We start from the raw sequence: 111,375 nt of genomic DNA, 5'->3' as shown, positions 1-111,375 counted from the left end.
CACGACGGGCAGAAGGTCATCGTCGTGCCGTCGGAGGACCTCGTCGTCGTGCGCATGGGCTTCACGCCCGAGGCCGACGACGAGCCCAGCGAGGTGCAGCTCGTCGAGGACGTCATCGCGGCGCTCGACGCGCCGTCGGTGGAGTAGCGAGCGTATCGAGGCCCGGTCACCAGGTCTCGATACGCGTGCTCCTTCGTCGCGCGCTACTCGACCACCGGGACGCGCACACCGCGAGGCATCCTGCCCGTCACATGCCCGTCATCGGCCTGTGACCCGCGCGGCCTAGGCTTGACGGCATGGGACGACGCGACGAGGTCGAGTGCTGGCTGACCGACATGGACGGCGTGCTCGTGCACGAGAACCACGCTCTGCCGGGCGCCGCCGAGCTGCTGCAGCAGTGGGAGGACGCCGGCACCCCCTACCTCGTGCTCACGAACAACTCGATCTTCACCGCGCGCGACCTCTCGGCGCGGCTGCGGGCGTCGGGACTCAACGTGCCCGAGCAGCGCATCTGGACGTCGGCGCTCGCGACCGCCGACTTCCTCAGGCAACAGCTGCCCGGCGGCTCGGCGTTCGTGATCGGCGAGGCGGGCATCCTCACCGCCCTGCACGAGGCGGGCTACATCATGACCGAGACCGCGCCCGACTTCGTGGTCGTGGGTGAGACGCGCAACTACTCGTTCGAGGCGATCACGAAGGCGATCCGGCTGATCAACGACGGCGCCCGGTTCATCGTCACCAATCCCGACGCGACGGGCCCGAGCGCCGACGGACCGCTGCCGGCGACCGGCGCGATCGCAGCCCTCATCACGAAGGCGACCGGCAAGGAACCGTACGTCGTCGGCAAGCCGAACCCGATGATGTTCCGGTCGGCGCTCAACAAGATCGGCGCCCACTCCGAGAACACCGCCATGATCGGCGACCGCATGGACACCGACATCGTCGCCGGCATCGAGGCGGGCCTGCACACAGTGCTCGTGCTCACGGGAATCAGCGACCGCGCCGAGATCGAGAAGTACCCGTTCCGGCCCGACGAGATCCTCTCGGGCGTCGCCGAGCTCGTCGGCGAACCGGCTGAGACCGAACTCTGACGAGCGACCGCACCCGAGACCCAGCACTCACCCGAAACCTCACGAAGGGGCATCCCATGATCGAACTCACCGACATCGACCTCGACGAGGACGGCGAGCTGAGCGCCGTCGTCATGCTGCCGGGCGACCGACATGTCGCCGTGCTCTTCGCGCTCGACGACGACGAGCAGCTCGGCAGCGCCGAGATGCTCGCGATCGCCCAGCGCGCCCTCGCCCCGCTCACCGGCGACGAGCTCGACCGTCTCGACGACGAGATCGTGCACGAACTCGTCGACAGCGACTTCGAGGGCGGCGAGCGCGAGGCCGAGGCATCCGACTACGCCGTGCTCGCCGACGAGCTCGACCTGCAGGGGGCGATCGTCTCGAGCGATGCCACCCTCGTGCTCGTCTACGAGGCGCCGACCCAGTACGCGGGTCTCGTGATCTACGCCGAGCTCGACGAGGCGCTGCTCATCGACGTGCTGAGCGTCGCCGAGCCCGACCTCGACGACGAAGACGAAGACGAAGACGACGACGACGCTCTCGATGCCGACGCCGAGGAAGAAGAGGAGGAGGTCGAGCAGGGCGACTGACGCCCGGCCCGACCTCTCGCCCCGCTCATCGAGGAGCGACGCACCTCACGCCGCGAGCGGCGCCTCCTCGGGGTCGGCGTCGAGCCGCGCCCGGATCTCGGGGTCGAGGTCGAGCTCGGCGGCGCCGAGCACCTCCTCGAGCTGGGCGACGCTCGACGGCCCCGCCACGGGGATCACGGGCACCTCGCGCCCGAGCAGCCACGCGAGCGCGACCTGGTTCGGGGTCGCGCCGATCTCGCGGGCGACGTCGTGCAGCAGCTCGATGCGCGCGTAGGTCGTCGGGTGGTTCACGCCGCCCCAGAGCGGTTTGTCGCGCCGGGTGAACGCCCCCTGGTGCAGCGGCGAGTAGGCGGTGACGGCGAGCGGCGGGCGGCCGTCGACGCCCGTGGATGCCGCGTACGAGAGCAGCTCGGGCGTCACGAAGTTCTGCCGGCCGAGCTTCGGCACCGGGTAGATGTAGCTGTACTGCTGCTGCACGAGGCCGTAGGGCGAGACGCCCTGCCGGATCGCCTCCTCGCGTGCCTCGACGATGCGCCAGAGGGCGACGTTCGAGATGCCCGAGACGCCGACGAGCCCCTCGCGCTGCAGGGCGCCGAAGGCGCCGACCGTCTCGGCGAGCGGAGTCTCGAGGTCGTCGACGTGCCCGTAGACCGCGTCGATGTGGTCGACGCCGAGGTGCTTCGCGCTCTCGCGCACCTCCCAGTCGACGGTCGCGGCGCCGAGGCCCTGGAAGTTCGTCGGCGGCGTGTTCGACAGCGGCAGGGCCGGGTCCTGCTTCGCGGCGCCGACCTTCGTCGCGAGACGCACCCGGTCGCGCACGCCGCGGCTCTGCAGCCAGCGACCGAGGAGGTCTTCGCTGTCGCGGCCGTACCCGCCGTCCCAGAAGCTGTAGTTGTTGGCCGTGTCGATGAACGTGCCGCCGGCCTCGACGAAGCGGTCGAGGATCGCGAACGACGTCGCCTCGTCGATCTTCGTGCCCATCTGCATGGTGCCGAGGCAGATCGTCGAGACCTCGAAGTTCGTGCGGCCGTTGCCGATCGTGCGGTATCGCATGGGGTTCTCCTCCATCGGTGGGTTGACGATTTCGAGCGTACGAACGGATCGGCCCGGGCATACACTCCAATCAGACGCCGTTCGACCAGACCAATCGAGAGACCGGATGCCCCGCTCCAACGCCGCCCGCGGCCCAGCCCTCGCGTGGGAGACCCTGCTCGACCTCGGCTCGGGCCCCGCGCCGTTGCGCGATCGACTCGAGCGGGCGATCCGCGAGGCGGTCGCGACGGGGCGGGCGCCCGCCGGTGCGGCACTGCCGCCGAGCCGGGCACTCGCCGAGACGCTCGGCGTCTCGCGGTGGGTCGTGACCGAGGCGTATGGACAGCTCGTCGCGGAGGGGTTCCTCGAAGCCACGGTCGGCTCGGGCACCCGGGTGCCCGCGTCCGGCGGTCGAGCAGCGACGAAGGAGCGTATCGAGACCTCGTCGTCAGGTCTCGATACGCGTGCTGGTTTCGAGACGGCGCTGGCGCGCCTCCTCAACCCACCGCCTTCGTCGCTCGCCGCTCGACCACCGGGTCCGCACGGGCTGCGCGGCGAGTACCGACGCCCGCGGTTCGACCTCGGACCGGGCGTACCCGACCTCCGGCATGTGCCGCGCGCGCGATGGGCCGCAGCCGTGCGACGCGCACTCGAGGTGCTGCCCGACGCCGAGCTCACGGTCGTCGACCGACTGGGGCATCCGTCGGCGCGCATCGCCGTCGCCGCGTACCTCGAGCGTTCGCGCCACGCGGTCGCGGCGCCCGACGACGTCGTCATCACCCACAGCGCGACCGACGGTATGACGGCGGTCGTCGCCGGGCTGCGCGCGGCGGGGCACTCGGCGATCGTCGTCGAGGACCCGAGCTGGTCGAAGCTGCGCGAGGTCGCGGCGGCGGCCGGACTCACGCCGGTGCCGGTGCCGGTCGACGCCGACGGCATCGACGTCCACGCGCTCGAACTGACCGCTGCGCGCACGGGCGCCCGGGTGGCGCTCATCACGCCCGCGCACCAGTTTCCGATGGGTGCAGCCCTCTCGCCGGCGCGGCGCGACGCGATCGTGCGCTGGGCCCGCGAGGTCGACGGCGTGCTCATCGAAGACGACTACGACGCCGAGTTCCGCTACGACCGTCGACCGATCGCGGCGCTGCAGGGGCTCGCACCCGACCGGGTCGTGCTCGTGGGGTCGCTGTCGAAGTCGGTGGCGCAGGCGTTCGGGCTGGGCTGGGCGCTCATGCCGCCCGCCCTTCGCGAACGGGTCCGGCTCGCCGAGCGGCCCCGCCCCTCGACCCTCGAGCAGGTGGCGCTCGCCCAGTTCATCGAGGCCGGCGACCTCGAACGGCACCTGCGCGCCGCGCGCGGCCGGTTCCGTCGTCGACGGGCCGCACTGCTCGCCGCGCTCGCGCGCGAACTGCCCGATCTCGCCGTCACGGGCATCGCCGCCGGAATGCACGCCGTGCTCGAGCTCCCGGCGGGCGTCCGCGCCAGCGACGCCTCGACCGCGGCCGGGCGGGCCGACCTCGCGGTCGCCGATCTCACCCGCTATCGGGCGTCGAGCGCGCATACGATGCCCGAGGCGCTCGTCGTGGGCTACGGCAACCTCTCCGACGCGCTCGTCGACGAGGCCGTCGCACGCCTCGCGCGCGTCATCCGGTCACCCGATTCCACGACATGACGTCGCTCGAACCGCTCACGGGGTGAGTTCGAGTTCGTGGCCGTGATCCCACGGCTCGGCCCAGCCGAGGCGGTCGAGCATCGTGTCGAGCACGAGCGCCGTGAACCCCCAGACGAGGTGCTGCCGACCGCCGGCCGTCGGCAGGAACGCCGGCCCGCGCCACTCGTGGCCATCGCGACGCAGCACGGTGGTGTATCGGTTGGCCGGGTTCACGAGATCGGCCACGGGCGTGCGGAACACCGCCGACGACTCGGCCACGTCGACCACCCCGACGGGCGAGGGCGAGCGCCACCAGCCGAGCACGGGCGTCACCATGTGCCCCGAGTAGGGAACCGAGAGCGGCGCGAGCGTGCCGAGCACGTCGACGCCCGCGGTATCGAGCCCCGTCTCCTCACGGGCCTCGCGCAGGGCCGCGTCGACGACGTCGCGGTCGCCCGGGTCGACTCGCCCGCCCGGGAACGCCACCTGCCCCGCGTGCGAGCGCAGCGTCTCGGCGCGCGCGAGCAGCAGCACGTCGAGGTCGCGCGAGACCGCTTCGTCGCGCGCGGCATGCGCGCTCGGCAGCGTGTCGAGCACGCCGAACAGGATGAGCACCGCCGCGTCGCGGTACTCGATCTCGCCGAACTCGGCACCGTCTCGCCAGTCGGCGAAGAGGGCCGGGTCGTCGACGAGCGCGGCGAGCTCGGCGCGCGCCGGTGCGGCTCCTCGTGCGGTCACCCTCCCGAGGCTACCCCGCCCCGCCGACGCCGCGGCCCGACGGGCACGACCGGTCACGCCGAGCGGTGCACGGCCGCCAGGGCGCAGGGCTCAGCCGAGACGGGCGAGGGATGCCTCGACCAGCGACCAGAACCGGTCGACGTCGAGCTCGACGGCGACGTCGGCGTTCGGCTCGCGGCGCAGCATCCCGTCGAAGTCGACGCTCGTCGCGCCCAGGGTCTCGGTGCCGTGCAGCTCGACGTCGAGCCGGGTGCGCCGAACTCCCACGCAGCCGGGGTCGGCGAGCACCGCGACCGCGACGGGGTCGTGCAGCGGGCCCTCGGGCATGCCGAAGACCTCGTCGTTCGTGCGGCAGAAGAAGTCGAGCAGCTCGCCGGCGAACGCCGCGGTGCGCGTGCCCGCGCTCGACAGCCGCTCGCGCACGCCCGGGGTGACGAGCGCGCGGTGCGTGACGTTGAGTCCCACCATCGTGAACGGCACGCCGCTGCGCACCACGAGGTCGAGCGCCTCGGGGTCGACGAGTGCGTTGAACTCGGCGTAGGGCGTGGCATTGCCGCGTTCCGTCGAGCCGCCCATCCAGACGACCTCGCGGATGCGCCCCGCGACTTCGGGCCGGTCGCGCAACAGCACGGCGACGTTCGTGATGGGGCCGGTGGCGACGATCGCGACGGGCTCGTCGGCGGCGAGCAGCACGTCGGCCATGAGCTCGGTCGCGGTACGGGGGTCGAGCGGCACGGTCGGCTCGGGCAGCACTGGGCCGCCGAGCCCGTTCTCGCCGTGGATCCACTCGGCCGTCTGCAGCACCCGGGCGATCGGGCCGGCAGCACCGGCCGCGACGGGCACGCCCTCGACCCCGGCGACCGTCAGCGCGATGCGCGCGTTGCGGCTCGTGTGCTCGAGGGGCACGTTGCCGCCCACGGTGGTCACCGCGCGCAGGTCGAGCGCGGGATGCCCCGCCGCGAGCCACAGCGCGAACACGTCGTCGTGCCCGGGGTCGCAGTCGACGATGACGGGCAGGCTCATGCGGCCCCGCCCGCGCCCTCGGATCGACCCGTGCCGTCGGGACGACCCGTGCCGTCGAGTCGGGCCACCGTGTCGAGGAGCGTCTCGCGCGGGACGTACGAGTCGACCGTGCCGCGCCGCTGCACCGCGAGCGCACCCGCCACGGCGGCGATGCGCGCCGCCTCGGCCACGGGTCGGCCTTCGGCGAGGAACGCCGTGAGTGTGCCCGTGAAGCAGTCGCCCGCGCCCGTCGTGTCGACCGCCTCGACCTGGGGCGCGGCGACCGTCCAGCTGCCCTCGGCGGTCGCGGCGACGGCGCCCGCCGCCCCGAGCGTCACGACGACCGAGCGGGCGACGGTTCCGACCGCTGCGGCCGCGAACGCACGCCACGCGTCGAGCGACGTCGGCCCGGAGGCATCCGCATCGCCGTCGGCCGCACCGATGCCCACCGCACGCGCCTCGTGCTCGTTGACCACGAGCGGGTCGCAGACCGCGAGCGCGGCCGGGTCGATCACGACGGGCGGCGCGAGGTTGAGCACGAAGCGCACGCCCAGGTCGGCGCACGTCGCGGCGAGCCGCTCGATCGTCTCGACGGGCAGTTCGCCCTGGGTGAGCACGACGCCGGCACCGGCGATGCGGTCGCGCACGTCGTCGACGACGGCCGGCCCGAGTTCGTGGTTCGCCCCGGCGGCGACGATGACGGTGTTCTCGCCCGAGTCGGCGACGGTGATCTGCGCGATGCCGGTCGGTGCGCCCGCGACCCGCTCGACGCCCGTGGTCGGCAGGCCGAAGCCGTCGAGCACCGAGAGCGCGAGCCTGCCGTTCGCATCGTCGCCGATGCGCGCGACGAGCTCGACGTCGGCACCGGCGAGATGGGCGGCGACCGCCTGGTTCGACCCCTTGCCGCCGAGCGCGGTCTGGAAGCCGTGCGCCGCGATCGTCTCGCCCGGCGCGGGGAACCGTGCGACGTAGGTCGTCGCGTCGACGTTGAGCGAGCCGACGACGAGCACCCGCGAACCTCTCTCGGTCATGCGCGTTCGATCCGTCGGATCAGGCAGCCGGGCCGGGGCCGGCGATCGTCGCAGTCAGCTTCTCGCCGCTCGAGCGGCTCGCGAAGCAGTAGTAGTCGCGAGCGCCCTCTCCCCACTGCTCAGCGGTCGCGGGGTACGAGCCCTGCACCTGCAGGTCGGTCATGCCCGACACCGCCTTGACGTCGATGACGCCCGGCGCCGTGCAGAGCAGGTTCATCTGCGACGCGAGTTCGGCCTCGCCGGGGTACGCCGCGCTCGCGTCGCCCGGCAGCGTGCCGCGGTACACGAGCTGCGCCGCGTGCGGCGTCGCGCAGTCGACGACCGTGAACTCCTGCTGCCACGCATCGGTGTACGGCTCGAGGCACTCGCCGCCGAACAGCGTGTCCCACGCGTGCACGCCGGCCGGCTGCGGGGCCGTCGGCTCGGGCGTCGGCGTCTCGCTCGTCTCCGCGGTCGGCGTGCCCGACGCGGCCACCGCGCTGCCCTTCGTGATCTGCGTTCCCAGCCAGAACAGGCCCGCGATCACGAGCAGGGCCACGAGGGCTCCCGCGATCCAGATCAGGGGGCGGATGCGTCGCTTGCCGTCGTTGCCGCCGGCTCCGCCGGACGAGCCCGAGTTCGACCCCGACCCTCCTCGGCCGGCACCGTTCGCCGAACCGGAACCCGACTTCGAGGCGGAACCTCCAGCACCGGATGCACCGCCACCGCCGGCCGGTCCGCCTGCGCCGCCCGCCGAACGACCTGCGCCGGCCGAGCCGCTCGCGCCGGCGGCCGACGCGAATGCGCCGACGCCCGTGGCCATGGTCGCGGTCGAGCGCATCGGCCCGGGAACCGTCGCGCCCGTCGCGCCGGCGCCCATCACGGGCAGGAGCGACGTGGCGGCGAACTGCGAGTCGGGGCCACTCGTGAACGCGCCGGCGACCGGCTGCGGCGCCGTCGCGGGCGAGAAACCGAAGAGCACCTGCAGGCCATCGGTGACGGGCTTCACGGTCTCCACGGTCTCGTCGTGCGGCTCGAGCCCATCGGCATCGAAGGCGTGGATGGACGCAGCTCGGGCTTCGAACGCGTCGGAGCCGATCACCGCGGCGGTCTCGGCGTCCGCGTCGAGGGACCAGGCATCGTCGTGAGCGTCGTCGTCGTGTTCGACGTCGTGCGCCGGGTCGTCGTCGTACGCCGCGTCGTCGATCGGTGCCTGACCGAACACGGGAGCCGTCGCGAGGCCGGCGAGGCTCGCCGACGCCGCGTCGAAGCCCACGAACTCGTCGTGCGAGTCGTGCACGTCGTCGAACGGTGAAGCCCCGCGATCGTCGCCGACCGCCGATGCCGCCGACAGCTGGCGCAGCGCGGTCAGCCCGGTCGGCGATGCCACCGGCGCGGGGTCGACCGCGGCCGGCTCGGCCGCCTCCGACACGGCCGCGAGGTTCGCCGAGACCGAGCCGGCAGACTCGGCCCGCGGGTCTTCGGCCGAGGGATCGGGCGTCAGGTTCCAGAAGTAGCCGGTCTCTGCGAGCTCCCGTGCGATCGACGACTCGGGCTCGTCGACGTCGTCGCCCTCGGCATCGCGAAGGCCGCGGCCGAAGAGCCGGAGGCGTCCACGCGGCTCGTCGTCGCCCTCCGCCGCGTCATCGTGGTCGGAACCGTCGGAGTCGGCGAACCCGAGGCCGAGTTCGCCGAGTCCTCCGGCCAAGGCGGCGGGCACAGCGGCCGAACCGGTGAACGCAGCAGGCGCGGCAGCCGGAGCGGGGAACGCAGCAGGCGCGGCAGCCGGAGCGGGGAACGCAGCGGCGGGCGCAGCCTGGGCGGCCTTCGCCGCCGCGGCCGCCGCCGCGAACGCCGCCGTGCCGACGATCGGGATCGCGGCAGCCGGGGGATCGGCTCGGTCCGCCTCGGGCACGGGGGCGGCGCCGCCGAGCGCGGCGAGCAGGTCATCGACCGGCTCCGCGGCAGGTGTCGGGACGACGCGGGGCGATTCGGTCGCGAACGCGGGGAAGGGCGATCGGGTCTGCGGCACCGCGGCGGGCTGCTCGACCGCCGATGCCACCGTGGGCATGGCGGCCGTGGGCGTGTCGAAGGCCTCTGTCGGCGCGGGCGACGGAGTCTGCATCGCCGGAGCCGCATCGACGGCAGGGGCCGCGGTCGACGCGGGGCGGATGACGGGGAACATGGCCGTTCGCGTGTCCGCCGCGGCATCCGGCGCCTGAGGACGCTGAAGCTCCTCGGCGAACGCGTCGAACCGGCTTCGCGGGCGCGTGGGCGGCGCGCCCTCAGGCGCGGGCGCGGCGACGTCGGGCGTGAGCTCGGACACGGGGCCGGGCGCTGGTGCAGGTGCGGGTGCGGGTGCGGCGGCCGTCGCCGCCTCGGGTTCGTTGAGCGCGGCCCACAGCTCGGCGTCGTACTGGCCGGGCGACCGGGTCGCAGCAGCGCCGGTCGCCGGCGTGCGCAGGGTGTCGGGCGTCGTCGGCGCAGGCCGCGGCACCGCCGCGGCCGACGTCTCACCCCAGCCTGCGGGAGCCTCGGCGGGAGCGGTCGGATGCTGCACGGGAACACCGTCCACCGGCGTGAACGAGCTGCGGGCGACGGCCGGGGCACGGTCGTCGTCGAAAGCGTCGCGAGCGCCTCGATCAGCGGCCGGCTCGAGGTGCGCCGTCGCGGACTGCGGGAACGTCGTCGCCGCACCCGGGAACCCGGTCGCGGGCGCCGACGGCGCACTCGGTTCGGTTGCCGCCGGCTGTCGCGGCTCGACCGGCGCGGTCAACGATGCCGACTCCGCCGAGAGTCGCTGGAAGGCTTCGCGGAGTTCGGCTTCGGAACGCGCCGCCTCCTGGTCGGCCCACGTGAGCGCGAACGATCCGGTCGGCGTGACGGGGCCGGGTGGCACGGGTGCTGCGGTCGGCGTCGCCGCGGGAGCGGCCGCAGCGGCGGCCTCCCACACGGGTCGAACGGGCGCGACGGGCGCGACCGGCGCAACCGGTGCCGGGGGTGCCGGGGCCGCTGCAGGCGCCGCTGGGGGCACCGTCGCTGCAGCCGGAGCGGGTGCGCCGCCCACGGGCGGCTCGACCGATGTCAGCCGAACGGTCGGGGCGGGCGGGGCGACCGTGAACGGCGGCGTCCACGCGGCAGGCGTCGTCGGTTGCGCGGGCGGAGCACTCGGCGCCTCGGCGGCGACCGGCGCGCCGACGATCGGCAGTGCGCGCGTCGCCGTGTCGGGGGCGGGCGCCTCGGCGAGCGAGAACCAGTCGAGCACCTCGTCGTGGCGCGACGTCGCCGCCTGCGCCGGTGCCGCCGCCGGAGTCGCCTCCTGCCAGGAGGGAACGCGGGTCGGCGTCGGGCTCGCGGACGGCATCGGGGAGGCCGAGGGGGCGGCGGGTGCGACTGCGGGCGGCGCGAACGCCGAGCGCACGCCGGAGGCAGCTGCGGGCGCGGCGGGCATCGACGCGGGCGGTGCGACCTGCGGCAGGGGTGCCGTCGGCGTCGCGGGCGCACCGGATGCCCCGCCCGCCAGCTGCGCGAGCAGCCAGTCGGCGCCGTCGTCGAATCCCTGCCGCTCGTTCATCAGCTGAGGCCCAGGTCTTCCAGGCCGATCGCATACAGGTACGGCACGCCCTCGGCCTCGATGACCTCGCGGGCGCCGGTGGCACGATCGACGACGACCGCGACGGCCACGACCTCGGCGCCGACCTTGCGCAGCGCCTCGATCGCCTTGAGCGGCGAGCCGCCCGTGGTCGACGTGTCCTCGAGCACGACCACGCGCTTGCCGGCGAGCTCGGGGCCCTCGACCTGCTTGCCTCGGCCGTGGTCCTTCGGCTCCTTGCGGACGACGAACGCGTCGTAGGCCAGGCCGCGCGCCGCACCCTGGTGCAGGATCGCCGACGCGATCGGGTCGGCACCCATCGTCATGCCGCCCACGGCGGCCACGTCGGGGAGGTCGGCGATGAGGTCGAGCATGACCTGGCCGATCAGCGGGGCGACGCGGTGGTCGAGGCTGACCTTGCGCAGGTCGACGTAGTACGTCGCCTTCTTGCCGCTCGTGAGCGTGAAGTCGCCGTGGAAGACGGCGTCTTCCTTGATGTGCTCGATGAGCCGGCTGCGGGTGTCGGAGTCGTGCGTGGTCACCCGCAATACTTTACGGCCCACCTGCCTGAGAGGAAGGGGTGGAATCGGATGCTCCCGCGCGCGACGCCCGCTCCGAGGCATCCGTCGACGGCTCTGCGGGCCGCCCGCGACGGCGGTGCCGGCGCCGTCCGCCCCACAGCGACCGCGGCGTGCCCGGCACGAGCCGCGCCCAGAACGGCGGCTCCTGCTCGTCGGCGAGCGCCGCCGGCACGTCGATGTGGAACTCGGCGAGCTCCTCGGCGCCGTGGTGCACCACTCGGTACAGCGCCGTGCCGATCAGCACGCCGAGCGCGATCGACATGACCGCCGTGAGTGCCGTCGCGAAGTCCTCGAGCCCGTCGGTCGTGCCGACCGCCTCGGTCAGGCCGACGAGGCCCGCCGCGCCCGGCACGAGCAGCCAGAACCCGGGCAGGAAGGTGAGCTGCGACGGTGCGCCGTGCGGCAGTGCGGCGATCCAGAGCACGACGGGCGTCATCGCGAGCGCGCCGATGAAACCGCTCACCGTCGAACCGACCAGGATCGTGCCGACCTGCTGGCCCAGGTAGGCGACCACGAGCACGAGCAGCACCCAGCCGAAGGTGCGGCGGGGCGCCGAGAAGTGCAGGTAGTTGCCGATCGCGAACAGCAGCACACCGGCGATCGCGGTCCACCAGGGGAACGGTGCGGATGCCTCGAGCGCGGCGTAGCTCGAGCTCTCGACGCCGACGAGCGTGCCCGCCGCGAGGATTCCGAAGGCGAGGAGGGCGAGTTGCACGAGCCCGAACACGAGCCGCGAGGCCCCCGAGAGCATCTGGCCGACCGCGAGTTCCGCGACCGCGGTCGTGAGCACCCCGCCGGGCAGGAAGGTCGCGAGCGGCGCGATCAGCAACCGGATCGGGTCGCCGATCTCGACGTACGGGGCGATCAGGAACACCGCGAGCGCGCACACGAACGCCGCGAAGACCGGGAACACGAGCTGGAGGGTCGGCGAGCGCACGAGCTTCGCGAGGCCGACGAAGGCGCCGAGACCGAAGGCGATGACGGCACCCTGCCAGGTGGGCGTCAGCAGCAGCGCGAGACCGGTCACGAGGATCGCATGGCCCAGGGTGCGCACGACCCAGCCGCGGCGCGGCTTCATCGCGCCGATCTCGTTCAGTCGGCGGATGCCGTCGAGCGGGCTGATCTCCGCGCGCTCGGCGGCGCCGATGAGCGTGTACAGCTCGGCGATCTGGTCGAAGCGGAACGAGGCGTTGATCGCCGACCGCACCGCGACGTGCCCCTCCCGTCCGCCGCCGGTCTGCACGAGCACGACGGTCGGCAGGACGACGACGTCGGTGTCGTCGCGCCCGTAGGCCTTCGACACCCGCACGAGCGTGTCGTGGATGACCGCGACCGACTCCGCCGCCGCGTTCATGCCCTCCGCGAGCCCCAGGAGGAAGCTGCGGAGCAGGTCGCGATCGACGACGTCGGCCTCTGCCACCGGCCGCGCCTCAGACCACCACGAACGAGAGCAGCACGCCCACGATCATCGCCGAGACGACGTACACGAGGTTCGGCAGCTGGAAGGAGTGGTCGAACACGAACTTGCCGAGCTTCGTCGTGCCCGTCTGGTCGAACGCGGCCGTCGCGACCTGCGAACCGTTCGCCGGCAGCGTGTACATGCCCATCGCCGACGGCCAGAGCCCGACGATGAGCGACGCCGGCAGCCCGATCGCGAGACCGATCGGCACGATCGCGTTCGTCGCGCTCGACTGGCTCGTGGTGAGCATCGCGACGAGGAACAGCGCGAGGGCGAACAGCAGTGCGCCGATGAACGCGCTCGAGCCCGAGACGAGCGCTCCGAGCCCGTCGACGATGAGCTGGTTGTTGTACGCGACGAACGTGTTCGCGAGCCAGGCGATGCCGAAGAGGGCGAACGCCCCGACCATGCCGGCGGGGAAGGTCGACTGCTTCGGCACGTCGGACGACTTGACCTTGCAGAAGATGAAGATGAGCGCGGCGATGACACCCATCGTGACCTCGATGATGACGGTCACCGACACCCGCACCGGGTCGCCGTTGTCGTCGGTGCCGATGATCGGCCGGATGCCCTCGAACAGGCCCATCAGCACGATGAAACCGACGCCCGCGAGGAAGATCGACGCCGAGAGCACCGCCGTGCGGGGCAGCTTCTTGCTCGTCACGTCCTCGGTCGGGGGCTTGACGAGGTGCTCGGCGAGGCGCCGCTGGTACTCGGGGTCGTCCTCGAGGTTCTTGCCGTGCCGCACCATGACGAGCGCCGCCAGGAAGAGGCCGACGATCGAGGCCGGCCACATGATGAGCAGCACCTGGCCGAGGTCGACGCCGCTCGGCGCGAGCAGCACGACGAGCGACGCGGTCGCGGCGGAGACCGGGCTGCAGAGGATGCCGACCTGCGACGCGACGGCCGAGACCGACAGCGCCCGCTCGGGCCGGATCTTCTGGTGGTAGGAGACGTCGTAGATGACGGGCAGCAGCGGGTAGAAGATGTTGCCGGTGCCCGCGCCGACCGTGAACAGGAACGACATCGCCGGCGCGAGGAAGACGACGCTCTTCGGCCTCGACTTGATCGCCTTCGCCGCGACCGAGACCATCCAGTCGATGCCGCCGGCGGCCTGCATGACGGAGGCGGCCGTGATGACCGTGAGCACGATGAAGACCGCGTCGACGGGGGCGTTGCCGGGCGGCGTCTGGAAGACGAAGATGAGCACGGCGACGCCGACCAGACCCCAGACGCCGAGCCCGATGCCGCTCGTGCGCGTGCCCATGTAGATCGCCAGGATGACGACCAGGAGCTGGGCGAACATGATCCAGACGTTGTCGTTCATGCGCTCGGGCCCTTCACGATGGGGCCGGTGGCGGCGAGCACCTGCACGGGCAGCGGCGTCTCGACGATCTCGCCGTCGACCGCCTCGACCCTGAGCGCGAGCGGCGGGTCGACGGGGCTGATCGCGGTCACGAACTCCTGGTTCTCGAAGTGCAGCGACTGCAGGTTGCCGACCGCATAGCCCGTCGCGAGCTCACCGCTCAGGAGCGCCGCGTGGAAGAGCGGCTGCCGTTGGTCCTCGGCGTCGTAGTGCGGGCAGAAGCTGCCGTGCAGGAACCCGAGCCCTTCGGGCAGCACCTGCAGGGTCGGGCCGTAGCTGTCGGTCGTGCCGCCCTCGAACCAGCAGATGCCGCCGGCGGAGCCGCCCGTGAAGACGACGTTCGACGCGGGGTCCTCCCACATCTCGCGCATGATGTCGTCGAGGCCCTGCCGCTTCCACACATCGAGCATGTTCGCCGTGTTGCCGCCGCCGACGTGGATGACGTCGAAGCCCTTCACGAACCCGGCGAGGTCGTCGAGGTCGCGGTGGAAGAGCGTCAGGTGATGCGGCGCGCACCGGTCGGAGTCGTACGTCTTGTAGAAGCTCAGCGTGTACGCCTGCTCGTCGCCCGTCGCGGTGCCGACGAACAGCACCCGCGGACGCTCCTTGCCGGTGAGCTGCAGGATGTACTCGTGCGTCGGATCGTTGCGACGCTCCATCATGGCCTTGCCGGCCCCCGTCGCCACCACGTGCGCCATCGCGTCCCCCCTCGATCGCCGGCCCTGCGGTCACGCTATCGGGTGCAGGGCCCGTCGGTCGAGTAGGCGCGCAGCGCCGTATCGAGACCACGGATGCTGCGGGGCGTGGTGGTCTCGATACGCGCTTCGCGCTACTCGACGGACCAGATGCAGAAGGGCCGCCCCGCGGGGTGTCCCTCCCCCGCGCGGCGGCCCTGCATGCCCCGGAGAACGGACCTCCGGGGGATTCGCGGCACTCAGACGGTGCGCGCGAACGTCTCTCGCGGCTGGCGACGGTAACCGTCGCGCGCGGTGACGACGATCGAGCCGGTGACGGCGGCGACCGAGACGACGCTGAGGAGAACGATGACGCTGATCACGATGGATCCCTTCAGAGGACGATGCGGGTTTCAGTCGAGCGACCCTGCACCGTTGCATCCGTTCGACGCCTCAATTCTCTCGCTTCGAACTTTTCAGCACAAGCTCACGATGCTACATCGACTCTGTAGTCTTGCTACATGGATGTGCGACGTCTCGACCTGCTCCGCGAACTGGCCGAACGGGGCAGCGTGACCGCCGTCGCCGAGGCGACCGGCCGCACGCCGTCGGCCGTGTCGCAGCAACTGAAGGTGCTCGAGCGCGAGGCGGGGATGCCGCTCACCGCGCGCAGCGGCCGCGGCGTCGTGCTCACGAGCGCAGGGCAGGCCCTCGCCCGCAGCGCGGCCGATGTGGCGATCGCGATCGAACACGCGACCGCACTGTGGGACGAGTTCCGCAACGACCCCTCGGGTGAGGTCACGCTGCTCACCTTCCCGACGATCGGCGCGACCCTGCTGCCGTCGGTGCTCATCGAGCTCTCGGCGGTCGACGACCTCGTCGTGCACGCGACCGACCTCGACCCCGAGCTGGCCGAGTTCGGCGACCTCACCGCCGACCACGACATCGTGCTCGCGCACACCATGCCCGGGATGCTGCCCTGGGGCGGTCGCGGGCTCAAGGTCGTGCCCCTGCTCACCGAGCCGCTCGACATCGGGCTCCCGGCGGGGCACCGTCTCGCGGGCCGGGCCCACGTCACCCCCGCCGACCTCGTCGACGAGAACTGGCTCGGGGTGCCCCCTGGCTTCCCGTTCGAGCGGATCCTGCACGCGATCGAGCAGCAGGCGGGCCGCCGGGCGGTGGTCAGCCAGCGGTTCAGCGACATGCGCATCATGGAGGCGTTCATCGAGGCCGGTCTCGGCATCGCCTTCGTGCCCCGGTACACCTCAGGCGCCGTGCCCGACTCGATCGTGCTGAAGCCGCTGCGCGGCGTCGCGAGCGCCCGGCAGATCGTCGCGCTCGTGCGCCCCGACGTCGCCGAGCGGCTCGCCGTGCGCACGGTGCTCGACGTGCTCGTGAGCCAGGCCGCCCGGCTCGAGCAGGAGCACCTCGACGCCTGAGCCCGGCAACCGGTCGAGGCATCCGGCCCCGACGCGGTTCGCCGTCAGCCGCCCGCGGCGTGCTCGACGTCGTAGGCGAGCACGAGGCTCCCCATCGACGTGGTGTCGAACCCCGTCAGCACGAGCGGACGGGGCGCCTCGAGCTCGCCGAAGAGCCGCTTGCCCGAGCCGAGCAGGAGCGGGTGCACGAACAGTCGCATCCCGTCGATCAGGTCCGCCCGCAGCAGCGAGCGCACGAGCACCCCGCTGCCGAGGATGGCGATGTCGCCGTCTCCGGCCCGCTTCAGGGCGCGCACGCCGTCGGCGACATCGCCCGCGAGCGGTCGCGTGTTCCCCCAGTCGAAGGTCGCGACGCTGCGCGTGACCACGTGCTTCTCGGTGGCGTTGAGGTGGGCGGCCATCGGGTTCTCGTCGGGCATCGTCGGCCAGAACGCGGCCATCTTCTCGTACGTCCTCCGGCCGAAGAGATAGGCCGTCGTGCCGCCGAGTCCGCCGGCCGCGGTGGAGGCGTGGATCGCTTCGGCGTAGGGTGCTCCCCATCCGCCGTGCTCGAAGCCGCCCTCGCGGTCCTCGTCGGGCGACCCCAGCCCCTGCATGACTCCATCGACCGAGAGGAACTCGATCGCGATCAATCTGCGCATCAGGTACTCCTTCCGCGATCCATGCTGCGCGACGGAGCCGGCGCAGGGATTGAAGAAAATCGATCGACCATGACCGACGACACGTCCCCCGCTGCACCGGCATCCGGACCCGTCCTGGTGCGGCATCCCGTGCGCGCCGAACTGGCCGGACTCGTCGCCGGCATCGTCGGCCATCGCGAACGGGTCGATCACCCCGTCGTCCGCCGCCAGGTGGCGGGCAGCCTGATCCCGCTCGTGCTGTCGTTCGGGTCACCGCTCGACGTGGTCGACCTCTCCGTCGGCACGGGCGTCGGGCGGCACACCTCGTTCATCGCCGGCATCATGCCCGGCCACGCGACCACCTCGTTCGAGCGAGAGCAGCTCTGCGTGCAGATCTACCTGACCCCGCTCGGCGTGCCGCGCCTGCTCGGCCTGCCCGGGCGCGAGCTCGCGGCGCGCGTCGTGGATCTCGCCGACGCGGTCCCGTCCCTCGACGACGTGCTCGTCGAGGAGCTCTGGGCGGCCCGCACCTGGCCGCGCCGATTCGCGCTCGTCGACCGGATGCTGCTCGACCTGCTCGATCGCGGACGGCGGGCCGAGCCGTTCGTCGGCTGGATGTGGCGGCAGATCGAGCGCTCCGGCGGCCGGGTCGGGATCGGCGACCTCGTCGAGCAGACCGGGTGGAGTCATCGCCACGCCACCTCGCGATTCACCGAGCAGGTCGGCATCGCGCCGAAGGCGGCGGCGAGCCTCGTGCGGTTCGAGCGCGCCGCCGCAGCGCTCCGCGACGGACCGGCGGCGGACGTCGCGGCTCGCTTCGGGTACGCCGACCAGAGCCACCTCGTGCGCGAGGTCCGGCGCTATGCGGGCTGGACGCCGACGGATCTCCTCCGCACCGAGCCGACGACCGCGCAGACGGCCATCGGTTGACGACCGACGGCGCAGACGGTCATCGGATGGCCGGCCCGCGCCGACGGAATTGGCGATGGCCCACGAGCCGCCACCCGGTTCGAGACCGGCACGCGTGGGCATCGTCAAGGCCCGCGCGTTGCGATGACGGGCCCGGTAGGCTCCGGCACCATGGCCGATGACGCGATCCTCCTCGACGTGACCGACGGGCTCGCCCGCGTCACCCTCAACCGCCCCGCCCGCCTCAACGCGGTCGACCCCGACGCCATCGCCCGCTGGCAGGCGATCGCGCACGAGATCGCCGAGCGCGACGACGTGGGCGCTGTGCTGCTGGATGCCTCGGGGCGGGCGTTCTGCGCGGGCGGCGACGTCGTCGGCATGTCGGAGCTCGCGGCCGAGCACGACGACGCCGCGACCGTGATCACCGAGCTCGCCGACCGCATCCACGACGGCCACCTCACGCTGCGCGAGAGCGCGAAGCCGATCGTCGCGGCCGTGCAGGGACCGGTCGCGGGCGGTGGGCTCGGCTTCATGCTCGTCGCCGACCTCGTCGTCGCGAGCGAACAGGCGACGTTCGCGAGCCGCTACAGCGACATCGGCCTGACGCCCGACTGCGGCGTGAGCACGCTGCTCCCCGAGGCGATCGGCACGCGTCGGGCGCTCGAACTCACGCTCACGCGCCGCACGCTCACCGCGGCCGAGGCGCTCGACTGGGGACTCGTGACCGAGGTCGTCGCCCACGACGAGGTCGCCGACCGGGCCCGGGCGATCACGCGGTCGTGGCTCGACGGCGCGACCGGCGCCTTCGGACAGGCGAAGCGACTCGTGCGATCCGGTCTCGCCCGACCGTTCCGTGAGGCGCTCGACGACGAGGCGCGCACGATCGGTGCCGCATTCGCGACGCCCGAGGCGCAGGCGCGCGTCGCGACGTTCGCCGCTCGTCGAGGCTGACATGAAGGACCCGGCGGAGAAGTTCATGCCCCTCGCCGAGGAGGTAGCCGACCGGGCCCGGCGCGCGGGGCTGAGTGTCGCAGCGGCCGAGTCGCTCACCAGCGGGGCGCTCTCGAACGCGCTCGGCGCCGGCCACGAGGCATCCGAGTGGTTCCGCGGCGGCATCGTGGCCTACGCCGAGGAGGTCAAGCGCGACGTGCTCGGCGTAACCGCGGAGTCGGTGACCTCGGCGCAGTGCGCACGCGAGCTCGCGACGGGCGTCGCGCGCCTCCTCGGCGCCGATGCCGCCGTCGCCGTGACGGGCGTCGGCGGCCCCGAACCCGCCGACGGCGCACCCGCGGGCACCGTGTACGCGGCGGTCACCGTGCGCGGCGAGACCCGCAGCGTGCACTACCGCTTCGAGGGCGACCCCTCCGAGGTCGTGCACGAGACGGTGGGCGCCGCGCTGCGGTTGCTGCGCGACGCCCTGCCGCCCGTGGCTTGAGGCGACGCCGCGGCTACTCGTGCTGCGGGAAACCCAGGTTGAGGCCGCCGTGGCTCGGGTCGAGCCAGCGCGAGGTGATCGCCTTCTCCTGCAGGAAGAAGTCGAAGCCGCGAGCGCCGTACGCCTTCGAGTTGCCGAAGAACGAGTCCTTCCAGCCGCCGAACGAGTGGTAGGCCACCGGCACCGGGATCGGCACGTTGATGCCGACCATGCCGACCGTCACCTCGCGCTGGAAGCGGCGCGCCGCCCCGCCGTCGTTCGTGAAGATCGCCGTGCCGTTGCCGTAGGGCGAGGCGTTGATGATCTCGAGGCCCTCCTCGTAGCCCGGGACCCGCACGACCGAGAGCACCGGACCGAAGATCTCGTCGCGGTACACCGCCGACGATGTCGGCACCTTGTCGACGAGCGTCGGCCCGAGCCAGAAGCCGTTCGGGTCGCCGTCGACCTCGGGGTCGCGCCCGTCGACGACGACATCCGCACCGTCGGAGGCGGCGACGTCGAGGTAGCCCGCAACCTTGTCGCGGTGCTCGCGCGTGATGAGCGGACCCATGTCGCAGCCACGCCGCCCGTCGCCGGTCGTGAGCCGCGCCATGCGCTCGGCGACCTTCGCGACGAACTCGTCGGCGACCTGGTCGACCGCGAGCACGGCGCTGATCGCCATGCACCGCTCGCCGGCCGACCCGAAGCCGGCGTTCACGGCGGCGTCGGCCGCGAGGTCGAGATCGGCGTCGGGCAGGACGAGCATGTGGTTCTTCGCGCCGCCGAGCGCCTGCACGCGCTTGCCGTTCGCGGTCGCCGTCGCGTAGATGTACCGCGCGATCGGCGTCGAGCCGACGAACGAGATCGCACGCACGGTCGGGTGCTCGAGCAGGGCGTCGACCGCGACCTTGTCGCCGTGCACGACGTTGAAGACGCCGTCGGGCAGCCCCGCCTCCTGCATGAGACGGGCGAGCCACACCGACGCCGACGGGTCCTTCTCGCTCGGCTTCAGCACGACCGTGTTGCCCGTCGCGATCGCGAGCGGGAAGAACCACAGCGGCACCATCGCCGGGAAGTTGAACGGCGAGATGATGCCGACGACGCCGACCGGCTGCCGCAGCGTGTACACGTCGATGCCGGTCGACACGTTCTCGGAGTACTCGCCCTTCGTGGCGAACGGCATCGCGCAGGCCAGCTCGACCACCTCGAGCCCGCGCGCGATCTCGCCCTGCGCGTCGGCGAGCACCTTGCCGTGCTCGCTCGTGAGGATCTCAGCGAGCTCCCCCGATCGCTCGTTGAGCAGCTCGCGGAAGCGGAACATCACCTGCTGCCGCTTCGCGATCGACGTGTCGCGCCAGGCGGGGAAGGCGCGGGCTGCGGCATCCACGGCGGTGTCGATGTCGGATGCCTCGGCGAAGGCGACCCGCTTCTGCTCGGTGCCGAGCGCGGGGTTGTAGACGGGTCCGCTGCGGGCGGCGTCGCCGCCGGCCGCGGTCCCGTCGATCCAGTGCTGCACGGTGTCGGTCATGATCGTTGTCTCCTCTCGTTCCCGGTGGTCGAGGTGGCGCGTGTCTCGATACGGCGCTTCGCGCCCTGCTCGACAACCGGCCACTCGACCACCGGACTCCTTACTCCTCGAGCGCCGTCGCCAGCACCTCGTCGTAGATCGGCATCGCGACGGCGACCTCCTCGGCCGTCACGACGCACGGCGGCACCACGTGGATGCGGTTGTCCTGGATGAACGGCAGCAGTCCGCGCTCGACGAGCGCCGACTTGATGCGAGCCATCGCCGCGGCCGGCAACGGCTCGCGGGTCTTCCGGTCGGCGACGAGCTCGATCGCCCAGAAGACGCCCTCGCCGCGCACCTCGCCGATGGCCGCATGCCGTTCGGCCAGCTCTTCGAGGGCGGGGCCGATCGACTCGGCGCCGATCTCGCGCGCGTGCTCGACGATGCCCTCCGACGCCATCGCATCGAGCGTCGCGACGATCGAGGCCATCGCGAGCGGGTGCCCCGAGTAGGTGAGGCCGCCCGGGAACACGCGCTCGTCGAACGTCGCCGCGATCGGGTCGGAGATCACGACGCCGCCGGCCGGGACGTAGCCCGAGTTCACGCCCTTGGCGAAGGTGATGAGATGGGGCCGCACGTCGTGACCGTCGAACGCGAACCAGCGACCGGTCCGGCCGAAACCGGCCATCACCTCGTCGAGGATGAGCACGATGCCGTGCGCATCGCACAACTCGCGCACCCCGGCGAGGTAGCCCGGCGGCGGCACGAGGATGCCGGCCGTGCCGGGGATCGTCTCGAGCAGCACGGCGGCGATCGTCTGCGGCCCCTCCGACTCGATGACCCGCCTGAGGTGGCGGAGCGCGCGCTCGGACTCCTCCTCGGGCGTCGAGGCCCAGAACTCCGAGCGGTAGAGGTAGGGGCCGAAGAAGTGCACGTGGCCGCGGGCGAACTCGTTCGGCATGCGCCGCCAGTCGCCGGTCGCGACGATCGCCGCGCCCGTGTTGCCGTGGTACGAGCGGTACGTCGAGAGCACCTTGTCGCGGCCGGTGTGCAGGCGCGCCATGCGCACCGCGTTCTCGTTCGCGTCGGCGCCGCCGTTCGTGAAGAACACCTTCGAGAAGCCGTCGGGCGCCCGGTCGACGATGCGCTTCGCGGCCTCGCCCCTGGCGAGGTTGACGGTCGACGGGGCGATCGTCGTCAGCAGCTCGGCCTGCTCGCGGATGGCGGCGACGACCGCGGGATGCTCGTGCCCGATGTTGACGTTGACGAGCTGGCTCGAGAAGTCGAGGTACTCGCGCCCCGCGTGGTTCCACACCCGCGAGCCTCGCCCGCTCGCGACGACGAGCCCGGGTGGGGCCGACTGCGCCGACCAGGAATGGAAGACGTGCTCGCGATCGAGCCGGCGCGCGATGTCGTCGAGGTCTTCGAGGTTCTCGCTCATGGCTTCATTGCCTTTCGTTCGTGGATACCCGCCGGTCGAGTAGCGCAGCGTATCGAGACCTGTCGAATGGTCTCGATACGCGCTCCGCGCTACTCGACCGACGAGCGGTGCACTAGTTGCCGCCCTCTTCGAGGGTGACGTCGATGGGCTTCCAGTCGGCGCCCGTGAGGTCGATGTCCTCGCCCTCGAGCTCCGAGAGCGCCTTGTCGATCCACTCGTTCGACCAGGCGGTCGCGGGCGGTTCCTCGGTGATGAGGTGGTCGCCCGCCTCGTTCACCGCAGCGAGCGCACCGGCGACCGTCTTGTCCCAGGCCGCCTCGTCGATCTTGCCGATGCCGCCCTCGGAGGGCCAGATGAGCTTGTTGGTCTCGTTCACCATCCAGAGCTCGTGGCTCGGGCCCCAGCCCGACCCTGCGGCGATCGTGATGTCGGCGGCGTCCTCGGGGTTCGCCGCGGCGAACGCCCAGCCCTTGATGACGGCCTTGAGGAGCTTCACCGTCGTCTCCTGGTAGTCGGAGTCGCTCGCGAGGCGTTCGGTGTCGGCCCAGATCGCGTCCTGCAGCATGGCGCCCTCGGTGTCCTCGTACGAGATCACGTTGAAGTCCTCGGGCTGGTAGAGCTCGCCCGTGTCGGGGTTCGGGGTCTCCAGCAGCTGCGCGTACTCGTTGTACGTCATCGCCTGGGCCGCGTCGATGTCGCCCTGCAGGAACGCGTTCATGTTGAAGTCCTGCGTGATGATCTCGACGCTGGTCGAGTCGAGCCCTTCGGCGGCCATCGCCGCGAAGATCTCCCACTCGTTGCCGAAGCCCCACGAGCCGATCTTCTTGCCCTCGAAGTCGGCGACGGAGTCGATGCCCGAGTCGGCCCACGAGACCTGCAGGGTGCCAGAGCGCTGGAAGATCTGGGCGATGTCGGTGAGGTTCGCGCCCTGCTCGATCGAGCCGAGCACCTTCGGCACCCACGCGATCGCGTAGTCGACGTCGCCGTTGGCGAGCGCGTCCTGCGGCACGATGTCGCCGCCCGACGGGATGATCTCGACGTCCAGGCCCTCCTCCTCGAAGAAGCCCTGGTCGGCGGCGGCGAAGTACCCGGCGAACTGCCCCTGCGGAAGCCACTGGAGCTGGAGCTTGACGGGGGTCAGCTCGCCGTCGGTCGAGCCGCCGCCAGAGCCGCCGGAGTCGCCGGACGAGCAGGCGGCGAGGATGAGCGAGGCCGTGACGGCGAACGCTCCGGCCGCGAGTCCGCGGCGTGTGCTGTGCTTCATGTCGGTCCTTCCCTGTTCTCAGTGCGAAACGGTGGTGCTGGTCGTGCTGACGGTGCTGGTGCTGGTGGTGCGGGTTCCGGGAGTCCGGGCTCCGGAGGTGCGGTCGCCCGCGCCGCCGCCCCGCAGCACGAGCCGTTCGAGGGCGAGGGTCGCGAGATAGAAGAGGAGGCCGAGGGCGATGGATGCCACGACGTAGGCCCAGGCGCGGGCGTAGGCGCTCGACGCGGCCGAGGTCGAGATCATGCTGCCGAGGCCGCCGCGCGGCCCGCCGAAGTACTCGGCGACGAGCGCGGAGATCACGGCGAGCGACGAGGCGATGCGGATGCCGGTGAGGATGAACGGCCGCGCGGTGGGCAGGGTCAGCGTGCGCAGCACCTGCCCGGGCGTCGCCGCGTAGGCCCGCATGAGCTCGCGGTGCACGGGCGTCGTCTGCCGGAACCCTCGCAGGGTGTTGAGGAACACGGGCACGAACGAGGCGAGCGCGGCGATCGCCTGGCGTCCGAACTGGCTGTCGGCGCCGAACATCGAGTTCAGCACGGGCGCGAGCGCGACGATCGGCACCACGGCGAGCGCGGCGATGACGGGTGCGCTCATCCGGTCGACGGCACGCCATCTCGCCGCGAGTGCGGCGAGCGCGATGCCGAGCAGCGAACCCACGACGAGGCCGATGAGCGCGTTCGTGCCGGTGATGATCGTGGCCTGCACGATCGAGTCCCACGAGGCGACGAGGGCCTCGACGATCGAGGCGGGGCTCGGCAGCAGGTAGTCGGAGACGCCGACGACGCTCACGAGGAACTGCCAGATGCAGAGCACGATCACGCCGACCGCGATCGGCGCGACGATGCGCAGCGTCGTCTCGGTTCGCGGGCTCATCAGCGCGTCTCCACCCCGCGGGCGCCCGTGGCGACGGGAGCGCCGTGCAGCGCCTCTCTGACGGCGGTGACCATCTCGAAGAACGAACGGTCCTCGCGCAGGCCCTCGGTGCGGGCCGTACGGGCTGCGGCGGTCGCGGCGACTCCGGTGGCTGCATCCGCGGCAGCAACCGTACCCCCGAGCCGCATCGGCACGATCTCGCGGATGCGCCCCGGCCGCGGCGACATCACGACCACCCGGTCGGAGAGGAACACCGCCTCGGGGATCGAGTGGGTGACGAAGACGACGGCGGCCCCCGTCTCGCCCGCGATGCGCACGAGATCGGCCTGCATCTTCTCGCGCGTCATCTCGTCGAGGGCGCCGAAGGGCTCGTCCATGAGCAGCAGCCGGGGCTGCTCGGCGAGGGATCGGGCGATCGCTACCCGCTGCTGCATGCCGCCCGAGAGCTGGTCGGGGTAGCGATCGGCGAACTCGGCGAGGCCGACCATCTCGAGCAGCTCGTCGACCTTCGTGCGTCGCGCGGTCGGGGCGACGCCGTGCAGCTCGAGCGGCAGCGCGACGTTCGCGGCGACCGTGCGCCACGGCAGCAGGCCGGCCTGCTGGAACGCGATGCCGTACTCCTGGTCGAGGCGCGCCTGCGTCGGGGTCTTGCCGAAGACGGCGATGCTGCCCGTCGTGGGACCGTCGAGGTCGGCGATGAGCCGCATCAGGGTCGACTTGCCGCAGCCGCTCGGGCCGATGAGCGAGACGAACTCGCCGGCGGCGATCGTGAGGTCGATGCCCTCGAGCGCGTGCACCCGCCCGCCCTGCGTCTCGAACACCTTGTCGACGCCGGTCACCTGCACGGCGGTCGCGGGCGCGACGGCACCGGGGACGGTCGTCGCGCCGGTGGTGGTCTCGGGAGCGCTCATGCGGCTTCCTCCGTTCGTCGGTAGTTCTTCAGGATCACGCCGAGCAACGCCACCGAGCCGGCGGCGACGAGGCCGAGCACCACGGCTCCGAAGATCGGCCCCCACGCCTTCGCGGGATCGCCGGACGCCTGCCCGGCGAACTGGATGAGGAGGCGGCCGATACCGCCCTGCAGGCCGGTCGACACCTCGGCGACGACCGCGCCGATCACCGCGTTGGCGGCGCCGAGCCGCAGTGCGGGCAGCAGATAGGGCACGGCCGCAGGGAAGCGCAGCTTCATGAGCGTCGCCCAGTAGCCCGCCGCGTAGCTCCGCATGAGCTCCTCGTGGATGCGGTCGGGCGACTGGAGCCCCTTCAGCGCGCCGATCGCGATCGGGAAGAACGCGAGGTAGCTCGCGATGAGGGCCACCGACATCCAGTCCTGCCACTCGAATGAGCCGATCTCGACGCGCGAGCCCCAGCTCTTCACGATGGGGGCGAACGCGATGAGCGGCACCGTCTGGCTGAGCACGATCCAGGGCAGCAGACCCCACTCGGCGAGGCGCCAGCGTTGCATCACGAGCGCGAGCCCCACGCCGACGACGACGCCGACGAGCCAGCCGGCCGCGGCGATGCCGAGCGTCGTGAGGGCGCCGAGCAGGATCACCGACCACAGCGGCTGCGCCGAAGGCGAGCGCGTCACGGGCTCGGCGAGCCGGGCGAACATGTCCCACACGTGCGGCATGGCCAGGTCGGTCGTGCGCGGCAGCACGCGGGTCTCGCCGATGAGCACGCCGTCGGCCGGGGCGAGCAGCTTGTAGCCCTCCCAGAGGACGACGAGCAGGACCACGCCCGCGATGCCCCAGCCGACGACGGCCGTGCGACGGGCCGCGCGGGGCGTCATGACTTCGCCGTGAGGTGCTCGGTCATCGCCGGGATGACGGTCTCGCCGTAGACCCGCAGCGTCTCCTCCTTGTTGTCGTGCTGGAGGTACCCGGCGAACTGGTCGACGCCGAGCTCGGCGAGCTGTTTCAGCTTCTGGATGTGCTGGTCGGCGGAGCCGAGCACGCAGAACCGCTCGACGATCTCGTCGGGCACGAAGTCGACGTGGTCGTTCTCGGCCTTGCCGTGCGTGTTGTAGTCGTAGCCCTCGCGGTCGCGGATGTAGTCGGTCAGCGCATCGGGCACCGTGCCGTGCGCCCCGTACTTCGCGACGATGTCGGCGACGTGATTGCCGACCATGCCGCCGAACCAGCGGGTCTGGTCGCGCATGTGCGCCCAGTCGTCGCCGATGTACATGGGCGCCGCGACGCAGAACTTGATCGACATGGGGTCGCGCCCGGCGGCCTCGGCCGCGTCGCGCACGGTCTTGATCATCCACGCGGCGATGTCGACGTCGGCCAGTTGCAGGATGTAGCCGTCGCCGACCTCCCCGGTGAGCTTCAGCGCCATCGGGCCGTAGGCCGCGACCCAGACCTCCAGCTCGGAGCCCTTGGACCACGGGAACTGCAGCTGCGAGCCCTTGTACTCGACGCTTCGCGAGTTCGCGAGCTCGCGGATCACGTGGATCGACTCGCGGAGCTCGGACATCGTCACGGGCTTGCCGTTGGTGACCCGCACGGCCGAGTCGCCGCGGCCGATGCCGCAGATGGTGCGGTTGCCGTACATCTCGTTGAGGGTGGCGAAGATCGACGCCGTGACCGTCCAGTCGCGAGTGGCCGGGTTGGTGACGAAGGGCCCGACCTTGATGCGGTGGGTCTCGTCGAGGATCTTGCTGTAGATGACGTACGGCTCCTGCCAGAGCAGGTGCGAGTCGAACGTCCACGCGGTGCTGAAGCCGTACTGCTCGGCGAGCTTGGCGAGGTGCACGGTGCGAGAGGCGGGCGGGTTGGTCTGGAGGACGACGCCGAAATCCATGTGGGCTCCGTTCAGTGGCGGGCGGTCGGGTTGCTCTGACTCAGATGAGGTACTGGCTGAGCCCCCGCTTGAGGTACTTCCCGTCGCCCTTGGCGCCGAGGTACGCGTCGCCGTCGACGATGACCTTGCCGCGCGAGAGCACCGTGTCGACGTGCCCGTCGATCTCGTAGCCCTCCCAGGCCGAGTGGTCCATGTTCATGTGGTGCGTGCGCCCCTCGCCGTACCCGATCGAGGTGTGCCCCTTGGGGTCGTAGACGACGATGTCGGCGTCGGCGCCGGGCTGGATGACGCCCTTGCGGCCGTACAGCCCGAACATGCGCGCGGGGGTCGTCGACGTGAGTTCGACCCAGCGCTCGAGCGTGATCTCGCCCGTGACGACGCCCTGGTACATGAGGTCCATGCGATGCTCGATCGACCCGATGCCGTTCGGGATCTTGCGGAAGTCGCCGAGCCCGAGCTCTTTCTGGTCCTTCATGCAGAACGGGCAGTGGTCGGTCGAGACCATCTGCAGGTCGTTCGTGCGCAGTGCCTGCCACATCGAGTGCTGGTGGCCCTCGGCCCGCGAGCGCAGCGGGGTCGAGCACACCCACTTGGCGCCTTCGAAGGCACCCCATTCGTCACTGGATGCTCCGAGCTGGTCCTCCAGCGAGAGGTAGAGGTATTGCGGGCAGGTCTCGCCGAAGACGTTCTGGCCCTTGTCGCGCGCCCAGGCGAGCTGCTCGACGGCCTGCTTCGCCGACACGTGCACGACGTAGAGCGGGGCGCCGGTGAGCTTCGCGAGCATGATCGCGCGGTGCGTCGCCTCCTCCTCCATCTCCCAGGCGCGGGCGATGCCGTGGTAGTACGGGTCGGTGTTGCCGGCATCGACGAGCTGCTGCGCGAGCACATCGATGGCGGGGCCGTTCTCGGCGTGCATCATCGTGAGCAGCCCGGTCTCGCGGGAGACCTGCATGGCCTTGAGGATCTGCGCGTCGTCGGAGTAGAAGACGCCCGGGTAGGCCATGAAGAGCTTGAAGCTCGAGATGCCCTCGTCGGGCAGCCGCTTCATCGCAGCGAGCGAGTCGGCGTTCACGTCGCCCACGATCTGGTGGAACCCGTAGTCGATCGCGCAGTTGCCCGAGGCCTTCTCGTGCCACGCGGCCAGTCCGTCTTCGATGCGCTGGCCGTAGGTCTGCACGGCGAAGTCGATGATCGAGGTGGTGCCGCCGTGCGCGGCGGCGCGGGTGCCGGTCTCGAAGGTGTCGGAGGCCTCGGTGCCGCCGAACGGCAGCTGCATGTGGGTGTGGGCGTCGATGCCGCCGGGGATCACGTACTTGCCGGTGGCGTCGACGACGCGGTCGACGCTCGCCGCGACATCCCGGCCGAGCAGTTCGCTGCCGGGTTCGATGACGGCGACGATGCGCTCGCCGTCGATGAGGACGTCGGCCGCGGCGCGGCCGGTGGCGGAGACGACGGTGCCGCCGCTGATGAGGGTGGTGGTCATGATCTCGATACGCTCCTTCGTCGCTACTCGATCGGCGGGGTCTACGGCTTCGCGATCTTCACGTAGGAGTCGGGCCGGCGGTCGCGGTAGAACTGCCAGTCGTCGCGCATCTGCTGCACCATGTCGAGGTCGAGGTCGCGCACGAGCAGCTCCTCGTGCTCGCTCGATCCGCGTTCGCCGACGAAGTTGCCGCGCGGGTCGATGACCTGGCTCGTGCCGTAGAAGTCGACGGCGAGGTCGCCGTACTCGTTGTCCTCTCGGCCGACGCGGTTGGGCTGCAGCACGAAGTAGCCGTTCGCGACGGCGGCGCACGGCCCCTCGACCTCCCACAGACGGTTCGAGAGCCCGGGCTTCGTCGCGTTCGGGTTGAAGACCATGTGCGCGTCGTTCAGGCCGAGCTCGCGCCACCCCTCGGGGAAGTGCCGGTCGTAGCAGATGTACATGCCCACGCGGCCGACGGCGGTCTCGAAGACGGGGTAGCCGAGGTTGCCGGGGCGGAAGTAGAACTTCTCCCAGAAGCGGTCGAGGTGCGGCAGGTGGTGCTTGCGGTACTTGCCGAGGATCGTGCCGTCGGCATCGACGAGCACGGAGGTGTTGTAGTAGACGCCCGTCTCGGCCTCTTCGTAGATCGGCAGCACCATGACGGTGCCGAGCTCCCTCGCGACGTCGGCGAAGCGCTGCACGATGGGACCTTCGGCCGACTCGGCGAAGCGGTAGTACTTCTGGTCCTGCGTGATGCCGAAGTAGGGGCCGTAGAACAGCTCTTGGAAGCAGACGACCTCGGCGCCCTGCGCCTTCGCATCGCGGGCGAACTGCTCGTGCTTGTCGAGCATCGAGGCCTTGTCGCCGGTCCACGTGGTCTGCGTGATGGCCGCTCTGACGATCGTCATGAATGTCTCCTGAGTCGGGCGGCGCCATTGCCGTTCACTCGAGGATCGCCTGGCGTGGTGCTCGTGTCAGGTGCTCGCCGGGTGCTGCTGCGACGCCGAGATGTACCGATTGAACTGCCGGTGGAACTGCCGAACCAGGGGCTTGTGGCCCGTTCTGTTATTGTTCGGCTTGAACATTTCTCTTCTGTTTCACTCTGTGACGCTGTGGTTACATATCTTGTCCCTTGCGCGGTTCGGAGGCAATGGTGGTGTCAGGTATTCGAGTGGATGCCTCGCGATTGATCGAACTCGCCGAGTTCGCAGATGCCTCGCCGCGCACGATCGCCGGTGATGTCGCGCGGCTCGTGAACGGCGGCGACCTCGCCGCGGGCGACCGACTGCCCACCGTCCGCGAGCTCGCCGCCGCGCTGAGCGTCAGCCCGGCGACGATCAGCCAGGCCTGGCAGGCCCTCGCCCGCGCCGGCGTCATCGAGAGCCGCGGACGAGCCGGCAGCTTCGTGCGGGGTGCCGAGGCCCTGCGGCTCGCCCCGCGCATGCGCGGCATGGCCGCCCCCGACGACCCCGTACGGCTCGACCTCTCGCGCGGCACCCCCGACCCGCTGCTGCTGCCCGCCCTCGGCCCGGCGCTCTCGCGTGTCTCGGCGAAGGCCGAGACCGGCAGCTACCAGGCCGAACCCGTGATCCCCGCGCTCGCACGCGTCCTGCGCGACTCGTGGCCGAGCGATGCCGAGTCGATCATGGTCGTCGACGGCGCCCTCGACGCCGTCTCGCGCACCCTCGAGGAGCTGGTGCGCTTCGGCGACCGGGTCGTCGTCGAGAGCCCCGGGTTCCCGCCGTTCCTCGACCTGCTCGACGTGCTGGGCGCCGTCGCGATCCCGGTGCGGCTCGACGATCACGGCATGGTGCCCGAGGCGCTCGCCGTCGCCCTGCGCAAGCGGCCCGTCGCCGTGCTGCTGCAGCCACGCGCGCAGAACCCGACCGGGGCGTCCATGACGCCGGGTCGCGCCGAAGCGCTCGCCCGCACGATCGCCATGGCCGAACGCGTCGACGAACTCGTCGTCATCGAGGACGACCACTCGGGCCTGATCTCGATCGAGGGCGACGTCACGCTCGGCACGTGGCTGCCCGGGCGTGTGGTGCACGTGCGCAGCTTCTCGAAGTCGCACGGCCCGGACCTGCGCATCGCCGCCCTCGGCGGGCCGCGCGAGCTCGTCGAGCACATCGCCGGGCGCCGCATGCTCGGCCCCGGCTGGACCTCGCGAATGGTGCAGACGATCCTGCTCGACCTGCTCACCGACGGCGCGTCGATCGACGCGGTCACCGAGGCTCGCCGGCAGTACTACACGCGCCAGCGCATGCTCGGCGACGCACTCCGCGAGCGCGGCGTCGACGTGGCGCACGCCGACGGCATCAACCTCTGGATGCCGGTGCTCGGCGAGCGTTCTGCGCTCGTGCAACTCGCGGTCGCGGGCATCCGAGTCGCCGCCGGCTCACCCTTCCTCGCCGCTGCGAACGGCACGGATGCGGCGGGCACCGGCCGCGCGCGCCACCCCGAGTTCGTGCGGGTCACGGTCGGCATGGTGCGCGACGGCGTCGACGACGTGGCCGACGCCCTCGCGACGGCGTCGCAGCACGTCGTCGCCGGCGGCTACTGAACCGTCGCCCCCGACGCATCGGGTCCGGCACGGCCGGGAGCGGCGCCCGCGCGAGAGCGCGACGATAGGCCGGGCGCGTCGGGCGGCCGGCCTGTCGTGACCGATCAGGCCGGTTCGGGCTGCCGCTGCAGGTCGGGCCGCCGCTGCTGCTCGAGACCAGGCAGCGCGGGCGGCGACACCGGCTCGAGGTGCTCGGGCACGAGCTGGATGCCGCCGGTGCTGTTGGCCGACCGCATGAGCTGCTCGAGCCATTCGCGATTGAGCTGGGGCGCCTCGGGCTCGTCGAAGACGAACCGCAGCGGGATCGCGGGGTGCAGCCACAGCGTGCTGCGACCCTCCGGGTGGTCGTCGGGGTGGGCCCACGACAGCGTGAAGCTCTCGTTGCGGCGCAGCTTCGAGACGATCGCGACCTTGAGATGTGCGAGGGTGCGGTCTTCGATCCGTGTGCTCATGCCGCTGCCGTAGTAGATGGTGCCCATGGATCGAGCGTAGGTGCGCCGTCGTCGCCGGTCGCCCGACGGCGAGCCGCTGCGCGCACGGTGGGGTCCTGAAAACGAACTGGTGTCATGACCGCGCGCGATGGAGCTGTTCGCCCGGGGTGCAGCCGTACTGCTCGCGGTAGTACCGGGAGAAGCGCGAGGTGCTGCCGAAACCCCACCTCCGCGCGATGACGGCGACCGACTGGAGGCCGATGAGGAGCTCATCGCGGGCGCCGGCGAGCCGCGCGCGACGCAGGTACTGCATCGGGCTCTCGCCCGTCGCACGCCGGAACGCGTACTGCAGCCCGCGGGTCGAGATGTGCACCGCCGCCGCGACCTCGTCGATCGTGACCGGCTCGCGGGCGTGCTCGTCGAGGTACGCCATCGCCCGTCGCACGGTCGCGTCGGCCGGGCCCCGCTGCGGCACCCGCTCCATCGCCTCGAGGTAAGTGGTGGGGATCGCGGCGAGCGTCAGCCTGAGCGCGTGCGCCGCGAGCTCGGCCGCGATGAGCGGCTCGTCGTGCGCGCCCTCGTCGACGAGCGAGCGCCGCACGTGGTCGAACGCGCTGATCCACGCACGCCCGGCGGCCGGCGACGTCGGCTGCTCCTCGAGCACGCGCAGACGCAGGGTGTCGTCACCGCTCATGCGTCGCGCGACCTGCTCGGCTGCGCCGAGGTCGAAGATGAACGCCCGCACGTTCGCCTCGCCGCGCCAGCTGGCCTCGACGCGATGGCCGCTGCTGGCCCACGGCAGTGCGGTGTCGAACGCGTTGCGGGCGGTGCCGACGCCGCCGCCCGGCGTCGTGAGCTGGCAGACGAAGAGCTGGTCGGTCGCGTCGAGCACCGAGTCCACGTCGGCGTCGAGCCGGTACTCGACGAGGGAGAACCCGTCGAGCGACGCGGAGTCCCAGGCGAATCGGAAGCGGTCGGGCACGACGCGCTTGATGCTCGCACTCGGGGCGAACTGCCGCCAGATCGGCTCCACGACGCCGACGTCGGTCGACCGGAGTCGCATCACGTCGCCCATCGAACTCTCCTCCTCCGACGACCTGCCGCGCCGGACGGTCACGATAACGTGGCGACCGGACGGGATCCACCGGTTGACAGAGGGGGGATCGTGAGCAAGACGAGCACCGCCTCCACCGAGGCATCCGCCGGCATCGACACGCGCCGCGCCGGTTGGCGGGCCGCCCTGCGGTTCGCGGCCCGCGTGCCGTTCACGATCGCACTCATGGCGACCCTCGTCATGGTGGGCATCGCGACGGGCACGCTGACCGCGCCCGCAACCGAGGCAGACTGGTACGAGACCTTCGCCTACGGCGTGCCGTCGTTCGTCGACGGACGCTGGTGGACGGTCGTCACCGGCACCTTCCTCGTCGCGGCGCCGTGGGGGTACCTGATCCTCGCGGTGCTCGTGCCGCTCGGCGTCGGCTGGCTCGAACTGGTGCGCGGCAGCGGCCGGGCGGCGGCCTACTTCTTCGGCGGGCAGCTCGTCGCGGTCATCGGCTCGGCCGTCGTCATCGCCGGTCTCGCCGAGATGGGGTCGAGCTGGGCACAGGGCCTCGTCGTGCAGGTCGACGTCGGCCCCTCGGGCGGCCTCTTCGCGGGGATGACCGCCGCTGCGGCGGCCCTCGCGTCGCCGTGGCGCGGTCGCGCGCTGCTCGTGCTCACCGCGTTCACGCTCGTGAGCGTGCTCTTCCTCGGCTCGGTCGCCGACGTCGAGCACGCGACCGCGGTCGGCCTCGTGCTGCTCATGAACGCGCGCTCGTTCACGAAGCCGTCGCTCCGCGAACAGCGGTTCGTCGCGTTCATCGCGGTCGTCACGCTCGTCGCGGTGCAGGTCGTGGCGTCGATCCTGCCGACGACCGGCCCGTTCGGAACGACCGACGCCGGCGGCCTCGACATGGCCGACGTCGTCGTCGACGCGGTCATCGTGCTCGTGGTCGCGACCGGGCTGCGCCGTGGGTACCGCGCGGCCTGGATCACCACCATCGTGCTCGCCTCGATCAACGTGCTCTTCGGCGCGCTCGCGATGTTCGTCCTCGCGCACCCCGAGGTCTTCGTCGACGCATCGGGCTCGCCCGACCCCGCGGCGCAGGAGGCCGTGACCTTCGCCGCCGCCGTCGGCTTCCTCTGGGCTGTGATGCTCGCGTGGCTCCTCGTCTACGCCCGGGCCTTCCGCGCCAGGCTGCGTCGTCGCCTGAGCGGCGACCGGGGCGCCGACCGACCCGGGGCCCGCATCGACGAGGCCCGCCGCGTGGTCGAGACGGTCGGCGGCGGGGCCCTCTCGTGGATGGCCACGTGGCGCGACAACCGGCACTACTTCGGCGGCGACCCGGGCACCGTCGTGGCCTACCAGACGCATCAGGGCGTCGCACTCGTGCTCGGCGACCCGATCGCCCCGCCCGACGAGGTCGGCACGACCCTCCGCGAGTTCGCCGACGCAGCTGAGCGCGCCGGCTTCGTGCCGTGCGTGTTCGGCGCGAGCGCCGTCGCCCGCGACGGGATGCCCGACGGCTGGCGCGCACTCCAGGTCGCCGAGGACACCCTGGTCGACCTGCCCGGACTCGAGTTCACCGGCAAGCGGTGGGGCGCCGTGCGCACGGCGATCAACCGCGCCGAGCGCGAGGGCGTGCGGTTCCGCCTGACCAACCTGACCGCCGAACCCCGGTCGGTCAGGGCACAGGTCACGGCGATCTCCGAGCAGTGGGTGGGCGACAAGGGGCTGCCCGAGATGCGATTCACGCTCGGCTCGGTCGACGAGGCACTCGATCCCGCCGTGCGCGTCGCGCTCGCCGAGTCGGACGACGGCACCGTCGAGGGGTTCCTGAGCTGGCTGCCCGTCTTCGCCCCGGGTGGCACGCCGCGCGGCTGGACGCTCGACCTCATGCGCCGGCGCGACGGCGGCTTCCCGCCGGTCATGGAGTTCCTGATCGGTTCGTCGGCGCTCGCGTTCCGCGACGACGGGGCGTCGTTCCTGTCGCTCTCGGGTGCGCCGCTCGCCCACTCCTCCGAGCTCGACGACGAGAACCCCGTCGAACAGGCGCTCGACCGGCTCGGTGCGCTCCTCGAGCCGGCGTACGGGTTCCGCTCGCTGCACCGCTTCAAGCAGAAGTTCAACCCGCGCGGCGAACCGATGTACCTGCTCTATCGCGACGGCTCCGACCTCGCCCGCATCGGCGTCGCGCTCGTGCGCGCCTACCTGCCCGACGCGTCGGTGCCGCAGCTCGTACGCGCCGGGTTCTCGATCGGGCGGTGAGCCTGGCGATGCCGCCGCGCGCCTACGCTTGACGGGTGAAGATCACCGTGCTGGCCGGCGGCGTCGGCGGTTCCCGATTCGTGCTCGGACTGCGTGAAGCCGTGCGGCGTCGCGCCGCCGAGGGTCACGGTGGCGAGGCATCCCCCGACGAGATCACCGTCGTCGTGAACACTGGCGATGACGTGTGGCTCGCGGGCGTGCGGCTCATGCCCGACTTCGACTCGCTGCTCTACAACCTCGCGGGCGTCAACGACACCGAGCGCGGCTGGGGCCGGGCCGGCGAGACCGAGCGCGTCGCAGCCGAGCTGCGCGAGTGGGGCGTCGGCTGGCCGTGGTTCACACTCGGCGACCTCGACCTCGGCACGCACCTCGCGCGCACCGCATGGTTGCGCGACGGACTCACCCCGTCGCAGGTCGGCGAACGCCTGCAGCAGCGGTGGCCGCTCGGGGCGAAGCTCATCCCCGCGACCGACACCGAGGTCGACACCTACGTACACGTGGATGTCGCCGATCTGGCGCCCACCGACACTCCGCCGCCCGCCGGCGCCCCGACCCGGGCCGAGATGCACTTCCAGGAGTGGTGGACCCGCCACCGAGCCGCCGTGCCCGCCCGTCGATTCGTGCAGCGCAACCTCGCCGACGCGCGCCCCGCGCCCGGCGTCGTCGAGGCGATCGCCGAGGCCGACGTCGTGCTCCTGGCTCCCTCGAACCCGGTCGTTTCGATCGGCACGATCGTCGCGGTGCCGGGGATCCGCGAGGCGCTGGCTGCGACCTCCGCCCCGGTCGTCGGCGTCTCGCCCATCATCGGCGGCAAGGTCGTGCGCGGCATGGCCGACGCGTGCCTGCCCGTCATCGGCGTCGAGACGACCGCCGAGGCGGTCGGCCGGCACTACGGCGCGCGGTCGGGCGGCGGCATCGTCGATGGCTGGCTCGTCGACGAATCGGATGCCTCGGCGCTGCCGTCGCTCACGGAAGCCGGGCTCGTCGCCGCCGCAGTGCCGCTGTGGATGCGCGACCCCGACACCTCGGCGGCGCTCGCCGAGGCCGCGCTGGGGCTCGCGGCGACGATCCGCTCGGAGTGACGCGCCGGCCTGCGGGCGCGCCGCCCTGCACGCCGGGCCGCCGGGGCCGCTCCAGTTGTCGAACGCGTCCCACCCGCGATACGCCAATCGTCGCATCCCATTGAGGAACCCCGCGATTGCCGTTAGGCAGGAGCCGAGGGGTCGCCGACGATGACGACCCCCGAGTCGCACCGTCGGGGGGTTCGCGACGGTGCCGGACCGGCGCCGCCGCGCGCGGAGCCCAGGAGGGTGACTCATGAGAAGCAGGTCGTCCGTCGCCGCGATCATCACCGTGATCGCGACGCTCATCACCGGGGCGGTCGTCGCCTCGCCGGCGAATGCGGAGGAGGTGACCCCGCTCCCCGATCCGAAGGTCGTTCCCGTCCAGGTGACCGGGCCCGCCGCCGACCGGCTCAACCTGATCGTGCTCGGTGACGGCTACCAGGCCGACCAGCAGTCGATCTTCCGCTCCGATCTCGACCGCAACCTCTCGGTGCTGTGGTCGACCGAGCCGTTCCGCACCTACCGCGACTACATCAACGTCTACTCCGTCGAGGTGCCCTCGATCGACTACGGCGTGCGCTGCGACCCCGACGGTCGGGTGCGGCATCCCGACGGCACGATCCGCGACACCGGCGAGCGCGAGGGGCCGATCAACGAGAAGAACACGGCGCTGCGCATGAACTACGGCGGCGGCTGCAGCGATCCGCTCGCCCGCGGCGTCACGCCCGCCGGCGCGCCGGTCGGCTGCGAGGACGACGCGGGGTACTACCCGCCGGGCGTGAACCCGTGCGAGACGGGTTCGCAGGCGCTCAACCGCATCCTCGAGACGTACGTCTCGCCGGTGCTCGGCATCCCGCGCAACTCGCAGAACCTGCAGACGCTCGTGATCTTCAACACGTTCACGTACGGCGGCATCGGCGGCACGAACGCGACGACCTCGGGCGGCTCCCCGCAGGGACCGCTGATCTCGATGCACGAGCTCGGCCACTCGCTCGGCACCCTCGCCGACGAGTACCCGTACTCGTCGCGCGACGTCGTGCGCAACTGCTACACGGGCGCAGAGCCGTCGAGCTTCCACCACACGACCTACACCTCGGCCGAGCAGATGATCGCCGACCAGAAGAAGTGGTTCCGGTGGCTCGGCGAGGAGTCGATCTCGGGCGGCACGATCGGCCTCTACGAGAGCGGCAACACGTATCCGTGCGGCATCCGCCGGCCGAGCGAGCACTCGATGATGCGCTGGCTCGGGTTCGACTTCGACCAGATCGGGCGCGAGAACATGGTCGCCCGCATCACGGGCATGCGCAACGCGGCCGCCATGAACGTCGACGCGACACCCGACGCGACCGTGCCCGGCGACGGCGTGCTGTGGGCGGAGGCGGGTCATCCCCGCTTCCACGAGCTGCAGTACACGTGGCGGGTCGGCGGCCCCACGGGCGAGGTGCTCGAGACGAACGGCAACCCGTACCTCGACCTCGAACCGCTCGACCTGCCCGAGGGCACGGTCGTCAGCCTCGAGGTGCGCGACCCCGTCGGCCCCGACGGCATCGACTGGGTGCGCAACCCCTCGACGAACAGCACGTCGTCGGACTCGGGCTTCAACGGGCCCCGGTTCGTGCAGGCGCGCCAGTGGACCGTCGGTGCCGGCAATGTGACCCCGTCGGAGCCCGCGGCCGAGATCACGAACGCGACGCTCGACGTGCAGCCGGTCGCCGCCGACGAGATCGTCTTCGTCGAGACGAACCACCCGGCCGATCGGGTGCTCGACGTCGCGTGGACCGTCGACGGCGAGACCGTCGCGAACCCGGGCAACCGTCGCACGCTCGACCTCGGCGAGCTCGACCTGCCGGCCGGCACGCACGAGCTGACCGTCACCGTGACCGATCCGGCGGATGCATCCGAGTCGGACTCGAAGACGTGGACGATCGACGGTGTGCTGCCGACGGCGCCGCGCACCCTGAGCGAGCCGCTCGTCGAGCTCGACGGCGACCTCGAGCACCCCGTCTACTTCGACGGATGGGACATGGCGCTCGAGCCGCAGGACGACACCACCGGGTACGACGGCGACCGCGCGGTCGTCGGGCAGTTCCGGCTCGACGACGACGGCTGGTTCAACTACTTCGGGTTCCCCGAGCAGCAGGACACACCGTTCCACTTCTCGCACTCGGGCTCGGTGGTGAAGGCGCTCACGTACGGCAACCTCGGCTCGGGCGGGCTCTCGAAGGCGGCGTTCGAGCAGACGCTGCCCGACGACCACCCGCTCGGCGGGTTCGTGCCGGGCTTCGGCACGCACGTCGTCGACCACCGGGCGATCGACCCGGCGGGCAACGTCGGCGAGTTCGAGAGCTACCGTGCGACGGTGCTGCCCGGCGCGCTGGCCGAGTGCGACACGACCCTCACGGGCTCGCAGGCCAAGGTCGTCGTGAAGACCGGGGTGACCTGCATCACGGATGCGACGGTGCGAGGCGGCATCACCGTCGCAGCCGGCGCGTCGATCGTCGTGACGGACTCCACCGTGAACGGCGGCCTCCGGGCCACCGACGCGGCGACCGTCCAGATGTTCGGTTCGACCGTGCGCGGCGCCTCGACGGTGTCGGGCACGACGACCGACATCACGATCGCGGGGACGGCCTTCACGGGCGACGTCGTGTTCACCGGCAACACGCAGGTGAGCGCGAACGACCGGTTCTCACGGCTGGCGGGCGAGTACGGCCCCGTGTTCGTCGGCAACACGGTGACGGGCGACCTCGCATGCTCGGCGAACAGCGCCGCGCTCTCCGACTTCGGAGCTGCGAACACGGTCGGCGGCGCGAAGAGCGGCGACTGCTCGGCGCTCTGACCGGATGACGGAGGGGCGGTACCGGGTACCCGGTACCGCCCCCTGCGTCGTCGTTCGCGCCAAGGTCAGGCGTCGGGCGTGACCCATTGCACGAGCTGCCAGACGAGCCCGTTGGGGTCGGCGAACTGGCAGTAGCGCTCCCCCCACGGTTCGGTCTCAGGGGCCGTCACGACGCGCGCTCCCGTCCCGGCGATGCGCTCGAACTGCACGTCGAGGTCGTCGACGACGAAGACGAGCAGAAGCCCCTGGCCCGCGGACCCGGCGATCTCCGCCGGCTTGAAGGTCGAGAGCCCCGTGGCGAGGAAGATCAGGTTCGTTCCCGTGTCGGCGTGCTGCAGCGAGATGAATCCGTCAGCCTCCATGGCGGTCTCGTAGCCGAGGTGGGTCTGCGCGAAGGCCGCCGACGCGGCGACGTCGGGCACGTTGAGCGAGATGGCGGTCTGAGTGATGTGCATGGATGCTCCCGTCGATAACTCTGTACTACGTACAGTTCCATGTACAACGTAGAGTGTTATCGAACGTATTCCCGGGAGGTGCGGTCATGCCGAGGCCATTGATCGACCTGCTGTGGCGCGACCACGCCGATGCACCCGTCGGCGGGCGCCGCGGCCCGCGTGCGCGATACTCGACCGGCGACGTCGTGGAACGCGCCATCGCCCTCGCCGACGAGAGCGGCCTCGCCGCCGTCACCGTGCGGGCGCTCGCCCAGTCGCTCGAGCTGACCGCGATGTCGGTGTACACGCACGTCAACAGTCGCGACGACCTGCTCGTGCTGATGGCCGATCGGGTGCACGCAGTGATGCCGATGACCCCGTTCGGCCGAGCCGCGTGGCGCACACGCGTCCGGCGCGTCGCCGATGACAACCTCGCGCTCTACCGCGAGCACGCCTGGCTGCTCGACGTCGACGACCCGCGCACCGCGCTCGGCCCGGGCACGATCGCGAAGTACGACCGCGAGCTGCACGCCTTCGACGGCACTGCGCTCGATGACGTCGACCGCGATGCCGCGCTCACCTTCGTGCTCGATTGGGTGCGGTCGGCGGCACGTCGGATCGTCGGTCGCGCGCCGGCAGACGACTTCGAGGCGACCTGGCTGGAGTCGGAGGCGAGCCTCGCCGGCTACGTGGGCGACGACTTCGCCCTCGCCCGGCGGGTCGGTCGCGCCGCCGGCGAGGCGATGGGCGGGCCGTACGACGCCGAACGGGCATGGACGTTCGGCCTCGATCGCATCGTCACCGGGCTCGGCGACCTCGATCGCTCCGATTGAGGCGACGCCGCCCCGGAGCATCCCGCCCGATGATGGCAGGGAATCGACGGCTCTGGGCGCCCTGACGGGTGCGGCGGGTCCGAAGTGTCGGGCAGGCTGAGACGATGATCACGATCGTGGCGCTCGCACTCGGTGCGGCGCTCGCGTACGGCGTCGCCGACTTCTTCGGCGGGGTTGCGGCCCGACGCGCGACCGTGTTCGCCTCGACGACGGTCAACTACGCCGTCGCCGCGCTTGTGCTCGTCGTCGTGGTCGCGATGACCGGCGGCACCTGGTCGACGCAGACGGTCGTGAGCGGGCTGATCGCCGGCGTCCTCGCCCTCATCGGGTTCCTCGCCTTCTTCGCGGCGCTCGCAGCGGGCCCGATCTCGCTCGTGACCCCGGTCATCGCACTCCTGAGCTCGGCGGTGCCGGTCGGGGCCGCGCTCGTCCTCGGTGAGCCGCTGAGCCCGCTCGTGTGGCTCGCCGTCGCCCTGGCCGTCGTCGGATCGGTGCTCATCGGCATGGAGCACCGACTCTCGGTGTCGGGGGTCAGCACGCGCACGGTCGTGCTCACGCTCACCTCGGGGCTCGCGTTCGGCTTCGCGACGGTCGCACTCGACCGGGTGCCCGCCGACGCGGGGCTCATCCCCGTGCTCCTCGACTCGACGACGGGTGCGGTCGTGCTGCTCGCCGTGGCGCTCATCGCTCCCGTGAGCCGCCCGATGCGCCGGGTGCTCGCGCTGCTCGACCCGCCTGCGCCCGAGCCGGCCGACGGGTCGGCGGCCGTCCCTGCGTCCGCGACAGCCCTCGCCTCCGCGACGGCGGCAGCGGCGGGCGACGGCGAAGGGAATGCCGCGACGGAGGTGGCGGCCCGCGGCGTCGTCTCGCCCGCGATGCTGCTCGCGGCGACCGCCGGACTGCTCACGGGCGTCGCGAACGTGCTGCTCATGCTCGGGCTGCTCGCCGGCAACGTCGCCGTCGTCGCCGTGCTCACGAACCTCTACCCGCTCGCCACGATGACCCTCGCCTGGATCGTGCTGCGCGAGCGACTCTCGCGCGTGCAGCTCGTGGGCGCGCTGCTCGCGCTCGCGGCATCCGTGCTGCTCGGTGTCGCGTAGGCGTGCCCGCCGGGAGCGCCGTCCGCTGTCAAGCCCGTTGCCACGGCATGCGGTCGATGCGAGCGTCGACGTACCCGAACGAACGAGCCTGGAGGACGAGATGACCTCGATGAACGACCCCGAGACGACGGCCGACACCGAGGCCCGGCGCGCTGGCGACCGCGACACCGAGCGCCTGGCGCGCGACGTCGAGGAGCGGGGCGAGGAGGAGCGCGAGCGCGAGTCGGTCGACCCGGGCACCGCTCCCGACGACGCCGAGCCGATGACCGAGTCGACCGACGGCGGACTCGACGGCGGTGACCCCGGCGTCGAGGAGTGAGCCCGCGCTGAGCCTCGCACCGAGGCGCGCCTACGGGATGTAGTCGACGACCCCCTGCGGCGCGACCGCGGCGCGGTACCGTTCGACGAGATCGCGCCATCCGAAGCCCTCACCGAACTCGTGCGCGTGCACCGCCTCGGTGAAGTGCCACAGCAAGTATGGGTGCGCGCCGAACGCGTAGAGCGACTCGTAGTCGCGCGCGGCGAACGCCGCCCGCTCGGGCTCGGTCAGCTCGCGGTCGTCGGTCGGCCCGACGGCAGAACCGCCGCCGGCGAGCCAGGCGCCGACGTACGCGTCGGGATCGGCGACGTAGTCGGCCACGCGCGCGTCGCTCAACTCGACGTACCGCATGAACTTGTCGACCATGTACTTCGTCATCAGCAGCTCCCCCACAGGAAGAACGGGCTCGACGCGAACCGCGACTCGGCGACGTCGACGTAATCGGCGGACCGGCCCATCGCGGCGAGCGCGGTGATCGCGTTGAGGTATTGGTAGGTCATGCAGCCGGCCTCGGTGATGCGCTCGAAGTCGCTGCACACGCGAATCGCGGCGTCGAGATCGCCGTCGCGCATCCAGCCCGCGGCATCCTGGTCGAATTCGGGGTCTGGCGAGCCCGCGAACGTGCGCGGTCCGCCGACGTCGTTGGCCATGTGCCCCGAGGTGAGGATCGCGACCCGGGCGTCGGACTCCCACGACTCGACGGCCGAGCGCAGATGCTCGCCCAGCGCGATGAACCGGCGCACGCTCGGCACGGGCGGCATCGACGCGTTCGTGTGGATGGGCACGACGGGCACGTCGAGCTCGGGCCGCACGTACTGCAGCGGAATGACGAAGCTGTGGTCGAGCCGCCACTCGTGGCTCACGGCGAAGTCGATCGCCTCGGGCAGCACGGTGCGGCCCGAGATCTCGTCGGCGAGCTCGCGGTGTCCCTCGACCTCGACGTAATCCATGCCGAAGGTGCGCACCTCGTTCTCCCACGTGCCGTGGTACGACTCGGCCTTGCCGACGACGAACGCGGGCGAGGTGTCGTAGAAGAACTGGCGCAGGTGGTCGGTGCCGATGACGACGACGACGTCGACATCGTGCTCGGCGAATGCCCGGCGGAACCGCGCGAAGTTCGCCGCGACCCCGGCGAGATCGTCGGGCATCGGCTCGCGCATCGCGCGCCAGAGCAGCGGGTTGTGCGGCGTCGCCGCCGCGAGGACGAGTTCGGCCATGTCGTGCCTCTCAGATTCCGAACAGGGTGCGGGCGTTGTCGAGCAGGATCTTCTGCCGCGATTCGGGCTTGAACGGCAGCTCGTCGAACTCGGTCATCCACCGGTCGGCGGTCATGACGGGCCAGTCCGAGCCGAAGAGCACCCGGTCGGTGATGAGCGAGTCGGCGTAGCGAACGACCTCGGGCGGCAGGTACTTCGGCGCCCACCCCGAGAGGTCGAGGTAGACGTTCGACTTGTGCCACACCATCGCGAGGTTCTCGAGGTGCCACGGCCAGGCGGGGTGCGCGCTGATGATCTTGAGCTCGGGGAACTCGGCCGCGACGTCGTCGAGGTACGGGATCGGTCGCGCGTTCTCGAGCCGGTACCCGCCGCCGCCGGGTGTCCCGGCTCCGGCGCCCGGGAACCCCGAGTGGAACATCACGACGAGCCCGAGCTCGGCGCACGCCTCCCAGATCGGGAAGAACCGGCGGTCGTTCGGCAGGAACTTCTGTCGCGACGCGTTGAGCTCGCCGACGCCCTTGATGCCGTACTCGGCGTGCATGCGGCGGATCTCGGCGATCGCGGCCTCGCCCTTCCACGGGTCGATGCCCGCGAAGGAGAGGAACACGTCTGGATGGTCGACCTGCGCCTTGCCGAGCAGATCGTTGGGCGCGCCCTTGATGCCCGACGTCGTCTCGGAGTCGGAGTTCACGATGACCGCCATCATCTTGCGGTCGCGGTACTGGTCGGCCTGCTCGGCGAACGACACGACCGGCCGCTCGCGCCCGAAGTGCTTCGCCATCTGCTGGTGGCGCTTGCCCATCGCGGCGAGGAACTCCTCGGTCTGTGGGTGGGTGTGCACGTCGATCGCGACGAGCTCGTCGGTGCGGGTCATGCGCGGGTCCCTTCGGTGACGGCTGCGCCGTCGATGGTGATGGATGCCTCGGGCAGGCCTTCTTCGATCACGGATGCTTCGCGGAGCAGCTGCCCGTCGTGTTCGCCGAGCCTGGGGGCGGCGCGCAACGTCGGTCGCCCGCTGCCGTGGAACACGGTGCTCGGCACCGGGACGCGCAGCGGCCCGTCGTGCCCGTCGATCTCCTCCACGAGCCCCATCGACGCGACCTGCGGGTCGTCGAACAGGTCGGCGACGGTGTTGAGCGGCCCGTGCGGGATGTCGTGCGCGGCCAGCCGGTCGAGCCAGTACTGCCGCGGCATCCGGGCTGTGATGGCCTTGAGCTCGACGTCGAGCTCGTCGTAGTTGCGCACGCGGGCCTCGCGGGTCGAGAACCGCGGGTCCTCGGCGAGCTCGGGGTGCTCGAGCACGTCGAGCAGGCCCGTCCAGAACTTCTCGGGCACCGACATGTGGACGACGAAGGCGCGCCCGTCTGAGCCGCGGCACGCGTAGGCCTGGGCGCGGCGCGGGCGCGAGTCGGGGCCGGCGACCTGCCCGGTCTCGAGGTAGGTCGAGGCGGCCTCGGTGAGGAAGTCGATGAGGGAGCCCACCATCGACACCTCGAGGTGCTCGCCCGCGCCGGTCGCGTTGCGGGCGTGCAGGGCCGCGAGCACGGCCTGCGCGGCCTGCATGCCGCTCAGCAGATCGGAGAACGCGGGACCCATCGGGCGCAGGATGTGCTCGGGCACGACCTGGCTGTACATGCCGCCGACCGCGGAGATCACGGTGTCGTAGGCGGGACGCTTCGCGTACGGGCCGTCGGCGCCGAAGCCCGTGATCGAGCAGCTCACGAGTCGCGGGTTGCGCTCGCGCAGCACCTCGGGCCCGAAGCCGAGCCGGCTCGCGACGCCGGGGCGGAAGTTCTCGATGAGCACGTCGGCGTCGCCCGCGAGGCGCAGGAGCTCGGCGAGACCGTGCTCGCTCTTGAGGTCGAGCACGACGGCGCGCTTGCCGCGGTTGTACGCGGCGAACTGCGGGCTCATCGCCCCGTGCCCCTCCCAGCGGCGCATCGGGTCGCCGTCGGGCGACTCGACCTTGACGACGTCGGCGCCGAGGTCGGCGAGCAGCTTCGCCGCGTAGGGCCCGGAGATGTACTGGCCGAGCTCGACGACGCGGATGCCGGCGAGAGGGCCTGCGGGTTGAGGAGGGAGCGCAGCGACCGTCTCGAAACCCCTGGGTTGAGGAGGGAGCGCAGCGACCGTCTCGAAACCTTCAGCTGACATCGATGATCACCTTTCCTGGGGGCGAGTCGGCGAAGCCGCGGTACGCGTCGCGCACGTCGGCGAGCGGATGCCGCGAACCGACGACCGGCACGGCGACGCCGGCCGCGACGAGGTCGAGGGCTCGTCGCACCTGCGCGTAGTCGGCGCTCGCGACGCCGATGAGGCGCTTGCGCCGGAGGTAGAAGTCGCGCGCGTCGAGCTCGACGCGCGGGTCGACCGAGGCCGCGCAGAACACGGCGCGTCCGCCCCAGCCGAGCGCGGCGATGCCGGCGGCGAGGGTCGGGCCGTGGCCGCTCACGTCGATGACGACGTCGAAGCCGGCGTGCCGGGTCGCATCGTCGGCCTCGATCTCGGTGAGCGCCGCACGCAACTCGGTCGGGTCGGCCGCCTGCACAGTGCGAACGCCGGTCGGTGCATCCACGAGCCCGCCGCGCGAGGCCGCGACGACCTCGGCACCGAAGTGCGCCGCGAGCGCGGTCGCCGCCCGTCCGAGCGTGCCGCCCGCGCCGGTGACGAGCACGCGCTCGCCCGCGACGACGCCGGCGGTCTCGATCGCGTTGAGCACGATCGGCACGCTGTGCACTGCGGCCGTGGCGACGTCCGCGGACAGGCCGCCGCGAGCGAAGGCGTTGCGCGCGGGCACGGCGACGAGTTCGGCGGCACCGCCCTCGCGGTGCACGCCGACGACCGTCTGCGCCGGGCAGTCGGCCTCGCGGCCGCGTGCGCACGCGGGGCATTCTCCGCACGCGATGTTCGGCTTCACGACGACGGCCTCGCCGATGCGCGCGGCGTCGACGTCGTCGCCGGCCGCGACGATCTCGCCAGCAGGGTCGATGCCCAGCACGCGCGGCAGCTTCGCCGCGACGCCGGGGCCCACGCCCGCGATCACGTTGAGGTCGAGCTGGTTGACGCCGACGGTATCGACGCGCACGAGCACCTCGCCGGGCCCGGGGCGCGGCTCGGCGCGGTCGACGGCGGCGAGGCCGTCGAGGCCGTGGGCCGAGAGCACCGCTGCGCGCACCGTCGCCTCCATCTCATCGTCGAGTCGCGGCCGTTCTCCGCGATGTCAAAACGGTATCCATGCCTTGGTTGGACGAGCCAGCGCTCTGCCATGCCTGATCAGCTCTGGGTCATGCCTCTTCCCGGCCTCGCCTCGTCGGTCGACCAGCGCCCGGCGAAAGAGGTCAGCGAACGGAACCACGCCTCGTCCTGGACAAAACCATAGACACTTTCGCTCATTTTGGATACCGTATCCGAAAGTTCGCGAGCGGTCTCCGTTTCTCGCGGGGCCGGCCGCGAGGCATCCCACTGAGAAATGGAGAGTCATGCGCACATCCATCCCCCGAACCGGTCGCGCCGCGGTCGCAGCTCTGGCAGCACTGGCGCTGCTCGCAGGCTGCGCCGCGACCGGCCCCGGCGCAGCATCCGGCCCCGTCGAGCTCGCCGACGGCGAGCCCGGGGCCGCCGAAGACACCGAGATCACGGTGGCCATCCCGTTCCCCGACGTGACCATGTACTCGATGTACGTGCTCGCGAGCGACCTCGGCTACTACGAGGACGAGGGCCTCACCGTCGAGGTCATCACCGCCGACAACGTCACCGCGGCCGTCGCGTCGGGCAGTGCCGACATCGGCGTCGAGTCGACCGGCACCGTCATCGAGGCCATCCGCGGCGGGGTCGGCGTCGACCTCGTCGGCGGCCACTACTGCCGGCAGAACTTCGACTTCGCCGCCCAGCAGGGCGTCTCGAAGGTCGACGACCTCGACAGCACGTCGATCGTGCTCGCTGGCACGCCCGGCGACCCCGCCGAGTTCCAGCGCAAGCGCGTGCTTAAAGAAGAGGGCTGGGATCTCGACACGGTGCAGACCGAGGTCGTCTACCCCGGGCCCGGCTCCGAATCGTGGACCGAGTTCTTCGTGAACGACAAGATCTCGATGCAGCCGTTCTACGCCGACGACCGCCCAGCGCTCGAGGAGCACGGGGCCGAGATCATCGTCGAGTCGCTGCGCAACTGGGCCAACGACGTGCAGGTCGCCGGCACCGGCTGGGCCGCCGAGAACCCGAACTCGCTCGTGCGGTTCCTGCGGGCGACGCTCAAGTCGACCGACTACATGACGGCGCCCGCGCCCGGCGAGTTCCCCGAGAACGTCGACTCGGTGCTCGACATCTACGAGGCCAACGACTTCGACGTCAGCGGCCTGCGCGACTCGGAGAGCCCCTGGGTGCTCGACGGCCACCTCGCGTGCCCGAACCTCTACTTCGACACCGAGGCGTGGGACACGACGATCGAAACGCAGAACCTGCAGCCCCTCGAGTTCGACGAGTCGCAGCTCGCGTACCTGCTGAAGGCGCAGGAGCTGCTCGGCCTGACGAACGAGGGGCCGGCCGACCTGGTCTACCCGGGAGACGTGCAGTGAGCTGACCGCTCAGCGACTCGCGCCGCCGCGCGTCGCCCCGAGCAAGTCGCAACTCGCAACTCGCAACTCGCAACTCGCAACTCGCAACTCGCAACTCGCAACTCGCAACTCGTAACTCGCACCGAGAGTCCCGCCGCAGCGCATGACGGCGGGGCTCTCGCGTGACCGCCCGAGCCGAGCCGTCGAATGGATCGCGCACAGCTCCGCTCCTCGCGAGTATGGGGGTGCCGGTCGATCGTCATTCCTCCCAACGGAGGGAAGGGTTCCGTGATCGAGCAATGCCAGTTCCGCCTCACGATGAGGCGGAACTGGCATTGCTCGATCGGAAACCTCCCCCGCGAAGCGGGCCCTCGTCGTCGCGCATGAGCCGGGGGGCGACCTGAGCGACGACTCAGGCCGCGCGGCGCGCGAGGAGCCTCCGACGGAGCCTGTGGAGGACGGGCATGATCGCGTAGATGACGATCGGCACGGCGATCGTGACGACGACGAGCGTGCGCGGCACGAGCGGCAGCACCGCGAGCTGTGGCCCGAGCACGAGGTTGATGACCAGGAGGGTGGGCGTCACCGCGATCCAGATCATGAGCGCGAGCTGGTGCTTGCTGGGCGGCTTCGGGATGGATGCGGGAACGGACGTGCTCACGGATGCCTCTCGTTCTGAATGGGGCGCGCTGAATGGGGCGTGCGTACGAGAGCCAACAGTGCCGAGCCTCACCCGGCGCGCGCAACGACGCTTGCCGAAACCGCAACTCGCTCCTGCAGCAAACCCCGTGCACCCCGACGCCTGCGAGCGCACACGAGCCGGCCCCCGTCATCGCGCATGAGACGGGGGCCGGCGGTCTGTGGGGCGAGGGTCTCGATACGCTCCTTCGTCGCTACTCGACCACCGAAGTGGGCTCGACCGACGAGGGGGCGACCGCGGCGATCGCCTCGATCTCGAAGCGGTACTCGGGTGAGGCGAAGCCCGCGACCTGCACGAGCGTCGACACCGGGAAGTCGTGTGTGAAGTACCGCGCGCGGATCTCGCGCACGTCGTCGCGCATGAGCGCGAACGACTCCCCGACGAACACGTTGACCTTCACGACGTCCGAGGGGGTCGCGCCCGCGGCATCCAGCACCGTCGCCAGGTTCTCGAAGGCCAGCTCGACCTGTTCGCGCGTGCTCGCCGGCATCGACCCGTCGGGGCGCATGCCGATGATGCCGCTCACGAAGACGAGATCGCCGCCCGAGACGCGGATCGCCTGACTGAAGTCCGCCGTCGGCGGGTACACGCCCTCGGGCCGGATCACCTGCTTGCGCCCCGCGGGCGCGGCGAGCGTCACGACGCCCCCGCGATCTTCCGGTCGTCGTACCAGGGCGCGAGCTTGCGGCGCAGCGTCGAGATGAGCAGCAGCGTCAGGTTCGCGATGATCACCATCACGATCACCATCGCGATCGCCTCGGCCATCTCGAACTGGTACGCCGCGTACTCGAGCATGTGTCCGAGCCCGCCCGTGCCTCCGAGGAACTCGCCGAGCACCTCGCCCGTGAAGGCGAGCGCTGCGCCGCGCTGGATGCCCGAGAGGCTGTACGGCAGTGTCGCCGGGAAGATGACCTTCCAGCCGAGCGCGATGCCGTTGACCCCGTACACACGCCCGGCGTTGACGAGCGAGCCGCCGACGGTGACGGCGCCCTCCATCGTGTTGAGGATGATCGGGAACACCGCGAGCAGGAAGACGAGCGCGATCTTCGACGCGCTGCCGAGCCCGAGCGCGAGGATGAACAGCGGCGCGAGCGCCACCTTCGGCGTCGAGTAGAGCAGCCACAGGAACGGCGCGACCGTGAACCGCAACGCCGCCGACCAGCCGACGGCGAGACCCACGACCACGCCGACGACGACCGCGAGCACGAGGCCGATGACGACGTTCGTCATGCTGTACGCGAACGCCTGCCAGAACGCGGGGTCGACCATCAACTGCGCGAAGGATGCCGCGACCGCGGTTGGCGGCGGCAGGAACGCCTCGGGCACGAGGTGCAGCCAGCTGACCGCCGCCTCCCAGATGAGGAGGATGACGGCGATGACGCCGATGAGGAGCCACGTCCATTTCGCCTCGTCGCGGCGCACGACCCGGCGGGGTCGCACCATCCGCATGGTCCCGGTCGCACTCGTGACGCTCATCGCTTGCCCTTCCTCGTCCACGGGGCTGTCCAGCGTTCGACGAGGCTCACGAGTTGCGCCATGCCGACGCTCCACAGCATGACGATCGCGATCGCCGCGTACGCCTGGCCGGTCTGGTAGGTGTTGACCGACTTGATGATGAGCGCGCCCATGCCGACCGCCGAGCCCGACAGCTCGGCGACGACCATGCCGATCGTCGCGAGCACGACCGCCTGTCGGAGACCCGCGAACAGGAACGGCACGGTCGACGGCAGGTACACCGACCGGTAGAGCTGCAGGCGGCTCGCACCGTACACGCGCCCCGCCCTGATGATCGACGGGTTCGTCGTGCGCATGCCTGCCGCGACGTTCAACAGGATCGGGAACAGCGCACTGATCGCGACGAGGAACACCACCGGGCCGATGCCGAAACCGAACCACGCCTTCGCGAGCGGCTGGTAGGCGATCGAAGGGGTCGCGTAGATGGTCCACGCGATCGGCCCGGCGACCCGGTCGACGGGAAGCGACGTACCCATGAGGAGCCCGAGCGGGATCGCGATGACCGCCGCGATGACGAACCCGATGAGCCACGCCTGCAGCGAGATGAGCAGGTTCGGCCAGAGCACGCCCGAGGCGACGAGTTGGAGGAAGCCCTGCCAGATCGCGGTGGGCGGAGGCAGGAAGACCGGGTTGATCCACCCGAGCACCCCGACGACGAGCTGCCAGACGAGGAGCATGACGACGACCTCGCCGGCCAGCACGCCCGCCTTGCCCGCGGGGCTGAGCCCCGCCAGCCAGGCGCCGACGCCGCCGCGGCCGAGGTTCGGCCCGCTCGCGAGGAAGGTGCTCATTTCGAGACCGCCGCCGCCGTCGCCTCGCCCTGCAGGGCGTCCCACAGGTGGTCGCGCAACTCGAGGAAGCGCGGGTCGTGCTGCACGCTGCGCTCCGAGCGCGGGCGTTCGAGGCCCGTCTTGATGACCTCCTTGATCGCGCCCGGATGGCTCTTGAAGACGACGATGCGGTCGCCGAGCAGGATGGCCTCCTCGATGGAGTGCGTGATGAAGAGCACCGTCTTGCCGGTCTTCTGGATGAGCTTGTCGATCTCGTCGCGCATCACCTCCCGGGTGAGGGCGTCGACGGCGCCGAGCGGCTCGTCCATGAGCAGGATGCGCGGCTCGGCCACGAACGCACGGGCGAGCCCGACGCGCTGCTGCATGCCGCCCGAGAGTTCGCGCGGGTACGACGACTCGAAGCCGGTGAGGCCGACCATCTCGATCGCCTCCTGCACGCGGTCGCGCCACTCCGGTTGTCGAGTAGGCGCGCCAGCGCCGTATCGAGACACGCCTTTCAGGCCCTTCTGCATCTCGAGGCCGAACTTCACGTTGTCGAAGACGGTGCGCCACGGCAGCAGCGCGTAGTCCTGGAACACCACGGCTCGGTCGGGGCCGGGCCCCGTGACGGGTGCGTCGTCGACGAGGACGGTGCCCGTCGAGGGTTTCACGAGTCCGGCGACGACGTTCATGAACGTCGTCTTGCCGCAGCCCGAGGGCCCGAGCACGGTGACGAACTCGCCCTCGTGCACGTCGAGGTCGACGCCCTCGATCGCCACGAGCCGCTTGCCCGTGCGGGCCACGTCGTAGGTCACCGAGATGTCGCGCACCGAGATCAATGGGCCCGATCGGGATGCCTCGGCCCCGGGTTGTTCGTTCGTCGTCGTCATTCCTTCTCCTCCTCGTTGAGTTTCCGGACGTTCCATCCTGCGGGTTGAGGAGCGACGCAGGAGCGTCTCGAAACCTGCACCACGTGCGACTGGGTTTCGAGACGGTCGCTCCGCTCCCTCCTCAACCCGCTCAGGCGGTGCAATTCGCGGTTTCGAGACGGTCGCTTCGCTCCCTCCTCAACCCGCGGGTACCGCTACGCCGCCGCCTGGCCCGCGCGGAACTTCGGCAGCACCTCGGTGCCGAGCAGCTCGATCTGCTCGAAGAAGCGGTCGAACTTGAACCGGAAGTCGAACACGAGGTGCTCGACGCCGAGCGCCTCGAACTTCTTGATCTCCTCGACGGCCTGGTCGGGGTCGCCCACGATGAGCTGCCCCTCGAGGTCCTCGACGGTCTGGAAGCTGCCCGACTCGGGCTTCACCGTGAAACGCGCCTTGTTCGCCCAGGCGAGCAGGCCCGGGATGTTGACGTGTTTGAGCGCCTCCTCGCGAGTGTCCTCGATCGACGTCGGCGGGATGACGGCGACGGTCGGCATCGGCCGCCCCGAGGCATCCGTCATCTCGCGCATGGTGCCGATGCGCTTCTCCATGGTGCGGAGCGAGATGCGTCCGGGCATCCAGCCGTCGGCATACTCGGCCGCGAGGCGGGCCGACGCGGGCGTCGCGCCGCAGTACCAGAACGGCACGGGGCCGCCGACGGGCTTCGGCTCGATCGTCACGTTCTCGAACGAGAAGATGCCGTCGTCGTAGGTGACGTCGTTCTCGGTGAAGACGCGCTTCAGGATCTCGGCGTTCGACCGCACCATCTCGACGCGGTTGAGGTCGCCCCAGCCGACGGCCTCGAACTCGTGGTCGAACGTGCCGGCGCCGAAGCCGAGGATGAGGCGCGGACCGACGAGCTGGGTGATCGTGCCGGCCATGAGCGCGGTCACGAGCGGGTGGCGGAACGGGATGAGCGAGCCCGTGCCGAGCTCGAGCTTCTCGGTCACGGCGCCGATCGCGGTGAGCGTCGTGAGCGCGTCGTAGAACGTGCGGTTCGGCTTCTCCATCTCGCCGTGCGGCTCGAACACGAGGTGGTCGCGCACCCAGACGGAATCGAAGCCCCGGTCCTCGGCGAGCTTCGAGCCCTCGAGCAGCTTCTCGCGGCTCGCCTCCTCGCCGAAGTGCGGCAGCAGCAGTCCGAATTTCATGTCAGTTCCCTTCTGCGGCCGATGCGGCCGCGACGACGGCCGGAGCCGAAGAGTTGGCGGCCGAGGCCGCGGAGTCGTCGGCCCGAGCGGCCGCGAGCTTGCCCTGACCGGGTCGGCCGACGACGACGCCGTCGGCGTAGACGTCCTGGCCGCGCACGAGGGTGCGCTCGATCCGGGCGGAGATGGTGCGGCCGTCGTACGGGGTCCAGCCGATCTTCGACAGCACGTCGTCGTTCGTGATGGTCCACTCGTGCGCCGGGTCGGCGATCACGATGTCGGCGTCGGCGCCGACCTCGAGCGAGCCCTTGACGCCCGCGAGGCCGAACTTCTCGGCGGGGATGCGGGCGACCATGTCGACCGCGCGCTCGAGGGTCAGCTCGCCGCGGTTCACGGCGTCGAGCATGAGCTCGTAGTAATACTGGATGCCCGGGGTGCCGGTGTGGGCGCTCCACATCTCGGTCCAGCCGATCTCCTTCTCCTCGCGCGTGTGCGGCGCGTGGTCGGACGACGCGATGTCGATCGTGCCGTCGCGCATGCCCTCCCACACGGCGGCGCGGTTGTCGTCGGGCACCCAGTACGACAGCGCGTACGGGCCGAGGGTCTCGACGTCGTGCCAGGTGGAGAGGAACGGCGCCCAGTGGTTCACCTCGCACGTCACGTCGACGCCGGCCGCCTTCGCGCGGCGCACGGCCTCGATCGAACGGCGGGTCTGGATGTGGGCGATGTGCACGGGGCATCCGGATGCCTCGGCGAGACGCAGCACGACGTCGATCGCCGTATCCCAGATGACGCCCTCGCGGGCCGCGTACGCCGAGGCGTAGCCCTGCGGCGTGTTCTCGCCGCGGGCGAGCACCTCGCCCTCGATGTAGTCCATGAGCGTCTGGTCGTGCGGGTGCACGATGAAGCGCTTGCCGGTCGTGGCGATGCGATCCATGATCTGCAGCAGGTGGCCGTGGTCGTGGATGCCGGTGCCGGCCGGGTGCGGGTAGGTGCGGCCCGTGTCGACGACCATGTAGATCTTGTAGGCGCAGATGCCCATCTCGGCCATCGGCACGATGTCGTCGAACTTCGTCGGCGCCGGGTTGTGGTTCCAGTCGACGATCGAGCTCGCGGTGTAGCGGTCGAACACGTCGCGGAGCGTCGTCACGTCGACGGTCGGCGGGTTGAGGTTCGGCATGCCGAACATCGTCGTCACGCCGCCCGCGGCGGCCTGCTGCGAGGTCGTGAGGATGTCGTCCTTGTGCTCGTAGCCCGGCTCGCGGGTGTGCACGTGCACGTCGACCATGCCGGGCAGCACGAGCCGCCCGGTCGCGTCGATGGTGCGGTCGGCCTCGACCGCGACGTCCGCGCCGACGATGCCGGCCACGCGGCCGTCGTCGACGAGCAGGTCGGCGGCGACGGGCCCCGACGGGGTGACGACGATGCCGCCCGAGATCCTCAGGTCGATGCTCATCGCACGGCCTCCAAACGCGTTGCCTCCACGGGCGCCTCCAGTCGTTCTGCGATCTCGCCCTGTCCGGGCGAGCGCGTGGTGCGGACCTCGACGTCGCTCGGCCGCACGTAGCGGTCGAGCCAGTCGACGATCAGCGGGGTGGTCTCGGTCCAGTAGCGGTCGTATGCCGCGTAGTGGGTGGTGTGCCGCTGCATGATGAGCTGCTTGGGCCCCTTCGCCGCGGCGTAGAGGCGCTCGGCGTGATCGGTCGGGGTGGTCGCGTCGCCCTCGACGCCGATCACGAGCAGTGGGGTCTCGAGGCGGGATGCCGCGTCGATGGGCTTGTACGCGAGGATCTCGTCGGCGCAGGAGAGCGGGATGGCGCTCGGGATCTTGTCGTCGACGTCGGCCTTGATGTTCGTCGCGCGGCGCTCTGGGGTGGGCACCATGATCTCCTCGCGGGGGTGCACGAGGCGCCCGGCGCCGGTGGCGACGCGGAGGCGCCGGTCCTCCTCGAGCGCGGCGAGGAAGGCGAGCCACTCGTGCTCCTGACGCATGCGGTGCAGCCAGTCCGTGCCGTCGGCGACGGGAACCTGGCTCACGGCGGCCTTCACGCGGGGGTCGGCATCGGCGAGGAGCACGGAGTTGCCGCCGCCCGTGCCGCCCGTGCCGAAGGCGCCGATCGCGTCGCCGTCGACGTCGTCGCGAGTGGTGAGGTAGGTGACGGCGTTCACGAGGTCCTGCAGCTGGCGCGCCGGCGAGAGGATGCCGCGGTCGCCCGCCGAGTCGCCGAAGCCGCGGTAGTCGAAGACGAGCACGCCGAAGCCGGCGGCCGTGAGCGCCTCGTGGTAGCGCACGTAGAGCTTCGCGTCCTTGAGACCGAGCCAGCCCGGGCCCTGCACGATCGCGCGCAGCGGCCCCGCGACCTCGTCGGGCGTTCGCCAGATCGCGGCGATGCGATCGCCTTCGCTGTAGAACTCGACCTCGGTGCTCTTCATGCGGGTCCTCCCGGATCTCGACGCGTCGTTGCTGTTGCGCGGGCCCGGCACGGAGGGCGAACCATCGCCCTCGACCCCGATCGGAATGCTCGATCCGGGCCCGCGAGGCCATCATGGCTCATTTTGGATCCAGAATCCAGTATTGATTCGAGATCGATTCCGGCAGTAGGCTGCGAAGCGACCACCGGGCTCGATTGCCCGGTCGTGGTGGCCCGGGATTGGGCCGCGAGTCGCCGACCGTCGTCGGAGTTGCACGCTGCACCCATCCCGGAGGAACCATGCCCATGCACCGCCACGCCCTGCCCCTCACCCCCCAGGTCGGTCGAGTAGGCGCGCAGCGCCGTATCGAGACCACCCGGCGAGCCGCGCGCCTCGCGCTCCCGCTCGCCGCCGTCGCCCTGCTCGCCGGGTGCGCCGCCCCTGCCAACGCCGGCCCGGCCGGCGCCGACGCCGCGAATGACGCCGGCACCGAGGCATCCGGCTACCCGCTCACCCTCGACAACTGCGGCACCGAGGTCACGTTCGACGCCGCCCCCGAGCGCGTCGTCACCGTCAAGTCGTCGACGCTCGAGCTGATGCTCGCGCTCGGTCTCGAGGACAAGGTCGTCGGCACTGCGTTCGCGGATGGCCCCGTGCCCGACGAATACGCCGACGCCGCGGCGGGCCTCGATGTGCTGAGCGACAAGGTGCCCTCGCAGGAGGCGACGCTCGCGGTCGAGCCCGACCTCGTCTACGCCGGCTGGGAATCGAACCTCTCGGCCGAGGGTGCCGGCGAGCGCGACGCCCTCGCCGCGCTCGGCGTCGCGAGCTACGTCGCACCCGCCGCGTGCAAGGAGGAGGGCTACATGCCCGACCCGCTCACTTTCGACGAGGTGTTCCGCGAGTTCGAGGAGGCCGGCGCGATCTTCGGCGTTCCCGACCGCGCGACCGAGCTCGTGGACGCGCAGCGCACGGCGCTCGAGGCGATCTCGCCCTCCGACGCGGGGCTCACGGCGCTCTGGTACTCCTCGGGCGACGACCAGCCGTTCGTGGGCGCCGGCATCGGCGCACCCCAGATGATCATGGATGCCGCGGGGCTCGAGAACGTCGCGGCCGACGTGCACGACACCTGGACGGCGATGTCGTGGGAGGCCGTCGTCGAGGCGAATCCCGACGTGATCGTGCTCGTCGACGCACCGTGGAACACCGCCGACGCGAAGATCGCCGCGCTCGAGTCGAATCCCGCGACTGCCGCGCTGCCCGCCGTCCAGGCGAAGCGCTACGTCGTCGTCGACTTCCCGTCGACCGAGGCGGGCGTGCGCAACGTCGACGCCGTCGCCTCGATCGTCGACCAGCTGGGCTCGCTGGAGGGCTGATGTCGGACTCGCGGGTTGAGGAGCGCCCGACGCAGGAGGACGCGTCTCGAAACCGCGGGCTCGAACCCCGCCCGCGGGTTGAGGAGCGCCCGACGCAGGAGGACGCGTCTCGAAACCCTGCCCCCGAGGGTTTCGAGACGTCGCTCCGCTCCTCCTCAACCCGCTCCCGCTCCGCCCGCCCCCTCCTCTGGGGCATCGGCCTCGCCGTGCTGCTCCTCGTCTCGATGGTCGTCGCCGTCACGATCGGCCCTGCGGCCCTCTCGCCCGCCGACGTGCTCGCGAGCGTCGGCGCCCACCTCGGATTCGGCGAGTCGACGCTCTCGCCGCTGCGCGACGGCATCGTCTGGCAACTGCGCATGCCCCGCGTGCTCACGGCTGCCGCGGTCGGCGCCGGACTCGCCCTCTGCGGCGCCGTCATGCAGGCGATCACCCGCAACCCGCTCGCCGACCCCTACCTGCTCGGCCTGTCGTCGGGTGCGTCGGTCGGCGCGGTCGTGGTGCTGGTGCTCGGCTGGTCGCTCATGCTGCCGGTCGCGGCCTTCGCCGGCGCGATCGTCGCCCTGCTCGCGACGCTCGGGCTCGCGCTCGGCGCGGGCCGGGCGGGCGGTGGCGCCGGATCGGGCGGGGCACGACTCTCACCGACGGCGACCGTGCTCGCGGGCGTCGCCGTGACGAGCGTGTTCGGTGCGATCACGAGCCTCGTCATCTTCTGGAGCGCGACGAACGACAGCTACCGCGAGATCCTCAACTGGCTGCTCGGGTCGCTCTCGGGCACCGACTGGACCTCGTTCGCGATCGCCGGCATCGCACTCGTCGTCGTCGGCCTGCCGCTCATCGCGAGCGCCCGCACGCTCGACGCCTTCGCGGTCGGCGAGACGGGCGCCGCCGCCCTCGGCATCGACGTCGGCCGCAGCCGCGTGCTCCTGCTCGGCGGCACGGCGCTGCTGACGGGCGCACTGGTCGCCGTGAGCGGAGCGATCGGCTTCGTCGGCCTCATCCTGCCGCACGCCGTGCGACTCATCGTCGGCCCCGGCCACCGCGCGCTGCTGCCGTTGTCGGCGCTCGCCGGCGCGATCTTCCTCGTGTGGGCCGACACCGGCGCGCGCACCCTGTTCGATCCGCGCGAGTTGCCGGTCGGCATCCTCACCGCCCTCATCGGCGGCCCGGTGTTCGCCTGGCTGCTGCTGCGCAGAAGGAGCGCGTCATGAGCCTCGACCTCTCGCGCGTGCGCTTCGACCGCGCCGGGCGCACGATCATCGACGGCGTCGACGCGACCGTGCCGGGCGGCGCGCTGACCGCGCTCGTCGGCCCGAACGGCGCGGGCAAGTCGACGCTGCTGCACCTCGTCGCGGCCGTCGAGCGCGCCTCGGCCGGCGAGCTCGCCCTCGACGGGCGTTCACTGCCCGGGATGCGACGCCGCGAGCGCGCCCGACTGGTGGCCCTCGCAGAGCAACAGGGCGAGGTCGACGCGCAACTCGCCGTCGAGGCATCCGTGCTGCTCGGACGCACCCCGCACCTCGGCGCCTTCGCGGCCACGGGACCTGCCGATCGCGAGATCGCGGCGCGGGCGCTCGAGGCCGTCGGCGCTGCGGCCTTCGCGCGCCGCCCGGTGGCCGAGCTGTCGGGCGGCGAGCGCCAGCGGGTCGTGCTCGCGCGCGCCCTCGCGCAAGAGCCCGAACTCCTGCTCGTCGACGAGCCGACGAACCACCTCGACCTCTCGGCGCAGCTCACGACGCTCGAGCTGCTCGCCGGGCTCGCGCGCGACGGGCTCACCGTCGTCGCGGCGCTGCACGATCTCTCGCATGCCGCCGCGTACGCCGATCACGTGATCGTGCTCGCCGCCGGTCGCGTCGTCGCCGCCGGCTCCCCCGACGAGGTGCTCACGGCCGAGCTCGTCGAGCGGGTCTACGGCGTGCGGGCGGAGGTCGTCGCGCACCCGATCACCGGTCGACCGCTCATCGCCGTCGCGGCGCGCGGGGGCCCTTCGCAGAGGCCGTCCACCATTCCACAGATCCACGCCGAACCGGTCCACAAGTCCACACATCCACACCTCGTACCGAGCAGTGCCCCGCGGGCGTAGCCTCGGAGCATGACTCCGATCCAGGCTGGACCGCTGCCGACGATCGAGTGGATCGCCGACGAGTTCCTGCACAACGCCCGCCGCGGCCGACGCCTCGTCGCGGTGGACGGTGCCGACCCCGAGGCATCCACCCGGCTGGCCGACGAGTTGGCGGCGGCGATCGCCGCACGCCTGACCACGGCCGGCAACAGCGGTGACGACACCAGCGGCACCGGCACCGCCGTGGTGCGCCGTAGCGTCGGCGCCGTCGACGAGACAGTGCTCCGGGCCGACCTCGTCGACCCGTTCCGGGCGCGAACCCTGCCGGGCGCCGAGGGCGACGACGTCGTGCTCGGCGTCGACGGGCAGCACCTGCTCGATGATGCGGTGCGCGGCGTCTGGCACTACTCGGTGTGGACGCTCGCGGGCGACGAGCTGCCGAACTCGGGAGCTTCGGTGATCGTCGACGTCACCGACCCCGACCGGCCGACCCGCTACTACTACGACTTCTGCGCGATCCCGCCGAGCGTGAACCGGCCCGGGCTGCACTGACGCATCGGGGCTCCAGAGGGGTTGCCGCCCGCGGCCCCCGGGTCTAGCGTGAGCCCCAACGGGCAGATGTCACCACTTCGGGGGGTATCCCATGGTCAACGTCGAGCGCGGCCGGTTCACGGCCGCCCGCAGCATCCTCGCCATCGCCGCCGCCGTCTCGCTCGCGGCGTTCGCCGCGCCGACAGCGGCAACAGCAAGCACCGCGGCAACAGGCACCCCGGCGACGGGCACCGCCGTCAACGGCCGTCCGGCACCACCGGCTCCGTCGACCTCGACCGGGTTCGGCGGCGCCGTCTCGTCGGTGGACGCCTCGGCGAGCGCCATCGGTCTCGACGTGCTCCGCGACGGCGGCAACGCCGTCGACGCAGCCGTCGCGACCGCGGCGGCCCTCGGCGTGACCGAGCCGTACAGCGCGGGCATCGGCGGCGGCGGCTACTTCGTCTACTTCGACGCCGCCACCGGCGAGGTGACCACGATCGACGGCCGCGAGACCGCGCCGGCCGCGATGCAGAGCGACGCGTTCATCGATCCCGCGACGGGCGCGCCGTACGCCTTCGCCGACGCGGTGTCGTCGGGGCTCTCGGTCGGCACCCCCGGCACGCTCGCCACCTGGGAGGCTGCGCTCGACGAGTACGGCACCGCGTCGCTGCGCGACACGTTGCAGCCGGCGATCCTGCTGGCGACGAAGGGGTTCACGGTCGATCAGACGTTCCGCGACCAGACCCTTTCGAACAAGGACCGGTTCGCCGCCTTCCCCGACACCGCCGAGCTGTTCCTTCCGGGCGGTGACGCCCCGAAGGTCGGCAGCGTCTTCAAGAACCTCGACCTCGCGCGCACGATGCGCCAGATCGCACTGCAGGGCACCGACGTCTTCTACGAGGGCCCGATCGCCGACGAGATGGCCGCGGTCGCGCAGCATCCGATCACGGCGCCCGATGCGACGCTCCCGGCCTACCCGGGCTACCTGACCGCCGACGATCTGGCCGGCTACGAGGTGATCGAGCGGGCGCCGACCCACATCGAGTACCGTGGCCTCGACGTGTACGGCATGGCGCCGTCGTCGTCGGGCGGCACGACCGTGGGCGAGTCGCTCAACATCCTCGAGAACTACGACCTCGCCGGCGCCGACTCCGTGCAGGCGCTGCACCTCTACCTCGAGGCCACCGCCCACGCCTTCGCCGACCGCAATGCCTACGTCGGCGACCCTGCGTTCGTCGACGTGCCGACCGAGACCCTGCTCAGCCAGGACTTCGCCGACGCCAGGGCCTGCGTGATCGATCCGGATGCCGCGTCGGTGAAGCCCGTCGCGCCCGCACCGCTCGACGCGGCGGGGTGCGAGGCGGTCGCGGCCGACGACCCGGTCGACACCGAGAACATCTCGACGACGCACCTGTCGGTCGTCGACCGCTGGGGCAACGCCGTGGCGTACACGCTCACGATCGAGCAGACCGGCGGGTCGGGCATGACGGTGCCGGGTCGCGGGTTCCTGCTCAACAACGAGCTCACCGACTTCAGCTTCGTGCCGAACCCGGCCGACCCGAACATCGTCGAGCCCGGCAAGCGGCCCCGCTCGTCGATCTCGCCGACCATCGTGCTCGACGACGGCGATGTGCGCTACGTCGTCGGCTCGCCCGGCGGTTCGACGATCATCACGACGGTCGCGCAGGTGCTCATGAACCGCATCGACCTCGGCATGACGCTGCCCGAGGCGGTCGCGGCCCCGCGCGCCTCGCAGCGCAACACCGCCGCGGTGACGGCCGAGCCGGCGTTCCGTGCGGAGTACGAGGCGGCCCTCGCGGCCTACGGTCACACGTTCACGACCTCGGCCGAGATCGGCGCCGTCGCAGCGATCGAGGTCGGCGACGACGGCCTCATGACCGCGGTCGCCGAACCCGCGCGTCGCGGCGGCGGAACCGGGCTGGTGGTCGAACCGGCGGGGTGAGCCCTCGCATCACCCTTGCGGCCGCTGCGCGCCAGCCGTAAGGTATGGCACGTCTGACCAGGGGCTTGGGGGCCAACCATGTGGTCGATGATCAGGGGTTTCGTCGGTGCGACTGCACTCGGCGCAGGCGTGCTGCTCGCGGTGCCCGGCTCACCGCCGATCGTGGTGACGGCGTTCGACGATGCGGCCGCACTCGCGGGCACGGGCTGGGCGGTGCAGCCGGATGCGACGGCGGGGGCGACGCAGCGATTCGTCGAAGGACCGGCGAGTCCGCCGGCGGGTCGTGGCAGCCTCGAGCTCGGGGTCGACTCGACGAGTGATCGCGCCCGGGTGTTCAGCGCGCCCGGATTCAGCGACAACCCAGCCGAGACTTTCATGCCGTGGGATGGCCTGGGCGGCTCGTTCTCGACGTTCACGTTCACGACGACGAACCCGGCCGACAGCCTTCCCGCACTCCAGGTGGTCGGCTATCAACTGCTCGACCCGTCCGCTCCTCTGCCGCAGGATCGCCTCGTCGGATTCACGACGCTCAACTTCGAGCCGCGAGCGAACCAGCTCTCGCCCGCCGTCGCGGGTGAATGGCAGGAGTGGGCACTTGATGCCGACTCGCTCGTCTGGCAGACGAACACGGCGAGCGGCTTCTGCGTCCAGTCCGCCCGCTGCACGCTCGCCGAGTTCGCCGCCGAGTACCCCGACGGCGGTTGGGGTGTCGTCCAGCTCGGCCTCGGGAGCGGGGTCGCCGCCGGCGGGCGCTCGTTCGCCGACGACCTGGTCGTGCGCAACGGCACCACCGACGAGTTCGCCTTCGACTTCGAGATCCCGGCCGAGCAGAACTCCACCGCCGCGGTCGCCGCGGGTGCCGGGACGGAGACCGGCGGCACGGCCGTGGTCACGCTGGACGCGTCGACGCTCGCCGCCGACAGCGTCGTGTTCACGATCATCACGACGGCACCCGACGGCTCGGTCGACTCCGTCGACGTCGAGGTGGCGGCGGGAGCGTCCGATGAGGTCGAGATCGACGTGCCATTCGGGACGAGCCACGTCACCGTCTCGGCACAGGGTGTCGAGCTCGCGGCGGCCGACGTGACGTTCACGGCCGCCACGCCCACGCCGACTCCTCCCCCGACGCCCTCCGCACCGCCGTCCCTGCCGACGGCTCCGGGCGGCGCGGGCTCCGCCGGCGGGTCGCTCGCGGAAAGCGGGTTCGACGGCACGTCGATCCTCGCCGGCGTCGCGCTGCTCGCGGGCGGTGCAGCGGTTCTCGCGGCCTCCGCGATCACCCGAAGACGGCGCGCCACCGTGCACCCGCGATGATCGGCTCCACGTTCAGGCCGAAGCATCTGCCGGTCGGCGGACCGAGACCGCCCGCTGCAGCGCCACGGTGGCGTCGAACAGCGCGCTCGAGCGCACGACGATGCTCTGCTCGCGCTCGACGAGCGCCGCCTCGGCACCGCCCGCCTCGCGGAGCGACGGCAGGAGCTCCCGCAGCGGCGGGATGCGGTAGCCGGCCAGCCGGAGCTGGTGCACGAGCCGCGCATCGCGCACGTCGGCGGGGGCGTAGATGCGATCACCGTGCGATCCGCGCAGGGGCCAAAGCAGCCGCTCGTCCTCCCAGTGGCGCAGCGTCGAGGTGCGCAGGCCGAGCGCCTCGGCGAGCTCGCCGATGGTCATCGCGTCGGTCAGCCGAATGTCGCCGAACGGCTCATCGCGGATCGTCTCCACCGCTCGGCGTGCGAGCGCCAGCTCCTCGCGCTCGCGATGCAGCCCCGCGTGCGCCGCGTCGAGCCGGCCGAGCATCGCCGCGCGGTCGCGGTGGGCGTCGAGCACGACGAGGCGCGCTTCGGTCGGGCCCATCGCAGCGGTCAGCGCGCGGTACGCGACGGCGAATGCGACGTGCCGCTCGTCGTACTCGCGGTATGCGCTCGAGGACCGCGGCGCGGGCGGCAGCACCCCCGCCGCCTCGAGCTTGCGCACCTGCTGGATCGAGTACCCGGTTCGCTCGGCGACCTCAGCGGTGCGCATCAACCCTCCACAAGCACTTCAATGCATCACTTGAAGTATGAGTATCGATGAGATCACCGAGTACGTCGAGTCCCTCGGGGATGTGCTCACGCTCCGCCCGCAGCCCGGCGACGGCACGCCCGAGATCGCCTGGGGCGACCGGTTCTTCTACTTCGCGCCCGACGGCGTCGTCCCGCCGGGCCAGCCGTTCGCCACGATCGTGACGAAGGACTACCCCGACGAGCCGCCGGCCGGCCTCGGCGACGGCGTCTTCCGGGTCAACATCGACGCCGGACGCCGTGGACAGGAGCAGGTCGACGACCCGACCCGACGAGACGTCGTGGCCCCGCATCCCGCGTACGGCCACCTCGGCTGGGTCGCCGTCGTCGAGCCGGGCGAGCGCACGGCCGACGAGCTGCACGACCTGCTCCGCGACGCGCACGCCGCCGCGAAGCGCCGATGGGAGCGCCGCCGGGGTTGATCAGGCCCGTCACCGCCCCGGTCGCTCTGGGCTGACATTCAAGTCGCCACGCCGCGACGCGCTTCGCAGCGGCCGCGTGTCGTGTCGAAGGTCAGCCCAGAGCGACGTCGACGCCGGGGTCCGAAGAACCCCTATCGCGCCCGCAGCCGCGGCGCGAGGTCGCGCTCGAACAACTCGAGGAACCGGCGCTGGTCGTGGCCGGGCGCGTGGAACACGAGGTGGTTGAAGCCCCAGTCCATGTACTGCCCGATCTGCTCGGCGACCTGGTCGGGGTCGGTGCCGACGATCCAGCGCTTCGCGATCTGCTCGATCGGCAGCGCGTCGGCCGCCCGCTCCATCTCGACGGGGTCGGTGATGTCGTGCTTCTGCTCCTTGGAGAGCGAGAGCGGCGACCAGAACCGGGTGTTGTCGAGCGCCGTGTCGAGGTCCTCCTCGTACGAGAGCTTGATCTCGATCATGCGGTCGTACTCGTCGAAGGTGCGGCCGTCGTCGCGGGCGGCCAGCCCCTCGCGCACGGCGGGCATGAGCTGGTCGACGTAGAGCTCGGCGCCCTTCCCCGACGTGCAGATGAAGCCGTCGCCGGCACGGCCGGCGTACTTCGCGACCTGCGGGCCGCCGGCCGCGATGTAGATCGGCACCGCGTCGGCCGGTCGGTCGTAGATCGAGGCGTCGTGCGTCGAGTAGTACTCGCCGTCGAAGCTGACCTGGCCCTCCTCCTTCCAGAGGGCGCGCATCAGCCGCACCGACTCGCGCAGCCGCGCGTAGCGCTCGCGGAACTCGGGCCACTCCTGCTCGCCCGCGCCCTGGAACCCGGTCGCGATCTCGTTGAGCGCCTCGCCCGAGCCGAAGCCCGCGATGATGCGGTCGGGGTAGAGCACGCCGAGCGAGGCGAACGCCTGCGCGAGCACGGCCGGGTTGTAGCGGAACGTCGGCGTCATCACGCTCGTACCGATCTTCACGGTCGAGGTGCGCTCGCCGACCGCGGCCATCCACGCGAGCGAGAACGGCGCGTGCCCGCCCGTGTGCCGCCACGGTTGGAAGTGGTCGCTCGTGAACACCGACTCCATGCCGTGTCCTTCGGCCGCGACGGCGATCTCGACGAGCTCGCGGGGGTCGAACTGCTCGGCGCTGGCCTTGTATCCGAGGGTGAGGGTCATCTCGTGCTCCTTCTGCGGGGTCTGGTTCGGTGAGTCGGGTCGGGCGAGTCAGTCGGGCCGATGGGATGCTGCGGGGCCGGCGCCCGCATGCGGCAGCGGCCCGTCGGCGAGCGCGGCGACCGCCTCGGCGGTGCGCGGGCCGACACCGAGCTGGAGCGCGCGTTCGAGCGCTTCGACGGTGTCGACGTCGCGGCGCAGGCTCACGAAGGGCGCGCTGCCCGCGAGGTCGGCGAACCCGGCCTCGCGGTGTCGCGAGGCCGACTGCTCACCGAAGGCCGGGCGCATGGGTACGCCCGCGCCGGCGGTCGCGAGCGTGGTGCCGGTTCCGTCGGCATCGGCGATGAAGGCGAGCGGATGCCGCGCAGCGGCGTCGAGCGCGAACTCGAGTTCGCTCGTGCGGAGCGACGGCAGGTCGCCGAGCAGCACCGCGACGGGAACGTCGCTATCCGTTCTCGCGAGGGCGACGCCCGCGTCGATCGCCGTGTCGAGGCTCGACCGCCCTGGGACGGCGCGACCGTCGTCGTCACCGAGACGCGACCCGGCGGCATCCGGTTCGCCGACGACCTCGACGCCCTCGGGCAGGGGCGTGCCGAGTCCGATCTCGCCCGTGATCACGATGACGCGATCGACCGACCGCGCCTCCTGGGCGGCGTGGATCGTGTCGAGCGCGAATGCCCTCGCCAGTGCGGCGCGCGCCTCGGCGGGCACGACGGGCCCGAGCCGTGTCTTGGCGGCGGCGAACGCCTTGACCGGGATCACGACGGTCCAGCGGCTCGGCACCACCTGGCCCGACGATTCGACCCGGCCGTCGACCCCGGCCGCGGCATCCCGGATCTCGCCGTTCATGCGCGCAGCCCCGGCAGCACCTCGCGGCCGAAGACCTCGAGCCAGTCGGCCTGGTTGCGTCCGACGTTGTGCAGATAGATGCGGTCGAACCCGAGGTCGAGGTAGCGCTGGATCTCGGCGCGGTGCCGGTCGGGGTCGGCCGAGACGACCATGCGGCCCTCGAAGTCCTCGGGGCGCACCGTGCGGGCGAGCTGCTCGAACTCGAACGGCGAGCGGATGTCGCTGCGCCCGAACCGCATGCCCGCGATCGGCCATTCGGTGAGCGCGTTGCGCATCGCGTCCTCGTCGGTCGCGGCCCACGAGAGGTGCAGCTGCAGGATCTTGGGCATGCGCCGCACATCGCGGCCGCCGTCGCGCGCACCGTCGGCGAAGCGGGCGAGCAGGGCCTCGAGCCGGTCCATCGGCCCGGTGGTCGTGATGAGCCCGTCGGCGACCCGGCCGGCGCGGCGCGCGGTGACCGGTCCGGCCGTCGCGACGTAGATCTCGGGGGCGGTCGGCGGCATGGTCCAGAGGCGAGTGGTCTCGAGCTTGAAGCTCGGGCCCGCGTGGCGCACGTCGCGGCCGGCGATCGACGCGGTGAAGAGCTTCTTGATGAGCTCGACGGCCTCGAACATGCGGTTGATGCGGTCGGGGGCCTCGGGCCAGTACTCGCCCACGATGTGTTCATTGAGCGCCTCGCCCGACCCGATGCCGAGCCAGTGCCTTCCCGGGTACATCGAGGCGAGGGTCGCGCTCGCCTGTGCGACGACCGCGGGGTGCGTGCGGAACGTCGGCGTGGTCACGCCCGGGCCGAAGTCGCCGCGCGTCCGCTCGCCGAGTGCGCCGAGCACGCTCCACACGTGCGACGACTGGCCGAGCCGCGGCGTCCACGGCTGGAAGTGGTCGGTGGCCATGACCCCCGTGAAGCCGTGCTGCTCGGCGAGCGCGGCGAGCGCGACCGCCTCGGCGGGAGGGAACTGCTCGAGCATGGCGGCGTAGCCGATGTGCACTGACACTCCTCCATCCTCGCGGATTCCGACGGGTCGACGGGCGGGCGCCCGCAAGAGACATCCCGTCGTGGTTGCCATTGTTTCGGATACTGGATCCAAAAAGCAAGAGCAAGGGTGAGACGGATGCCGCTCGCTCGCGCCGCGCGGACGACGAGGCCCCGGCTTCGACTCAGCGGCGCGCGGGCGCCGCAGCCGACTCGCGGTCGAGCAGCTCGAGCACGGCGTCGCGAACCCGTTCGAGGTGCGAGCGCTGCACCTCGAGCGCGTGGTCGACGTCGCCGCCCTCGACGGCCGCGATGAGCTCCTCGTGGGAGTGCGAGCGCGAGTGTCCGGGCTCGGCGCCGTCGACGCGCCAGCCGAGCACGTAGCGGCCGACCTTGAGGCGCAGCTGCTCGATCATCTCCCAGAGCACCGGGCGAGCGGCCGCGTCGTAGAGCACGGCGTAGAACTCGGTGCGGGCGTCGACGAAGTCGGCGCCCTCCTCCTCGGCGTCGGCCGTGCGTCCGAGCTCGCGCAGGCGCTCGATGCGCTCTGGCGTCATTTCCGCCATCGACAGCCGCAGCGCCTCGCCCTCGAGCAGCGCGCGCACGGCGTAGACCTCGCGCGCCTGCTCGACCGAGAGCGACTTCACGACCGCGCCGCGCCGCTCATGGAACTCGACGAGCCCGTCGGCCTCGAGCTGGATGAGCGCCGACCGAACCGGCAGCCGCGAGACGCCGATCGATTCGGCGAGGGTCTCCTGGCGCAGCTTCTGTCCGGGCGGCAGGGTGCCGCTCAGGATGGCGTCGCGGAGGATCTCGTAGACCATGACTCCGACCGAGCGGTATCCGCCCTGGTGCTTGCCCGCGAGCTGCTGCAGCGCGTCGGCGTCGAGCCCGGAGCCCGAGGTCCGGCCCCTGGGGGCGGTGAGTTCGCTCATGGCACCCGAATGTATCGGAAGAATCGCGCCCGGCACAGACTTTGGATCCAAAAGCCGAACGGTCGCCGGCGGGCGTTACTCGAAGTCGTCTCCGCTGCTGCGCAGCGACCCCTCGGCCTGCGCTTCGTCGAAGCCCGCACGGTACCCCTCGTCGTACGCCTCGTCGGCACCCTGCCGGAACAGGTCGCGCTCGCTCGGGCGCTGGATCGACCGCGCCCCGGGCAGGTCGAGGTCGCCCACGTAGCGGTCGAGGCCGCGCACGATCGCCACCGGAACCCCCGACGACTTGCCCTTGACGAGCTCGCCCGCACCGGCGATCTCGTCGGCCACGCACGGCATCGTCACCGAGAGCGGTTTGCCCGAGGCATCCGTGCCGCCGCGCAGGTCGTCGAAGACGTGCACGCCGGCAGCGCCGATCGCGATGTCGGTCTGGCCCTCGCGCCACGGCCGACCGAGCGTGTCGGAGAGGATGACGCCGATCCGGGCGCCCGTGAGCGCGCGCAGCCCGGTCGCGAGGTCGCGTGCCGAGGCATCTGGATCCACCGGCAGTAGCAGCACCGTGCCGTCGGGAGCGTTGGAAGCGTCGACGCCGGCAGCGGCTCCGACGATGCCCTGGCGGTTCTCGACGATGCGGGTGATGCCCCCGTCGAACTCGCGGCTCGCGACGACGCGCACCGTCTCGGCGGTGATCGCGGCTTCGCGGTCGGCTGCCTCGACCACGCGCCCCTCGGCCTTCGAGACGATCTTCGACGTGACCACGAGGATGTCGCCGTCGGCGAGTTCGGTCGCGCCGGCGATGAGCGCCGCGAGATCGTCGCCCGTCGAGATCTCGGGCAGCCCGTCGACGCCCTCGACACTGAAACCTGCGGCCATGGACGCTCCCCCATCGGACTCCGTCGCCGCGGAGTCGCGGCGCGTCCATTCTGGCATCGCCCCGCCCTGCCACGACCGGTGCGCTCCCGGCAAGGGCTGAACGAGCGGGATGCCGCGGCGCTACGATCGCGTATGGCCACCGATCCCGCCGGGCACGCGAAGCCCGCCATGCGCACCGATGCAGGACGGCACGACCAGACCGAGGGTGGCGATGCCGCCGAGCACGCCGAGACGCCGGCGCGCAACGAGACGCCGACCGAGCGCCTCGACCGCAATTGGGCGGACATCCTGCAGGAGCTGCGTTCGGTGCTCACGGGGACGCAGCTCATCTCGGGCTTCCTGCTCGCGGCCGCCTTCCAGCCGCGGTTCACCGAGCTCGACGACTACGAGCTCGGGCTCTACCTCACCCTCGTCGCCCTCGCGGCACTCGCGACGGTGCTCGGCCTTGCGCCCGTCATCCTGCACCGCATGCTCTACGGGCGCCGCCAGAAGGACCGTCTCGTGCGCACCGCCAACCGCATGCTCTTCGTGCTGCTCGGCGTCGTCTCGCTGCTGGCCGTCGGGGTCGCCGGACTCATCTTCGACGTCGCGGTGAGCCGCGAGGCCGGCTTCGTCGCGATCGGCATGTCGCTGCTGGCCGTCGTCGCAGTCTGGGTCGTCGTGCCGCTCATGGCCAGCCGGCGCGACTGACCCGCGCGCTCAGGTGTCCCCGGCCTGACCTACGCTGGAACCCATGCGCATCGCCACCTGGAACGTCAACTCGATCCGCACCCGCGTCGGCCGCGTCGTCGACTGGATGGTGCGCGAGGACGTCGACGTGCTCGCGATGCAGGAGATCAAGTGCAAGCCCGAGCAGTTCCCGCACGATGCCTTCGAGCAGGCGGGCTACGAACTCGCGCTGCACGGGCTCAACCAGTGGAACGGCGTCGCGATCGCGAGCCGGTCGCCGATCGGCGACGTCGAGATCGAGTTCCCCGGCATGCCCGGATTCCTGAAGGGGCATGACGGCCCCGACCTGCCGAAGGAGGCGCGGGCGATCGGCGCGACGGTCGACGACGTGCGCCTCTGGAGCCTCTACGTGCCGAACGGCCGTGCTCTCGGCGACCCGCACCTCACGTACAAGCTCGACTTCTACGCGGCGCTCACCGAGTACGCCCGGGCCGAGACCACGGCCCACCCGGCTCGGCCGTTCGCACTCATGGGCGACTTCAACGTCGCCCCGTTCGACGTCGACAACGGCGACCCGACCGTCGTCGTCGGGCAGACCACGCACGTCTCCCCCGAAGAACGCGCGGCGTTCTTCGCCCTCGAGGGCGCCGGGCTCGCCGACGTCGTGCGCCCGCACGTACCCGAGGGGCTCTTCACGTACTGGGACTACAAGCAGCTGCGGTTCCCGCGCAACGAGGGCATGCGCATCGACTTCATCCTCGGCTCGCAGGCGTTCGCCGACGCGGTCGCAGGCGCCTCGATCCACCGCAACGAGCGCAAGGGCGACGCCCCGAGCGACCACGTTCCGGTGCTCGTCGACCTCGACCTGGGCGACGACGACGGCGACCTGCCGATGATCTTCGGGTGAGTCCGGCATCGAGGCAACCCCCAGCCCGTCCCGGGATGCCCGGGCTACGCTCGACGGTGTGACGAGTACGCACGATCCCGGCGCCGACCCGTTCCTCGGCACGGTGCTCGGCGGGCGCTACCGGATCGACGCCCTCATCGGGCGCGGTGGCATGGCGAGCGTGTACCGGGCGACCGACGGCTCGCTCGGCCGCCCGGTCGCGGTGAAGCTCTTCGACGCGTCCGCCGAGGGCATCGACGACTCGGCCCGACGCGCGTCGGAGATCGCGTTGCTCGCGAGCCTGCAGCACCGGGCGCTCGTGCGACTCTACGACGCGTCGCGCGACGCCGGCACGGGGCGCGAGTACCTCGTGATGGAACTCGTCGACGGGCAGGACCTGCGTGAGGCCCTGCGCTCCGGGCCGCTCGACGCGCCCGAGGCGGCAGCGCTCCTCGCCGACCTCGGCGAAGCCCTGCACGTGATCCACGAGCGCGGCATCGTGCACCGCGACGTGAAGCCTGCGAACGTGCTGCTCGAACCGGCCCACCTGCCGTCGCGCCGGTGGAACGCGAAGCTCGCCGACTTCGGTATCGCGCGCCTCATCGACGACGCGAGACTCACGCGCACGGGGCTGCTCGTCGGCACGCCCGGGTACCTCAGCCCCGAGCAGGTGAGCGGGGCGCCCGCGGGCCCTGCCGCCGACGTGTACTCGCTCGGGCTGCTCGCGCTCGAGGCACGCACCGGGCAGGCCGCGTTCCCGGGTCCGGCGGCGGAGGCCGCGGGCGCACGGCTCGTGCGCGACCCCGAGGTGCCCGAGCGGCTCGGCGCCGACTGGGTCGCACTGCTCTCGGCGATGACCGCACGCGACCCCCAAGACCGACCGAGCGGGCTCGAGGTGGCGGTGGCGGCAGCCGGGCTCGACGTGACTCCGACCGACGCGGATGCCGCGACCGGGGCGACGAAGGTGATGCCCGTCCCGCTCGGAGGTGCGACCGCTGCGACGGCCGTCATGACGCCCGCCGGCCCAGATCCGGCTGGTCCAGATCCCGCCGGTCCCGTCGGCCCGGCCCGCCCCGCGGATGCGCCCCCGCGCCGACGACGGCCGGTGCTGATCGTCGCGGCACTCGCAGCCGCGGCGGTGGCGATCGTGCTGCTCGCGCACGCGGTCATCGGGGCGCTGACGACGCCCGTCGACGCCGAGCACACGCCCTCCCCGTCCGCGCCGGTCGAGTCGACGACACCGAGCGAGGAGCCCACCGTCGCCCCGGCGCCGCCGCCGGACACCGACGACGCTCCCGGCAACAGCGGAAGCAATCGCAACGACGACAAGGGCGACGACAAAGACAAGGGCAAGGGCGGCGGCAAGGGCAAGGACTGACGCCGCGCGCCGACCGAGCGCGCGCCCATATGATCGCTGGATGCCCACCCTCGAACTCCCCGGCGCCGAGCTCTACTACGAGACGGCCGGTGCCGTCTCCGCTCCCGCGCTGCTGCTGATCCCTGCCGGCATCGCCACCCTCCGCATGTGGGACGAGGTCGTCGACGACCTCGCCGCCGACCACTTCGTCGTGCGCTACGACCCCCGCGGGTTCGGCGGCACGCGGCACGACTTCTCGGTGCCCTTCGCGAACCACGACGACGCCGTCGCGCTGCTCGACCACCTCGGCGTCGAGCGCGCGACCGTCGTGGGTGCGAGCCGCGGCGGTGCGCTCGCGATCGACGTGGCGCTCGCGGCGCCCCGCCGGGTGGCCGGGCTCGTGACGATCGGTGCGCGCATCGGCGGGTTCCCCGACGTCGAGCCGTCCGCCGACGAGCAGCGGCGTCTCGACGAGGTCGACGCGATCGATGCGCTCGCCGACCCGGCCGGTTACATCCGGCTCGAGACGGCGGTGTTCGCCATCGGCTCGGGGCGCTCGGCGTCCGACATCGACCCCGGGTACCTGGCCCGCGCCCACGAGCTCGCCGAGCCGAACGTCGCGCATGTCGCCGACGACGGCGACCAGGTGCCGCTCGACCCGCCCGCCGCCGAGCGCCTCGGCGAGATCGCGACGCCGACCCTTGCAATGGTCGGCGAGTTCGACCTGTCGCCGTTCGCCGTGCAGTTCGACGCCATCGTCGACCGGGTGCCCGACGTGACCGGGCTGCGCATCGCGGGCACCGCGCACCTGCCGAGCGTCGAGCGCCCGGCCGAGGTCGGTACCGCGCTGCTCGACTGGCTCGGCGAGCGCGGGCTGTAGCGAGCGCGCCCTCCGGCGAGCGCGGGCTGGGGCGAGCGCGCAGGAGCGAGCGCGCCGGAGCACCCCACCGCCCGCCGCGCGGGCCAGGCATCGTCCGATCAGTCGGGCCGCGGCAGCACCGTCAGCACCCGGGTCGTGAACTCGAGGAACCGCTGCATGAACACCCGCAGGAACTCCTCCGTGCTCTCGACGGTGACCTCGCCGTCGTCGGCGATGAGCCCGGGAGTGACGTGGATGTACGCCTCGGGCGCATTCATCTGGGGTGCGTTGCAGAAGCTCAGGATGCTGCGAAGGCTCTGCTGCGCGACCGCCGTGCCGAGCGCGCCGGGCGAGGCGCCGATGACGGCCGACGGCCGCCCGGTGAGCGCGTTCTCGCCCCACGGCCGGCTCGCCCAGTCGATCGCGTTCTTGAGCGGCCCGGGCACCGAGCGGTTGTACTCGGGCGTCACGAACAGCAGGGCATCGGAGCGCTGGATCGCCGCCTTGTAGTCGCGGGCGACCTGCGGGTAGTCGGCGTCGTAGTCGCGACTGTAGAGCGGCAGGTCGCGGTAGACGATCTCCTCGAAGGCGAACTCCTCGGGCGCGAGCCGCATGAGGGCCTTCGCGAGCGTGCGGTTGATCGAATCGCTCGCGAGGCTGCCGATGAAGACCCCGACGCGATACGGCGGAGCATGGTGGATGATGTCGACCTGCACGATGGACCCCCTCGTCTCGTGCTCCAAGACTGCACCCGAAGCACCCGCCGCACCAGACCGCGCGGTCTGACCGCCGACCCGCTCAGCGCATCGCGCGATACGCGGCCCGCTGCTCGGGCGAGAGGTGCTCGGTCGCGTACGAGAGCATCGTCCGCGGCATCCGCGCCGCATGCACGTCGAGGAACCCGGTGAGCACGTCGACGCCGACCCGCTTGCCGGCCTCGCGCAGCATCCAGCCGACGGCCTTCTGGATGAGGTCGTGCCGGTCGTCGAGCAGCCGCTCGGCGACCGCGAGCGTCGGGCGGGCGTCGCCCGCCTTCGTCGCCGCGAAGGTCGCGAGCACGGCGACGCGCCGCGACCACACCGACGGGGATGCCGCGAGCCCGACGATCAGCTCCGGTTCGACCCGGTCGACGGGCGCGCCGGGGAACAGCACCTCGCCGACGAGCACCTCGGCCGAGCTGTCGACGAGGTCCCAGTTGTCGACCCGGCCCCGCTCGACCGCGTCGAGGTAGGCGGTGTACAGGCGCTCGCGCGCCGCGTCGTCGCGCGAGCGCGGGCGGCTCGCACGAGCGAACTGCCCGACCATGACGATGAGCGCCGCGAGCCGATGCTCGTGGATCGGGCTGTCCAGCAGCGACATCGACTCGACGAGCGGCAGGTCGGCGAACTCGCGCACGACCGCCCGGGTCTGCGGTACGGTCACGCCGATGAACCGGTCGCCCTCGGCGTACCCGCCGGGGCCGGTCTTGAAGAACCGCGCGAGCTGCGGCACGCGGTCGGGATCGGCTGCGGCGGCGAGCGCCGCACGCACGCCGGCGGCCGTCTGCGGCCGTGCCGCGGCATCCGTCATGCAGGTACGTTATCGCCGCCCTTCCCTCGCACGGGTGCATCGGCGACGATGGAGCGATGAGCGAAGCGATCACCGAGTCCGAGTCCGCCGCGGTCGACGAGGCGATGCCCGGCGTCGAGTTCCGCCCGATCGCGGGCGACGACCTGCGCATGTGGCTGCCCGAGTCGATGGCGTACTACGAGGCGGCCCGGCTCCGCGCGGGCGACACGCCCTCCGAGGCGAAGGCGGCCGTCGAGGCATCGGTGAACCGCTTCTTCGCCGACGGCGAGATGAAACCCGAGCACGTGCTGCTCGCGATCTTCGTCGACGGCGATGACGCCGGCTGGCTGTGGCTCGGCCCGTGGGCCGAGGGCGGCGACGCGTGGTGGGTGTGGGACGTGCACGTGCGCGAGCCCTACCGCCGTCGCGGCCTCGGGCGTGCGGCGATGCGTCACGCCGAGCAGGTCGCACGCGAGCACGGTTCGCCGACGCTCGGGCTCAACGTCTTCGCGTACAACCTGCCCGCGATCGAGCTCTACGAGAGCCTCGGCTTCGAGGCGGCGTCGCTGCACATGGCGAAGAGCCTCTGAGCGCGGCAGCGCACAGAGGCTCTTCGAGGGGGTCTTCGGCTCAGGCGCGCGGCGACTCGTCGGCGGCGGCCGATCCGGTCGAAGCGGATGCCTCGGCGGGAGCGTTCTCGACCACCGGCGCCTCGTCGACCTGGGCCTCGGCGATCGGCGCCTCGGCGACCGGCGCCGCCGCGGGCTCGACCGCCGATGCGGCGGCCGGCGCGACGACCGGGGCATCGACGAACTCGCCGTCGGCCGGCTCGGCCTCGTCGATCGGCGCCTCGGCGACGGGCTTCGACAGCGCGCCGAAGCCGATGAGCACGCCGAAGACGGCGAGCGACACGACGATGCCGACGATGCCGGCCGTGAGCAGCCCGCTCGAGACGACGATCGCCGACTGGCTGCCGTAGACGTCGGCGGCGGTGCCGGTCTGGCTCGTGAGCGCGGCGTTCAGCGTGGAGGTCGCCGAGTTGGTCGAGAGGGCGCCGAGCACGGTGACGACGACGGAGCCCGCGAGTGCGAGGGTGGGCAGGATCAGCGCGACGGCGGCGGACGGACGTGCAGTGGTCATTCGGGCGACTCGTTTCGGGATCGTCGTGACAGGCGCTCGCTGGTGAGCCCCGGCGGGCCGGCGGAGTGCGGCCCGGCACCGACGATACGGGCGAACGCTATGCGTCCGCTATGGGCGGAGTGCGCGGGCGCGCAGAACGAGAGCGGGGTCGGCCGGTCGGCACGAGCCCCGCTCTCGGGTGCGGCTCATCGATTGCGCGATGAGATCGGGCGCGGCAGCGTGGTCGGGACGGGGGTCTCGTGCTGCTGGGCCTGGAACTGCTCGCCGTACTGCGCGAGGCGCTGACCCTGCATGTCGGCGGCACTCGGGGCGTCGCCGCCGATCGTGTCCGCCTGCTTCTGCTGGCGCATGAGCTCCGAGATCGACACGCTCACGGTTCGCACCGACTGCGGGCCGGTCGACCGCCCGGTGCGGGCGCTCCGCTCCTGCGCGGACTCGGCACGCGCCGAGTCCTGCTGCGCCTTGAGCGAGGTGGTCACGCGCTGGACCCCGTTGGCGGCGGCTCGTTCGAGCGCGGCCTCGCGGTGGGCGGCGTCCTGCTGGGCGTGCAGCGAGGTCACGCTCGCGGCGCCCGAACCCTGCTCGACCTGGCTGCGCACACCGGCGCACCCGCTGATCGAGATGATGATCACGGCGGCGCCGATCGCGGCTACTCCGCCCTTCGTGATGTTCATGGTCCTCTCCTGTTCTGTCGGGGGTTGATGGGGATCTGAACAAACCTCACGTTATGGATCACCCGCCGCCCCGACATCAGGACGACCCCCGGACCCCGCGTCCGCGTCGGCGCGGTCGAGTCGCGTGCAGGCACCGAACACCACCCGTGCTGACGCTGAGGTATTCTCAACACCGGGAGTTCGACAGCGTTGCGCGGCCGCGGCGATCTCGGTCGCCGATTCAGGCCGCAACGCAGGATTCCCGCGTCAGGGCGCAACCATTCGCGAGGGGATGCCTCGTAGCCTTGAGTTGTGCGGCGATTCATGCCGCGCGCCATCTGCCAATCGCAACACCTGATCCCCTCAACGAGGAACGGAGGTTCACATGTCGAACATCACGATCGACCCCATCGTCGGCGAACCCGAGGTCCTCGAGGACGTCACCGCCGAGCAGATCGCCCTCGCCGACGGCGTCGAGAACGACGCCGCGTGGCTCCGCCTCAAGGAGTCGGCGACGAAGCTGCAGTCGCTCCAGGTGAAGGACGGCTCGGTCCCCGCGGAGGGCGACAAGCCTGAGGCATCCGCCCTCGTCGACGCCATCGTCGAGTCGGTCGCCGCGCTCGCGCCGCGCTTCCCGCACGAGGCCGCCTACCTGACCGCGCTGCAGGCCGACTTCCGCAAGTGGCAGGCCGAGGGCCTCGAGGTCCCCGACTTCCTCGACTCGCTCGTCGAGTTCCAGCCGCAGCGTCACCGCATCGACGGCATCCGTCACCTCGTCGTGTTCCCGATGTACACCCAGAACGGCTCGCTCGACCGTCACGTCGAGGCGCTCGTCGTCGAGACGATCTGGCCCGAGTTCATCGCCGCCCTCGAGGCCGGCGACTACGGCAACAAGCTCTTCGTCTCGCTTCGACTTGTCGACTTCACGCCCGGTTACGACACCAACTCGGCCGTGCTCTTCCCCGAGACGGTCGCCATGCGCGAGATCCCGACGTTCACGTGGGGCGCCATCTTCCAGGACCGCGAGGCCGCCCGCTACCGCAAGGTCGTGCGCGCCGCGAGCGACATCACGAAGCTCGAGCTGCCCGCCGACGCGGCCGAGATGCTCACCGACCAGGAGCTCACCGAGCGCACCTTCGTCATGTGGGACATCATCCACGACCGCACGCACATGCGCGGCGACCTGCCGTTCGACCCGTTCATGATCAAGCAGCGCATGCCGTTCTTCCTCTACTCGCTCGAGGAGCTGCGCTGCGACCTGACCGCGTTCCGCGAGTCGGTGAAGATCCAGCGTTCGCTCGACGCGCGCCTGGCCAAGGGCGAGGAGCTCACCGACGTCGAGGAGCAGATGCGCTCGACCGGCAAGCTCGTGCAGTACGCCGTCATCTTCGACCGCATCTTCCGCTTCGCGATCACCGGCAACCGGGTGCGCAACTACGACGGCCTCGGCGGCCAGCTGCTCTTCGCGTGGCTGCACCAGAAGCACGTGCTCGAGTGGCGCGACGTCGAGCTCAGCTTCGACTGGGACAAGGTGGCCGACGCGGTCGTCGAGCTCGGCGACGCGATCGACCAGCTCTACTGGGAGTCGATCGACCGCCCGAAGACGGTGCACTGGCTGAAGGCCTACGAGCTCGTCACATCGGTCGTCACGCCGAACCCCGCGTCGGTCTGGGCCGATGGCCTGCCGCGCGAGGTGCTCGCCGGCCCGCCCAAGGGCTACACCGACCTCGTGATGGACGACGAGTTCCCGCTCTCGATGTTCTTCGAGGCGCTCGACAAGAAGATGAAGCCCGTCATCGAGTCGACCGTCGGCATCACGGCCAAGGACTGACGCCACCGTTTCAGGAAGACGTACGCTGCTCAGGACGGAATCGGCGATTTCGTCCTGAGCAGCTTTCGTTCTCCTGAATCACATTCGACCGGCCGATTCCCCCAGCTCGAAGAGGAGCCTCCACATGACCGACACCACTGAGCCCACGGGCGCCGCAGGGCGCGTCGTCCTCATCGCGGGCGCCACGAGCGCCTCCGGCCGTGCCGTCGCCCGCAAGCTGCTCGAGGCCGGCGCCCGCGTCGTCGCCGTCGGCAGCGACCGCGGCCGGCTCGACGAGATGGCGGCCGAGCTGCCGGGCATCGTGACCGAGGTCGCCGACCTCACCGACCAGATGCAGGTGTGGCCGCTCGCGATGCGCGTGCACGGCCGGGTGGGCGACGTCGACGGCATCATCCACCTCGTCGGCGGGTGGCGCGGCGGCGGCGGCATCCCCGGCCAGACCGAGGAGGACTTCCGCGTGCTCGGGCGCTCGTTCTCGTCGCTGCGCCACGTGAGCCGTGCACTGTGGGACGACCTCGTCGCGTCCCCTGCCGGCCGCATCGCGATCGTCTCGTCGACGACCGTCGAGCACCCGACCGCGGGCGGCGCGAACTACACGGCCGTCAAGGCGGCGAGCGAGTCGTGGATGCAGTCGCTCGCGCACGGCCTCGGCAAGGAGGCGCCCGGCTCCGCCGCGGTCACCTTCCGGGTCAAGGCGCTCGCCGGCCTCGAGGACCGGCTCGCCGACGCGGTGGTGGCCCTCTGGTCTCAGGATGCCGCGGAGCTGAACGGTCGCGTCGAGACGCTGTCGGCCTGACCCTGCGCCGCCGCGCCGATCACTCGCCGTCGCGCATCGCGTCGCGCACGCGCTCGGCCTCGATGGCGCCCTCGCGGCGTTTCGAGAGGCCGACGCTCAGTGCCACGGTGTAGCCGCCGCATCCCGCAGCCAGCAGCAGTGCACCGCCCGCCCAGGGCACACCGGTCGCGAGCTGGTACGCGAGGAGTCCGAGCCCCGCGCAGAACACGACGCCGACCCACCACCAGGCGCGCCCCGCGAGCGTGACGCCGCCGGCGATCGCGGCGGCGACGACGGACGCGACGACGAGGAGCGCACCGACCGCGACGACCACGCCGAGCGTCACGGCGAGCGACTCGGGCATGCGCCGCCACTCGTCGATCGCGAACGGCAAGCCCCCGGCGACCGCCACGAACACGCCGAGACACAGCAGGCCGACGATCACGAGCGTGAGGCGGGTCGTGGCGTTCACGCCGGCCGGGCGTCGCTCGGCCTGGTCGAGGGTGGCCGACCACGACCCCCAGGTCACCCATCCGAGGCCGCTCAGCAAGAGGCCGCCGAGCACCATCACGAGGGCGGCGTCACGCAGCGCGACACCACCGATGGCGTCGCCGATGATCAGCAGCACGAGCCCGATGGCGAGTACGCCGAGTCCGGCGACCGCGACCCAGCCGACGATCTGCTCGGCCCGACGCCATCCGCGCTTCGGCCCGCGGTGCGCGTGCTGGCCGCGCTCGCGCTTCGCCTGCCGCGTATCGGTCATTCCGGCAGCGTACCCACCCGGGCTCCACGCGAACTGGGGGTGTCTGATGCGTTGACGGCACCGAGCCCCCGCGATTAGCGTCGCGACATGAGCGCGGCCGCTGGCGGGCAGGCATGATCACGACCGACGAGCTACGCGCGATCCCCGCGTTCGCACGGCTCGCTCCCGAGGCGATCGACTATCTCGTCCGCTCGGTCGAGGACATCCACCTCGTGCCCGGAGAGTACTTCGCCCACGAGGGCGACGAACGAGCGCTGTTCATCGTGATCGACGGCCGCGCCGAACTCACGAAGGTCGTCAACGGCGAAGAGCGCGTCATCGGCGAGCGCGTTCCCGGTCGGTTCTTCGGCGAGGTGCCGATGACGCTCAGCACGCCGTTCCCGGCGAGCGGCCGTGCTGCCGAGCCGACGCGCATCATCAAGCTCGACGTGACCGTGTTCTACTCGCTCGCGGCGATGGCCCCCTCGGTGCCGGCCTTCGTCGCATCGCTCGCGCGACGGTACCTCGACTGGCTGCAGACGGTGGCCGCCGAGCAGGCCGAGCCGGAGGTGCGCGTGGTCGCCCCGCGCGCCGATCGCCGCGCGCACGAGCTCACCGGGTTCCTCACGCGCAACCAGGTCGCATTCGAGCACGTGCCGGTCGAACCGGCGGGCGACGGTGCGCAGCATCCCGTCGTCGAGCTGCCCGACGGGCGTCGCCTCGAGAACGCCGGGCTCCGCGAGATCGCCGCAGCAGTCGGCCTCGAGGTGGAGCCGTCGCAGCGCGACTACGACGTCGTCATCCTGGGCGCGGGCCCGGCCGGCCTGACCGCTGCCGTGAACGCCGCCGCCGAGGGGCTGCGCACGCTCGTCGTCGAGCATCTCGCGCCAGGCGGGCAGGCCGGCACGTCCACCCGCATCGAGAACTACACCGGCTTCCCGTTCGGCATCTCGGGCGACGAGCTCGCGAGTCGCGCGCTCAAGCAGGCGCGGCGGCTCGGCGCCGAGATCGTGGTGACACGCACGGCCGAGTCGCTCCGACCCGGCGGGCGCGAGATCGAGCTCGACGGCGGCGACGTGCTCAGGGCGCCCGTCGTGGTCGTCGCGACGGGCGTCGAGTGGCGCACGCTGCAGGTGCCGGGCATCGACCGGTTCCTCGGCAGCGGGGTGTACTACGGTGCCGCCCGCAGCGACTCGGCGGTGGCCCGCGGCGCCGAGTCGCCATCGTGGGTGCCGGCAACTCGGCGGGACAGGCCGCCCTCTTCTTCTCGCGCTTCGCGCGGTCGGTGACCATGCTCGTGCGCGGCGAGACGCTCGCGACGAGCATGTCGCGATACCTCGTCGACCAGATCGCGGCGAACGACGCTATCCACGTCGAGACCCGCAGCGAGATCGCCGCCGTCCATGGCGGCCGTACCGTCGAAGGCGTCGAGGTGCTCGGCCGGGCGACGGGCACAACGACCACGCGGCCGTTCACGACGGTTTTCGTGATGATCGGCGCCGACGCGGTCACCGGATGGCTGCCCCCCGGGGTCGCACGCGATGAACACGGTTACGTGCTCACGGGGGCCGATGCCGCCGCGTCCCCGCAGTGGACGCTCGAGCGAAGGCCGTTCGGCCTCGAGACGAGCGCGCCGGGCGTCTTCGCCGTCGGCGACGTGCGCTCGGGCTCGGTCAAGCGCGTCGCCGCAGGCGTCGGCGAAGGCGGGATGGCGATCGCGTACGCGCACCGGTATCTCGCGCTCGACGCGTGACCGAGTGCGAGCGGCTGCCTGCTCAGCCTTCGGGCGACGCGGATGCCTCGGAGCCGGAGTCGGCCGCGGGGCTGGGATCGGTCCCGGGCGCGGTCTCCGGCACTGCGTCAGGTGCCCCCGGGGGTTGCGGCGCCCCGTCGCGATCCTGCTGGACGGCGACCACGAGGCATCCCTCATCGCTCTCGGTGCCGTAGAGCGCCTCACGCCAGGCCGCCTGTTCGGCGGCCGTGAGCTGCTCGGGCATCGCAGGGGCGAGCGACTCGGGGTCGGGCGACTCGGCCTCCCACCACTTCCAGTGGCGGTATTCGTGACCCGCCTCCGTCATGCAATCGCGCACCAGCTGCTGGAACGCGAGCCACGTCGCCTGCTCCTCCTGGCTGGGCTCGGGGTCGGCGGGCGCGGGTGTCGGCGTCGGCACGGCGGTCGCGCGTCCGGTGTCACCGGGTGGCGTGCCGGGCGCGGGTGTCGGTTCGGTGGGGGCGGTGGGGGCCGTCGTTCGGCCGGGGAGCGGTCGCCTCGCATCGTCGTGGGCACGAGGTCGGTCGCTCGAGCCCGCCTCACCGGGTGCGTCGCCGCCTGCGGTGCCGCGCCCGGGTCCCGTTCCGGCCTCGCCGGAGTCGGCCGCGCCGCCGGATCCGTCGCCGCCTGTCTCGGCCGGCGGGGACTCGGTGCGAGACTCGGCGGCGAGGTCGTCGGTCGCGCCGGACTGCACCCGCGCGTCGTAGAGCACGGGGGCGCCGGTGCGTGCGGCGGCGACGCCGACCGCGGCCGACCCGACGACGAGCACGGCCATCGCGGCGCAGAGCAGGAGGACCTTGCGCACTCGGCACCTCCTCGTCGCAGGCCGGCGGCGGTCGTTCCGCCGCGCGGGCGTCCGGCCATGCTACGTGACCCCCGAACAGGGGACAACCCTCTCAGGCGGTTTCGGGTGCGACGCCGACGCAGTGCGGCGACGGCGACGTCGACCGCGACCGCGACCGCGACCGCAACGAGTGGGAGTCAGCCCGCGACGAGCGGCGCGACCGTCATCGTCGACACGGTGTCGCAGACGGTGATCGCGTAGGCGTCGTCGATACCGGGTCCCGCGCCGTCGGAGGTGAGCCTCGCGCGGAGGCCCGTGGCGTCGATCATCGTGCAGTCGTAGGCGCCGGCCTGATGGGCTCGCACGTGCGCGGTCGCGACGCCGCCGGGCTGCACGACGACGAGCGTCGAGTCGGCCGCGTCGGCGAGCGCGGGCTTGCCGACCTCCGCGCCGCCGGCGTCGAGCGCGATGAGTCCGGGCGTTCCGTCGAAGGTGCACGGGGAGTCGGAGACGTTCGTGAAGACGAGGCTGAAGCCGAAGCTTCCGGCGCCCGACTCGTCGGGCAGCGGCTCGACGGCGAGCGAGAACTGTTCGTCGACGCAGTGCGCGGCGACCAGCTCGTCATCGGAGATCGGGTCCTGGTCGCGGGCGGCGACGCCGGTGTCCTCCGTATCCGTGTCCGCGCCGTCCCCGGCGGCGTCGTCGGCTCCTTCACCGCTCGACACCGACATCGACGGCTCGGGCGTCGGCGAAGCGGCCGGCCCACCGGTGGAACCGGGCGTCGCCGCGCAGCCGCCGAACGCGAGGGCTCCGGCGAGCAGCATGCCGAACGCGATGGTCACCCGTGTGTGAGTCATCATTCCCCCGTCGTCGATGGTCGTCGCCGCCACAGGCTAATCCCTGCGGCATCCCGGTCGGAAGCGGGTCAGCCCTGATGCGCCCGGATCGTGACCTGCCCACGACCAGCCCGCCGCGAGCCGGGCTGCGGTCGATCGTCCTGATCCGAGACCTCAGTCGGCCTGCGGGCCGCCCGTCGGTTCGGCTGCTTCGGCCGCCGCATCGGCGGAGACGCCGGTCGCGGCGTCGGCGGGCGACTGCTGCCGTCGGCTCAGCCAGACGAACGGCGCCGCGAGCACCTGGAACGCGCTGCTCACGAGGAGCGATCCCGGGTAGCCCCAGATGTCGGCCGAGCGGCCGAGCACCGGCTGGATGACCGCGCCGCCCGCGCTGCCCATGAGCGAGTCGAACGACAGCACGGTCGCGCGCTGCGCCGACGGGATCATGTCGTTGAGGTACGCCCGCCGCACGGGGCCGGATGCCGCGTCGACGAGTCCCCACAACACGAGCAGCACGAGCGCGAGCCAGAAGCTGCGGTTGAGGCCGAGCGCGACGAGCACGCCCGTGCTCACGATGAGGCTCAGGAGGATCGTCGTCGTGCGGCGGCGGAAGCGGCGACGCACCCACGGTGCGAGGTAACCCCCGATGACCTGCGCGCCCGAGAGGATGGCCGCGGCGAGGCCGGCGACCGAGTAGGCGTCCTCGTCGCCCCACAGCTCGACGAGGTATGGCTGCAGCGCGTAGAAGACGTAGAACCCGACGCCGGTCGTGAAGAACGAGGCGAACATGAGGTAGCGCACGGGCGGCCGTCCGAGCCCGTACTTCAGTGAGGCGTTGAAGACCGTCTTCGTCGCCTGCAGCGGATGCGCGCGACTCGCCGGGGTGAATCCGAGGTCGTGCATGAGCAGTGCGGCGACGACGAACATGACGACGAGCACGCCGGCGCGCATGATGAACGGCACCCCGAGATCGGTCGCCTGCGCGACCGCGCCGCCCGTGATCGAGCCGATGAACATCGCGGCGCCCGAGAGCGCCGTGCCGCGGCCGAACACGTGCTCGAGGCTGCCCGTGTAGTTCGTGGCGGTGAGCGCGTCGACGAGCCACGCCTCCGTCGCCCCCGAGAAGAAGGTGAAGCCGAGCCCGAGCAGGATCGACACCACCGCCCATGCCCAGAACGGCGCCTCGATGACCCACAGCCAGTAGTAGAGGGCCGTCGTCACGGCGAGGGTGAGCGTGCCGAGCAGGTACGACACGCGTCGGCCGAGCGTGTCGGCGACGACGCCGGTCGGCACCTCGAAGATCACCATGCCGACCGAGAAGAACGCGTTCGCCGCGAACGCCTCGAGGTTCGACAGCCCCGCGTCGAGCAGGAACAGCGTGTTGACACCCCAGATGAACGACGCCGCGAGCGTGTTGCCGATGAGCAGCGTGAAGTAGACCGCCTGCACCCGTCGGGCCGCGTGATTCACCGCTGTCGGCTCGCTCACCCGCCCATCATCCTCCCGACCGGCCGCGCACGGAAGCACTTCGACCGCGCCGAGGCGCTACGCTCGCGCCATGGTGCGCTTCCTCATCCGTCTCGGCGTGTCACTGCTGCTCGCCGCCCTCGCCCTGTTCATCGCCTCACTGCTCGTGCCGGGCATGCACCTGCACGTGTCGGGGTTCCTCGTCGCGATCATCGTGTTCGCCGCGGTGCAGGCGCTGCTCGAGTGGCTGGTCGAGACCCTCTTCCATCGCGGCGCCCCGGCCGTCGCCGGCGTGGCGGGCCTCATCTCGACGGCGATCGCGCTCTTCGTCGCGTCGCTCGGCGACGGCATCACCTTCGACGGCGTCGCACCGTGGGTGCTCGCGGCGGTCATCGTGTGGATCATCACGGCGCTGGCCGCCTGGCTCTCGGGCAAGTACCTGCTGCCCCGCATCGCGCCCGCGAAGCCGGCCAAGTAATCGGCACACGGATGCCTCGGGGTCGTCGGCGACCCCGAGGCATCCGTGTCACCGCACGTCAGTCAGTGCATGTTGTCGCGGCCGTTGACGTGCACGGCGTAGCCGTAGCAGCCGGCGTCCTCCCAGCGGTAGGCGGCCCCGCCGCCGGCGTCGCCGCCTACGGCGAGTGCCCACTCGGCCTCCTGCTCGGGGGTGAGGTCGTCGGGCATCGCGTCCTGCGGGTCGACGTCGAACGGGTCGGGCGTGATGTAGTCGGGATTCCAGAACTCGACGTAGAGGTATTCGAGCCCCTTCTCCGCCATGCACTGACGCACGATCTCGTCTTGGGCGAGCCACTTCTCGCGCGGCGTCGGCAGGTCGGGGTCATCGGGCGGGACCTCGGCCGACAGCGGGGTGCCGGCGGCACGGGCCGCCTCGGCTGCGGCGATCCCCTCATCGCCGCACCCGCCGCCGGGGTTATAGAGGTCGGGTCCGAGCAGCGCCTGATCCCAGAGAATTGACGTCTCGTAGTCCAGGCCGACCGGCTTGGAGTCCTCCTCGAGCCACCAGCGCCAGAACCGGTACTCGAAGCCGGCAGCCTCCATGCATTCGCGGACGACCTCCTGCTGTCCGAGCCACTCCGAGCGCTCCTCGGGCATCACGTATTCGGGGTCGCCCGGCTCGAGGTACGGGTTGTAGCTCGCCGCCATCGTGCCGGTGCCCGGTTTCGGCGGTTCGGTAGGTGTGAGCGGCAACTGCTCGGGAACCCCCGGCTCCACCTCGGCCAGCCCGGCGATCGCCGACGCCTGCTCGGATCTCGTCACGGCACTGCCGGCACCGGCGAACAGCTCGGTGTTCGACACCGGCTGCGGTCGGTTGGCCGCATATGCCGCCGCCCCGAGCGCGACGATCGACGCGCCACCGAGCAGGGCGCCCGAGATCGCGACGACAGCCGCGATGCGCTGCAGGTTCATGCGCTCACCTCCTGCTCGTCGGAGAGGACACCCGCGGGCGCGACGTCGGCGGTAGGGTCGCTTCGCCGACGGCGCGCCCACAGGCCGCCCGAGGTCGGCAGCCACCAGGCCGCCATGGCCACGAAGAACAGCACCCCGGCGGCCGACATGACCCGGTTCACGAGGATCGCCTGCTCGATCGCCGAGATGTAGAACGCGCCCAGCGTCGTGCTCGAGGCGATGAGCGTGTACATGCCGAACCGGATGAGTACGTAGCTCGCCGCGGCGAGCCAGAGCGCCCCGAGCCAGCGGAACCGCGTCACCGTCGTCAGCACCGCGCCGAGCACGGCCATCGCGAGGCCGAAGACCCCGGCGGCGACGAGGTCCCACGCGCCGGCCCAGTCGCCCGCGGCCATCCCGGCGGCGGTCCGCCACACGACGAGCACGCCCCACGCGAGCAGCAGGGCGGTCGCGAGGTGGGCGAGTGCGGGCATCGCGAGCGGGAACGTGCCGCGTGGCGCGGTCAGCGCCAGTCGACGCACTTGGGCGTACCGCCAGGTGAGATCGGCGGGGATGCCGCGGACGAGCCGCCCCACGATCGACCGCGACACCCCCCGCTCTCCGGTCTCTGCCGCGAAGGCTCGTTGCTCGTAGAGGTCGGACGCGATCTCGGCCCGACGTGCAGTCGCGACGGGCTCGGAGAGATCGCGGGTGTACCAGCGGCACCAGCCGGCGACGAGGGCGTCGACCCGGTCGGCGCCGGTGCGGCGTTCGACCGGGCTCTCGGCGAGGGCGTCCTCGAACACGCCGTCGGGCAGCTGATCGAACACCTCGTCGACCGCGGCCGGCTCGAACACCGGCTCGGCCTCGGCCCGAGGCATCCCACCGCCGTTCATGCGAAGGCCGCCTTCGGCTGGCTGACCGGAGTCGTTTCGCGTGCCGCGAGCTCGGCGCGATGGGCGAGCTCACCGGCGCCGGTCACCCGGTAGAGGCGACGGCGGGGTCGGCCCTCGGTCTCGGCGAGCGACGCCTCCTCCCACGTCGACTCGAGGAGGCCCGCCTCGGTCATGCGGGCGAGCGCCTTGTAGAGGGTGCCGTGGGCCGTGAGCGCCGCGGCCTCGTTGCGTTCAGCGATGCGCTTCGCGATCGCGAAGCCGTAGAAATCGCCATCGTTCGCCTGCAGTTCCATGCCTGCGGCGAGGATGTCGACCTCGAGGTCGAACAGTCGTCCTTCACGTCTCCGTGCCATGTGAGAGAGAATAGGAAGATATCTTCCCTTAAGCAAGGGTTTCGGTCAGGAGAGCACGAGATACCAGTTGAAGGCCGCGATGACGATCGCCGGGACGAGCAAGATGATGGCGGTCACCGCGCGCCGGCGATGCGCGTACTCGAACGCGACCATCGCGCCGAGCACCACGACCGCGGCCGTCATGATGCAGGCCGTGACGACGAGCGTGGGATCACCGGAGGGATCGATCGGGTTCGTCGGATCCTGGCCGAAGAACCGGGCGTTCGCGATGGCGATCGTGAAGACCCTGAACACCGCGACCGCGAGCGGCGCGATCACTCCGAGCATGAACACGCTCAGTGCGAACACCCACGTGAGTCGCCAACGACCCCGTAGCTCCCCGCTCGACACGCGCCCGCTCAGAACTTCCGCGTGAAGGGCAGCGGCTTGCGCATGCGCACGAGCAGCACGATCGGCACGAGCACGTACGGCAGGTTGAACGCGAGGAACTTCACGGGGTTCGTCGTCTGCCACTCGGGCTCGCCGAAGAACTCGACGCCGAAGACGATGATGCCCGTGATCGTCGAGATCATCGTCGCGTAGATCACGCTCGGCAGCTGGATCCAGTTCCAACCCTTGACGAGCGACGTCACGAGCACGATGTAGAACGGCATGTACACGAAGGCCGAGAGGCCCGTGACGATGCGCATCCACGTCGGCGGTTCGGCGAACAGCGGATCGGTGTCGTGCGCATACCAGTAGTTCGAGTTCACGAAGAAGTTCGATGACGGATGCGAGATGTCGACGCCGAGCGTCGGCAGGAGGTCGCTGATCAGGCTCGTGATCGTGAAGAGCGAGAAGATCACGATGAAGAACCAGTCGAAGTGCCGATCGCGCAAGCGCAGGTTCGGGGCGGGCGCAGGGACTGCCGTCATGGGTCGAGAGCGTACAGCCCGGATGCCTCGTGGTGCACGTGTTTCGTGCAGGAAAGCACCGGTGGTCGAGTAGCGACGAAGGAGCGTATCGAGACCCGCCCGCTCGTGGGTCGAGGAGGAGCGCAGCGCGCCTCGGATCACGCCCACTCGCGGGTTGAGGAGGAGCGCAGCGACGTCTCGAAGCCAGCCTGTGGACAACTCCCTGCATCTGTCACCTGTGGAGGAGAAGTCGAACGTAAATCGCTGGTCAACGGCGTGTTTCGGTCGCGTTGGAATGTCGGTGGGTGGTGCTGGAATGGGTTCATGGCAGACCTGTCGGCAGCACTCGAACACCTCGAGGTACTGCTCGCCGACGTCTTCGCCGCAACCTCGCCCGCAGCGCTTCGCGATGACGACCTGCTGCTCGCGACCGCCGCACTCGAACGCTTCGGTCGGCTGGTCGATGCCGGGCGTGCCGCGTTCGCGGGCGAGATCGCCGAACGCAGCGACCGCAACCACGGCGCCGAACGACTCTCCGCGAAGAAGGGCTGCCGCTCAGCCGTCGAACTGCTCGAACGCGTGACCCAGGTGTCCGGGGTCGAGGCGCGCCGCCGCATCACGGTCGGTGCCGCGACTCGCGCCAGGGGCGGGCTCACGGGTGAGCCGCTGCCACCGGAGCACTCGCACGTCGCCTCCGCGCTGGCCGAGGGGGCGCTCGGTCTCGACGCCGCGATCACGATCGTGCGAGAGCTCGCCCGCACGCGCGCGGTCGCCGACCCGGTGCGACTCGAGGTCGCCGAGCGCGAACTCGTCGACGCCGCCCTCGGGCGGGGCGAGGCCGCGCCCATCCGGTGCACCGCCGACGAGGTCGCCGTGCAGGCGCGCGCGTGGGCGGCGTTCCTCGATCAGGACGGCCCCGAACCCGACGACGAACGTGCCATGCGCAAACGCGGGTTCCGCCTCGGCCGCGCACGCGATGGACTCATCACCGTGTCGGGCGAGCTCATGCCCGAGATCGCTGCGAAACTGCGCCGCCTCCTCGACGCGCACCTCGCGCCGCGCTCCGACACCCTCACCTTCACCCCCACCGACGGCGCCGGGCTCCCTGACCACAGCAGGCCCGGCGACGACGGGTTCGCCGCGCAGGCCGCCCGCACCGACCCCCGCACCGCCGACCAGCACCGCCACGACGTGCTCGCCGCGATCATCGACACCGCCGCCCGCTCGGGCGAGCATCCCTCGATCGGCGGCGCGGCACCGACCGTGCTCGTCAGCGTCCGCGCCACTGATCTCCAACACGGGCGAGGCAGCGCCCACGCCGACGGCGTCGATACGCCGATCTCGCTCCGCGCTGCCCGCCACATGATGTGCACCGGCGGCGTCCAGACCGTCGTCTTCGACGACGCAGGCCGCATCATCCGGCTCGGCTCCCCCGAACGTTGCTTCACGCCGCACCAACGCCGCGCGATCACGCTCCGCGACGGCAACTGCGTCATCCCCGGCTGCACCGTCCCCGCCGCATGGGCCGAGATCCACCACGTCATCCCCGACCACCGGGGCGGCCCCACGCACCCCGACAACGGCGTGCTGCTCTGCTGGTTCCACCACCGCACCATCGACACGTCCGGCTGGACGATCCGCATGCGACTCGGAACGCCCGAAGTCCGCGCACCCCACTGGCTCGACCCAACGGGTACCTGGCGAAGATCGACCACCTCACCCACTCGACTCGCCGACCGACGAGAACGAAGAGACACCGGGTAGCCCGCACCGACGAGCGCACAGCCGCCGCGTGTAGCCTCCCCACGTGACCACGACGATCCACGCCGCCGCCGTTCTGCTCGACATGGACGGGACGCTCGTCGACTCATCCGCCGTCGTCGAACGTGTGTGGAGCGACTGGGCCGTCGAGCACGCACTCGATCCCGCCGCGGTGATGCAGGTCATCCACGGACGACAGGGGCACGCCAGCATGGCGATCCTGCTGCCCGACCGTCCCGCCGACCAGAATCTCGCCGAGAACGAGACCATGCTCGCCCGCGAGACCTCCGAGACCGACGGGGTCGTCGCGATCACCGGTGCCGGCACGTTGCTGCACGCACTCGCCGATGCCCCGCACGCACTCGTGACCTCCGCGACGCTCGCCCTCGCGACCGCACGCATGTCGGCGGCCGGCCTCACCGTGCCGGCAGTGGCGATCACCGCCGAGGACGTCACGGCGAGCAAGCCCGATCCCGAAGGCTTCCTCGCGGCAGCCGAAGTCCTGGGCGTGGCCGCCGCCGACTGCGTCGTGTTCGAGGACTCCGAAGCCGGCATCACCGCCGGACACCGCGCCGGCATGCGAGTCGTCGGCGTCGGTCCGCTCGCCGCGCTGCACGATGCCGACCACGTGGTGGCCGACCTGTCCGCGGTGCTGATCACGACGTCAGCCGACGGTGCGACGATCACGCTCCCCTGACGCGGGGTCCCGGGCACCCGCATCTCCGCCCCGCGGCGGATCCGCTGATACCGACCGCTCGCTAGCGTGGAGGGATGCCCGATCCCCTGACACCGAGCGCGCCCCCGGTCACGCCGGGCACGGAGTGGGTGCGCCCGCGCCCCGATCGTCGCGGGTACCGCAACGACCTCGCGCTCGCGCTCGTGCTCGCCGTCGGCACCGCCGCGAGCCTCGTGCTCTACCGGGCGACCGGCTGGGGCGAGGGGACCCCGTGGTGGGGATCCGTGCTCTGGGCCGCCGGCATGACGTTGCCGCTCACCGCTCGACGACGCTGGCCCGAGGCCGTCGCACTCGTGGTCTCAGCGGTCTTCATCGTCGGCGGCCAGTCGGGCGTCGGCGAGGCGCTCTTCTCGAACATCGCGCTCTTCGTCGCCATCTACACGGTGGGCGCGTGGAGCCGCAGCCGGCGCATCGCCACGATCGTGCGCGCGGTGATCGTCGTGGTGATGTTCGCGTGGCTCTTCTGGGGCCTCATCTTCTATTCGGCCGTGCAGGACCACCTGCCCGAGCTCTCGCGCGAGGGGGGCCTGCTGTCGCCCTACCTCGCCTACGGCTTCATCAACGTGCTGACGAACCTGCTGTTCTTCGGCGGCGCCTGGTACTTCGGCGACAACGCCTACCGATCGGCGCGCGCCCGGGCCGAGCTCGAGCAGCGCACCGTCGAGCTGGCCGCCGAACGCGAACGCACCCGAGCGCAGGCCGTCGCGCTCGAACGGCTGCGCATCGCGCGCGAGCTCCACGACGTCGTCGCGCACCACGTGTCGGTGATCGGGGTGCAGGCCGGGGCCGCCCGCCGCGTGCTCGCGAAGGATCCGGCCGCAGCCGCGGCCTCGCTCTCGACGATCGAGTCGAGCGCGCGCGAGGCCGTCGCCGAGCTGCACGGACTGCTCGGAACCCTTCGCAGCGACGGCGACACCGGTCCGCTCGCGGTCGGCGATGCGGCATCCACCAGCACCACCACCGACAGAGGCACAGGCACCGCCATAGGCACCGCCACAGACACTGGCACCGTCGGCAGCACGAGCCGACCGAGCGCACCCGGCGCCCTGCCCGACGAGCCGACCAGCGGGCCGGCCACCAGCACCTCCACGCGCCGACTCGATCGCCTCGACGAACTCGTCGCCGAGTCCGCCCACGGCGGCCTGCCGGTGACCCTCGCGGTCATCGGCGAACCGCGCCCCGTCTCGCCCGTCGTCGACCTCAGCGCGTACCGCATCGCCCAGGAGGCGCTCACGAACGTGCGCAAGCACGCCGGCGCCTCCGCCACGGCCGAGGTGCGCGTGCGCTGGACCGAGAGCACCCTCGAACTCGAGATCACCAACACGGGCACGACGACCGCGGTCGCCGGCACGGCACGTCGGGCGGATGCCTCGGGCGGCACCGGTCTCGGCCAGCTGGGCATGCGTGAACGAGTCGCCGCCGCCGGCGGCACGCTCGAGCTCGGACCGCGTGCGCGGGGCGGCTACCTCGTGCGCGCGAGCTTCCCGCTGCGTCGCGACGCGGAGGTACCCGCATGAGCATCCGCGTCCTCGTGGTCGACGACCAGAGCCTCGTGCGTGCCGGGTTCCGCACGATCCTCGACTCCGAGGACGGCATCGAGGTCGTCGGCGAGGCCGCCGACGGGCAGGCCGCGCTCGATCTGGTCCGCGCGCTCTCCCCCGACGTCGTCTGCATGGACGTGCAGATGCCCGGCATGGACGGCCTCGAGGCGACCCGACGCATCACCGTCGACCCCGCGACCGCCGCAGCGGTGCTCGTGCTCACGACGTTCAATCGCGAGGACTACCTGTTCTCCGCGCTCGAGGCGGGCGCGAGCGGGTTCCTGCTCAAGAACTCGAGCCCCGAGCAGCTCATCGAGGCCGTGCAAGTGGTCGCGCGCGGCGACGCACTGCTCTCGCCCGACGTCACGCGGCGGGTGATCGAGGCCGCCGCGGCGGGCCGCAACCCGCAGGGTTCGACGGTCGAGGAGCTCCCGGCGACGACGGACGCACCACGAAACCCGTCGGCCGAGGCGACCGGTGCCCTCGCCACGCTCACCGACCGCGAGCGCGAGGTGCTCGAACTGCTCGCCGAGGGCAGCTCGAACGCCGAGATCGCCGAACGACTCTGGGTCGGCGAGGCGACCGTCAAGACGCACGTCTCGAAGGTGCTCATGAAGCTCGGCCTGCGCGACCGGGTGCACGCCGTCGTCTACGCCTACGAGCACGGCGTGGTTCGTCCGCGCGGCTGACACCGCGCGGCTGACGCGCAGAGGGTTGACGTGTGCGGGAGCACGTGTGATAGTTAAGCAATTCATTAATTAAGGAGTTGCTTACATTGGTCCAGGCGAGTGACGAGCTGAGCGCGGTGTTCCAGGCGCTCGCCGATCCGACCCGTCGCGCGATGCTCTCGCGCCTGCGCGTCGGCCCGGCGACCGTCGGCGAACTCGCCGAGCCCTTCGCGATGAGCCGCCCCGCGATCTCGCAGCACCTCAAGGTGCTCGAGCGAGCCGGCCTCATCGAACGCACCGCGACGGCCCAGTGGCGAACGTGCACCCTGCGGACCGAACCTCTCGACGAGGCATCCGCGTGGGTCGAGCATCACCGCGGCGAATGGAACGACCGGTTCGACCTGCTCGCCGAGCACCTCAAGACCATGAAGGAGAATCCGCAATGACCGAGCACGACACGGCGACCGCCGACCGCTCCACCGGTTCCTCGAGCGCACCCCAGTTCACCATCACGCGCGTCTTCGACGCCCCGCGCGAGCTCGTCTGGCGCGCGTGGACCGAGCACGCCGACGTCGCGGAGTGGTGGCACCCTCGCGGCATCGCGATCAAGCCCGGCAGCATCGAGGTCGACGCGAGCGTCGGCGGGCGCTACCGGTACACGATGGTCGCACCCGACGGCACCGAGTACCCGACCGCCGGGGTGTACCGCGAACTCGACGCGCCCCGCCGGCTGGTCATGACATGGGGCTCACCCGGCGACGCCGACGATGCCGCTCCCGTGATCACGGTGACGCTGCGCGAGCTCGCCGGCGAGCGCACCGAGATGCTGTTCCACCTGGTGGGCATCGAGGGTGCTCCCGGCGACGGCAACGTGTACGACGGCTGGGACTCGGCCTTCGACGTGCTCGACGAGCACCTCGGCGCGGCCGACGCCGTCACCGACGCCGCCGACCCCGCCGTCACCGACGCTGCCGACCCCGCGGGCCCCGACGGAGCCAGCTGATGGGCCACCTCATCGTCGAACAGGTCGTCACGGCCGACGGGTACGCCGCCGACCCCGACGGCGGCATCGGCTTCTTCGAGGCCCTCATCCAGCCCGGCGAGAACGGCGAGGCCGAGCTCAACGACGCCGAACAGCTCGCCTACGTCTCGCGTGCCGACGCGATCCTGCTCGGCGCCACCACCTACCGCATGTTCGCCGACTACTGGCCGAAGGCCGATCCGGCGGTCGAGCACGTCGCCGAGCTCATCGAGCGACTTCCGAAGCTCGTCGTCTCGAACACCCTGACCGAGGCGCCCTGGGGCGACGGCCGCATCGAGATCCTCTCGGGTGACGGCGCCGCGCAGACGGCCGCGCTCAAGCAACGGTTCGACACGATCATCGTCTGGGGCAGCCTCGTGCTGACCGACGCCCTGTTCGCCGCCGGCCTCGTCGACGAACTGCACCTGCGCATCGTGCCGGTGCTGCTCGGCGACGGACGATCGTTCACCCCGCCCGCGCTCGGCGACCGCACCCTCTCGCTCGACCGAGTGGCCGAACGCCCCGGCGGCGTCGTGAGCGTGCGCTATCGCGTGCGCTGAACGAGCGGGTCGCACCGGAGGCCGGAAGCGTTCACGCTCCCGGCCTCCGGCGCACTCACCGCGGGACCGAGGTCACCGCGACACCGCACTCACGGCTGGTAGCCGTGCGGCTTCGGCAGGACGGTGACCGGCTCGCTGGATGCCGTACCGGCGGGCAGCCCCGGCACCCGAGCCGTGACCGTGAGCACGAGCTCCTTGCCCGAGATCGACGGATTCACCTTGAGCGTCGCACCCTTCGCGAACGGCACGACCGTGCCGTCGGCAGTCCACTCGTAGGTGAACTTCGCGCCGTCGACGTCCCAGACGCCGGGGTCGGCCGTGAGCGTCGCACCGGGCACCGGCGTGCCGCTGAACGACGGCGGCTCGACGGCGACCGGCGCGCCGGGGCGCACCGTGACCGTCGCGGACCCGGTCGCCGAACCGAGGGTCGCGGTGAGCACGTGCTCGCCCGCATACGCCGGCATCGAGACGGATGCCCCGTCGACGACGTCGGTCGCGACCGAGCTCGTCACCGTGACGAGGTCGGAGACGTCGCCGATCGGGTCGCCGTCGGCGTCGAGCGCCTCGACGGCGAGGTCGACCACGTCGCCCTTGTCGACCGTCGTCTCGCTCGGCGTCACCTCGAGCGAAGCGGCGACGGATGCGACATCGGCCCACTTCGCGTAGGCGACCGCGTCGGCCACGAGCACGCCGTCGAAGTCGAACGGGGTCGTCAACGCGGCATCCGCGAACCAGCCCTGGAAGACCCAGCCGTGCTCGCTCGGAGCCGGGGGCGCCACGGGCGCCGTGCCGTAGGCCACCGACTGCGGTGCGATCGGGTCGCCGTACCCGCCGAGGTCGAACGCGAGCGACACCGGGTCGACCACGCCGAATGCGCCCGACGCGGCCGCCGCAGCGGGTCCGCCGACGACCGGCAGCACGATGCGGCTCACCGCGGTGTCGACCGTGACGCTCGCGTTCGCAGTGCCGCCGATGCTGTAGCCCGACAGGTTCGTCGTCACGACCACGCCGATGCGGTGCCCGGCGGCGAACGTCGTGTCGTACGGCTCGAGCGGGAACTCGAACGCGTTCGCCTCGCCGGGCGTGACCGGCACGGCCTCGCCGTCGACGAGCGAGAACCGGTTCGACGAGTCGAGCGCACCGCGCGCGGCGCGCCAGACGTCGGTCGTCTGCGAACGACGCTCGACCTCGAGGTAGCACGCGTTGTCGTTCACGCTCTCGGCACCCAAGCAGGTGCGTTCGGCCGTGTTCTGCACGCCCTCGCCGCTCCGCGACGTGCGGGTGCCCGTGCCGTAGTCCACGAGCAGCGCGCTGAGGTTCGCCTGCGACTGCCCGAGCGACGCGGTGAGCTCGACTCGCGCGGTGCCCGAGATGCGCAGGTCGCTCGTGAGCGGCTCCGACAGGAACACGAGGCGGCCCGCCTGCGAGCCCTCCGGCGTGTTGATCACGTTGGCCTCGGAGATCGAACCCGACGGTCCGGTGAAGGTGGCCGAGGCGGCGCCGTCACCGGGCTGCAGCCGCAGGTCGCCCGCAGCGCCTGCGGTCGTCCCCGCGAGCAGCACGTCGACGTCGGTCGTGCCGGGCACCGGCCAGTTCGCCGCATCCTCGTACACTTCGGGATCGGTCTCGACCGTGGCCATCGGCTCGTCCATGATGCCGTTGTCGATGCCCTGCAGCCAGTAGTCGTACCAGCGGTGGATCGTCGAGACCCACTCCGCGCGGTTGTAGTCGAACGGGTCGGTGTGGCCGACCTTCGCGAGCCAGATCTTGCGCGGCACGTCGTGCTCGCCGAGCGCCTTCCAGTACTCGCCGACCTGGCTCATGCGCACGTTGTCGTCGTTGAGGCCGTGCGCGACGAACACCGACGCCTTCACGTCGGCGATGTCGAGCCGGTAGTCGCGCTCCGCCCAGAACGGGTTCACGTCGCCGGTCTCGTCGCCGTCGACCGTGTTCAGGGTGGCGCGCACCGGTGCGCAGAGTGCCCGACGGTCGGGGTTCGTGACGGTGTTCGACAGGCTCGCCGGGTAGTTGGTGTTGTGGGCGATGCCACCCGTGCGCGAGTAGCCGTACCAGTTCGAGATCGCCGAGATCGGCACGATCGTGGTGAGCCCCTCGACCCCGGTCGCCGCGACGCCGTTCGCGAGCGTGCCGTCGTACGACTTGCCCATCATCGCGGCCTTGCCGTTGTCCCAGTCGGCGACGGCGGGAGTGCCGTCGGCGTAGTGCCCGTCGACGCGGCCGTTGAGCCAGTCGATCACGACCTTCATGCTCTGGATGTCGCCCGGCCCGCCGTGCATCGGGCACCCGGTCGAGTTGGCCGTGCCGTCCATCTCCGCGAGGATCATCGCGTACCCGCGCGGCACGAAGTAGTTGTCGTAGAAGAGCGGCCACTTGTCGTTGAGCCCGTCGCCGTCGACGTCGGAGATGAGCTGCGACTCGTTGCCGCGCCCGAGCGTCGAGTAGTACGGGCTCGTGTCGATGATCGCCGGCACCTTGAGGCCCGCATCGCTCTCGGCCGGCCGGATGATCTCGATCGCCGTGACGTCGTCGACGCCGTCGAGGTCCTGGTCGACGCCCGCGACCGGGATCAGGACCCGCTCGCGGATCGCCTGGCCGTAGTCGAAGACCGGCGCGGTGACGCCGTCGACGATGCTCAGTTCGGGCGCGTCGTCAGCGACGGCCGAGGTCGGGAAGAGGAGGGCGCCCACGAGTGCTGCGGTGAGCCCGACGATGATGCCGGTGGCCCTGCGTCGACGACGACGCACGGGCGGCGGTTGAACCGAATCAAACGCTGACATGCCCTCTGTCTACCGAAGCGCGTCGGCGGCGCGCTAGGGAATCGACCGAAAATGTTCAACAATCACTGCGCGACGTGGCCCGCCGGATCATCGATGTCCACCGCCGGGGTGGCTTCGCCCTCCTGGTACTCGGCCGAGAGCAGCCGATACGACCGGGTCGTGAACGCCAGGAGCGCGAGCACGACCATGGCGAGTCCCGAGAACAGGAACACGAGCGCGATGCCGCGTGCCTCACCGTCGCCGAGCAGCCAGCCCCAGGCGTCCTGCCCGGCGGGCGAGTTCATGTACGGGATGATCCAGAACTGGGCGATCGGCGCGATGAGGAACGCCGTGATCGGCGCGGCCGCCGCCTCGAAGGCCTGCGCGAACCCGAACACCCGGCCCTGCCGACGGAACGGCACGACCTTCTGGATGACGGTCTGCTCGGCCGCCTCCACCACGGGGATGAGGCACATGTAGGCCCAGATGCCGAGCCCGTAGAGCAGCCACTGCTCGCGGATCGTGAAGAGGGCGCCGAGCAGCCCCATGCCGATCACGACGAGCAGCATGGTGCGGATGGGGTTCTTGCCGAGCCCCCACTTGGCGATCACGAGTCCGCCGATGATGAAGCCGGTGGCCGTGACGCCGAGCACGACGCCCCAGGCCTCCACCGGGAAGAGCGTGAGCCCGTACGGGTCCATGAGCGCCATGTAGACGCCGCCGATGAGGTTGTTGAACGTCGAGAACACGATGAGCGCGAACAGGCCCGGCGCCGCCCGGATCGCGGTGATGCTGCCGCGCAGGTCGACCGCGGGTGCACGGCCGTCTTCGCTGACGGGGCGCTCTTCGGGGATGCGCACGTACAGCAGGTGCACGAGCGCGACGAGCGTCATGCCGATCGCGATCGCGAGGGTCCAGCCCATGCCGAGCAGGCCGATCGCGAGCCCGCTGAACACGCTCGTGACGATGAAGGACAGCCCCTGCACCGTGCCGACCATGCCGTTCGCGTTCGCGTGGCGTTCGACCGGCACGAGCAGCGTCACCGTCGTCGAGAGCGCGATGTTGCGCATGTTCTCGACCACCGAGCCGAACAGGATGATGCCCGAGAACGCCCAGAACCACGGACCGCCGAGGTCGAGGAGCGACGCCTCGGGCTGCAGCAGGTAGAGCACCCCCGCGATGCCGAACGAGCCGAGCGTGACGAGGCTCGAGAAGACCATCACCCGGTGCTTGCGATGCCGGTCGACGATCGTGCCGAAGAACATCGCGAACACGGCGATGAGCAGCATGTACGCGCCGCCGATGATGCCCGTCGCGAGCACCGACTTGGTCTCGAGGTAGACCCAGAACGTGAGCGCGAACCACAGGAAGCTCGTCGTGACGTTCGCGAGCATCGTGTTGACGAGCACGTGCAGGAACGTGCGCATGCCGTTCGGTGGGGGCACGACCGTCGGCGGCGCGCCCTGCGCCGTGGTCGAGTCCGTCGCGTCGAGCCCCTCACTCACCCTGCGAGGGTAACCGGGCCCGCCGACATCCATAACCCCCTGAGCCTCGCCCGCGCGACGGTCTCGAGACGCTCCTCCGTCGCTCCTCGACCCACGAGGCCCCGGGCTCCCCCGCACGGCGGACCACCGAAACCCCCCGCCCGGCGGATGACGCCGGCCCCGCGGCATCCCTAGCGTGAAGGCATGCTCGAACTCCAGGACGTGACCAAGCACTACGGCGAGCGCCGCGCGCTCGACGCGGTGTCGTTCACCGTCGGCGACGGCCGGCTCACCGGCTTCGTCGGCGGCAACGGCGCCGGCAAGACGACGACCATGCGCATCATCCTCGGCGTGCTCGCCGCCGACGGCGGCACCGTGGCCCTCGGCGGCGCGCCGATCACGGCGAACGACCGCCGCCGGTTCGGCTACATGCCCGAGGAGCGCGGCCTCTACCCGAAGATGCGCGTGCTCGAGCAGACCGTCTACCTCGCACGACTGCACGGTTGGAGCACCGCGGCCGCGACCCGCAATGCCGTCGAGCTGCTCGAGCGACTGGGCCTCGGCGAGCGCCAGGGCGACACGATCGAGTCGCTCTCGCTCGGCAACCAGCAGCGCGCGCAGATCGCCGCGGCCCTCGTGCACCGCCCCGAGGTGCTCGTGCTCGACGAACCCTTCTCGGGCCTCGATCCGATGGCCGTCGAGACCGTGCAGGCCGTGCTCGCCGACGTCGCCGCCACCGGCGTGCCGGTGCTCTTCTCGTCGCACCAGCTCGACATCGTCGAGCGGCTCTGCGACGACCTCGTGATCATCGCGGGCGGCCGCATCGCCGCGCAGGGCACGCGGGACGAGCTGCGCAGCGCGCACGGCTCCGAGCGCTGGGAACTGCTCACGAACGGCGACGTCGGCTGGCTGCGCGGACAGGCCGGCATCACGGTCGCCGACTTCGACGGCGGCTGGGCCGTGTTCGAGGCCGATTCGGATGCCGCGCGGCAGGCGGTGCTCGCCGAGGCCGTCGCCCGCGGCGAGGTCGTGAGCTTCACCCGCGAGCACACCACGCTCGCCCAGATCTTCACGGAGGTCGTGCGATGAGCGTGCCGACGAACACCCCCGGTGATCGAGGAGCGAGCGAAGCGAGCGTCTCGAGCCCCCCGGCCGAGCCGCGCTTCGTCGACAGCGTCTCGCTCATCGCTGGCCGCGAGATCACCATGCGCCTGCGCAGCAAGGCGTTCCTCATCTCCACGGGCGTGCTCATGCTCGCCGTGCTCGCCTCGGTCGTGCTCGGCAGCCTGTTCGGCGGGCAGTCCGACCCGACGAAGGTCGCGGTCGTCGGGTCGGCGGCCGAGTCGGTCGCCGGCAACGAGGCGCTCGAGGCCGTCCCCGTCGACGACGAGGCCGCCGGCGAGCAGTTGCTGCGCGACGGCGAGGTCGATGCGATCGTCGTGCCCGATGCATCCGACCCCCTCGGCATCACGGTGATCGGGCTCGACCAGACGCCCAACGGCGTCGTGGGGGCGCTCTCGGTGCGGCCGAGCGTCGAACTGCTCGAGCCGGCCGCCGTCGATCCCGGTCTCGCGTACCTCGTGGCGTTCGGCTTCGGCATCGTGTTCTTCATGTCGGCGCTCACGTTCGGCACGACGATCGCGCAGTCGGTCGTCGAGGAGAAGCAGACCCGCGTCGTCGAGATCCTGCTCTCGACCGTGTCGGCGCGCGCCCTGCTGACGGGCAAGGTGATCGGCAACAGCGTGCTCGCGTTCGGGCAGATCCTCGCGATCGCGGTGCTGGCGATCGCCGGGCTCATGCTCACAGGCCAGAAGGTGCTCCTCGGCGGACTCGGCAGCTCGGTGATCTGGTTCGTCGTGTTCTTCGCCATCGGCTTCGTGATGCTCGCCGCCCTGTTCGCCGCGACGGCCGCGATGGTGTCGCGCTCCGAGGACATCGGGTCGGTCACGACGCCCGTGACGATGCTCGTGATGATCCCGTACTTCCTCGTCGTCTTCTTCTTCGACGACCCGACGGTGCTCACGATCATGAGCTACGTCCCGTTCTCGGCGCCGGTCGGCATGCCCGTGCGCATCTTCCTCGGTCAGGCCGAGTGGTGGGAACCGATCGTCTCGCTCGTGATCCTCGTCGCCACGACGGCGATCGCCGTCGCGATCGGCGAGCGCATCTACCGCAACTCGCTCCTGCGCACGGGTGCGCGGGTGCCCCTCGCCGAGGCGCTGCGCGGGTAGCGACGCCGCGCGCCTCGGCGCGACAGACTGCGGGCGGATGCCTCGGGGTGGGGGCCCCGCGGCATCCGCCCGCTTCACGCGATGCGGTTGCAGGATGATGCAGCCGGCACACCCGCATACAGCGGTGGTGACCGGCTCATCCTGCAAGTTCGGGTCCGCCCGCGGCATCCGTGCGCGGATTCCCGCCCGCACGCGCGATCCCTGCGCCGCCCGTCACGATGCTTGCCCGCCCCCGGATGCGAGGATGGTTCGGTGAACTCTCCGCTCCACGACACGACCTTCCGCGGCTTCGCCTCCGACAACTACTCGGGCGTGCACCCCGAGGTGCTCGCCGCCATCGCCACGGCCAACGACGGCCACCAGGTGGCGTACGGCGAGGACGTCTACACCGAGCGCCTGCAGCAGGTGTTCGCCCACCACTTCGGCGAGGGCGTCGAGGCGTTCCCCGTGTTCAACGGCACGGGCGCCAACGTGACCGGCCTGCAGTCGATGCTGCCGCGCTGGGGCGCCGTGGTCAGCGCCAAGACGGCGCACATCAACTCCGACGAGGGCGGGGCGCCCGAGCGCGTCGGCGGCATCAAGCTGCTCACCGTCGCCGCGCCCGACGGCAAGCTCACCCCCGAGCTCATCGACGAGGAGGCGTGGGGCTGGGGCGACGAGCACCGCGCGCAGCCGCTCGTCGTGTCGATCACGCAGACCTCCGAGCTCGGCACCGCGTACACCGTCGACGAGGTGCGCGCGATCGCCGAGCACGCCCACTCGCTCGGCATGAAGCTGCACATGGACGGCGCCCGCCTGTCGAACGCGGGTGCCTCGCTCGGCGTTCCGCTGCGCGCATTTACCCGCGACGCCGGCGTCGACGTGCTGAGCGTGGGCGGCACCAAGAACGGATGCCTCGGCGCCGAGGCGATCGTGGTGCTGAACCCCGAGGCATCCGAGGGCCTGAAGTACCTGCGCAAGCTCAACATGCAGCTCGCCTCGAAGATGCGCTTCGTGTCGGCCCAGCTCATCGCGCTCTACGAGGGCGACCTGTGGCTGCGCAACGCGACCCACGCCAACGCGATGGCCTCGCGCCTGCGCGACGCGCTCGACGCGGGCATCGCGGCGGGCGAGCTGCCCGGCCTCGGTTTCAGCCAGGCGACGCAGTCGAACGGCGTATTCGCGACCCTGCCGCAGGGTGTCGCCGACCGGCTCCGCGACCGCGGCTTCCGCTTCTACGACTGGGATGCCGCGCGCGGCGAGGTGCGCTGGATGTGCGGCTTCGACACGAGCGAGGACGACATCGACGCGTTCGTCGCGGGCATCCGCGAGGAGCTCACCCGGTCGGTCGAGTAGCGCGCAGCGCGTATCGAGACCACGGTCGGTCGAGTAGCGCGCAGCGCGTATCGAGACCACCCGGTCGGGCGCGCCACGTAGCGCGCCCACGGCGCACGCGAACGGGCGCGGCATCCGATTCGGATGCCGCGCCCGTCGCCGTGCGGGGGCCGGAGCCTACCGCCCGATCGCGTGCAGCGCCTTCACGATGCCCGCGCCGTAGAACCCGTTGGGCGAGCCGTCGCCCTCGCAGGTGTGCGTCGCCGTCACAGTGTTGCCCGCGGGCAGGTGCCGCGTGTAGGTGAAGTCGGCCGGAACCGGGCAGTCCTTCGCCGTCGCCGTGCCGAGCAGGATCTGCTCGACGGTCGCCGGGTCGAGGGTCTTGCCGGTGTGGCCCGTCTTCGGGTCGACCTTGCCGTACTGGCTGACGATGAGCGCGGCGACGCCCACGGCGTGCGGCGAGGCCATCGACGTGCCCTGCAGGTACTGGTAGTACGCGCAGGTCTTGCCCGACGTGTCGCAGCTCTTCACGACGGCCGGCGTGGTGGGCTCGCCGTTCTCGTCGATCGTGCCCTCGATCGCACCGAGCGACTCGGGGTAGGCCGCGAGGATGCCCTTCGTGATGTCGCGGGTGTCGTCGGCGGTGTCGTAGACGTCGCCGCCGGGCGCCGCCACGTCGATGTACCCGTTGCCGTAGCTCGAGTAGTACGCCTTGCGCTCGGAGACGCCGGTGCTCGAGACCGAGATGACGCCGTCGGCCTCGGCCGGCATCGACACGCACGAGGCGGGGTCGACGAGGTCGCGCACGTAGGCAGCCTCACCGGGCACCGACGCGAAGTCGGGGCTCGTGGCGTCGGTCATCGGCTTCGTGTAGTCGATGGCCTCGTTGCCTGCGGCGGCGATGAGGGTCACGCCGCGCTCGCGGGCGTAGTCGAGCGCCCGCTGCATCGCCTCGATGACGGTCGCCTGCTCCTGCTTGTCCTCGGCCGAGTCCTCGGGCTGGTTCGTGCAGTTGAAGAGCCACGGGTCGACGTAGTAGCTCATGTTGACCACGTCGATGCCGTTGTCGCCCGCGTAGGTGAGCGCGTCGACGGACGGCTCGAGGAAGAAGTACCCCGAGTCCTGCCCGGCGCGCAGGTTGACGAGCGACACGTTGGGCGCGACGCCCGCCATGCCGAGGCCGTTGATCGGCGAGCCGATCGTCGAGGCGACGTGGGTGCCGTGACCGTTCTCGTCGACGTTCGCGGCGTCGTTGCACGACGCGTCGGGCTCGGCGTCGCACGGCCCGTCGATGTCGGCGCCGTTCGCGTCGACCGGCACGTCGACCGTGAAGTTGCGGCTGAGCGCGTTGTCGAAGTTCGGGGCGATGTCGGGGTGGGTGCCGTCGACACCGGTGTCGATGATGCCGACCTTGACCTGCTTCGAGCCCTTCTGCCACTTGTACGACCCGTCGGCCGTGGCGCCGATCTGCTGCATGTCCCACTGCAGCGAGGCGAGCGGCTCGCCCTTGCCGGCGGGGGCCTTGGCCTTGCCCTTGGCGGCGCCCTTCGCGAGGGTCGCGCCCTCCGTGAGGTCGCGCTCGGCGGCGTCGACCTTCTTGGCCTTGCCCTTGGCCGCGCCCGCCCCCGGCACGCCGCCGATGATGCGGTTCTGCGCGGTGCCCTGGATCACGGCCTGGTCGGCCGCAGCGGCGGTGAAGCCGTCGCCCGCCTGCACGGTGGCGACGCCGACGGCGTCGTTCTCGGAGACCACCGTGCCGCCCGCAGCTTCGACCGCGGCGCGCGCATCGGCGCTCGACGTTCCCTCGGCGAAGAGCACGACGTATTCGTGCTCACCGCCCGAACCGGTCCCGACGGCCCCCGCGGGTGACGCGGCGAGCGCGGTGAAACCGATCGCTAGCGCTGACGCTGCTGCGATGGATCGCATCTTCAGCATGAAGCATCCTTCCTCATTGACGGATCTTGCCGGGGCAATGCTCGCACAGGGCGGGCGCGGGCGATAGGGGCTTCACGAAGAGTTCGACGGGCCGAGTGGAATACTCCCGCGGTTCCATGCGTTCGAATCGATCGGGACGACGGCGACCCGGCATCAGCTCCACGAACGAAACAGGAAACGCACCACCATGACCCTCGTCACCGATCTGACCTCGCGCAAGGCCGACACCGCCGCCCCCCTCATCGATCCGCTCGTCGAGCGCTGGAGCCCTCGCGCCTTCGACCCCGAGGCCGTCGTCGAGACCGAGACCCTCCGCACGATCCTCGAGGCCGCGCGCTGGGCACCGTCGGCGAACAACTCGCAGCCGTGGCGCTTCATCGTCGCGCGTCGCGGCACCGCGGCGTTCACGACCCTGCACGAGCGCATGGCGGGCTTCAACCAGGAGTGGGCCGACTCGGCCGCCGTGCTCATCGTCAACATCGCCGAGACGGTCGACGCCGAGGGTCGCCAGCGCCCGTGGGCGCGCTACGACCTCGGCCAGGCGGTCGCCCACCTCACGGTGCAGGCGCAGCACGAGGGCCTGCACACGCACCAGATGGGCGGCTTCGACGCGGCGGCGATCCACGACGCGTTCGACCTGCCCGACAACCAGGAGGTCGTCTCGATCACCACGATCGGCGCCCTCGGCGACGTCGACCAGCTGAACGACGTGCTCCGCGAGCGCGAGGTCGCCCCGCGCCGGCGCATGGAGCTGGCCGAGTTCGTGACGGTCGGCGCGTAACCGCCGCAGCACAGACCCGGATGCCCCGGGGCCGGCCGGCCCCGGGGCATCCGTCGTCTCTGCGGCTCAGGCCCCGACGAGGTCGACCGGCGTCGTGGGCGACGGGTCGCGCCGCTCGGGCTTCGAGGCGTCGCGCTCGTCGAGCGCCTTGCGGTCGAGCGCCTTCCGGTCGAGCGCCTTCTTGATGCGCCACGCGGCGAACACCGCGATGACGCTGACGAGCAGGTGCATACCGAGGAATACGTCGGCGAGCCCGGCGCCGAGCAGCACGCCCGCGACGAGCGGACCCGCCGCCGAGAACGCGGTCTGCATCGCGCCGATCGTGCCGAGCGTCTGCCCGACCATGCCCTTCGGCGCCAGCTGCGCGGTGAGCGGGTTGAGGACGGGGCTGTAGATCGTCTCGCCGACGGCGAAGATGCCGTAGGTCATGACGAACAACGCCGAGGCGATGCCGGGAGCGAACTGCGCCGCCGAGAGGATGAGCCACGACACGACCCAGATCGAGCCGACGGCCATGAGCAGCACGGGCGCGCTGCGCTTCGCGGTGAGCTTCACGACGATGACCTGCAGCGCGACGATCACGAGGCAGTTGATCGCCGCGGCCATGCCGATCGCCGACGGGTCGACGTCGAGCACGGTGATGCCGTACGCGGGCAGGCCCGACTCGAACTGGGCGTAGAAGCCGAGCGCGAGCGTGACCGTGACGACGGCCGTCCACCGCATCGCGGGCTCGGCGAAGATCTTGCGCAGCGCGCCGCGCGACTTCGCGGCACCGTCGGGGTGTCCGTCGCCGTCGAGGTCGACGACGGCGATCGCTCCGGTCGCGGCATCCAGCGCCGAGAAGGCGCCCGTGTGCGCGGCGAGGCTGCCCGTCGCGGACCCGGCGCGGGCACCGCTCGCGGCCGGCAGCCCGAACTCCCCGGCCTGCCGCACCCGCCCCGCGACCGCGATGATCGCCGACGACAGCACGAAGCCCGCGGCGGCCATCATGAACCCGATGTCGAGCCCGTCGGGCCGGTCGAGGTCGACGACGAGGCCCGCGAGGAACGCACCGGCCGCCATGCCGAGCGACTCGCCCGTGAACTTGTAGGCGAACACCTTGCGCCGGTCGTCGCCCGACGACCACTGCAGCGCGAGCACCTGCTTGGCCGGCACGGCCGCCGAGAGTCCGAGGCCGAACACGAGCATGCCCGCGAGGAACAGCGCCGGCACGTCGACGAACATGAGGGATGCGACGCCCGCAGCACCGATCAGCTGGGCGATGACGGCGACCTTCACGGGGTCGAAGCGGTCGGCGAGGCGCCCGGCGAGCGGGGCCGCGACGAGCGCGCCGATCGAGAACAGCGACGACGCACCGGCCGCGACGAGGGCACCCCAGCCGCGCGTGTCGGCCGCGTAGGCGTACTGGTAGGGCAGCACCGCCCCCCAACCGAGCGAGCCGATGGCACTGGCCAGGATGAGCAGTCGTGCGCGCATGATGGTGTCCTCCTCCCGAGGTCTCGAATGAGCAGAGGGATGCTCCGGGGCCGACGTCGGCCCCGGAGCATCCCTCACCCTTCGAACGTGAAGTATTCGATATCGAAATATTAGCAACCGAAACATGCGTGGGAGAATTCCCGTATGCCCCGACGAATCCAGAGCGCGCCCGAACTGCACCGCCGGGCCGTCGCGACCTATGTCGCCGCCGGCGGCGAGGAGTCGGTGCAGCGGGTCATCACGGCCGTGCAGAGCCTCACGAAGAAGCTCGACCAGTGGTACGTGCGCCAGCTCGCCGACCTCGACATCGCCGCGGGCGAGTGGGCCGTCGTCACGTCGCTCGCCAAGGCCGGCGAGGCGCTCACGCCGAGCCAGCTCGCCGACCTCACGAACGTCGCACCGTCGTCGATGACGCACCGGCTCGACAAGCTCGCCGAGCGCGGGCTCGTCGAGCGCACGCCCGACCCCGAGAACCGCACGCGCACCTACGTGAGCCTCACGAACGAGGGGTGGGAGCTGTTCAGCCTCGCCATCCGCGGCTCGTCGGTGGTCGAGACCGACGTACTGCAGGACCTGAGCGATGACGAGCGCGGCGAGCTCGCCCGCCTCCTCGAGGTCGTGATCGCCCGCCTCGACGACGTCGACGCGTAGGCGCCGCCGGCAGCAGTGGTCGAGTAGCGAAGCGTATCGAGACCCCGGCTACCAGCTCCGCACGCGCTCGACCGTCACGCGCACCGGCACCGAGTACTCGGCGATGTAGCTCTCGGGCGTGAACCCGTAGCGCACCATCCCGGCGGCGTACTTCTCCGCGTACTCCGCCCATTCGGGCGTCTCGCCGATCTCGCCGATGCGCGCCGAGCCCGTGAACACGGCGACGTCGTCACCCTCGGTATCGGTGTTGAAGTGCAGCGCCGTGCGCGGGTTGCGGGCGAGGTTCGCGAGCTTCGGGGTGGCGGGCTGCGAGAGCAGCATGAGCTCGCCGTCGTTCCAGACGAACCACACGGGCGTCGGCACGGGCGTGCCGTCGGCCTTCACGGTCGTGAGCCAGATGGTCTCCTCGGTCGCGAGCCGCTCGACGACCCGGTCGCTCAACTGCAGTTCATCCGCCATGGATGCATCCTCGATTCGTTCGCTCGTCTGCCTGGCGTCGCCCGCCACTACGGCCGCAGCAGCACCTTGATCGCGCGTCGCTCGTCCATCGCGGCGTACGCTTCGGCGGCGTCGGCGAGCGGCAGCTCGAGGTCGAACACGAGGCCCGGCTCGATCGCACCCGAGAGCACGTCGGGCAGCAGCTCCTCGATGTAGCCGCGCACGGGCGCGACGCCGCCGTTGACGCCGACGTTCGTGTTGAAGAGCTGGCGCACCGGCAGCTCGGGGCCGCCGTTCGGCACGCCGACGTAGCCGACCATGCCGCCGGGCCGGGCCGAGCGGATCGCCTGGTCCATCGACTCCTTCGTGCCGACGCACTCGAGTACGCGGTCGGCGCCGATGCCGCCGGTCAGCTCGCGCACGGCGGCGATGCCCTCGGCGCCGCGCTCGGCGACGACGTGGGTGGCGCCGAACCGGCGGGCGAGCGCCTGGCGCTCGGGGTGGCGGCTCATCGCGATGATCGTCGACGCACCGAGCCGCTTCGCGGCGATGATCGCGCAGAGCCCGACGGCGCCGTCGCCCACGACCGCCACGGTCTCGCCCGGCGAGACGCCCGCCGAGACGGCGGCGTGGTGGCCGGTTCCCATGACGTCGGAGAGCGTGAGGAGGCCCGGCACCTGGTCGTCGTCGACCGGCCCGGGCACGACGACGAGCGTGCCGTCGGCGAGCGGCACCCGCACGCGTTCGCCCTGGCCGGCGTCCGCGAAGGCGCCCTTGCGGTCGTCACCGCCCCACCAGCCGCCGTGGAGGCACGAGGTCGAGACCCCGTTGCGGCAGTTCACGCACGTGTCGTCGCAGATGTAGAAGGGCGCGATCACGAAGTCGCCGACCTGCACGCCCGTCACGTCGTCGCCGATCGCCTCGACGACGCCGATGAACTCGTGCCCGATGCGGCGCGGCTCGTTCACGGGGGTGACGCCGCGGTACGGCCAGAGGTCGGAGCCGCAGACGCACGCGGCGACGACCTTCACGATCGCGTCGTCGCCCGTCGAGATGACGGGGTCGGGCACGGTCTCGACGCGGATGTCGCGGGCGGCGTGGATGACGGTGGCGAGCATGACTCCGAGCCTATTGCCGGTTCGCGCCGTCGCGCCCGGCTCGCGCCGATCGGTCACGGCGCTCGCCGACCCGCGTCGCGAGCGCGTGCAGCGGCGACACGAGCACGAGCAGGAACATCGCCCAGTAGCCGACGGCCGGCACCGCCACGGCGATCACGAGCGCGAGGGCGAACAGGGCGGCCGAGATGACATCGGCGAGGATGCCGCGGCGCAGGCGCACCGGCGCGGTCTCATGCAGCTCGGGGTGGCGCAGCAGGTACCAGCGGATGGCGAGCGACGCGAGGCTCGTCACGATGAGGCTGCCGATGTAGACGACCTTCTGCGCGTCGTCCGCCTCCATCGCCCCGAGCATCGCGGTGGGCACGGGCAGCCAGACGATCGTGAACATCCACGCGACGCTGAGCCAGAGCAACGCCCCCGTCGTGCGCTCGAGCTGCGCGAACACACGGTGGTTCGTGAGCCAGAAGGTCGCGATGAGCACGAAGCTCAGCACGAAGCTCATCAGCTGCTCGCCGTGCTCGCCGAACCACCCGACGACGCTGCCGCCCTCGCCGCCGAGCTCGGTGACGCTCTCCATGAGCGGCAGCACGAGCAGCGTCATGGCGATGGCGACCACGGCGTCGATGAACGCCTTCAGCCGGTGCGCCGGAGCGAGGTAGGGGCCGCGGCCGTCGTCGGGGGCGGTGGCGGCAGAGGGCTGGGAAGTCGACATGCGACGTAGGGTAGCGAACCTGTGGAGCACCCAAGTCCGAGTTCGCGGCGACCGTCGCCGCCCGAGTGCGTCTTGACGCCCCGGCCGCCTCCGGGTTACGTTGTCCGCACCCTTCTGACAGCGCTGTCACGTCGAGTACTTCCCGACCTGGCTCCTGTCGAACCGCACGTGGCATCCCGCCGGCCCATCGAATCCAGGAGACACCATGGCCCCCTCAGGCCCCACCCCCGCTCGGCTCGCGGCAGCGCCCCGACCGCGCCGCGTCGTCGCCCTCGCCGTCGCGGCTGCCCTCGCCGTACCGCTCGCCGGGCTCGCGCCGGCCGCCCTGGCCCCTGCCGCCCGGGCAAGCGCGGCCCCGGCCGTCATGACGAGCGCCGCCTTCGGCGCCCCCGACGAGATCGCGGCCGACTACTACGCCGCCCTGCTGCGCCACACACGCTGGGTGAACACGGTCTGGGACCCGGCGATCAACGCCTACCAGTTCAAGGACTTCAACTTCGCGGTCGTGCTCGGCAACGCCGTGCTCGTCACGCACGGCGAGTACGACGCCGAGATCACCGGCATCTCGAAAGACGAGCTGACGCAGCGAACGGTCGACACGATCCGCTACTACGCCGCCAAGAACCGCTTCGTCGACCCGAACGGCACGTGGGGCAAGCGACTGTTCTGGGACTCCACCTTCCAGTCGTACTTCCTCGACGCGGGGCGCGTGCTCTGGGATCGGCTCGACGCCACGACGCAGCAGAACCTCGAGACGATCGCCGTCGGGCAGTCGACGTACACCTCCGACCTCGATCACGGCGACGACCCGCTCTCGGGTTCGTGGACGGCCGACTGGCCCACCGGCAAGCACGTGGGCGACACCGCTCAGGAGGAGGCCGGCGTGTACACGCAGGCGCTCGCGCCGGGGCTCGCCTGGGCACCCGACAACGCCGACGCCGCACGCTGGAACGAGCAGCTCGGCGACTGGGCGCGCAACGCCGCCGGCCAGCCCACCGCCGACCTCAACAACCCGGCCGTCGTCGCCGGCGAGCCGGTCTCGACGAACACGATGCAGACGATCTACGACACGTACCTCGTCGAGAACCACGGGTCGTTCGGTCCGCACTACCAGTCCGACATCTGGCGCTCGGGCGGACGCAACGCGATCCAGTTCATCCTCAACGACCAGCCGATCCCCGACTACCTGAAGCACCAGCCGAACTCGGCCGAGCTCTGGCGGTCGATCGAGATGGTGATGTCGAACCAGGGCGAGCCGTTCATGCCGATGGTCAACGACCGCGAGTACCTCTACGGCCGCGACGTGATCCCGATGGCGTTCCTCGGGCAGGTGCTGCGCGACCCCGACGCCGTGCGCGCCGAGGCGAACCTGGCCGCCTCGCTCGAGGCCTACCAGGCCTACGCCCCGGTCGATCGGCTCGCCAAGTTCTCGGGCGAGCCCAAGTACGAGCCCGAGGCGCGCGCCGAGATCGCGATCTCGTACCTGCTGCACGTCGAGGCCGCCGAGTCGGCGGAAGGCGTCGTCGAACCCACGCCGCAGGACGAGTTCTTCGCCCGGCTCGCAGGCGTGCGCGACTTCGGCGCGGGCCCCGGCCTCTCGGTGCAGCAGTCCGCGAACGCCTGGGCTGCGGCATCCAGCAAGAAGGGGTTCGTGAAGTTCCCCTGGGTCGCCGGCCACGACTCCTGGTTGTTCGCACTGTCGGGTGCGACGCCGTACCTGTACCCGAACTCGGCGGCGACCGTCGACGACCGGCGCACGAGCACCTACACGGCGCCCCGCGACGGCTTCGAGGGCACCTCATCGGTCTTCCGCATCGGTGACGGCTACGCGGGCCAGGTGACCCTGCCGACGGGTGCAGCACTGTACGCCTCGACGGGCGCCGGCTGGCAGGACGGCACCGTCTCGGTGCGCAACCTCGACCTCGGCGGCTACAACGGCCTCGACGGATCGCGCACCTTCCACACGGCCGAGGGATCGGCCACCGACTCCCTGCCCGTCGTGACGCCGCCGAACCCCGCCGACGCGAACGCCGCGCGCATCGACGACCTCTCGTTCGCCCCGGTGCCCGCGCGTTACGTGCGCATCCAGGGCCAGCAGGGCAACGCGCGGTACGGCTACTCGCTGTACTCGCTGCACGCCTACGGGACGGCTGACGAGGCCACCACCGACCTCGCCGCGGGACGGCCGGCGACCGCCTCGAGCGAAGACCCGGCCCGTCGGGCCTCGACGGTCACCGATGCCGATCCCGCCACGCGGTGGGCCGTCGCCGTCGCCGAGCGCACGCGCGCCGACTCGTGGATCCAGGTCGACCTGGGCGCCGAGCAGACCGTCGGTGCGGTGCGTCTGGCCTGGGAGGTGAGCGCCGGTGAGCGCTACCTCGTGCAGACCTCGTCGGACGGCGTGACCTGGACCACGCAGGCGGCCCGCACGGGCGGGGTCGACGCGAACGTCGCGCGCCTCGACACGGTCGACCTGACGCCGGCCGGCGCGACCGCCCCGGCCCCGGTCGAGGCGAGGTTCGTGCGCATGCAGGGCGTGCAGGGCGACCCCGCCTACGGCTACTCGCTCTACACGTTGCGCGCGCTGACGGCGACGGGCGTCGACGCGGCGGCCGGCAAGCCCGCGACGGCATCGAGCTCCGACACGGGCCGGGCCCCGTCGAGCGTGACCGACAGCGACCCCGCCTCGCGCTGGGCGGTGTCGCGCGCCGACCGCACCCGGGCCGACTCGTGGATCCAGGTCGACCTCGGCGCGCCCACCGCGATCGCCCAGGTGCAGCTGGGCTGGGAGGTCTCGGCCGGTCGCGAGTACCGCATCCAGGTCTCGGCAGACGGCACGACGTGGCAGGATGCCGCCCACTTCCGCTACACGGGCGACCAGGTCACGACGACCGAGGGGTCGTGGATCAACGTCGAGGATACGGCCGGCTACGTCGTGCGCGGCGGGCAGGCCCCGATCACCGTGTCGAGCGAGAAGGCGGGGATCGACACCGTGCGCCTCGGCGGCGGAGACGACCCGATGCTCGTCGAGATGGTGCCGGGCGACGCGGCCGCGACGGCCGCGCAGGATGCAGCGCCGCAGCCGACCGCCGACGGACTGCTCGTGAGCTCGCTCGGTGGCTACCTCACCGCGTTCAACCTCACCGGCACCGACGTCACGACCGACGTCACGATCCCCTACGTCGGCGACACGGTGTCGCTCTTCGCCGGCGATCAGGTGCTCGGAGCGGATGCCTCGTCCCTCACCGTCTCGGTGCCCGCCGGCGACGCCGTGGTGCTCGCTCCGCGCGCGACGGTGCCGACCGAGGCCGCGCAGAGCGCCGGGGTCACCGTGTCGGTGATCGACGGCCGCACGGTGCGCGTCGTGAAGCAGGACGGTGCGGGCTCCAGTGCCAAGGGAGCCGCCCGGACGATCGACGTCACGAACGTCGAGACCGGCGAGACGCGGACGGTGCCCACGGGCAAGCCGACGG

The 111,375-nt window shown here is 71.5% G+C and carries 108 protein-coding genes (2 of these 108 only partly in view); 46 read left to right on the top strand and 62 right to left on the bottom strand.

Going from position 1 to position 111,375, the window contains the following annotated elements:
- The 3 genes from MUN74_RS10590 to MUN74_RS10580 all read left to right on the top strand — a co-directional run.
- On the top strand, window positions 1-147 hold the final stretch of the coding sequence (locus tag MUN74_RS10590; protein WP_244852021.1) for a serine hydrolase domain-containing protein. The gene continues 1,215 nt to the left of window position 1, outside the view; the window shows 147 of its 1,362 coding nt (coding positions 1,216-1,362); its start codon lies off the left edge, out of view; it ends in the stop codon at window positions 145-147.
- A 149-nt stretch (window positions 148-296) separates the two neighbouring features.
- Window positions 297-1,091: an HAD-IIA family hydrolase gene (locus MUN74_RS10585; protein ID WP_244852020.1), complete on the top strand. Its 795-nt coding sequence runs from the start codon at window positions 297-299 to the stop codon at window positions 1,089-1,091.
- A 56-nt stretch (window positions 1,092-1,147) separates the two neighbouring features.
- Complete coding sequence (locus MUN74_RS10580) at window positions 1,148-1,663, top strand: hypothetical protein (RefSeq protein WP_244852019.1); 516 nt, start codon at window positions 1,148-1,150, stop codon at window positions 1,661-1,663.
- A 45-nt stretch (window positions 1,664-1,708) separates the two neighbouring features.
- On the opposite strand, the gene MUN74_RS10575 is transcribed toward MUN74_RS10580, so the two are convergent.
- Window positions 1,709-2,716 carry an aldo/keto reductase gene (locus tag MUN74_RS10575; RefSeq protein WP_244852018.1) on the bottom strand — a complete coding sequence of 336 codons (1,008 nt, stop codon included), beginning with the start codon at window positions 2,714-2,716 and terminating at the stop codon, window positions 1,709-1,711.
- A 106-nt stretch (window positions 2,717-2,822) separates the two neighbouring features.
- Between MUN74_RS10575 and pdxR the strand changes: the two genes are divergently transcribed.
- Window positions 2,823-4,367, top strand: coding sequence for a MocR-like pyridoxine biosynthesis transcription factor PdxR (pdxR, locus tag MUN74_RS10570; protein WP_244852017.1), 1,545 nt, complete (start codon window positions 2,823-2,825; stop codon window positions 4,365-4,367).
- Between the two features lie 15 nt (window positions 4,368-4,382).
- Here the strand turns inward: pdxR and MUN74_RS10565 are convergent, their stop codons facing one another.
- The 9 genes from MUN74_RS10565 to MUN74_RS19240 all read right to left on the bottom strand — a co-directional run bounded on the left by MUN74_RS10565 (window position 4,383) and on the right by MUN74_RS19240 (window position 15,151).
- A complete protein-coding gene (locus MUN74_RS10565) occupies window positions 4,383-5,084 on the bottom strand; it encodes an NUDIX hydrolase (RefSeq protein ID WP_370647290.1) in 702 nt (233 codons plus the stop codon).
- Between the two features lie 90 nt (window positions 5,085-5,174).
- Window positions 5,175-6,107 (bottom strand): nucleoside hydrolase, encoded by a 933-nt coding sequence (locus MUN74_RS10560; RefSeq protein ID WP_244852016.1) that lies wholly within the window; start codon window positions 6,105-6,107, stop codon window positions 5,175-5,177.
- On the bottom strand, window positions 6,104-7,117 hold the full coding sequence (locus MUN74_RS10555; RefSeq protein ID WP_244852015.1) for a ribokinase: 1,014 nt from the start codon (window positions 7,115-7,117) through the stop codon (window positions 6,104-6,106). The genes MUN74_RS10560 and MUN74_RS10555 overlap by 4 nt, the downstream gene beginning before the upstream one ends.
- A 19-nt stretch (window positions 7,118-7,136) precedes the next feature.
- A complete protein-coding gene (locus tag MUN74_RS10550; RefSeq protein ID WP_305038243.1) occupies window positions 7,137-10,670 on the bottom strand; it encodes a hypothetical protein in 3,534 nt (1,177 codons plus the stop codon).
- Entirely contained in the window at window positions 10,670-11,230 is a 561-nt protein-coding gene (gene pyrE / locus MUN74_RS10540; protein WP_244852013.1) for an orotate phosphoribosyltransferase, read from the bottom strand. Before pyrE ends, MUN74_RS10550 begins: the two co-directional genes overlap by 1 nt.
- Before the next feature lie 10 nt (window positions 11,231-11,240).
- On the bottom strand, window positions 11,241-12,689 hold the full coding sequence (locus MUN74_RS10535) for a threonine/serine exporter family protein (RefSeq protein WP_244852012.1): 1,449 nt from the start codon (window positions 12,687-12,689) through the stop codon (window positions 11,241-11,243).
- Between the two features lie 10 nt (window positions 12,690-12,699).
- Window positions 12,700-14,055: an anaerobic C4-dicarboxylate transporter family protein gene (locus MUN74_RS10530; RefSeq protein ID WP_244852011.1), complete on the bottom strand. Its 1,356-nt coding sequence runs from the start codon at window positions 14,053-14,055 to the stop codon at window positions 12,700-12,702.
- A complete protein-coding gene (locus MUN74_RS10525; RefSeq protein WP_244852010.1) occupies window positions 14,052-14,792 on the bottom strand; it encodes a Type 1 glutamine amidotransferase-like domain-containing protein in 741 nt (246 codons plus the stop codon). Before MUN74_RS10525 ends, MUN74_RS10530 begins: the two co-directional genes overlap by 4 nt.
- A 236-nt stretch (window positions 14,793-15,028) precedes the next feature.
- Window positions 15,029-15,151 carry a hypothetical protein gene (locus MUN74_RS19240; protein ID WP_255820918.1) on the bottom strand — a complete coding sequence of 41 codons (123 nt, stop codon included), beginning with the start codon at window positions 15,149-15,151 and terminating at the stop codon, window positions 15,029-15,031.
- Window positions 15,152-15,289: 138 nt separating this feature from the next.
- On the opposite strand from MUN74_RS19240, the gene MUN74_RS10520 reads away from it, so the two are divergent.
- A complete protein-coding gene (locus tag MUN74_RS10520; RefSeq protein WP_244852009.1) occupies window positions 15,290-16,207 on the top strand; it encodes a LysR family transcriptional regulator in 918 nt (305 codons plus the stop codon).
- 44 nt (window positions 16,208-16,251) lie between these two features.
- Here MUN74_RS10520 and MUN74_RS10515 read toward each other — a convergent pair whose 3' ends face one another.
- Window positions 16,252-16,848: a dihydrofolate reductase family protein gene (locus MUN74_RS10515; RefSeq protein WP_244852008.1), complete on the bottom strand. Its 597-nt coding sequence runs from the start codon at window positions 16,846-16,848 to the stop codon at window positions 16,252-16,254.
- A gap of 69 nt (window positions 16,849-16,917) precedes the next feature.
- On the opposite strand from MUN74_RS10515, the gene MUN74_RS10510 reads away from it, so the two are divergent.
- The 3 genes from MUN74_RS10510 (at window position 16,918) to MUN74_RS10500 (ending at window position 19,171) form a co-directional block, all read left to right on the top strand.
- Entirely contained in the window at window positions 16,918-17,757 is an 840-nt protein-coding gene (locus MUN74_RS10510) for a helix-turn-helix domain-containing protein (protein WP_244852007.1), read from the top strand.
- A 150-nt stretch (window positions 17,758-17,907) separates the two neighbouring features.
- Window positions 17,908-18,687, top strand: coding sequence for an enoyl-CoA hydratase/isomerase family protein (locus tag MUN74_RS10505; protein WP_244852006.1), 780 nt, complete (start codon window positions 17,908-17,910; stop codon window positions 18,685-18,687).
- 1 nt (window position 18,688) lies between these two features.
- On the top strand, window positions 18,689-19,171 hold the full coding sequence (locus tag MUN74_RS10500; protein WP_244852005.1) for a CinA family protein: 483 nt from the start codon (window positions 18,689-18,691) through the stop codon (window positions 19,169-19,171).
- 13 nt (window positions 19,172-19,184) lie between these two features.
- Here MUN74_RS10500 and MUN74_RS10495 read toward each other — a convergent pair whose 3' ends face one another.
- From MUN74_RS10495 to MUN74_RS10455, 9 genes are all read right to left on the bottom strand, one after another.
- Entirely contained in the window at window positions 19,185-20,678 is a 1,494-nt protein-coding gene (locus tag MUN74_RS10495; RefSeq protein WP_244852004.1) for a CoA-acylating methylmalonate-semialdehyde dehydrogenase, read from the bottom strand.
- 100 nt (window positions 20,679-20,778) lie between these two features.
- The gene (locus MUN74_RS10490; RefSeq protein ID WP_244852003.1) at window positions 20,779-22,098 is read right to left on the bottom strand and encodes an aspartate aminotransferase family protein; all 1,320 of its coding nucleotides are present in this window, start codon (window positions 22,096-22,098) and stop codon (window positions 20,779-20,781) included.
- A gap of 112 nt (window positions 22,099-22,210) precedes the next feature.
- Window positions 22,211-23,362, bottom strand: coding sequence for an ABC transporter substrate-binding protein (locus MUN74_RS10485; protein ID WP_244852002.1), 1,152 nt, complete (start codon window positions 23,360-23,362; stop codon window positions 22,211-22,213).
- A gap of 18 nt (window positions 23,363-23,380) precedes the next feature.
- On the bottom strand, window positions 23,381-24,235 hold the full coding sequence (locus tag MUN74_RS10480) for an ABC transporter permease (RefSeq protein ID WP_244852001.1): 855 nt from the start codon (window positions 24,233-24,235) through the stop codon (window positions 23,381-23,383).
- On the bottom strand, window positions 24,235-25,146 hold the full coding sequence (locus MUN74_RS10475; RefSeq protein WP_244852000.1) for an ABC transporter ATP-binding protein: 912 nt from the start codon (window positions 25,144-25,146) through the stop codon (window positions 24,235-24,237). The genes MUN74_RS10480 and MUN74_RS10475 overlap by 1 nt, the downstream gene beginning before the upstream one ends.
- A complete protein-coding gene (locus tag MUN74_RS10470; protein ID WP_244851999.1) occupies window positions 25,143-26,027 on the bottom strand; it encodes an ABC transporter permease in 885 nt (294 codons plus the stop codon). Before MUN74_RS10470 ends, MUN74_RS10475 begins: the two co-directional genes overlap by 4 nt.
- The gene (locus tag MUN74_RS10465; protein WP_244851998.1) at window positions 26,024-27,040 is read right to left on the bottom strand and encodes a TIGR03842 family LLM class F420-dependent oxidoreductase; all 1,017 of its coding nucleotides are present in this window, start codon (window positions 27,038-27,040) and stop codon (window positions 26,024-26,026) included. Before MUN74_RS10465 ends, MUN74_RS10470 begins: the two co-directional genes overlap by 4 nt.
- Window positions 27,041-27,080: 40 nt before the next feature.
- Complete coding sequence (hydA, locus tag MUN74_RS10460) at window positions 27,081-28,523, bottom strand: dihydropyrimidinase (RefSeq protein ID WP_244851997.1); 1,443 nt, start codon at window positions 28,521-28,523, stop codon at window positions 27,081-27,083.
- A 41-nt stretch (window positions 28,524-28,564) separates the two neighbouring features.
- On the bottom strand, window positions 28,565-29,413 hold the full coding sequence (locus MUN74_RS10455; protein ID WP_244851996.1) for a nitrilase-related carbon-nitrogen hydrolase: 849 nt from the start codon (window positions 29,411-29,413) through the stop codon (window positions 28,565-28,567).
- A 248-nt stretch (window positions 29,414-29,661) separates the two neighbouring features.
- Between MUN74_RS10455 and MUN74_RS10450 the strand changes: the two genes are divergently transcribed.
- On the top strand, window positions 29,662-31,068 hold the full coding sequence (locus MUN74_RS10450; RefSeq protein ID WP_244851995.1) for an aminotransferase-like domain-containing protein: 1,407 nt from the start codon (window positions 29,662-29,664) through the stop codon (window positions 31,066-31,068).
- A gap of 104 nt (window positions 31,069-31,172) precedes the next feature.
- On the opposite strand, the gene MUN74_RS10445 is transcribed toward MUN74_RS10450, so the two are convergent.
- Both MUN74_RS10445 and MUN74_RS10440 read right to left on the bottom strand, forming a co-directional pair.
- A complete protein-coding gene (locus tag MUN74_RS10445; protein WP_244851994.1) occupies window positions 31,173-31,547 on the bottom strand; it encodes a DUF7882 family protein in 375 nt (124 codons plus the stop codon).
- An 85-nt stretch (window positions 31,548-31,632) separates the two neighbouring features.
- Entirely contained in the window at window positions 31,633-32,574 is a 942-nt protein-coding gene (locus tag MUN74_RS10440) for a helix-turn-helix transcriptional regulator (RefSeq protein WP_244851993.1), read from the bottom strand.
- A 90-nt stretch (window positions 32,575-32,664) separates the two neighbouring features.
- Here MUN74_RS10440 and MUN74_RS10435 point away from each other — a divergent pair, with 90 nt between their 5' ends.
- From MUN74_RS10435 to MUN74_RS10425, 3 genes are all read left to right on the top strand, one after another.
- Window positions 32,665-34,806 carry a bifunctional lysylphosphatidylglycerol flippase/synthetase MprF gene (locus MUN74_RS10435; protein WP_244851991.1) on the top strand — a complete coding sequence of 714 codons (2,142 nt, stop codon included), beginning with the start codon at window positions 32,665-32,667 and terminating at the stop codon, window positions 34,804-34,806.
- Window positions 34,807-34,841: 35 nt separating this feature from the next.
- The gene (gene cofD / locus MUN74_RS10430) at window positions 34,842-35,888 is read left to right on the top strand and encodes a 2-phospho-L-lactate transferase (RefSeq protein WP_244851990.1); all 1,047 of its coding nucleotides are present in this window, start codon (window positions 34,842-34,844) and stop codon (window positions 35,886-35,888) included.
- A 235-nt stretch (window positions 35,889-36,123) separates the two neighbouring features.
- A complete protein-coding gene (locus MUN74_RS10425) occupies window positions 36,124-38,709 on the top strand; it encodes a M64 family metallopeptidase (protein ID WP_244851989.1) in 2,586 nt (861 codons plus the stop codon).
- 65 nt (window positions 38,710-38,774) lie between these two features.
- Here the strand turns inward: MUN74_RS10425 and MUN74_RS10420 are convergent, their stop codons facing one another.
- Window positions 38,775-39,164, bottom strand: a complete 390-nt coding sequence (locus tag MUN74_RS10420) for a VOC family protein (RefSeq protein WP_244851988.1) — start codon at window positions 39,162-39,164, stop codon at window positions 38,775-38,777.
- A gap of 86 nt (window positions 39,165-39,250) precedes the next feature.
- Here MUN74_RS10420 and MUN74_RS10415 point away from each other — a divergent pair, with 86 nt between their 5' ends.
- The 3 genes from MUN74_RS10415 (at window position 39,251) to MUN74_RS10405 (ending at window position 41,395) form a co-directional block, all read left to right on the top strand.
- The gene (locus MUN74_RS10415; RefSeq protein WP_244851987.1) at window positions 39,251-39,976 is read left to right on the top strand and encodes a TetR/AcrR family transcriptional regulator; all 726 of its coding nucleotides are present in this window, start codon (window positions 39,251-39,253) and stop codon (window positions 39,974-39,976) included.
- Window positions 39,977-40,080: 104 nt separating this feature from the next.
- A complete protein-coding gene (locus MUN74_RS10410; RefSeq protein WP_244851986.1) occupies window positions 40,081-41,076 on the top strand; it encodes an EamA family transporter in 996 nt (331 codons plus the stop codon).
- Window positions 41,077-41,176: 100 nt separating this feature from the next.
- Window positions 41,177-41,395, top strand: a complete 219-nt coding sequence (locus MUN74_RS10405; RefSeq protein WP_244851985.1) for a hypothetical protein — start codon at window positions 41,177-41,179, stop codon at window positions 41,393-41,395.
- 30 nt (window positions 41,396-41,425) lie between these two features.
- On the opposite strand, the gene MUN74_RS10400 is transcribed toward MUN74_RS10405, so the two are convergent.
- Genes MUN74_RS10400 through MUN74_RS10380 form a run of 5 tightly spaced genes read right to left on the bottom strand, consistent with a single transcriptional unit; the run spans window position 41,426 to window position 45,787 of the window.
- The gene (locus tag MUN74_RS10400) at window positions 41,426-41,773 is read right to left on the bottom strand and encodes a hypothetical protein (protein ID WP_244851984.1); all 348 of its coding nucleotides are present in this window, start codon (window positions 41,771-41,773) and stop codon (window positions 41,426-41,428) included.
- Entirely contained in the window at window positions 41,773-42,612 is an 840-nt protein-coding gene (locus MUN74_RS10395; protein WP_244851983.1) for a DODA-type extradiol aromatic ring-opening family dioxygenase, read from the bottom strand. Before MUN74_RS10395 ends, MUN74_RS10400 begins: the two co-directional genes overlap by 1 nt.
- Window positions 42,613-42,622: 10 nt before the next feature.
- Window positions 42,623-43,486 (bottom strand): amidohydrolase family protein, encoded by an 864-nt coding sequence (locus MUN74_RS10390; protein WP_244851982.1) that lies wholly within the window; start codon window positions 43,484-43,486, stop codon window positions 42,623-42,625.
- Window positions 43,483-44,766: a CaiB/BaiF CoA transferase family protein gene (locus MUN74_RS10385; protein WP_244851981.1), complete on the bottom strand. Its 1,284-nt coding sequence runs from the start codon at window positions 44,764-44,766 to the stop codon at window positions 43,483-43,485. Before MUN74_RS10385 ends, MUN74_RS10390 begins: the two co-directional genes overlap by 4 nt.
- The gene (locus MUN74_RS10380; protein WP_244851980.1) at window positions 44,756-45,787 is read right to left on the bottom strand and encodes an alcohol dehydrogenase catalytic domain-containing protein; all 1,032 of its coding nucleotides are present in this window, start codon (window positions 45,785-45,787) and stop codon (window positions 44,756-44,758) included. Before MUN74_RS10380 ends, MUN74_RS10385 begins: the two co-directional genes overlap by 11 nt.
- A gap of 304 nt (window positions 45,788-46,091) precedes the next feature.
- On the opposite strand from MUN74_RS10380, the gene MUN74_RS10375 reads away from it, so the two are divergent.
- On the top strand, window positions 46,092-47,183 hold the full coding sequence (locus MUN74_RS10375; protein WP_244851979.1) for an ABC transporter substrate-binding protein: 1,092 nt from the start codon (window positions 46,092-46,094) through the stop codon (window positions 47,181-47,183).
- 391 nt (window positions 47,184-47,574) lie between these two features.
- Here MUN74_RS10375 and MUN74_RS10370 read toward each other — a convergent pair whose 3' ends face one another.
- The 8 genes from MUN74_RS10370 to MUN74_RS10335 all read right to left on the bottom strand — a co-directional run bounded on the left by MUN74_RS10370 (window position 47,575) and on the right by MUN74_RS10335 (window position 54,654).
- Window positions 47,575-47,823 (bottom strand): putative antibiotic biosynthesis monooxygenase, encoded by a 249-nt coding sequence (locus tag MUN74_RS10370; protein ID WP_244851978.1) that lies wholly within the window; start codon window positions 47,821-47,823, stop codon window positions 47,575-47,577.
- A 232-nt stretch (window positions 47,824-48,055) separates the two neighbouring features.
- Window positions 48,056-48,502, bottom strand: a complete 447-nt coding sequence (locus MUN74_RS10365; RefSeq protein ID WP_244851977.1) for a RidA family protein — start codon at window positions 48,500-48,502, stop codon at window positions 48,056-48,058.
- Window positions 48,499-49,338 carry an ABC transporter permease gene (locus MUN74_RS10360; RefSeq protein ID WP_244851976.1) on the bottom strand — a complete coding sequence of 280 codons (840 nt, stop codon included), beginning with the start codon at window positions 49,336-49,338 and terminating at the stop codon, window positions 48,499-48,501. Before MUN74_RS10360 ends, MUN74_RS10365 begins: the two co-directional genes overlap by 4 nt.
- Complete coding sequence (locus MUN74_RS10355) at window positions 49,335-50,168, bottom strand: ABC transporter permease (RefSeq protein WP_244851975.1); 834 nt, start codon at window positions 50,166-50,168, stop codon at window positions 49,335-49,337. Before MUN74_RS10355 ends, MUN74_RS10360 begins: the two co-directional genes overlap by 4 nt.
- Window positions 50,165-51,037 (bottom strand): ABC transporter ATP-binding protein, encoded by an 873-nt coding sequence (locus MUN74_RS10350; protein ID WP_244851974.1) that lies wholly within the window; start codon window positions 51,035-51,037, stop codon window positions 50,165-50,167. Before MUN74_RS10350 ends, MUN74_RS10355 begins: the two co-directional genes overlap by 4 nt.
- A 194-nt stretch (window positions 51,038-51,231) precedes the next feature.
- On the bottom strand, window positions 51,232-52,224 hold the full coding sequence (locus MUN74_RS10345; RefSeq protein WP_244851973.1) for an LLM class flavin-dependent oxidoreductase: 993 nt from the start codon (window positions 52,222-52,224) through the stop codon (window positions 51,232-51,234).
- Window position 52,225: 1 nt separating this feature from the next.
- Window positions 52,226-53,677, bottom strand: coding sequence for a dihydroorotase (locus MUN74_RS10340; protein ID WP_244851972.1), 1,452 nt, complete (start codon window positions 53,675-53,677; stop codon window positions 52,226-52,228).
- On the bottom strand, window positions 53,674-54,654 hold the full coding sequence (locus tag MUN74_RS10335) for an alpha/beta hydrolase (protein WP_244851971.1): 981 nt from the start codon (window positions 54,652-54,654) through the stop codon (window positions 53,674-53,676). The genes MUN74_RS10340 and MUN74_RS10335 overlap by 4 nt, the downstream gene beginning before the upstream one ends.
- Before the next feature lie 284 nt (window positions 54,655-54,938).
- Here MUN74_RS10335 and MUN74_RS10330 point away from each other — a divergent pair, with 284 nt between their 5' ends.
- The 6 genes from MUN74_RS10330 (at window position 54,939) to MUN74_RS10305 (ending at window position 61,876) form a co-directional block, all read left to right on the top strand.
- A complete protein-coding gene (locus MUN74_RS10330) occupies window positions 54,939-56,009 on the top strand; it encodes a putative F420-0 ABC transporter substrate-binding protein (RefSeq protein ID WP_244851970.1) in 1,071 nt (356 codons plus the stop codon).
- Window positions 56,009-57,217, top strand: coding sequence for a putative F420-0 ABC transporter permease subunit (locus MUN74_RS10325; protein WP_370647289.1), 1,209 nt, complete (start codon window positions 56,009-56,011; stop codon window positions 57,215-57,217). Before MUN74_RS10330 ends, MUN74_RS10325 begins: the two co-directional genes overlap by 1 nt.
- Window positions 57,214-58,089: an ABC transporter ATP-binding protein gene (locus tag MUN74_RS10320; protein ID WP_244851969.1), complete on the top strand. Its 876-nt coding sequence runs from the start codon at window positions 57,214-57,216 to the stop codon at window positions 58,087-58,089. The genes MUN74_RS10325 and MUN74_RS10320 overlap by 4 nt, the downstream gene beginning before the upstream one ends.
- A gap of 9 nt (window positions 58,090-58,098) precedes the next feature.
- Window positions 58,099-58,620 carry a nucleoside/nucleotide kinase family protein gene (locus MUN74_RS10315; protein WP_244851968.1) on the top strand — a complete coding sequence of 174 codons (522 nt, stop codon included), beginning with the start codon at window positions 58,099-58,101 and terminating at the stop codon, window positions 58,618-58,620.
- Between the two features lie 91 nt (window positions 58,621-58,711).
- Complete coding sequence (gene ggt, locus MUN74_RS10310; protein ID WP_244851967.1) at window positions 58,712-60,562, top strand: gamma-glutamyltransferase; 1,851 nt, start codon at window positions 58,712-58,714, stop codon at window positions 60,560-60,562.
- Window positions 60,563-60,649: 87 nt separating this feature from the next.
- Window positions 60,650-61,876 carry a hypothetical protein gene (locus MUN74_RS10305; protein WP_244851966.1) on the top strand — a complete coding sequence of 409 codons (1,227 nt, stop codon included), beginning with the start codon at window positions 60,650-60,652 and terminating at the stop codon, window positions 61,874-61,876.
- 12 nt (window positions 61,877-61,888) lie between these two features.
- On the opposite strand, the gene MUN74_RS10300 is transcribed toward MUN74_RS10305, so the two are convergent.
- Window positions 61,889-62,584 (bottom strand): MerR family transcriptional regulator, encoded by a 696-nt coding sequence (locus MUN74_RS10300; protein ID WP_244851965.1) that lies wholly within the window; start codon window positions 62,582-62,584, stop codon window positions 61,889-61,891.
- Window positions 62,585-62,621: 37 nt separating this feature from the next.
- On the opposite strand from MUN74_RS10300, the gene MUN74_RS10295 reads away from it, so the two are divergent.
- Window positions 62,622-63,044: a DUF6194 family protein gene (locus MUN74_RS10295; RefSeq protein WP_244851964.1), complete on the top strand. Its 423-nt coding sequence runs from the start codon at window positions 62,622-62,624 to the stop codon at window positions 63,042-63,044.
- 131 nt (window positions 63,045-63,175) lie between these two features.
- Here MUN74_RS10295 and fgd read toward each other — a convergent pair whose 3' ends face one another.
- The 5 genes from fgd to cofE form a co-directional block, all read right to left on the bottom strand.
- On the bottom strand, window positions 63,176-64,201 hold the full coding sequence (gene fgd, locus MUN74_RS10290) for a glucose-6-phosphate dehydrogenase (coenzyme-F420) (RefSeq protein WP_244851963.1): 1,026 nt from the start codon (window positions 64,199-64,201) through the stop codon (window positions 63,176-63,178).
- Between the two features lie 48 nt (window positions 64,202-64,249).
- A complete protein-coding gene (gene cofC, locus MUN74_RS10285; RefSeq protein ID WP_244851962.1) occupies window positions 64,250-65,047 on the bottom strand; it encodes a 2-phospho-L-lactate guanylyltransferase in 798 nt (265 codons plus the stop codon).
- Window positions 65,044-66,015, bottom strand: a complete 972-nt coding sequence (locus MUN74_RS10280; protein ID WP_244856422.1) for a TIGR03557 family F420-dependent LLM class oxidoreductase — start codon at window positions 66,013-66,015, stop codon at window positions 65,044-65,046. The genes cofC and MUN74_RS10280 overlap by 4 nt, the downstream gene beginning before the upstream one ends.
- Before the next feature lie 190 nt (window positions 66,016-66,205).
- On the bottom strand, window positions 66,206-66,955 hold the full coding sequence (locus MUN74_RS10275) for a GntR family transcriptional regulator (RefSeq protein WP_244851961.1): 750 nt from the start codon (window positions 66,953-66,955) through the stop codon (window positions 66,206-66,208).
- A 75-nt stretch (window positions 66,956-67,030) separates the two neighbouring features.
- A complete protein-coding gene (gene cofE, locus MUN74_RS10270) occupies window positions 67,031-67,828 on the bottom strand; it encodes a coenzyme F420-0:L-glutamate ligase (RefSeq protein WP_244851960.1) in 798 nt (265 codons plus the stop codon).
- 132 nt (window positions 67,829-67,960) lie between these two features.
- Here cofE and MUN74_RS10265 point away from each other — a divergent pair, with 132 nt between their 5' ends.
- From MUN74_RS10265 to MUN74_RS10250, 4 genes are read left to right on the top strand one after another with little or no spacing between them, the layout of a single operon-like run.
- The gene (locus MUN74_RS10265; protein WP_244851959.1) at window positions 67,961-68,518 is read left to right on the top strand and encodes a DUF6328 family protein; all 558 of its coding nucleotides are present in this window, start codon (window positions 67,961-67,963) and stop codon (window positions 68,516-68,518) included.
- 43 nt (window positions 68,519-68,561) lie between these two features.
- Window positions 68,562-69,404 carry an exodeoxyribonuclease III gene (locus MUN74_RS10260; protein ID WP_244851958.1) on the top strand — a complete coding sequence of 281 codons (843 nt, stop codon included), beginning with the start codon at window positions 68,562-68,564 and terminating at the stop codon, window positions 69,402-69,404.
- A gap of 58 nt (window positions 69,405-69,462) precedes the next feature.
- Window positions 69,463-70,761 (top strand): serine/threonine-protein kinase, encoded by a 1,299-nt coding sequence (locus MUN74_RS10255; protein ID WP_244851957.1) that lies wholly within the window; start codon window positions 69,463-69,465, stop codon window positions 70,759-70,761.
- Window positions 70,762-70,801: 40 nt separating this feature from the next.
- Window positions 70,802-71,620 (top strand): alpha/beta fold hydrolase, encoded by an 819-nt coding sequence (locus tag MUN74_RS10250; protein ID WP_255820917.1) that lies wholly within the window; start codon window positions 70,802-70,804, stop codon window positions 71,618-71,620.
- Between the two features lie 98 nt (window positions 71,621-71,718).
- Here the strand turns inward: MUN74_RS10250 and MUN74_RS10245 are convergent, their stop codons facing one another.
- Entirely contained in the window at window positions 71,719-72,315 is a 597-nt protein-coding gene (locus MUN74_RS10245) for an NADPH-dependent FMN reductase (RefSeq protein WP_244851956.1), read from the bottom strand.
- Window positions 72,316-72,397: 82 nt separating this feature from the next.
- Window positions 72,398-73,168, bottom strand: a complete 771-nt coding sequence (locus MUN74_RS10240) for a DNA alkylation repair protein (RefSeq protein WP_244851955.1) — start codon at window positions 73,166-73,168, stop codon at window positions 72,398-72,400.
- Between the two features lie 56 nt (window positions 73,169-73,224).
- Here MUN74_RS10240 and MUN74_RS10235 point away from each other — a divergent pair, with 56 nt between their 5' ends.
- On the top strand, window positions 73,225-73,737 hold the full coding sequence (locus MUN74_RS10235; RefSeq protein ID WP_244851954.1) for a GNAT family N-acetyltransferase: 513 nt from the start codon (window positions 73,225-73,227) through the stop codon (window positions 73,735-73,737).
- Window positions 73,738-73,777: 40 nt separating this feature from the next.
- Here MUN74_RS10235 and MUN74_RS10230 read toward each other — a convergent pair whose 3' ends face one another.
- Both MUN74_RS10230 and MUN74_RS10225 read right to left on the bottom strand, forming a co-directional pair.
- Window positions 73,778-74,287: a hypothetical protein gene (locus MUN74_RS10230; RefSeq protein ID WP_244851953.1), complete on the bottom strand. Its 510-nt coding sequence runs from the start codon at window positions 74,285-74,287 to the stop codon at window positions 73,778-73,780.
- Between the two features lie 185 nt (window positions 74,288-74,472).
- On the bottom strand, window positions 74,473-74,961 hold the full coding sequence (locus MUN74_RS10225) for a hypothetical protein (RefSeq protein WP_244851952.1): 489 nt from the start codon (window positions 74,959-74,961) through the stop codon (window positions 74,473-74,475).
- Between the two features lie 364 nt (window positions 74,962-75,325).
- Between MUN74_RS10225 and MUN74_RS10220 the strand changes: the two genes are divergently transcribed.
- Both MUN74_RS10220 and MUN74_RS10215 read left to right on the top strand, forming a co-directional pair.
- Window positions 75,326-76,771 (top strand): DUF6421 family protein, encoded by a 1,446-nt coding sequence (locus MUN74_RS10220; protein WP_244851951.1) that lies wholly within the window; start codon window positions 75,326-75,328, stop codon window positions 76,769-76,771.
- Between the two features lie 124 nt (window positions 76,772-76,895).
- A complete protein-coding gene (locus MUN74_RS10215) occupies window positions 76,896-77,567 on the top strand; it encodes an SDR family NAD(P)-dependent oxidoreductase (RefSeq protein ID WP_244851950.1) in 672 nt (223 codons plus the stop codon).
- A 19-nt stretch (window positions 77,568-77,586) separates the two neighbouring features.
- Here MUN74_RS10215 and MUN74_RS10210 read toward each other — a convergent pair whose 3' ends face one another.
- Window positions 77,587-78,309, bottom strand: a complete 723-nt coding sequence (locus MUN74_RS10210; RefSeq protein ID WP_244851949.1) for a hypothetical protein — start codon at window positions 78,307-78,309, stop codon at window positions 77,587-77,589.
- A gap of 113 nt (window positions 78,310-78,422) precedes the next feature.
- On the opposite strand from MUN74_RS10210, the gene MUN74_RS19235 reads away from it, so the two are divergent.
- Window positions 78,423-79,577 carry a cyclic nucleotide-binding domain-containing protein gene (locus MUN74_RS19235; protein WP_255820916.1) on the top strand — a complete coding sequence of 385 codons (1,155 nt, stop codon included), beginning with the start codon at window positions 78,423-78,425 and terminating at the stop codon, window positions 79,575-79,577.
- A complete protein-coding gene (locus MUN74_RS19230; protein ID WP_255820915.1) occupies window positions 79,514-80,041 on the top strand; it encodes an NAD(P)/FAD-dependent oxidoreductase in 528 nt (175 codons plus the stop codon). The genes MUN74_RS19235 and MUN74_RS19230 overlap by 64 nt, the downstream gene beginning before the upstream one ends.
- 22 nt (window positions 80,042-80,063) lie before the next feature.
- On the opposite strand, the gene MUN74_RS10195 is transcribed toward MUN74_RS19230, so the two are convergent.
- The 3 genes from MUN74_RS10195 to MUN74_RS10185 form a co-directional block, all read right to left on the bottom strand.
- Entirely contained in the window at window positions 80,064-80,864 is an 801-nt protein-coding gene (locus MUN74_RS10195) for a hypothetical protein (RefSeq protein ID WP_244851948.1), read from the bottom strand.
- Window positions 80,865-81,040: 176 nt separating this feature from the next.
- Entirely contained in the window at window positions 81,041-81,700 is a 660-nt protein-coding gene (locus tag MUN74_RS10190; protein WP_244851947.1) for a DUF4232 domain-containing protein, read from the bottom strand.
- A gap of 153 nt (window positions 81,701-81,853) precedes the next feature.
- Complete coding sequence (locus MUN74_RS10185) at window positions 81,854-83,149, bottom strand: MFS transporter (protein ID WP_244856420.1); 1,296 nt, start codon at window positions 83,147-83,149, stop codon at window positions 81,854-81,856.
- An 88-nt stretch (window positions 83,150-83,237) separates the two neighbouring features.
- Between MUN74_RS10185 and MUN74_RS10180 the strand changes: the two genes are divergently transcribed.
- On the top strand, window positions 83,238-83,624 hold the full coding sequence (locus tag MUN74_RS10180) for a phage holin family protein (RefSeq protein WP_244851946.1): 387 nt from the start codon (window positions 83,238-83,240) through the stop codon (window positions 83,622-83,624).
- 62 nt (window positions 83,625-83,686) lie between these two features.
- Here the strand turns inward: MUN74_RS10180 and MUN74_RS10175 are convergent, their stop codons facing one another.
- From MUN74_RS10175 to MUN74_RS10155, 5 genes are read right to left on the bottom strand one after another with little or no spacing between them, the layout of a single operon-like run.
- Window positions 83,687-84,577, bottom strand: coding sequence for a hypothetical protein (locus tag MUN74_RS10175; protein ID WP_244851945.1), 891 nt, complete (start codon window positions 84,575-84,577; stop codon window positions 83,687-83,689).
- Window positions 84,574-85,452 (bottom strand): hypothetical protein, encoded by an 879-nt coding sequence (locus tag MUN74_RS10170; protein WP_244851944.1) that lies wholly within the window; start codon window positions 85,450-85,452, stop codon window positions 84,574-84,576. Before MUN74_RS10170 ends, MUN74_RS10175 begins: the two co-directional genes overlap by 4 nt.
- The gene (locus MUN74_RS10165) at window positions 85,449-85,805 is read right to left on the bottom strand and encodes a PadR family transcriptional regulator (protein WP_244851943.1); all 357 of its coding nucleotides are present in this window, start codon (window positions 85,803-85,805) and stop codon (window positions 85,449-85,451) included. The genes MUN74_RS10170 and MUN74_RS10165 overlap by 4 nt, the downstream gene beginning before the upstream one ends.
- Window positions 85,806-85,850: 45 nt before the next feature.
- On the bottom strand, window positions 85,851-86,153 hold the full coding sequence (locus MUN74_RS10160) for a hypothetical protein (protein WP_244851942.1): 303 nt from the start codon (window positions 86,151-86,153) through the stop codon (window positions 85,851-85,853).
- Window positions 86,154-86,203: 50 nt separating this feature from the next.
- Entirely contained in the window at window positions 86,204-86,719 is a 516-nt protein-coding gene (locus MUN74_RS10155; protein ID WP_244851941.1) for an EXPERA domain-containing protein, read from the bottom strand.
- Between the two features lie 303 nt (window positions 86,720-87,022).
- Between MUN74_RS10155 and MUN74_RS10150 the strand changes: the two genes are divergently transcribed.
- From MUN74_RS10150 to MUN74_RS10120, 7 genes are all read left to right on the top strand, one after another.
- On the top strand, window positions 87,023-88,462 hold the full coding sequence (locus MUN74_RS10150; RefSeq protein ID WP_244851940.1) for an HNH endonuclease signature motif containing protein: 1,440 nt from the start codon (window positions 87,023-87,025) through the stop codon (window positions 88,460-88,462).
- 43 nt (window positions 88,463-88,505) lie between these two features.
- Entirely contained in the window at window positions 88,506-89,156 is a 651-nt protein-coding gene (locus MUN74_RS10145; protein WP_244851939.1) for an HAD-IA family hydrolase, read from the top strand.
- Window positions 89,157-89,230: 74 nt separating this feature from the next.
- A complete protein-coding gene (locus tag MUN74_RS10140; RefSeq protein WP_244851938.1) occupies window positions 89,231-90,712 on the top strand; it encodes a sensor histidine kinase in 1,482 nt (493 codons plus the stop codon).
- A complete protein-coding gene (locus MUN74_RS10135; RefSeq protein WP_244851937.1) occupies window positions 90,709-91,425 on the top strand; it encodes a response regulator in 717 nt (238 codons plus the stop codon). Before MUN74_RS10140 ends, MUN74_RS10135 begins: the two co-directional genes overlap by 4 nt.
- 86 nt (window positions 91,426-91,511) lie before the next feature.
- Window positions 91,512-91,850 (top strand): ArsR/SmtB family transcription factor, encoded by a 339-nt coding sequence (locus tag MUN74_RS10130; RefSeq protein WP_244851936.1) that lies wholly within the window; start codon window positions 91,512-91,514, stop codon window positions 91,848-91,850.
- Complete coding sequence (locus tag MUN74_RS10125) at window positions 91,847-92,407, top strand: SRPBCC family protein (RefSeq protein ID WP_244851935.1); 561 nt, start codon at window positions 91,847-91,849, stop codon at window positions 92,405-92,407. The genes MUN74_RS10130 and MUN74_RS10125 overlap by 4 nt, the downstream gene beginning before the upstream one ends.
- On the top strand, window positions 92,407-92,985 hold the full coding sequence (locus tag MUN74_RS10120; protein WP_244851934.1) for a dihydrofolate reductase family protein: 579 nt from the start codon (window positions 92,407-92,409) through the stop codon (window positions 92,983-92,985). The genes MUN74_RS10125 and MUN74_RS10120 overlap by 1 nt, the downstream gene beginning before the upstream one ends.
- Window positions 92,986-93,074: 89 nt before the next feature.
- Here MUN74_RS10120 and MUN74_RS10115 read toward each other — a convergent pair whose 3' ends face one another.
- The gene (locus tag MUN74_RS10115) at window positions 93,075-95,783 is read right to left on the bottom strand and encodes a CocE/NonD family hydrolase (RefSeq protein WP_244851933.1); all 2,709 of its coding nucleotides are present in this window, start codon (window positions 95,781-95,783) and stop codon (window positions 93,075-93,077) included.
- Window positions 95,784-95,845: 62 nt separating this feature from the next.
- Window positions 95,846-97,189 carry an MFS transporter gene (locus tag MUN74_RS10110; RefSeq protein WP_244856419.1) on the bottom strand — a complete coding sequence of 448 codons (1,344 nt, stop codon included), beginning with the start codon at window positions 97,187-97,189 and terminating at the stop codon, window positions 95,846-95,848.
- Between the two features lie 261 nt (window positions 97,190-97,450).
- On the opposite strand from MUN74_RS10110, the gene MUN74_RS10105 reads away from it, so the two are divergent.
- From MUN74_RS10105 to MUN74_RS10095, 3 genes are all read left to right on the top strand, one after another.
- A complete protein-coding gene (locus MUN74_RS10105) occupies window positions 97,451-98,335 on the top strand; it encodes an ABC transporter ATP-binding protein (protein WP_244851932.1) in 885 nt (294 codons plus the stop codon).
- Window positions 98,332-99,477, top strand: coding sequence for an ABC transporter permease (locus MUN74_RS10100; RefSeq protein WP_370647288.1), 1,146 nt, complete (start codon window positions 98,332-98,334; stop codon window positions 99,475-99,477). The genes MUN74_RS10105 and MUN74_RS10100 overlap by 4 nt, the downstream gene beginning before the upstream one ends.
- A gap of 252 nt (window positions 99,478-99,729) precedes the next feature.
- Window positions 99,730-100,812: a threonine aldolase family protein gene (locus MUN74_RS10095; RefSeq protein WP_244851931.1), complete on the top strand. Its 1,083-nt coding sequence runs from the start codon at window positions 99,730-99,732 to the stop codon at window positions 100,810-100,812.
- Window positions 100,813-100,968: 156 nt separating this feature from the next.
- Here the strand turns inward: MUN74_RS10095 and MUN74_RS10090 are convergent, their stop codons facing one another.
- Window positions 100,969-102,726 (bottom strand): S8 family serine peptidase, encoded by a 1,758-nt coding sequence (locus MUN74_RS10090; protein WP_244851930.1) that lies wholly within the window; start codon window positions 102,724-102,726, stop codon window positions 100,969-100,971.
- Window positions 102,727-102,913: 187 nt separating this feature from the next.
- Here MUN74_RS10090 and MUN74_RS10085 point away from each other — a divergent pair, with 187 nt between their 5' ends.
- On the top strand, window positions 102,914-103,507 hold the full coding sequence (locus MUN74_RS10085; RefSeq protein ID WP_244851929.1) for a nitroreductase family protein: 594 nt from the start codon (window positions 102,914-102,916) through the stop codon (window positions 103,505-103,507).
- Window positions 103,508-103,573: 66 nt separating this feature from the next.
- Here MUN74_RS10085 and MUN74_RS10080 read toward each other — a convergent pair whose 3' ends face one another.
- Window positions 103,574-104,983 carry an MFS transporter gene (locus MUN74_RS10080; RefSeq protein ID WP_244851928.1) on the bottom strand — a complete coding sequence of 470 codons (1,410 nt, stop codon included), beginning with the start codon at window positions 104,981-104,983 and terminating at the stop codon, window positions 103,574-103,576.
- 144 nt (window positions 104,984-105,127) lie between these two features.
- Here MUN74_RS10080 and MUN74_RS10075 point away from each other — a divergent pair, with 144 nt between their 5' ends.
- A complete protein-coding gene (locus tag MUN74_RS10075) occupies window positions 105,128-105,634 on the top strand; it encodes a MarR family winged helix-turn-helix transcriptional regulator (protein ID WP_244851927.1) in 507 nt (168 codons plus the stop codon).
- 48 nt (window positions 105,635-105,682) lie between these two features.
- Here MUN74_RS10075 and MUN74_RS10070 read toward each other — a convergent pair whose 3' ends face one another.
- The 3 genes from MUN74_RS10070 to MUN74_RS10060 are packed head-to-tail and all read right to left on the bottom strand — an operon-like array spanning window position 105,683 to window position 107,902.
- Window positions 105,683-106,093 carry a TIGR03667 family PPOX class F420-dependent oxidoreductase gene (locus MUN74_RS10070; RefSeq protein ID WP_244851926.1) on the bottom strand — a complete coding sequence of 137 codons (411 nt, stop codon included), beginning with the start codon at window positions 106,091-106,093 and terminating at the stop codon, window positions 105,683-105,685.
- A gap of 47 nt (window positions 106,094-106,140) precedes the next feature.
- Window positions 106,141-107,190 carry a zinc-dependent alcohol dehydrogenase family protein gene (locus tag MUN74_RS10065; RefSeq protein ID WP_244851925.1) on the bottom strand — a complete coding sequence of 350 codons (1,050 nt, stop codon included), beginning with the start codon at window positions 107,188-107,190 and terminating at the stop codon, window positions 106,141-106,143.
- Window positions 107,191-107,200: 10 nt separating this feature from the next.
- Complete coding sequence (locus MUN74_RS10060) at window positions 107,201-107,902, bottom strand: TMEM175 family protein (protein ID WP_244851924.1); 702 nt, start codon at window positions 107,900-107,902, stop codon at window positions 107,201-107,203.
- Window positions 107,903-108,107: 205 nt separating this feature from the next.
- On the opposite strand from MUN74_RS10060, the gene MUN74_RS10055 reads away from it, so the two are divergent.
- A protein-coding gene (locus MUN74_RS10055) for a discoidin domain-containing protein (protein ID WP_244851923.1) crosses the window boundary here: on the top strand, window positions 108,108-111,375 show its 5' portion. The gene runs 455 nt beyond the window's last position; only the first 3,268 of its 3,723 coding nucleotides appear in the window; its start codon is at window positions 108,108-108,110; its stop codon lies off the right edge, out of view.

Source organism: Agromyces sp. H17E-10 (assembly GCF_022919715.1).
Classification (GTDB): domain Bacteria; phylum Actinomycetota; class Actinomycetes; order Actinomycetales; family Microbacteriaceae; genus Agromyces.
Note: the sequence above shows the minus strand (reverse complement) of the source record. Positions and strands in the feature narration are given on the sequence as shown.

Bases quoted from the DNA above. Each gene is read 5' to 3' on its own strand.
- MUN74_RS10170 (WP_244851944.1), bottom strand. From the start codon at position 85,452: ATGAACGGCGGTGGGATGCCTCGGGCCGAGGCCGAGCCGGTGTTCGAG.
- MUN74_RS10470 (WP_244851999.1), bottom strand. From the start codon at position 26,027: ATGACGCCCCGCGCGGCCCGTCGCACGGCCGTCGTCGGCTGGGGCATC.
- MUN74_RS10360 (WP_244851976.1), bottom strand. From the start codon at position 49,338: ATGAGCGTCACGAGTGCGACCGGGACCATGCGGATGGTGCGACCCCGC.
- MUN74_RS10335 (WP_244851971.1), bottom strand. From the start codon at position 54,654: ATGAAGAGCACCGAGGTCGAGTTCTACAGCGAAGGCGATCGCATCGCC.
- MUN74_RS10325 (WP_370647289.1), top strand. From the start codon at position 56,009: ATGTCGGACTCGCGGGTTGAGGAGCGCCCGACGCAGGAGGACGCGTCT.
- MUN74_RS10510 (WP_244852007.1), top strand. From the start codon at position 16,918: ATGACCGACGACACGTCCCCCGCTGCACCGGCATCCGGACCCGTCCTG.
- MUN74_RS10390 (WP_244851982.1), bottom strand. From the start codon at position 43,486: ATGACCCGCACCGACGAGCTCGTCGCGATCGACGTGCACACCCACCCA.
- MUN74_RS10265 (WP_244851959.1), top strand. From the start codon at position 67,961: ATGGCCACCGATCCCGCCGGGCACGCGAAGCCCGCCATGCGCACCGAT.
- MUN74_RS10525 (WP_244852010.1), bottom strand. From the start codon at position 14,792: ATGGCGCACGTGGTGGCGACGGGGGCCGGCAAGGCCATGATGGAGCGT.
- MUN74_RS10530 (WP_244852011.1), bottom strand. From the start codon at position 14,055: ATGAACGACAACGTCTGGATCATGTTCGCCCAGCTCCTGGTCGTCATC.
- MUN74_RS10490 (WP_244852003.1), bottom strand. From the start codon at position 22,098: ATGAGCGAGAACCTCGAAGACCTCGACGACATCGCGCGCCGGCTCGAT.
- MUN74_RS10085 (WP_244851929.1), top strand. From the start codon at position 102,914: ATGACCCTCGTCACCGATCTGACCTCGCGCAAGGCCGACACCGCCGCC.
- MUN74_RS10105 (WP_244851932.1), top strand. From the start codon at position 97,451: ATGCTCGAACTCCAGGACGTGACCAAGCACTACGGCGAGCGCCGCGCG.
- MUN74_RS10225 (WP_244851952.1), bottom strand. From the start codon at position 74,961: ATGAACATCACGAAGGGCGGAGTAGCCGCGATCGGCGCCGCCGTGATC.
- MUN74_RS10315 (WP_244851968.1), top strand. From the start codon at position 58,099: ATGACTCCGATCCAGGCTGGACCGCTGCCGACGATCGAGTGGATCGCC.
- fgd (WP_244851963.1), bottom strand. From the start codon at position 64,201: ATGACCCTCACCCTCGGATACAAGGCCAGCGCCGAGCAGTTCGACCCC.
- MUN74_RS10405 (WP_244851985.1), top strand. From the start codon at position 41,177: ATGACCTCGATGAACGACCCCGAGACGACGGCCGACACCGAGGCCCGG.
- MUN74_RS10230 (WP_244851953.1), bottom strand. From the start codon at position 74,287: ATGACCACTGCACGTCCGTCCGCCGCCGTCGCGCTGATCCTGCCCACC.
- MUN74_RS10320 (WP_244851969.1), top strand. From the start codon at position 57,214: ATGAGCCTCGACCTCTCGCGCGTGCGCTTCGACCGCGCCGGGCGCACG.
- MUN74_RS10260 (WP_244851958.1), top strand. From the start codon at position 68,562: ATGCGCATCGCCACCTGGAACGTCAACTCGATCCGCACCCGCGTCGGC.
- cofE (WP_244851960.1), bottom strand. From the start codon at position 67,828: ATGGCCGCAGGTTTCAGTGTCGAGGGCGTCGACGGGCTGCCCGAGATC.
- MUN74_RS10475 (WP_244852000.1), bottom strand. From the start codon at position 25,146: ATGAGCGCTCCCGAGACCACCACCGGCGCGACGACCGTCCCCGGTGCC.
- MUN74_RS10375 (WP_244851979.1), top strand. From the start codon at position 46,092: ATGCGCACATCCATCCCCCGAACCGGTCGCGCCGCGGTCGCAGCTCTG.
- MUN74_RS10210 (WP_244851949.1), bottom strand. From the start codon at position 78,309: ATGACCGATACGCGGCAGGCGAAGCGCGAGCGCGGCCAGCACGCGCAC.
- MUN74_RS10420 (WP_244851988.1), bottom strand. From the start codon at position 39,164: ATGCACATCACTCAGACCGCCATCTCGCTCAACGTGCCCGACGTCGCC.
- MUN74_RS10125 (WP_244851935.1), top strand. From the start codon at position 91,847: ATGACCGAGCACGACACGGCGACCGCCGACCGCTCCACCGGTTCCTCG.
- MUN74_RS10300 (WP_244851965.1), bottom strand. From the start codon at position 62,584: ATGCGCACCGCTGAGGTCGCCGAGCGAACCGGGTACTCGATCCAGCAG.
- MUN74_RS10480 (WP_244852001.1), bottom strand. From the start codon at position 24,235: ATGAGCCCGCGAACCGAGACGACGCTGCGCATCGTCGCGCCGATCGCG.
- MUN74_RS10250 (WP_255820917.1), top strand. From the start codon at position 70,802: ATGCCCACCCTCGAACTCCCCGGCGCCGAGCTCTACTACGAGACGGCC.
- MUN74_RS10060 (WP_244851924.1), bottom strand. From the start codon at position 107,902: ATGTCGACTTCCCAGCCCTCTGCCGCCACCGCCCCCGACGACGGCCGC.
- MUN74_RS10150 (WP_244851940.1), top strand. From the start codon at position 87,023: ATGGCAGACCTGTCGGCAGCACTCGAACACCTCGAGGTACTGCTCGCC.
- MUN74_RS10445 (WP_244851994.1), bottom strand. From the start codon at position 31,547: ATGGGCACCATCTACTACGGCAGCGGCATGAGCACACGGATCGAAGAC.
- MUN74_RS10235 (WP_244851954.1), top strand. From the start codon at position 73,225: ATGAGCGAAGCGATCACCGAGTCCGAGTCCGCCGCGGTCGACGAGGCG.
- MUN74_RS10485 (WP_244852002.1), bottom strand. From the start codon at position 23,362: ATGAAGCACAGCACACGCCGCGGACTCGCGGCCGGAGCGTTCGCCGTC.
- MUN74_RS10240 (WP_244851955.1), bottom strand. From the start codon at position 73,168: ATGACGGATGCCGCGGCACGGCCGCAGACGGCCGCCGGCGTGCGTGCG.
- MUN74_RS10110 (WP_244856419.1), bottom strand. From the start codon at position 97,189: ATGCGCACGTTCCTGCACGTGCTCGTCAACACGATGCTCGCGAACGTC.
- MUN74_RS10410 (WP_244851986.1), top strand. From the start codon at position 40,081: ATGATCACGATCGTGGCGCTCGCACTCGGTGCGGCGCTCGCGTACGGC.
- MUN74_RS10120 (WP_244851934.1), top strand. From the start codon at position 92,407: ATGGGCCACCTCATCGTCGAACAGGTCGTCACGGCCGACGGGTACGCC.
- MUN74_RS10100 (WP_370647288.1), top strand. From the start codon at position 98,332: ATGAGCGTGCCGACGAACACCCCCGGTGATCGAGGAGCGAGCGAAGCG.
- MUN74_RS10550 (WP_305038243.1), bottom strand. From the start codon at position 10,670: ATGAACGAGCGGCAGGGATTCGACGACGGCGCCGACTGGCTGCTCGCG.
- MUN74_RS10500 (WP_244852005.1), top strand. From the start codon at position 18,689: ATGAAGGACCCGGCGGAGAAGTTCATGCCCCTCGCCGAGGAGGTAGCC.
- MUN74_RS10165 (WP_244851943.1), bottom strand. From the start codon at position 85,805: ATGGCACGGAGACGTGAAGGACGACTGTTCGACCTCGAGGTCGACATC.
- MUN74_RS10180 (WP_244851946.1), top strand. From the start codon at position 83,238: ATGGTGCGCTTCCTCATCCGTCTCGGCGTGTCACTGCTGCTCGCCGCC.
- MUN74_RS10070 (WP_244851926.1), bottom strand. From the start codon at position 106,093: ATGGCGGATGAACTGCAGTTGAGCGACCGGGTCGTCGAGCGGCTCGCG.
- MUN74_RS10400 (WP_244851984.1), bottom strand. From the start codon at position 41,773: ATGACGAAGTACATGGTCGACAAGTTCATGCGGTACGTCGAGTTGAGC.
- MUN74_RS10425 (WP_244851989.1), top strand. From the start codon at position 36,124: ATGAGAAGCAGGTCGTCCGTCGCCGCGATCATCACCGTGATCGCGACG.
- MUN74_RS10395 (WP_244851983.1), bottom strand. From the start codon at position 42,612: ATGGCCGAACTCGTCCTCGCGGCGGCGACGCCGCACAACCCGCTGCTC.
- MUN74_RS10065 (WP_244851925.1), bottom strand. From the start codon at position 107,190: ATGCTCGCCACCGTCATCCACGCCGCCCGCGACATCCGCGTCGAGACC.
- MUN74_RS10350 (WP_244851974.1), bottom strand. From the start codon at position 51,037: ATGACGACGACGAACGAACAACCCGGGGCCGAGGCATCCCGATCGGGC.
- MUN74_RS10560 (WP_244852016.1), bottom strand. From the start codon at position 6,107: ATGAGCCTGCCCGTCATCGTCGACTGCGACCCCGGGCACGACGACGTG.
- MUN74_RS10155 (WP_244851941.1), bottom strand. From the start codon at position 86,719: ATGACGGCAGTCCCTGCGCCCGCCCCGAACCTGCGCTTGCGCGATCGG.
- MUN74_RS10455 (WP_244851996.1), bottom strand. From the start codon at position 29,413: ATGACGATCGTCAGAGCGGCCATCACGCAGACCACGTGGACCGGCGAC.
- MUN74_RS10115 (WP_244851933.1), bottom strand. From the start codon at position 95,783: ATGTCAGCGTTTGATTCGGTTCAACCGCCGCCCGTGCGTCGTCGTCGA.
- ggt (WP_244851967.1), top strand. From the start codon at position 58,712: ATGGTCAACGTCGAGCGCGGCCGGTTCACGGCCGCCCGCAGCATCCTC.
- pdxR (WP_244852017.1), top strand. From the start codon at position 2,823: ATGCCCCGCTCCAACGCCGCCCGCGGCCCAGCCCTCGCGTGGGAGACC.
- MUN74_RS10495 (WP_244852004.1), bottom strand. From the start codon at position 20,678: ATGACCGACACCGTGCAGCACTGGATCGACGGGACCGCGGCCGGCGGC.
- MUN74_RS10505 (WP_244852006.1), top strand. From the start codon at position 17,908: ATGGCCGATGACGCGATCCTCCTCGACGTGACCGACGGGCTCGCCCGC.
- MUN74_RS10080 (WP_244851928.1), bottom strand. From the start codon at position 104,983: ATGCGCGCACGACTGCTCATCCTGGCCAGTGCCATCGGCTCGCTCGGT.
- MUN74_RS10385 (WP_244851981.1), bottom strand. From the start codon at position 44,766: ATGTCAGCTGAAGGTTTCGAGACGGTCGCTGCGCTCCCTCCTCAACCC.
- MUN74_RS10330 (WP_244851970.1), top strand. From the start codon at position 54,939: ATGCACCGCCACGCCCTGCCCCTCACCCCCCAGGTCGGTCGAGTAGGC.
- MUN74_RS10220 (WP_244851951.1), top strand. From the start codon at position 75,326: ATGTCGAACATCACGATCGACCCCATCGTCGGCGAACCCGAGGTCCTC.
- MUN74_RS10275 (WP_244851961.1), bottom strand. From the start codon at position 66,955: ATGAGCGAACTCACCGCCCCCAGGGGCCGGACCTCGGGCTCCGGGCTC.
- MUN74_RS10280 (WP_244856422.1), bottom strand. From the start codon at position 66,015: ATGCTCGAGCAGTTCCCTCCCGCCGAGGCGGTCGCGCTCGCCGCGCTC.
- MUN74_RS10440 (WP_244851993.1), bottom strand. From the start codon at position 32,574: ATGGGCGACGTGATGCGACTCCGGTCGACCGACGTCGGCGTCGTGGAG.
- cofC (WP_244851962.1), bottom strand. From the start codon at position 65,047: ATGAACGGCGAGATCCGGGATGCCGCGGCCGGGGTCGACGGCCGGGTC.
- MUN74_RS10340 (WP_244851972.1), bottom strand. From the start codon at position 53,677: ATGAGCATCGACCTGAGGATCTCGGGCGGCATCGTCGTCACCCCGTCG.
- MUN74_RS10515 (WP_244852008.1), bottom strand. From the start codon at position 16,848: ATGCGCAGATTGATCGCGATCGAGTTCCTCTCGGTCGATGGAGTCATG.
- MUN74_RS10140 (WP_244851938.1), top strand. From the start codon at position 89,231: ATGCCCGATCCCCTGACACCGAGCGCGCCCCCGGTCACGCCGGGCACG.
- MUN74_RS10555 (WP_244852015.1), bottom strand. From the start codon at position 7,117: ATGACCGAGAGAGGTTCGCGGGTGCTCGTCGTCGGCTCGCTCAACGTC.
- MUN74_RS10305 (WP_244851966.1), top strand. From the start codon at position 60,650: ATGATCAGGGGTTTCGTCGGTGCGACTGCACTCGGCGCAGGCGTGCTG.
- MUN74_RS10585 (WP_244852020.1), top strand. From the start codon at position 297: ATGGGACGACGCGACGAGGTCGAGTGCTGGCTGACCGACATGGACGGC.
- MUN74_RS10075 (WP_244851927.1), top strand. From the start codon at position 105,128: ATGCCCCGACGAATCCAGAGCGCGCCCGAACTGCACCGCCGGGCCGTC.
- MUN74_RS10465 (WP_244851998.1), bottom strand. From the start codon at position 27,040: ATGGATTTCGGCGTCGTCCTCCAGACCAACCCGCCCGCCTCTCGCACC.
- MUN74_RS10295 (WP_244851964.1), top strand. From the start codon at position 62,622: ATGAGTATCGATGAGATCACCGAGTACGTCGAGTCCCTCGGGGATGTG.
- MUN74_RS10175 (WP_244851945.1), bottom strand. From the start codon at position 84,577: ATGAACCTGCAGCGCATCGCGGCTGTCGTCGCGATCTCGGGCGCCCTG.
- MUN74_RS10355 (WP_244851975.1), bottom strand. From the start codon at position 50,168: ATGAGCACCTTCCTCGCGAGCGGGCCGAACCTCGGCCGCGGCGGCGTC.
- MUN74_RS10575 (WP_244852018.1), bottom strand. From the start codon at position 2,716: ATGCGATACCGCACGATCGGCAACGGCCGCACGAACTTCGAGGTCTCG.
- MUN74_RS10215 (WP_244851950.1), top strand. From the start codon at position 76,896: ATGACCGACACCACTGAGCCCACGGGCGCCGCAGGGCGCGTCGTCCTC.
- MUN74_RS10135 (WP_244851937.1), top strand. From the start codon at position 90,709: ATGAGCATCCGCGTCCTCGTGGTCGACGACCAGAGCCTCGTGCGTGCC.
- MUN74_RS10345 (WP_244851973.1), bottom strand. From the start codon at position 52,224: ATGAAATTCGGACTGCTGCTGCCGCACTTCGGCGAGGAGGCGAGCCGC.
- hydA (WP_244851997.1), bottom strand. From the start codon at position 28,523: ATGACCACCACCCTCATCAGCGGCGGCACCGTCGTCTCCGCCACCGGC.
- MUN74_RS19235 (WP_255820916.1), top strand. From the start codon at position 78,423: ATGATCACGACCGACGAGCTACGCGCGATCCCCGCGTTCGCACGGCTC.
- MUN74_RS10190 (WP_244851947.1), bottom strand. From the start codon at position 81,700: ATGACTCACACACGGGTGACCATCGCGTTCGGCATGCTGCTCGCCGGA.
- MUN74_RS10415 (WP_244851987.1), top strand. From the start codon at position 39,251: ATGCCGAGGCCATTGATCGACCTGCTGTGGCGCGACCACGCCGATGCA.
- MUN74_RS10520 (WP_244852009.1), top strand. From the start codon at position 15,290: ATGGATGTGCGACGTCTCGACCTGCTCCGCGAACTGGCCGAACGGGGC.
- MUN74_RS10580 (WP_244852019.1), top strand. From the start codon at position 1,148: ATGATCGAACTCACCGACATCGACCTCGACGAGGACGGCGAGCTGAGC.
- MUN74_RS10090 (WP_244851930.1), bottom strand. From the start codon at position 102,726: ATGCTGAAGATGCGATCCATCGCAGCAGCGTCAGCGCTAGCGATCGGT.